The organism is Pseudomonas sp. NPDC089428 (genome assembly GCF_044749325.1).
Taxonomy (GTDB): domain Bacteria; phylum Pseudomonadota; class Gammaproteobacteria; order Pseudomonadales; family Pseudomonadaceae; genus Aquipseudomonas.
Window position 1 is genome coordinate 110,327 of sequence record NZ_JBIVHT010000009.1, and the last position, 83,389, is coordinate 193,715.

At 62.6% G+C, this 83,389-nt stretch carries 66 protein-coding genes and 1 pseudogene (1 of these 67 only partly in view); 21 read left to right on the forward strand and 46 right to left on the reverse strand.

The window, feature by feature from the left end; genetic code table 11:
* The 10 genes from ACIPZ5_RS18220 to ACIPZ5_RS18265 all read right to left on the reverse strand — a co-directional run.
* Positions 1-1,002 carry the 5' portion of an ArnT family glycosyltransferase gene (locus tag ACIPZ5_RS18220; protein ID WP_400809966.1) on the reverse strand. It extends 591 nt beyond the left edge of the window, so the window shows 1,002 of its 1,593 coding nt (coding positions 1-1,002); its start codon is at positions 1,000-1,002; its stop codon lies beyond the left edge, outside the window.
* Positions 1,002-2,375, reverse strand: a complete 1,374-nt coding sequence (locus ACIPZ5_RS18225) for a UDP-glucose dehydrogenase family protein (protein WP_400809967.1) — start codon at positions 2,373-2,375, stop codon at positions 1,002-1,004. The genes ACIPZ5_RS18220 and ACIPZ5_RS18225 overlap by 1 nt, the downstream gene beginning before the upstream one ends.
* Positions 2,372-2,785 carry a 4-amino-4-deoxy-L-arabinose-phosphoundecaprenol flippase subunit ArnF gene (gene arnF, locus ACIPZ5_RS18230; RefSeq protein WP_313711959.1) on the reverse strand — a complete coding sequence of 138 codons (414 nt, stop codon included), beginning with the start codon at positions 2,783-2,785 and terminating at the stop codon, positions 2,372-2,374. Before arnF ends, ACIPZ5_RS18225 begins: the two co-directional genes overlap by 4 nt.
* Positions 2,782-3,126, reverse strand: a complete 345-nt coding sequence (gene arnE / locus ACIPZ5_RS18235) for a 4-amino-4-deoxy-L-arabinose-phosphoundecaprenol flippase subunit ArnE (protein WP_261939922.1) — start codon at positions 3,124-3,126, stop codon at positions 2,782-2,784. The genes arnF and arnE overlap by 4 nt, the downstream gene beginning before the upstream one ends.
* A complete protein-coding gene (gene arnT, locus ACIPZ5_RS18240; protein WP_400809969.1) occupies positions 3,123-4,772 on the reverse strand; it encodes a lipid IV(A) 4-amino-4-deoxy-L-arabinosyltransferase in 1,650 nt (549 codons plus the stop codon). Before arnT ends, arnE begins: the two co-directional genes overlap by 4 nt.
* Positions 4,769-5,653 carry a 4-deoxy-4-formamido-L-arabinose-phosphoundecaprenol deformylase gene (arnD, locus tag ACIPZ5_RS18245; RefSeq protein WP_313711962.1) on the reverse strand — a complete coding sequence of 295 codons (885 nt, stop codon included), beginning with the start codon at positions 5,651-5,653 and terminating at the stop codon, positions 4,769-4,771. Before arnD ends, arnT begins: the two co-directional genes overlap by 4 nt.
* Entirely contained in the window at positions 5,653-7,659 is a 2,007-nt protein-coding gene (gene arnA, locus ACIPZ5_RS18250; protein WP_400809971.1) for a bifunctional UDP-4-amino-4-deoxy-L-arabinose formyltransferase/UDP-glucuronic acid oxidase ArnA, read from the reverse strand. Before arnA ends, arnD begins: the two co-directional genes overlap by 1 nt.
* Positions 7,656-8,678 (reverse strand): undecaprenyl-phosphate 4-deoxy-4-formamido-L-arabinose transferase, encoded by a 1,023-nt coding sequence (arnC, locus tag ACIPZ5_RS18255; protein ID WP_400809972.1) that lies wholly within the window; start codon positions 8,676-8,678, stop codon positions 7,656-7,658. Before arnC ends, arnA begins: the two co-directional genes overlap by 4 nt.
* On the reverse strand, positions 8,675-9,823 hold the full coding sequence (gene arnB / locus ACIPZ5_RS18260; RefSeq protein WP_400809973.1) for a UDP-4-amino-4-deoxy-L-arabinose aminotransferase: 1,149 nt from the start codon (positions 9,821-9,823) through the stop codon (positions 8,675-8,677). The genes arnC and arnB overlap by 4 nt, the downstream gene beginning before the upstream one ends.
* Positions 9,824-10,228: 405 nt before the next feature.
* The gene (locus ACIPZ5_RS18265) at positions 10,229-11,743 is read right to left on the reverse strand and encodes an ArnT family glycosyltransferase (protein ID WP_400809975.1); all 1,515 of its coding nucleotides are present in this window, start codon (positions 11,741-11,743) and stop codon (positions 10,229-10,231) included.
* A 233-nt stretch (positions 11,744-11,976) separates the two neighbouring features.
* On the opposite strand from ACIPZ5_RS18265, the gene ACIPZ5_RS18270 reads away from it, so the two are divergent.
* Positions 11,977-13,377, forward strand: a complete 1,401-nt coding sequence (locus ACIPZ5_RS18270; protein WP_400809976.1) for a DUF2252 domain-containing protein — start codon at positions 11,977-11,979, stop codon at positions 13,375-13,377.
* A gap of 7 nt (positions 13,378-13,384) precedes the next feature.
* Positions 13,385-15,022, forward strand: coding sequence for a mechanosensitive ion channel family protein (locus ACIPZ5_RS18275; RefSeq protein WP_400809977.1), 1,638 nt, complete (start codon positions 13,385-13,387; stop codon positions 15,020-15,022).
* 2 nt (positions 15,023-15,024) lie between these two features.
* Here the strand turns inward: ACIPZ5_RS18275 and ACIPZ5_RS18280 are convergent, their stop codons facing one another.
* The 12 genes and pseudogenes from ACIPZ5_RS18280 to ACIPZ5_RS18335 all read right to left on the reverse strand — a co-directional run bounded on the left by ACIPZ5_RS18280 (position 15,025) and on the right by ACIPZ5_RS18335 (position 37,573).
* Complete coding sequence (locus tag ACIPZ5_RS18280; protein WP_400809978.1) at positions 15,025-16,533, reverse strand: TolC family protein; 1,509 nt, start codon at positions 16,531-16,533, stop codon at positions 15,025-15,027.
* Between the two features lie 35 nt (positions 16,534-16,568).
* Positions 16,569-27,104, reverse strand: coding sequence for a VCBS domain-containing protein (locus ACIPZ5_RS18285; protein ID WP_400809979.1), 10,536 nt, complete (start codon positions 27,102-27,104; stop codon positions 16,569-16,571).
* 53 nt (positions 27,105-27,157) lie between these two features.
* The gene (locus ACIPZ5_RS18290; RefSeq protein ID WP_400809980.1) at positions 27,158-29,248 is read right to left on the reverse strand and encodes an HlyD family efflux transporter periplasmic adaptor subunit; all 2,091 of its coding nucleotides are present in this window, start codon (positions 29,246-29,248) and stop codon (positions 27,158-27,160) included.
* Entirely contained in the window at positions 29,248-30,591 is a 1,344-nt protein-coding gene (locus ACIPZ5_RS18295) for an efflux RND transporter periplasmic adaptor subunit (protein WP_400809981.1), read from the reverse strand. The genes ACIPZ5_RS18290 and ACIPZ5_RS18295 overlap by 1 nt, the downstream gene beginning before the upstream one ends.
* Complete coding sequence (locus ACIPZ5_RS18300) at positions 30,578-31,333, reverse strand: efflux RND transporter periplasmic adaptor subunit (RefSeq protein WP_400810041.1); 756 nt, start codon at positions 31,331-31,333, stop codon at positions 30,578-30,580. The genes ACIPZ5_RS18295 and ACIPZ5_RS18300 overlap by 14 nt, the downstream gene beginning before the upstream one ends.
* Before the next feature lie 125 nt (positions 31,334-31,458).
* Positions 31,459-32,463, reverse strand: coding sequence for a helix-turn-helix domain-containing protein (locus tag ACIPZ5_RS18305; RefSeq protein ID WP_400809983.1), 1,005 nt, complete (start codon positions 32,461-32,463; stop codon positions 31,459-31,461).
* Between the two features lie 59 nt (positions 32,464-32,522).
* Positions 32,523-33,821: an OmpP1/FadL family transporter gene (locus ACIPZ5_RS18310; RefSeq protein WP_400809984.1), complete on the reverse strand. Its 1,299-nt coding sequence runs from the start codon at positions 33,819-33,821 to the stop codon at positions 32,523-32,525.
* Positions 33,822-34,043: 222 nt separating this feature from the next.
* Positions 34,044-34,655, reverse strand: a complete 612-nt coding sequence (locus ACIPZ5_RS18315; RefSeq protein ID WP_400809985.1) for a class I SAM-dependent DNA methyltransferase — start codon at positions 34,653-34,655, stop codon at positions 34,044-34,046.
* Positions 34,656-34,979: 324 nt separating this feature from the next.
* Positions 34,980-36,030 (reverse strand): annotated as a pseudogene (locus tag ACIPZ5_RS18320) (ATP-binding protein).
* Positions 36,031-36,045: 15 nt separating this feature from the next.
* Entirely contained in the window at positions 36,046-36,600 is a 555-nt protein-coding gene (locus ACIPZ5_RS18325; RefSeq protein WP_400809986.1) for a thermostable hemolysin, read from the reverse strand.
* Positions 36,601-36,699: 99 nt separating this feature from the next.
* Entirely contained in the window at positions 36,700-37,134 is a 435-nt protein-coding gene (locus ACIPZ5_RS18330; RefSeq protein ID WP_400809987.1) for a DUF6691 family protein, read from the reverse strand.
* 1 nt (position 37,135) lies between these two features.
* Positions 37,136-37,573, reverse strand: a complete 438-nt coding sequence (locus ACIPZ5_RS18335; RefSeq protein WP_400809989.1) for a YeeE/YedE family protein — start codon at positions 37,571-37,573, stop codon at positions 37,136-37,138.
* Positions 37,574-37,638: 65 nt separating this feature from the next.
* Between ACIPZ5_RS18335 and ACIPZ5_RS18340 the strand changes: the two genes are divergently transcribed.
* The 3 genes from ACIPZ5_RS18340 to ACIPZ5_RS18350 all read left to right on the forward strand — a co-directional run bounded on the left by ACIPZ5_RS18340 (position 37,639) and on the right by ACIPZ5_RS18350 (position 39,072).
* Positions 37,639-37,839, forward strand: a complete 201-nt coding sequence (locus tag ACIPZ5_RS18340) for a hypothetical protein (protein WP_400809990.1) — start codon at positions 37,639-37,641, stop codon at positions 37,837-37,839.
* Between the two features lie 5 nt (positions 37,840-37,844).
* Complete coding sequence (locus tag ACIPZ5_RS18345) at positions 37,845-38,270, forward strand: potassium channel family protein (RefSeq protein WP_400810042.1); 426 nt, start codon at positions 37,845-37,847, stop codon at positions 38,268-38,270.
* A 232-nt stretch (positions 38,271-38,502) separates the two neighbouring features.
* Complete coding sequence (locus tag ACIPZ5_RS18350) at positions 38,503-39,072, forward strand: GNAT family N-acetyltransferase (RefSeq protein WP_400809991.1); 570 nt, start codon at positions 38,503-38,505, stop codon at positions 39,070-39,072.
* Between the two features lie 16 nt (positions 39,073-39,088).
* On the opposite strand, the gene ACIPZ5_RS18355 is transcribed toward ACIPZ5_RS18350, so the two are convergent.
* From ACIPZ5_RS18355 to ACIPZ5_RS18365, 3 genes are read right to left on the reverse strand one after another with little or no spacing between them, the layout of a single operon-like run.
* Complete coding sequence (locus tag ACIPZ5_RS18355) at positions 39,089-39,697, reverse strand: hypothetical protein (RefSeq protein ID WP_400810043.1); 609 nt, start codon at positions 39,695-39,697, stop codon at positions 39,089-39,091.
* Positions 39,698-39,752: 55 nt separating this feature from the next.
* Positions 39,753-41,120 (reverse strand): MBL fold metallo-hydrolase RNA specificity domain-containing protein, encoded by a 1,368-nt coding sequence (locus tag ACIPZ5_RS18360; RefSeq protein WP_400809992.1) that lies wholly within the window; start codon positions 41,118-41,120, stop codon positions 39,753-39,755.
* Entirely contained in the window at positions 41,111-42,037 is a 927-nt protein-coding gene (locus tag ACIPZ5_RS18365; RefSeq protein ID WP_400809993.1) for a universal stress protein, read from the reverse strand. The genes ACIPZ5_RS18360 and ACIPZ5_RS18365 overlap by 10 nt, the downstream gene beginning before the upstream one ends.
* A gap of 183 nt (positions 42,038-42,220) precedes the next feature.
* Between ACIPZ5_RS18365 and ACIPZ5_RS18370 the strand changes: the two genes are divergently transcribed.
* On the forward strand, positions 42,221-42,769 hold the full coding sequence (locus ACIPZ5_RS18370) for a GNAT family N-acetyltransferase (protein WP_400809994.1): 549 nt from the start codon (positions 42,221-42,223) through the stop codon (positions 42,767-42,769).
* 29 nt (positions 42,770-42,798) lie between these two features.
* Here the strand turns inward: ACIPZ5_RS18370 and ACIPZ5_RS18375 are convergent, their stop codons facing one another.
* Positions 42,799-43,725, reverse strand: a complete 927-nt coding sequence (locus ACIPZ5_RS18375; protein ID WP_400809996.1) for a universal stress protein — start codon at positions 43,723-43,725, stop codon at positions 42,799-42,801.
* Positions 43,726-43,853: 128 nt separating this feature from the next.
* Positions 43,854-43,982, reverse strand: a complete 129-nt coding sequence (locus ACIPZ5_RS18380; protein ID WP_261944234.1) for a hypothetical protein — start codon at positions 43,980-43,982, stop codon at positions 43,854-43,856.
* Positions 43,983-44,012: 30 nt separating this feature from the next.
* Here ACIPZ5_RS18380 and ACIPZ5_RS18385 point away from each other — a divergent pair, with 30 nt between their 5' ends.
* Both ACIPZ5_RS18385 and ACIPZ5_RS18390 read left to right on the forward strand, forming a co-directional pair.
* Entirely contained in the window at positions 44,013-44,237 is a 225-nt protein-coding gene (locus ACIPZ5_RS18385) for a hypothetical protein (RefSeq protein ID WP_400809997.1), read from the forward strand.
* A 2-nt stretch (positions 44,238-44,239) separates the two neighbouring features.
* The gene (locus ACIPZ5_RS18390; RefSeq protein ID WP_400809998.1) at positions 44,240-45,061 is read left to right on the forward strand and encodes a helix-turn-helix domain-containing protein; all 822 of its coding nucleotides are present in this window, start codon (positions 44,240-44,242) and stop codon (positions 45,059-45,061) included.
* A gap of 86 nt (positions 45,062-45,147) precedes the next feature.
* Here ACIPZ5_RS18390 and ACIPZ5_RS18395 read toward each other — a convergent pair whose 3' ends face one another.
* Together ACIPZ5_RS18395 and ACIPZ5_RS18400 are read right to left on the reverse strand one after the other, a co-directional pair.
* On the reverse strand, positions 45,148-46,335 hold the full coding sequence (locus tag ACIPZ5_RS18395) for an MFS transporter (protein WP_400809999.1): 1,188 nt from the start codon (positions 46,333-46,335) through the stop codon (positions 45,148-45,150).
* Between the two features lie 81 nt (positions 46,336-46,416).
* Entirely contained in the window at positions 46,417-47,445 is a 1,029-nt protein-coding gene (locus ACIPZ5_RS18400; protein ID WP_400810000.1) for an alpha/beta hydrolase, read from the reverse strand.
* Between the two features lie 223 nt (positions 47,446-47,668).
* On the opposite strand from ACIPZ5_RS18400, the gene ACIPZ5_RS18405 reads away from it, so the two are divergent.
* Positions 47,669-48,616, forward strand: a complete 948-nt coding sequence (locus ACIPZ5_RS18405) for an AraC family transcriptional regulator N-terminal domain-containing protein (RefSeq protein WP_400810002.1) — start codon at positions 47,669-47,671, stop codon at positions 48,614-48,616.
* Between the two features lie 98 nt (positions 48,617-48,714).
* Here ACIPZ5_RS18405 and ACIPZ5_RS18410 read toward each other — a convergent pair whose 3' ends face one another.
* Entirely contained in the window at positions 48,715-49,239 is a 525-nt protein-coding gene (locus ACIPZ5_RS18410; RefSeq protein ID WP_261944228.1) for a hypothetical protein, read from the reverse strand.
* Positions 49,240-49,491: 252 nt separating this feature from the next.
* On the opposite strand from ACIPZ5_RS18410, the gene ACIPZ5_RS18415 reads away from it, so the two are divergent.
* The 3 genes from ACIPZ5_RS18415 (at position 49,492) to ACIPZ5_RS18425 (ending at position 51,328) form a co-directional block, all read left to right on the forward strand.
* Positions 49,492-49,995, forward strand: a complete 504-nt coding sequence (locus ACIPZ5_RS18415) for a CinA family protein (RefSeq protein WP_261944227.1) — start codon at positions 49,492-49,494, stop codon at positions 49,993-49,995.
* A gap of 542 nt (positions 49,996-50,537) precedes the next feature.
* Positions 50,538-51,002, forward strand: a complete 465-nt coding sequence (locus ACIPZ5_RS18420) for a hemerythrin domain-containing protein (protein WP_261944226.1) — start codon at positions 50,538-50,540, stop codon at positions 51,000-51,002.
* A 77-nt stretch (positions 51,003-51,079) separates the two neighbouring features.
* Complete coding sequence (locus tag ACIPZ5_RS18425) at positions 51,080-51,328, forward strand: hypothetical protein (protein WP_261944225.1); 249 nt, start codon at positions 51,080-51,082, stop codon at positions 51,326-51,328.
* 51 nt (positions 51,329-51,379) lie between these two features.
* On the opposite strand, the gene ACIPZ5_RS18430 is transcribed toward ACIPZ5_RS18425, so the two are convergent.
* From ACIPZ5_RS18430 to ACIPZ5_RS18455, 6 genes are all read right to left on the reverse strand, one after another.
* Positions 51,380-52,519 (reverse strand): glutathione-independent formaldehyde dehydrogenase, encoded by a 1,140-nt coding sequence (locus tag ACIPZ5_RS18430; RefSeq protein ID WP_400810005.1) that lies wholly within the window; start codon positions 52,517-52,519, stop codon positions 51,380-51,382.
* Positions 52,520-52,925: 406 nt separating this feature from the next.
* Positions 52,926-53,228 (reverse strand): putative quinol monooxygenase, encoded by a 303-nt coding sequence (locus tag ACIPZ5_RS18435; RefSeq protein WP_400810006.1) that lies wholly within the window; start codon positions 53,226-53,228, stop codon positions 52,926-52,928.
* A gap of 97 nt (positions 53,229-53,325) precedes the next feature.
* Entirely contained in the window at positions 53,326-55,107 is a 1,782-nt protein-coding gene (locus ACIPZ5_RS18440; protein ID WP_400810008.1) for a monovalent cation:proton antiporter-2 (CPA2) family protein, read from the reverse strand.
* Between the two features lie 92 nt (positions 55,108-55,199).
* Complete coding sequence (locus ACIPZ5_RS18445) at positions 55,200-55,670, reverse strand: phosphate-starvation-inducible PsiE family protein (RefSeq protein WP_261944222.1); 471 nt, start codon at positions 55,668-55,670, stop codon at positions 55,200-55,202.
* An 81-nt stretch (positions 55,671-55,751) separates the two neighbouring features.
* Positions 55,752-58,583 carry a heat shock survival AAA family ATPase ClpK gene (gene clpK, locus ACIPZ5_RS18450; RefSeq protein WP_400810010.1) on the reverse strand — a complete coding sequence of 944 codons (2,832 nt, stop codon included), beginning with the start codon at positions 58,581-58,583 and terminating at the stop codon, positions 55,752-55,754.
* A 494-nt stretch (positions 58,584-59,077) separates the two neighbouring features.
* Positions 59,078-60,625 (reverse strand): sensor histidine kinase, encoded by a 1,548-nt coding sequence (locus ACIPZ5_RS18455; RefSeq protein ID WP_400810011.1) that lies wholly within the window; start codon positions 60,623-60,625, stop codon positions 59,078-59,080.
* Between the two features lie 183 nt (positions 60,626-60,808).
* Between ACIPZ5_RS18455 and ACIPZ5_RS18460 the strand changes: the two genes are divergently transcribed.
* Complete coding sequence (locus tag ACIPZ5_RS18460) at positions 60,809-61,189, forward strand: response regulator (protein ID WP_400810013.1); 381 nt, start codon at positions 60,809-60,811, stop codon at positions 61,187-61,189.
* A 110-nt stretch (positions 61,190-61,299) separates the two neighbouring features.
* Here ACIPZ5_RS18460 and ACIPZ5_RS18465 read toward each other — a convergent pair whose 3' ends face one another.
* Together ACIPZ5_RS18465 and wrbA are read right to left on the reverse strand one after the other, a co-directional pair.
* The gene (locus tag ACIPZ5_RS18465) at positions 61,300-61,593 is read right to left on the reverse strand and encodes a DUF6555 family protein (RefSeq protein ID WP_400810045.1); all 294 of its coding nucleotides are present in this window, start codon (positions 61,591-61,593) and stop codon (positions 61,300-61,302) included.
* Between the two features lie 299 nt (positions 61,594-61,892).
* On the reverse strand, positions 61,893-62,492 hold the full coding sequence (wrbA, locus tag ACIPZ5_RS18470; protein WP_400810046.1) for an NAD(P)H:quinone oxidoreductase: 600 nt from the start codon (positions 62,490-62,492) through the stop codon (positions 61,893-61,895).
* 313 nt (positions 62,493-62,805) lie between these two features.
* On the opposite strand from wrbA, the gene ACIPZ5_RS18475 reads away from it, so the two are divergent.
* Positions 62,806-63,672 carry a patatin-like phospholipase family protein gene (locus tag ACIPZ5_RS18475; RefSeq protein ID WP_400810015.1) on the forward strand — a complete coding sequence of 289 codons (867 nt, stop codon included), beginning with the start codon at positions 62,806-62,808 and terminating at the stop codon, positions 63,670-63,672.
* 284 nt (positions 63,673-63,956) lie between these two features.
* Here the strand turns inward: ACIPZ5_RS18475 and ACIPZ5_RS18480 are convergent, their stop codons facing one another.
* From ACIPZ5_RS18480 to ACIPZ5_RS18495, 4 genes are all read right to left on the reverse strand, one after another.
* Complete coding sequence (locus ACIPZ5_RS18480) at positions 63,957-65,483, reverse strand: FAD-dependent oxidoreductase (RefSeq protein ID WP_400810016.1); 1,527 nt, start codon at positions 65,481-65,483, stop codon at positions 63,957-63,959.
* 78 nt (positions 65,484-65,561) lie between these two features.
* A complete protein-coding gene (locus ACIPZ5_RS18485; protein WP_400810018.1) occupies positions 65,562-67,286 on the reverse strand; it encodes an amidohydrolase in 1,725 nt (574 codons plus the stop codon).
* Between the two features lie 124 nt (positions 67,287-67,410).
* Entirely contained in the window at positions 67,411-68,034 is a 624-nt protein-coding gene (locus tag ACIPZ5_RS18490; protein ID WP_400810019.1) for a dTMP kinase, read from the reverse strand.
* 144 nt (positions 68,035-68,178) lie between these two features.
* A complete protein-coding gene (locus ACIPZ5_RS18495; RefSeq protein WP_400810021.1) occupies positions 68,179-68,931 on the reverse strand; it encodes an SDR family NAD(P)-dependent oxidoreductase in 753 nt (250 codons plus the stop codon).
* A 104-nt stretch (positions 68,932-69,035) separates the two neighbouring features.
* On the opposite strand from ACIPZ5_RS18495, the gene ACIPZ5_RS18500 reads away from it, so the two are divergent.
* Together ACIPZ5_RS18500 and ACIPZ5_RS18505 are read left to right on the forward strand one after the other, a co-directional pair.
* Positions 69,036-69,959: a LysR family transcriptional regulator gene (locus ACIPZ5_RS18500; protein ID WP_400810023.1), complete on the forward strand. Its 924-nt coding sequence runs from the start codon at positions 69,036-69,038 to the stop codon at positions 69,957-69,959.
* 81 nt (positions 69,960-70,040) lie between these two features.
* A complete protein-coding gene (locus ACIPZ5_RS18505) occupies positions 70,041-72,581 on the forward strand; it encodes an HWE histidine kinase domain-containing protein (protein ID WP_400810025.1) in 2,541 nt (846 codons plus the stop codon).
* Here ACIPZ5_RS18505 and ACIPZ5_RS18510 read toward each other — a convergent pair whose 3' ends face one another.
* Both ACIPZ5_RS18510 and ACIPZ5_RS18515 read right to left on the reverse strand, forming a co-directional pair.
* Positions 72,582-73,859, reverse strand: coding sequence for a flavohemoglobin expression-modulating QEGLA motif protein (locus ACIPZ5_RS18510; protein WP_400810026.1), 1,278 nt, complete (start codon positions 73,857-73,859; stop codon positions 72,582-72,584). It lies immediately after the preceding gene.
* An 85-nt stretch (positions 73,860-73,944) separates the two neighbouring features.
* Complete coding sequence (locus tag ACIPZ5_RS18515; RefSeq protein WP_400810027.1) at positions 73,945-74,886, reverse strand: GlxA family transcriptional regulator; 942 nt, start codon at positions 74,884-74,886, stop codon at positions 73,945-73,947.
* A 176-nt stretch (positions 74,887-75,062) separates the two neighbouring features.
* Here ACIPZ5_RS18515 and ACIPZ5_RS18520 point away from each other — a divergent pair, with 176 nt between their 5' ends.
* Both ACIPZ5_RS18520 and ACIPZ5_RS18525 read left to right on the forward strand, forming a co-directional pair.
* Entirely contained in the window at positions 75,063-76,199 is a 1,137-nt protein-coding gene (locus ACIPZ5_RS18520; RefSeq protein ID WP_400810029.1) for an HlyD family secretion protein, read from the forward strand.
* Positions 76,196-77,761: a DHA2 family efflux MFS transporter permease subunit gene (locus ACIPZ5_RS18525; protein ID WP_400810031.1), complete on the forward strand. Its 1,566-nt coding sequence runs from the start codon at positions 76,196-76,198 to the stop codon at positions 77,759-77,761. The genes ACIPZ5_RS18520 and ACIPZ5_RS18525 overlap by 4 nt, the downstream gene beginning before the upstream one ends.
* 46 nt (positions 77,762-77,807) lie before the next feature.
* Here ACIPZ5_RS18525 and ACIPZ5_RS18530 read toward each other — a convergent pair whose 3' ends face one another.
* Positions 77,808-78,311 (reverse strand): peroxiredoxin, encoded by a 504-nt coding sequence (locus ACIPZ5_RS18530; protein WP_400810033.1) that lies wholly within the window; start codon positions 78,309-78,311, stop codon positions 77,808-77,810.
* 65 nt (positions 78,312-78,376) lie between these two features.
* On the opposite strand from ACIPZ5_RS18530, the gene ACIPZ5_RS18535 reads away from it, so the two are divergent.
* Positions 78,377-78,697: a hypothetical protein gene (locus tag ACIPZ5_RS18535; protein WP_400810035.1), complete on the forward strand. Its 321-nt coding sequence runs from the start codon at positions 78,377-78,379 to the stop codon at positions 78,695-78,697.
* Here ACIPZ5_RS18535 and ACIPZ5_RS18540 read toward each other — a convergent pair whose 3' ends face one another.
* Positions 78,698-80,191, reverse strand: coding sequence for an aldehyde dehydrogenase (locus ACIPZ5_RS18540; RefSeq protein ID WP_400810036.1), 1,494 nt, complete (start codon positions 80,189-80,191; stop codon positions 78,698-78,700). It abuts the gene before it with no gap.
* Between the two features lie 308 nt (positions 80,192-80,499).
* Between ACIPZ5_RS18540 and ACIPZ5_RS18545 the strand changes: the two genes are divergently transcribed.
* Positions 80,500-81,873: an APC family permease gene (locus tag ACIPZ5_RS18545; protein ID WP_400810037.1), complete on the forward strand. Its 1,374-nt coding sequence runs from the start codon at positions 80,500-80,502 to the stop codon at positions 81,871-81,873.
* A gap of 190 nt (positions 81,874-82,063) precedes the next feature.
* A complete protein-coding gene (locus tag ACIPZ5_RS18550; RefSeq protein ID WP_400810039.1) occupies positions 82,064-83,251 on the forward strand; it encodes an MFS transporter in 1,188 nt (395 codons plus the stop codon).
* Positions 83,252-83,389 lie beyond the last annotated feature (138 nt).

An 83,389-nucleotide genomic window follows, 5' to 3' on the forward strand; every position in this document is an offset into this window, starting at 1 on the left:
GAACGGGTACGCGGCGATGATCGCCACCATCGGCAGCATCGGCAGCAGGTAGCGGGCCTTCTTGGCCAAAGGGATCGACAGCCCGAGCATGACCAGCAGTGCGCCAGCCGAACAGTAACCGACCAGGCGCAGCGTTGGCCCCTGCAGACGCGCACGGCCCAGCCAGGTGGCCAGCAATGCCAGGATTGCCAGTGGGTAGGCCGGTGCGTAGTTGCCCAGCGAGCTGGTGAAGTAGTACAGCGCGCTGCTGGCGCCCTCGCTGCCGTCCATGCGCCCCATGAACTGCATGCGAATCACGTCATCGAGAAACGCCTGGCCACCGCTGACCTTCGCCATCCACAGCAACAGGCCGACACTGGCAACCAGCAGCAGGCTGGCCAGCGCCCCAAACAGCAGCAACCGTCGCCATTGGCCGGTGAGCAGGTAGTAGCTGCACAGGATGCCGGTCGGCACCACCAGGCCAATCGGCCCACGAATGCCGAAACCCAGCAGCAACAGGCCGAACACCAGCGGCCAGCGGCGCCCGGCGCCCCGCTGGTCGTGGGCATAACCCAGATAGAACACGCTGAAGGCGACGGCCGCCAGCATCAGGTCCTGCGACACCGCGCGGACTTCGCTGACGAAGGTGACGGTCAGCAGCAGCAAGGCAATGCTGCTCCACGCCCAACGCAGCGAGAATGGCGCCAGCAGCCGGTACATCAGGGTGACGATCAGCGCGCCGGCGATGGCGCTGGGCAGCCAAGCCGTCAGGCCGTTGACCGCGCCGAACGGCAGTGACAACAGCCAGATGAACAGCGTCGAGAGCGAGGTGTAGTCGGCGTAGGGTTGCCCATAGGTGGTGGGGAACACGGTTGGCCCATGGCGCAGCATCTCCTGGGCGAACAGCACGAAGCGCGAGTCGAAGCCGATCGGCGCTTGCCCATACACCCCGGCGCAGAACAGCAGCAGCGCCAGCAGCCCTGCAAGCAGTGACTGCCGGCGAACGGTCAGGGACAGTGCCATCACGCCGCTTTTGAACCCTGACGAGGCAGTTGCGGGGCGATCGGCAACTGGCAGGAATCGCCGCGGCCGATCGGGAAGTACTTGAACCCTTTGCGCGACAGGCGCTCGGCGTCGTACAGGTTGCGCCCGTCGAAGATCACCGGTGCCTTCAGACGTTGCTGAATCAGGTCGAAATCCGGCGCCTTGAACTGCTGCCATTCGGTGCAGATGATCAGCGCATCGGCGCCGGACAATACCGATTCCGGCGTGCCCATCAGCATCAACTTCTCTTCATCCGGGTACAGGTGCTGGGTTTCCTGCATGGCTTCAGGGTCGAAGGCGCGCACGTTGGCGTCGGCAGCAAACAGCGACTCAAGCAGCACGCGGCTGGGGGCATCGCGCATGTCGTCGGTGTTGGGCTTGAACGCCAGGCCCCACACAGCAAAGGTCTTGCCGGCCAGGTCGCCGTTGTAGAACGCATCGATACGGTCGAACAGCTTGTGCTTCTGCCGCTCGTTGATCGCCTCGACCGCCTGCAACAGGTCGCTGGAGCAATGCACCTGCTCGGCACTGTGGATCAGTGCGCGCATGTCCTTGGGGAAGCACGAGCCGCCATAGCCGCAGCCTGGGTAGATGAAGTGGTAACCAATGCGGGTGTCGGCACCGATGCCTTGGCGCACCGACTCGATATCGGCCCCCAGGTGTTCGGCCAGCTCGGCGATCTGGTTGATGAAGCTGATCTTGGTGGCGAGCATGCAGTTGGCGGCGTACTTGGTCAGCTCGGCGCTGCGCAGGTCCATGAACATGATGCGGTCGTGGTTGCGGTTGAATGGAGCGTAAAGGTCGCGCATGACGTCACGCACGTCTTCACCTTCGCAACCGATGACGATGCGGTCCGGCCGGCGGCAATCGGCCACGGCCGAGCCTTCCTTGAGGAACTCCGGGTTGGAGACGATATCGACTCGCAGTTCGCGGCCACCGAGCGCGCTATTGATGTGGGCGCGCAGGGTGTCACCGGTGCCGACCGGAACGGTCGACTTTTCCACCAGGATCAGCGGGTCGTGGCGGTGGCGGGCGACCGCGTCGCCGACCGACAGCACATACTTGAGGTCCGCCGAGCCATCTGCGCAGGAGGGCGTGCCGACGGCAATGAAGGCGACGCGACCGTGTTCGACGGCAACCTTTTCATCCGTGGTGAATTGCAGCCGACCACCGTCCAGGCCTTCGCGCACCAGGCTCGAAAGGCCTGGCTCGAAGATGCTGACATGGCCTTGGCGCAACAACTCGACCTTCTTCTCATCGATATCCATGCACACCACATCATGGCCGACCTCGGCCAACACTGCGGCTTGCACCAGGCCGACGTACCCGCTACCAAACACTGTAATTTTCATGGAGCACTCCTTAATGCGGGCGAACGGGCCGGACGCGTATTGATAGTAATGACCCCGAGCATGACCAGTGCCACGCCCAGTGTTTTGCTCAAGCTGAAGGATTCGTCGAACAGCGGCAGGCTGGCCGCCAGCAGGTAGACCAGGGCGTAGCTCAGGCTCAGCAGCGAGTAGGCCCGGCCCAACGGCAGGTCACGCAGGGCCAGCAACCAGCAGAGCATCGACAGACCATAGGCGGCGATCGCCGCCAGCACCACGGCCACGGCGAGGGTATCGACGCCCTGGCTGGTCAATGTCGACAACCACTGGCCGGGTTGCGGCAGGCGGGTCATGCTCCAGCGCATGGCCAGTTGGGCGGTGCTGACCAGCAGCACGCTGCCCAGGGCGAAGGCGATGCCAAGGCGCTGGTTCATGATTGCTGCCCCAGCAGGGCCACGCCGGCGATGACCAGGGCTACGCCCAGCCAGTGGCGGCGATCGACCGGTTCATGGAAGCCGAAGCGGGCGATCAGGGTGATCACCACGAAATTCAGGCTGAGCATCGGATAGGCGATACCCACTTCCATGCGCTGCAGGACCAGTAGCCAGACCAACAAACCGCTGCCGAGGGCGAGCAGGGCCAGCCACAGCCAGGGCGAGCGCAATTTGTCCGTCCACGGCCCCGTTTGCCCACGCCAGCTTTCCACGGCGAACTTCTGCGCCACCTGGCCCAGGCAGGTCAGCAGGCAAGCCGTCAACAGCAGCAGCCAGCTCATGGTGCGACTCTGGGCAGAATCAGGATCACCATCTTGCCCTGTTCGTAGCGGGTGCCATCGTCGGGCAGCAGGCCGAGTTCACGCTGCTCATCTGCACCCTTGACCCGCATCACCACGGCAACCGTGCCGCTGAGGCGGGCGTCGTCGACCCATTGGCGCACATGCTTGTCGTTCAACCGGCGCCCATGGCCTTCTGGGGTAGCCAGGCCGTACTTCAGCTCACCGACTGTGTTGTAGAACGCCACGTTCGGTTTTTGCAGGCGCCAGGCCAGCGCCGACGCTGCGCCGAGGTCGTTGCTCAGCAGGTGGGTGGCGCCGGACAGCTCGTCAAGGTGTTGCAGGATGAACTGGTCGGGCATCTTGTTGCCCTCCACCGACTTGGGCAGGGCCGCCGGCAGCAGGGCCATCAACAACAGGCTACCCAGCACCGGAGCCGCCCAGCAGCGCAGCGGCGACAGGGCCTGGGCCAGGCTGGCGACGGTCCAGCCTGCCAACGCCACGCACATCAGCAGCAGGCTGCTCAGTTCGTGTTCGTACACGGGCTTTTTCAGTTGCAGCCAGGCCAGGGCGATCAAGGCGACCACGCCCAGCGCCACGTTGATCCAGCCGTTGATGCCCAGTGCACGGCCTTGCTGCAGGCGCAGCCGGTCCTCCAGGGCATGGCCTATCAGCAGGGCCAATGGCAGCAGGCAGGGGAAAATGTAGGTCGGCAGCTTGCCCTTGCTCAGGCTGAAGAACAGCAGCGGCATCAGCAGCCACAGCAGCAGAAACACGATCCTGGGTTGGGTACGGCTCTGCCAGGCCTGTTTCAGGGACGTCGGCAGCATGCCGATCCAAGGCAGGCTGTAGGCCACCAGCAGCGGCAGGTAGTACCACCAGGGGGCGCTGTGCTGGGCGTCGTCACCGGCAAACCGGCGGATGTGCTCATGCCAGAAGAAGAACCGCCAGTAGTCCGGCTCCTGGGCATGCACGGCCAGCACCCAGGGCAGGCTGACAAGGATCGCCACCACGACGGCAACCGGCCCGTACACCAGCAGTTCACGCCAGCGCTTCTGCCAGAGCATCCACGGCAACGCGATCAGCACCGGCAGCAGCCAGGCGAGAAAGCCCTTGGTCATGAAACCCATGGCACAGGCCAGCCCCAGCACTGCCCAGGCGGCAAGGCGCTGGCCATTGCTGCGGCTGTCCAGGGCGAACCACAGGGCTACCAGGCTGAGGTTGACCCACAGGGTGAACTGCGGATCGAGGTTGGCATAGCCCGCCTGGCCCACCACCACGCACAAGCTCATGTAGAGCAGGGTGCACACCAGGCTCTTGCGCGGGTCGTTCCACAGGCGGCGTGCCACCAGGTAGCACAGGATCAGGCTCAGGCCGACGCTCAGCGCCGAGGCAAAACGCACGCCGAACAGGTTCTGGCCGAACAGCCCCTGGCTGAGGGCGATCATCCAGTAGCCGGCGGCGGGTTTTTCGAAGTAGCGCAGCCCCATGAAATGGGGCGAGATCCAGTTGCCGGTCAGCAGCATCTCCTGGCTGACCTGGGCATAGCGGGTTTCGTCGGGGATCCACAAGCCATGGCCGCCCAGTGGCAGCAGGTAGGCGAGCAGGAACAGCCCCAACAGCAGCGGTAGCGTCCATCGTCTGCTCATGAGCCTTGCACTCCCAGCCAGCCCTCACGGCCTTGCAGGGTGCCGCGCTGCACACTGGCAACGGGCAAGGTGTCGAGCGAGGCGGGGAGCAACTCGCCCAATGGTTTGAACGCAATCTGGCGCTGGCGTGCATCGGCCAGCAAGTGGCGAAAATCCTGGGCCATCAGAATCCCTTCTACCTCTGCATGGATGGTGTAGACGTTGAGTGCCTGCGGGCGGAAGCGCCCCAGGATGAAATCGTTGAAGTGCGCGGCAGCCACCTGCGGGCCGACGACCTCGTCGAAGGTCGGCAGGTCCACCGGAATCTGTGGCGCCCCTGGCGAGCCGTCGGCCAGGCGAGGGCGAAACAGGCCGGTACCTCGGCAATCGCTGTTGTAGCGAAAACCAAACGCCTGCTTGGCCTCGATCACCCGCTCGTCCGCGCGCCAACCGGCGACGGCCGAACACTCGACCGGTGCACCGAGGATGTCACTGAGGGTGTCGACGCCCTGACGGATCTGCTCGGTCAGTTGCGCCATGCTCCAGCGCCCGGCATTGGCCTGCCAGCCGTGGTGGTCCCAGGCGTGCAGGCCGACCTCGTGGCCGGCGGCACGGGCCTGACGCATCAGGTGCCCGAGGTCGCGGCCAATCGGCTTGCCGGGCCAGGCGGTGCCGGCCAGGAGAATGTCCCAGCCGTACAGCCCGGCGGCATTGGAGCGCAGCATCTTCCACAGGAACTGCGGGCGGATCAGGCGCCACAGGTGGCGCCCCATGTTGTCCGGTCCGACACTGAAGAAGAACGTCGCCTTGACCTGCGCCTCGTCGAGCAGCTCCAACAGGCGCGGCACACCTTCACGGGTGCCGCGGTAGGTATCGACATCGATGCGCAACCCTGCCTGCATCAGCGTGCTTCTTCTGCCGGACGGGCCTCGATTTCACGCATCGCTTCACGCAGGAAGAAGTCCAGCGTGTTGCCGATGGTCTCGCGCATCTCCACGGTCGGCTCCCAGTTCAGCAGGCGCTTGGCGTTGGCGATGCTCGGCTTGCGGTGGGACACGTCCTGGTAGCCGCCGCCGTAGAACGCCTTGCTCTCGACGTCGCGGAAACCGGCGAACGGCGGGAAGTTGCTGCGCAGCGGGTGGGCTTCGAACTGGCGTAGCAGCTCTTCGCCCAACTGGCGGATGCTGGCTTCGTTGTCCGGGTTGCCGATGTTGATGATCTGGCCGTTGCAGGCATCATTGTCGTTGTCGATGATCCGCGCCAAGGCCTCGACGCCGTCGGCGATGTCGGTGAAGCAGCGCTTCTGCTCGCCACCGTCGAACAGGCGGATCGGCGTGCCTTCCACCAGGTTGAGGATCAGCTGGGTAATGGCCCGCGAACTGCCGATGCGCGCGGAGTCCAGGCGGTCCAGGCGTGGGCCCATCCAGTTGAACGGGCGGAACAGGGTGAAGTTCAGGCCTTTCTGGCCATAGGCCCAGATGACCCGGTCGAGCAACTGCTTGGACACCGAGTAGATCCAGCGCTGCTTGTTGATCGGGCCGACCACCAGGTTGGAGGTGTCTTCATCGAAGTTCGGGTCCTGGCACATGCCGTAGACTTCCGAGGTCGACGGGAAGATCACGCGCTTGTTGTATTTGACGCAGTAGCGCACCAGGCGCAGGTTTTCTTCGAAGTCCAGCTCGAACACGCGCAGCGGGTTGCGGGTGTATTCGATCGGCGTGGCGATGGCCACCAGCGGCAGCACCACGTCGCACTTCTTGATGTGGTACTCGATCCACTCGGAGTGGATGCTGATATCGCCTTCGACGAAGTGGAAGCGTGGGTGGCTGCGCAGGCGCTCGATGGCATCGGAGCCGATGTCCAGGCCGTAAACCTCGTAGCGCTCGTCGCTGAGCAGGCGCTCGGACAGGTGGTTGCCGATGAAGCCGTTGACACCGAGTATCAATACCCGGGTGCGGCGGGTGCTCCGCCGGGCATCGGCACCGCGCAGCAGCGAGCCTTCGACCAGGCCCAGCTCGTTGGCCAGTTGCGGGCCGCTCAGGTACAAGCCGTTATCGTTGCGCTGGCCGGCGCTGATCACCAGCGAGTCCTGGCCACAGGCGATGCGCAGCGGGTCGGTGCTGATCACCCGGCCCGGGGCCAGGCCATCGTTGCCCTTGACCACGTCGGCGCTCCAGACGATCAGCTTGTGCTCACCGACCTGGCAGAAGGCGCCAGGGTAGGGCTGGGTCACCGCTCGTACCAGGTTGAACAGGGTTTCAGCCGGCTGCTGCCAGTCCAGGCGGCCATCGGCCGCGGTGCGACGGCCGAATACCGTGGCCTTGGCCTCATCCTGTGGCGTTTCGCTGAACTTGCCCTGGCGCAGGTTGGGCAAGGTGTCGCGCAGCAGGTCGGCGGCGGCAGCGCGCAGCTTGCCATGTAGGCTCAGCGCGGTGTCGCTGCGTTCGATGGCCACCCGCAGCTGGGCGACAATGGCACCGGCATCGGCGCGCTTGACCATGCGGTGCAGGGTAACGCCGGTTTCGGTCTCGCCGTTGACCAGCACCCAGTTCGCTGGCGCGCGGCCACGGTAGCGCGGCAGCAGCGAGCCATGCAGGTTGAAGGCGCCTTTGCGGCCGGTGGCCAGCAGCGGTTCGCTCAGCAGGTTGCGGTAGTAGAACGAGAACAGGAAGTCGGGGTCCAGCTGGCTGATGCGCTCGACCCACAGCGGGTGGTTGACGTCCTCCGGCGCATGCACCGGGATGCCTTTGCGCGCACACAGCTGTGCGACCGAGGCGTAGAAGGTGTTTTCCTTGGGATCGTCGGCATGAGTGAACACCGCTGCGATGTCATAGCCGCTGTCGAGCAGGGCTTCAATGCCGGCGCAGCCGATGTCGTGGTAAGCGAAGACAACTGTTTTTGCACTCATGAGTGAACCTGACCAGAAGTAGAGGAATTGAAACCATCAACGGTGACGTTCTGTGCCGGCACAGGCGGCGGGCCGCTGCGCAGCACTTTTTCGATGAAGAATCGCGGGCGGGCGCGCACGTCGCTGTACATGCGCCCCAGGTACTCGCCAAGCAGGCCCATGCCGATGAACTGGCCACCGGTGAACACGAACAGCACGGCGAACAGCACGAACAGGCCGTTACCGGCCCAGCCTGGGCCGAACGCCAGGCGCAGCACGATCAGCGCCAAGGCGAACAGCACGCCGAGCGCGGCCATGCTGAACCCGACAATGCTCAGCAGGCGCAATGGCGTGGTGGTCATGCAGGTGATCAGGTCGAACATCAGGCTGATCAGGCGCATCGGGCTGTATTTCGAATCGCCGTGTTCACGTTCGGCGTGGGTCACCAGGATTTCGGTGGTGTGGCGCGCGAAGCTGTTGGCCAGGATCGGGATGAAGGTGCTGCGCTCGCGGCAGGCGAGCATGGCGTCGATCACCGTGCGCCGGTAGGCGCGCAGCATGCAGCCATAGTCGCTCATGGCCACGCCGGTGGAGCGCTTGACGGCGTAGTTGATCACCTTCGACGGCCAGCGGCGCAGGGCCGAATCCTGGCGGTTGCTGCGTACCGTGCCGACCACGTCGAAGCCACGTTCGGCTTCGGCGACCAGGCGCGGGATTTCTTCCGGTGGGTTTTGCAGGTCGGCGTCGAGGGTGATCACCACATCGCCCTTGCACTGCTCGAAACCGGCCATGATCGCCGCGTGCTGGCCGTAGTTGCGGTTGAGGATGACTGCCACGAAGGGGCTGTTCTCGGCCTGCGCGGCCTCTTCGAGGATATGCGCCGAGTTGTCGCGGCTGCCGTCGTCGACCAGCACGATTTCATAAGGATGACGCAGTTGCTGGCAGGCAGCGCCCGTACGGCGCAGCAGTTCGGGTAGGCTTTCCTGCTCGTTGTAGACCGGGATGACGATGGATACGCAATGAATCGGGTAAGGTCTCACGAGCGATTTCCCACAAGCTGTTCAATGGCGTTGACGACCCGGTCGAGGTCCTGGTCGGTCATGTCGGGGAACAACGGAATGGAGCACAGCCGTGCCGAGTTCCATTCGGTGTTTGGCAGCGAGAGCTGCGGATCACGCTGGCGGTACCAGGTGTGCAGGTGGGTGGCGATGAAGTGGATACCGGTGCCGATGCCTTGCTCTTGCAGGCCTTTCATGAAGGCTTCGCGGTCCAGGCCACACCGTTCGCTGTCGATGCGCAGGATGTACAGGTGCCAGGCGTGCTGCTGCGGGTAGTCCGGCACGGCCAGAGGCTGCACCGGCAGGCCTGCCAGGCGTTGCTGGTAGTGGCCGGCCAGCTCGGTGCGGCGGGCGTTGATGGCGTCCAGGCGCTTGAGTTGCACCAGGGCAATGGCGGCATTGATGTCGGCGAGGTTGTACTTGAAACCGGGCTCGATGACCTGGGCCTGGGGTTTGCGGCCGTGGGTCATGCGGTCGTAGGCGTCGACACCCAGGCCGTGGAACTTGAGCATGCGCACGCGGCTGGCCAGGGCTTCGTCGTCGCTGACGAACATCGCGCCTTCGGCGCAGGTCATGTTCTTGATCGCATGGAACGAGAAGATCGCCGTGCCACGGGCACCGACATGGCGGCCCTTGTAACGGGTGCCGGCGGCATGGGCGGCGTCTTCGATGACGGCGATGCCATGCTTGTCGGCGAGTGCGTACAGTGGGTCGAGGTCGAAGGCCGCGCCGGCGTAGTGCACCGGGATGATGGCCTTGGTCCGTGGGGTGATGGCCGCCTCGATGCGCGACGCGTCGGTCATCAGGGTGTCGCGGTCGACATCGACGAACACCGGTGTGGCGCCGAGCAGGGAAATCATGTTGGCCGTGGACACCCAGGTCTGCGACGGGGTGATGACTTCGTCCCCAGGGCCTATGCCCAGTGCCAGCAAGGCGATGTGCATCCCGCCAGTGGCCGATGACAGGGCGACCGCATGGCGGCAACCGACGTACTGCGCGAACTGCTCTTCAAGTGCCTGGTTCTGGGGCCCGGTAGTGATCCAGCCCGAACGCAGGACCTTTTCGACAGCCGCAATTTCCTCGTCGCCCATACTAGGACGAGAGAAAGGGAGAAACGCCTCACTCATGAGCACCTCGGTAATACAGGAAAGTGACAGAACCCATTGATTTTATTGGTTCAATTGCCAGCGTAGACGCAAAGTGGATTTTTGCATCAAGTGCACGGGCTAAAAGCGGGTGTGTTGCGTCAAGTCAGGTTTTTCTGAGGGGTTCAGTCATCCATGCCGTAGTGATTGTCAGTGACTTATCCTGTTAAGGGTATGCCCGTTTTTGTGAAAGAAGTATAAAAAATAAGTCGCCTGCGCATGACATTGCAAGCACAGACAGCTCAGGTTCAGGTTTCTATCTAAGTGTATGCCTGAACATTAATTTAATATTCACAAAACACCCATTTGGGTGGGTTTAAACGGTGTGTTTAGTTGACCTGAAAGTCGACGTTACTTACAGGTTTACGGGCGAGCCGGGAGACTGACCTAGGCGTTGGGAATATAGGCCACGCTTTGCTCGTCGCGGGCGTGCAGCCACTGCTCGCCACGGCTGGGGTGGGTGGTGACGACCTGGTGATCGCTTTCCAGGTAGCCAAAGGGTGGTGCCTCGCCGTGGCGGTAATGCGCGACGATGATCGTGCGCTGCGGGTCCCAGTGCCTGCCGCTGGTGCGCTCCAGCCAGGCCATCAGGCTGGCGGTGTCGCCACTGCGTGGGTAATCCTCGGTCTGCGCCACATAATGGAAGGGGGCGCCGCCTGTCTGCAGGTACAGGGGCACCTTGTTGTCCACCTCGACCATGACCAGTTGCCACTGCGCCAGCGGCGCACGGCGGCTCGCCTGTTCACGTACAGCCTCACCGAAACGGATCACGCCACCGCCACCATTGCTCCAGGGCACCAGAATGCCCAGCACCGCCAGCAGCAACAGCGCAGTCACCGCGAAACCGGCGCGAAGGTTGCGCGCAGAGGCTTTGCCCACGGCCATTCGCTGGGTGATCCACCAGGCACCCAATAGCTGCGCGAACGGTACCAGCGGCAGCACATAGTAGCTGCGCCGGCTGCCACTGGCGGTGAAGAACAGCATGAGCAGGCCAAGCCCCTGGACCAGCCAGCGGGTATCCGGCTCGATGTGCCGCCAATGGCGCAGTGCGACCCACAAGGCAATGATCCAGCAAGGCGCCCAGGGCAGGGTGTAGACCGGTAGGTACACCAGGTAGGTGTAGATCGGCCCGAGGTTGTCGAAAGGCTGGAAAAACCGCACCACGTTCTCCCGTAGCACCAGCCCGAGGCCGCTCTCGCCGTAGTTTGGCGCGCCGTACAGGTGCGAAAGCAGAAACGGCAGCATATAAAGTGCTCCGGCCAGCAGCAGCGCCGCCAACAGGCGCAGGTTCAGATGGCGACGCCAGCGGCCTTGACCCAGCAGATGCGGCAGCAACACCAGGCCGGGCAGGATGAAGCCGATCAGGCCCTTGAACAGCGACGTCAGCGCCAGCAGCCCGAAGAACCCGACGTAGCGCCAGAAGCGGGTGTCGTCCGGCCCCCGGCAATACCACCAGACCGCCGCCAGCACCCCACACACCGTCAGGATGTCGGCGGTGGCGACCCTTGCCCAGAACACGAAGTAGAAGGTCGTGGCCAGCATCCAGCCGGCGACCAGGCCGGTACCTTTGCGAAACAGGCGCTCGCCGAGCAGGTAGGTCAACCACACGCTCAACCACGCCGCGACGACCGAGGACAGGCGCAGCGACCAAGGCCCCAGGCCGCCGGTCAGCCAGGCGCTGGCAGTGATCAGCCAGTAGGACAGCAGTGGCTTGTCGTAATAGGCGCCGCCCTTGAGGTACGGGTCAAAATAGTCTCCGCTTTGCAGCATCTGCAGGGAGATGTTGGCCCAACGGGTTTCCGCCCCCCACAATTCGCGGCTGCCCAGGCCGAGCATCAATAGCAGGGCGGTGACGGCCAGCAACAACAGCAACGCGCGTTGATCGGTACGCTTCAGATTCATGGTTGACTCTGCGGGCAGGCAAATTGTCGGCGAATCCTAGGCAGGGAAAAGTACGGGGACAGTGAAGAATTGGTGAAAAAGTTGCGGGGCAGTGAGCTGGGAGATGCTTATATGTATTTACGTCAAAACCGCCCGGCGTGGGCGCGGGTGATGCAGGTGGACGGCCCGACCCCGTTCTTTCGTTGGTTCTTCGCGGGCGGGCAGTGATTTATTCCAGAGGAGTCGATCGCATCATGGCATCCCGACGTGCAGCTGCTCGAAAGCACAAAGACGACAGTGTACCGAACCAGGTTTTCCGCGCCCGCGAGGAGCGTGTCGCCGACGGCAAGCGCTTGCGCGTCGCGGTGCCGCGAGAGAGCCATGGCAAATGGAAGCCTGCCCGCCAGCGCAACGTCATTGCCCTGCTGGAAAAGTCCAACCGCGACCGCCTGCAGGACCTGGTGCCGATCCGCTACGGGCGCATGTTGCACAGCCCGTTCACCTTCCTGCGCGGCTCGGCAGCGCTGATGGCCCATGACCTGGCCCAGGGGCCAAACATCGGGGTCAACGTGCAGGCCTGTGGCGACTGCCACCTGCTCAATTTTGGCCTCTTCGCCACTCCCGAACGCAACCTGGTGTTCGACCTCAACGAATTCGACGAAACCCTGCCGGCGCCGTGGGAATGGGATATCAAGCGGCTGGTCGCCAGCTTTGCCGTGGCGGCCCGCGACAATGGGGCGGTCGACGCGCAAGCGCACAAAGTCGCTGTTGCCTGCGCCCGGGCCTACCGTGAGCACCTGCGGCGTTTTTCGAAGATGAAACCGCTGGAGGTCTGGTACTCGCGGCTGGACGCGCAAACGTTGCTGGACACCGCACCGGACGCCAAGGCCCGCAAGTTCCGCCAGCAACTGTTCGCCCGCGCCCGTGAGCGCGTGATGGAAAGCGTATTTCCGAAGATCGCCGGGCAGGTCGGGGGGCAGCCGCGCATCGTCGACCAGCCACCGGTCATCCAGCATGTCGATGCGCCGGATTTCTTCGAGCGTGTGCGCAGCGGCCTGCATGCGTACCGGCTGAGCCTGTCGGACGAGCGCCGGGTATTGCTCGACCGCTATCGCCTGGTGGATGCCGCGCTCAAGGTCGTGGGCATCGGCAGCGTGGGCACCCGCTGCTATATCGCGCTGTTGTTTTCCGAGGAAAATCACCCATTGATCCTGCAGTTCAAGGAGTCCTGCCGCTCGGTGCTGGAACCCTATGCGGGCAAGAGCCAGTACGACAACCAGGGTCAGCGGGTGGTGATGGGGCAGCGCTTGATGCAATCGTCCAGCGACATCTTCCTGGGTTGGGTCAGGGGCCCGGAGGGGTACGACTTTTTTGTCCGGCAATTGCGCGACATGAAGATGTCGGTGCCGTTGGAACACATCAACACCACGCAACTTGAGCGCTATGCCGATTTCTGCGGCATGACCCTGGCACGCGCCCACGCCAAGTCCGGCGATGCCGCGACCATCACCGGTTACCTGGGCAAGAGCGACGTGTTCGACCAGGCCCTCGGCGATTTTGCGCTGCTGTATGCCGACCAGACCGAACGTGACCATGAAAAACTGCTCAAGGCAGCGCGTTCGGGGCGGGTGAAAGTGATCAACGAAGAGGAATGACGGTGCGATGACAGGCCTGCTCAAATGGCTGTTGCTTTCAGGGTGCCTGCTTGCCGGGGTGGCGAACGCCAGCGAAGCGGCGGGCAACGCAACCGACGGTGTTCCAGGCGTCCCGGCCGAACTGCGGGTGGCCAACCGCACGATCATCACCTTGCAGGCGACCCTGCTCGGCGAAACCCCGGCCAGCAGGGTTCAGCGGGCGGCCGCGGTGATCGATGAAACACTGCAGGGTACCGATGACTTGCAAGTGCGCATCGACCCGATCCTCAATAGCCAGCTGGTCATCCTGGCTGGCCGGCGTGCCTTCATCGTTGCGCCGCAGGACCTGGGGGTGGAGGGCGGCGATACCCGCGCGGCTGCCGAGCGGGCAGTGGCGAACCTGCAGCAGGTGATCGATGAGACCCGGCAGGCGCGCAGCCTGCACTTTCTGCTGACAGCGGCCGGTTTGTCGTTGCTGGCCACGCTGATCTACCTGGTATTGATCAAGGGTGCGAATTTCGCCCGTCTCAAGCTGCGTGCCTTGCTGCCCGCCTTGATGCGCAGCCGGGCAAGGGAGATCAAGGTCGGGCAACTGTCGCTGTTCGACATGCAGTACGTGTACTTCTTCATCGATCGTTTGTTGCGCTTGCTGTATTGGGGTGTGGTCCTGCTGCTGAGCTACGAATGGCTGAGCTACGTGCTGTCGCGCTTCCCGTATACCCGGCCGTGGGGCGAAAGCCTCAATCTTTATCTGTTCGACCTGTTCAGGTTGGTGATGGATGGCGTGGTCAATGCCATCCCGGGTATCGCCGTGGCCCTGATGATCTTTTTCATTGCGCGGGGCGTCAGCGCTTTCAGCCGCCGCCTGCTCGAACGCCTGGCGCGGCCCGGCACGCTCAAGTGGCTGACGGCGGAAACCCTGCAGCCGACCACGCGCCTGACCTCGCTGGCGATCTGGCTGTTCGCGCTGGTCATGGCCTATCCGTACCTGCCGGGCGCGGGTACGGATGCCTTCAAGGGGCTGTCGGTGCTGCTCGGCCTGATGATTTCCCTGGGTGCGTCCAGCGTGGTGGGGCAGGCGGCTGCCGGGTTGATCCTGACCTACTCGCACACGCTGAAGGTGGGCGAGTACGTGCGCGTGGGCGAGCATGAGGGCACGGTGACCGAGGTGGGCATGTTCAACACCACCATTCGCACCGGGCTGGGTGAGGTGCTGACGTTGCCGAACTCGATGATTACCGGGTCGGTAACCAAGAACTACTCAAGGGTTGGCCAGGGCAGTGGCTATGTTGTCGACACTGTGGTGACGATCGGCTACGACACCCCCTGGCGCCAGGTGGAGGCGATCCTGATCGAGGCGGCAGAGCGCACCGAGGGCATCCTGAGCACCCCCAGGCCCCAGGTGTTCCAGACCGGGCTGTCCGACTTCTACCCTGAATACCGCCTGGTAGCCCGGGCGACGCCAGAGCAGCCGAAACCCCGGGCAGAGCTGCTGAGCATGCTGCATGCGAACATCCAGGACGGGTTCAACGCCTACGGCATCCAGATCATGTCGCCGCACTATCAGGAAGACCCGTCCAAGGACAAATGGGTACCGCGGGAGAAATGGTATTCGGCCCCGGCCCGTCCGCCAGTGGATGGGCCGGATGACCGGACATCGAGCTAGGCCTATCGGTCTGCTGCCAGGAGGTTGTCCCGGGTCTGTTGCTCCACGGTGTGCTGGATTTCCCGGGCCAGCGTCTTCACGTCATGCTGTTCGATCTGCTTGGGCATGACCTCGAAACCGACCGAGTTGTACAAGCGCCCCCAGGCAGCCTGGGCATCGGAGTAGGCCGCCTCCCGCTGATACCGCGACAGCAGCAGGCGCCCTTCGGCGCGGATCAGTTCCAGTTCGCTACCCAATGCCGCGCTTCGCGACGATTGCGCGTAATCGAGCAGGCTGCGGTCGACGCGCAGGCTTTCGTCGGCAAACTCGACCTCCTGACGTGCCAGCTGATAGCGCAGCAGGCCCACACGCACCTGGGTGAGGATGGCCATGGACAAGGCGGTGCGGCGCATGTCATCGGTCTTTTCCTGGCTTTTTTCCGCTGCGGTGATGTCGGGGTATTGCAGCAGGCGCAGCAGGTTCATCGATACATTGATACCGGTCTGGTTCCAGTCGCTGTTGTACAGGTACTTGTTGGAGTCGTACTCGTAGCCGTAGTTGAAGCTCACGTTTGGCCACAACTGGGCCTTGGCGATCTTCAGGTCGTTCATGCTGACACGCTTGCGGTACCACTCTTCCATGATTTCCGGCCGGCGCTCCAGGGACAGTCGCTCCAGTTTTTCCACATTGCCATCGAGCAAGGGCAGCGGCGGCTCGCTGCTGTCGGCCAGGACCATGCGCGTATTGGGGGGCAGCGACATCAGCGCGGCGAGTTCGGCGCGGGCGAATTCCAGGTCCTGGCGGCGCACGGTCAGCATGTAGACCGAATCGAGCAGGGCGCGCTGGTAGGCGAGGATGTCCTGGCGTGGCAGCAGGCCTTTACCTTCGGCTTCACGTGCCGCGGTCAGGGCGCGGTGGGTGCGCATCAGCAAACCGTCCACTTCGGGCAGCAGGCGCTGGGCGCCCAGGGCGCGCCAGTAGGCATTGCGCACGTCCTGCAGCACGTTCTGCGCGACCTTTTCGCGGCGCTCCTCGGCCATCAGGATCTGGTCGTTCTTCTGCTGCGTGCGGAAGTAGGCGACGCCGAAGTCCAGCAGGCTCCATGACAAACCAAGGCTGTACAACGTGCGATAACGCTCCTCGGACGTGGACGGGCGCAAGCTGACCTGGCGATCCTGAATGCCGATGGAAGTGCCGCCAGAGTCGTTGTTACGCCCGGCGTAACCGGCCGAGGCCACCAGGCGCGGCAGCATCTCGTGGCTGGAGACATCGCGCAGGTCGGAAGCCAGCGCGCTTTCCAGCAGTTTCAGGCGGTAATCGAGGTTGTATTTCAGCGCACGGGCCGAAGCTTCGTAGAACGTGATCGGCCCGTTGACGGGCTCCTGCTCCTTGTACATGCGCGCCTGGTCTTCGATGACCCGCTGGCGCATTTCGTCTTCGGTGTAGGGTTTAGGCTCGAAGTTCGAGCAGGCGCTGAGCAGGACGCTGACGGCAGCGAAGCTGCCCAGGGCTTTCAAGGTCGATACTGACATAGGCTGTCCTTGGTCCATCCGTGAATGCTTAGGCTTCATTGGGCGTTGCTCCCGCGACGCAGGGCAGCTTCGCGCAATTGCGCCCGGAAACCGTGCGCGGCCTGTGGTTTCTTGTCCGTTTGCCCGACCATGTCGGTGTGTGCAGGGGCCCACAGCGAAGGGTCTGGCAGCAGGCCATCGGCCGTCAGGCTGATGACCCCGTGGCGGCCATCGACCCAGTTCTGGTCTTCGGCGCTGGCACGCCGGCTTTCACCCACTGCCCGGGCAACGAACTGGCCATTGACCTGGCCAAGCTGGCTGCCGATTGACTGGCTTTCGATCTCGGGCGTGGCGAACAGGCGCACATCACTGCCATCGGCGCCCCAGGCGGACAAGGTCAGGGTCTGGTCGACCCGTTCGACCACTGGCGCCACGAAGATCGCCGGAGTGACGTCGGGCAGCCGCAGGCTGGCCAGGCTGGCACGGCTGTCACGGTCGAAATAGGGGCCAGGCGGGATGTAGGGGCTGGAGATATCCAGGGTGATGGTCAGCTGGGCCTGGTCGGTGGCGCCGGCCAGGTCGCTGATGGTGTAAGTGAAGTAGTCCTTGAGCACTTGCCCAAGCCCTGCGGCGGCGAGGACCTCGGGATTGCTCAGGTCGATGGTGTAGGTGTAGCTGCCGTCGGCGTTGAGCACCAAGGTGCCGTACCGGCCGGCGATGGGCTGGCCGATCACCCCGGCGCTACCGCTTGCGCCTTCCTGGCCGGTGCGGATGGCGGTCACGCTGAGGCTGTCACCACCGTCCACGTCGCTGTCGTTGGGCAGTACGTTGCCACTGGTGTGCGGTGCTGGCACCTGGTCGCTGGCGCTGTTGCTGTCGTCACGGGCCACCGGGTTGTCGTTGTTGCCCTGGATGGTCACCGTCAGCCGCGCATCGGCGGTGGCGCCGGCAGTGTCGCGCATGCGGTAGGTGAACACTTCACGCAGCGATTCGCTGGCGCTGCGCATGGCCTGCACGGTGGGGTTGCTGTTGTCCACGGTGTAGGTGTAGCTGCCATCGGCATTGATCAGCAGGGTGCCATACAGGCCCTGCAGCAGTTGGCCGGCGCCGGCGCTCTGGCCGTTTTCAGCGGTGTACTGCAGCACCGTACTGGTCTCGCCATACTGCACGCCATCGACGTCGGTGTCGTTGTCGAGCACGTTGCCGCGCGGGTCGACGCCGCCACTGCCGTTGTTCACGCCTCCGGCTTCCACGGCGGTGGCGCTGTCGTCGTTGGCCACCGGGAAGTCGTTGCGGCCGTCGATGGTGATGGTCAACAGGCCGTTGGCGGTACCACCCCAGAGGTCGGTGAGCAGGTAGGTGAAGTTGTCGGTCAGGGTCTGGCCGCTGACCCGCAGCGCCTGCACTGCCGGCAGGCTGTTGTCCAGCACGTACTGCCAGCTGCCGTCGGCGTTCAGCGTCAGGTCGCCGTACTGGCCGCGCAGGGTCTGCCCAACGCCGGTCGGGTTGCCGGGCAATGGCCCATCGCCGCTCCAGAACGCCAGCACTTCGAGGGTTTCCGGGACGATGATGTTGATGGTGTCGGGGTCGGTGTCATTGTCCATCACATTGCCGGCCGGGTTGCTGCCGGGGATGGTGTTGCCCTGGCCGCCGGCTTCGATGGCCAGGCCCTGGTCCGGGTTGGCTACCGGTGGCTGGTTTTCACCGCGGATCAGCACATAGAGGGTGGCGGTATCGCTCAGGCCGCCGCCATCGGTGACCTGGTAGGTGAAACGCTGGATGACGAAGCCCAGCGGGCCCAGGGCGACGATGTCGGGGTTGCTGGAGTCGACCACGAAGCGGTAGCTGCCGTCGGCATTGAGCGTCAGCGTGCCGTACTGGCTGATGACCGTAGCGCTGCCGCTCAGGGGGGCGAGGATCGGGTTGCTGCTTTCGGCGCCCACGCCCACGGCGGTGACGGTCTTGCTGTCGTTGGCATCGACATCGGTGTCATTGTTCAACACGTTGCCCGTGGGGTTGCGCCCACCATTGCCATCGTCGTCGGTGGCCACGGCATAGGCCAGGTCATCATGCGCCACCGGGGTGTCGTAGCGCCCGTCAATGGTGATGATGATCTGTGCCTGCGAACTGGCACCGGCGCTGTCGTGCATGCGGTAGCTGAAAGTTTCCACCAGGCTTTCACCGGCCTTGAGTGCCTGCACGGCGGCCAGGCTGTCGTTGACGGTGTAGACGTAGTTGCCGTTGCCGTCGATGCTCAGCGTGCCGTAGTTGCCGGCCACCACCGTGGCGCCGGCGTTGACCTGCACGAAGGTGCCGCCAGTGGCCAGCGTGCCCAGGTAGATGCCATCCAGGGTCTTGCTGTCGCCGGCGTCGACGTCCTGGTCATTGGCCAGGGCATTGCCGCTGCCCGGCTGGCCCGGAGTGCCGTTGTTGACGCCACCGGCTTCGACGGCGATGGCCGAGTCGTTGGCGGCGATCGGTGTGTCGTTGCGGCCATGGATGACCACGCTGAAGGTGGCGGTGACGGTCTTGCCGTTGCCATCGCTGACGCTGTACTGGAACACCTCGGTGAGCCGGTCGGCGTCGGTGCGCAGGGCCTGCACAGCGCTGTTGCTGTTGTCCACCACGTAGCGGTAATTGCCCTGGGCGTCCAGGGTCAGGCTGCCATAGTTGCCGGCCAGCGGCTGACCGAGGATGCCGGTTACACCGGCCGGGCTGAGTACGCCGGTAATGCTCAGGGTATCGCCGTCCGGGTCACTGTAGGCGGCGCTGATGTTGCCGCTGGGGTCGATGCCGGGGATGGCGTTGTTCAGGCCGCCAGCCTCGACGGCGTCGATGCTGACCGCGTTGACCACGGGCGGGTCGTTGACCCCGGTGACGGTGATGACCAGCTGCGCCTGGTCGGTCAACCCGCCGCTGTCGTGGATCTGGTAGGTGAAGATCACGTCCAGGCTCTGCCCGGCTGCCAGGGCACGGATGGCTGGGTCGGCGCTGTTGACGACGAAGGTGTAGGTGCCGTCCTCGTTGAGCGTGAGCTGGCCGAAGTTGCCGTTGATCAGGCGGCTGTCGGCCAGCCGCGCGACGCTGCCGATGATCGAGCCCGGGGTGGCGCCAGTGACCGGGCTGAGCACACCACCGCTGCTTTCCAGGCCGCTGCGTACGCCATCGACCTTGAGCTGGGTGGCCGTCGGTTGATCGACACTGTCGACGTCGGTATCCGCGCCCACGCCAGCGTTGCCGGTGATCACGTTGCCGCTGGCATTGACAGGGGCGGGAATACCGTCGCTGGAGCCAGCCGTGGCGGTGCCATGGTCATCCACGGCTACCGGTGCATCGTTGGCACCCTGGATGGTAATGACCAGGACGCTGATCGATTTCAGGCCACCGGCATCGGCCATCTGGTAGCTGAACTGCTCGACCAGGGTCTCGCCAGGGGAGAGCGCCTGGATTGCAGCGTTGCTGTTGTCGACGACGTAGCGGTAGCTGCCGTCGGTGTTGATGGTCAGGGTGCCGAAATTGGCCAGCAGGGTCGTCGCACCACCACTGGGCAGCGGGATGATCCGCCCGCCGCCCGGGCCGTCGAAGCGAATGGTCGTGACTTGTTTGGTTTCGCCCAGAGCCACTGCGTCCACATCGGTGTCGTTGTCCAGCACATTACCGACGGCGTCCGCGCCGGGCGTGCCATTGTTGGTGCCGCCGGCTTCGATGGCGGTACCCACGTCGCCGTGGGCGACCGGTGTGTCGTTGGCGCCGTGGATGTTGATCTGCAGCACCGCGTTGCTTGTCAGGCCACCGGTATCGACGATGGTGTAGTCGAAGAATTCGCTGATGAACTGGCCAGCCGTGCGCAGCGCCTGTACTGCCGGGTTGCTGTTGTCGACGATGTACTGGAAGCCACCATTGGGCCTGATCACCAGCGTGCCGTAGAGCCCCTGCAGCACGGTGACGCCACTGCCACTCACTGCCACACCGTCGGGCCTTAGGTTGTTGGCGATGCGGGTGACGGTGAGCACGTCGCCGTTGGTCTGGATATCGACATCGGTGTCGTTGGCCAGCACGTTGCCGGTGGGGTTCACGCCGGGGTCGGTGTTGTTCAGGCCACCGGCTTCGACAGCGATCGCCAGGTCGGGGTTGGCGATGGGGTCGTCGTTGACCGGGGTGAGGACGATGTTCATCACGTCGGTGTCGGTCAGGGCATCGGCGGGATTCTGCCCGGGGATGCCGTCACCGTTGAGCGGGTGGTCACCGAAGTTGCCCTGGTCGTTGGTGACCATGGTCAGGGTTTCGGCGATCTGGGCAGTGTTGAAGTCCTGGTCACCCTTGTAGTACAGCTGGGCCAGCAGGGCATTCAGTTCACTCAGGGTGCCGGTCAGGACCAGGCTTCGGCCCGCGCCGGCCGGTGGCGTGGCGTTGGCAGCAGGCGGGGTTGCGGCTTGCCAGAGAACGCCGTGAAGCACCGACAGGGTAATGGTCATTACCCCGTCGGTGCTGTTGCCATTCACGTCCACGTCACTGATGGACAGGCCGACGAGGTGCAGCACGGTGTCTTCCAGCCCCTGCTGGTCGGCGACGCTGTTGACCGGGGCCTCGTTCAGGTGCACGTAGCCGGCATCGGCGGTGCCGATGATGCCTTCGCCCAGGCTCAGGTTGATGCTGCCGAGCCCGCCGGGGCTGGTGCCGGTATCGCTGTCGATACGCACGCGGAAGTGGTTGTTGGCACTGACCGTGTGGTCCTGTGCCACCACCACCAGGTAGCTGCCGGAGGGCAGCAGGGCGAACTGGTACTGGCCGCCATTGGCCGTCGTCGTGGTGAAGACACGGTCGTCGGCCGTACCGAACTGACCGTCGTCACCGGCCCAGGTCAGGGTCACGCCAATGCCGTCCAGGCCCGGCCCGTCGGGGGCGACGCTGTTGGTGGCGCTGCGGGTGTCGTCCCACAGCGTGCCCTGGATCACGCCCATGCCGGCGCCATCGCTGAGGATGTAGTTGTTCAGGCCGCTGGCGCCGTCCTGGCCAGTGCGTTCCCCCGTTGCACTGCCAGCGGTGGCGGGCAGCGAGCCACCCCAGCCGTTGGCCTCGAAATCGGTGGGCAGGCTGGTCCAGGTCAGTACCGCGGCGCTGGCGGCGTTGTCGGCGATGGCGCTGTTGCCGGGCAGGGTGACGGTGTAGATCACCTGCACGCTGTCACTGACCGCCAGGCGCGCGAAGTCCAGCGCGATCGCCGAGCCATCGCTGAAGCTGATGCCGGCCGGCAGGTTGGCCAGGTCCAGCGCCACACCGTTGAGCAGGATGCTTTGCACCTGATAGTTGCTGCCGCTGGGGAACTGGTCGGCGAGGTGGGTGTTGTAGGCCGGCACTTCGCCGTTCTGGGTGAAGCTCACCGACACCGTGGCATTGGTGGTGCCGTTGCCTGGCGTCACGTCGATGACGCGTTTGTCCAGGCTGGTGAAGCTCGGCTCGACCACACGCTCGAACACCGTGTCGCTCTTGCCGCGGTCGACGCCGCCATTGAGGCCGACGTGCTCATGCACGGAAACCCCCAGGTTGGCGCCGGCCTGGTTGCTGGCCACGTTGCTGACGCGCACGTTGAACTCCAGCACTACACCTTCGACGTCGGGGTCGTTCAGTTCGGTGTTGGTCAAGTTGCCCAGGCTGAAGGTGACGGTCTGGCTGCCATCGGCATTGGTGGTGATGACCAGGCGCCCATTGTTGATGTCGAACACCCCGGTGGGGGTTGCACCGGACAGATCGGCATGAATGCCCTGGGCCACGTCGCTGAGTTCGTTGCCTGGCATGCTCAAGGTGCCGCTGCTGATCAGGTTGCTGGCATCGGTGGTCAACCCGGCCGGGGTGTTGGAGAGAAACGCGATCAGGATGTTGTTGAGGCTGGCGGGAATGAACTCCAGGCCTGCGGCCAGCTCGATACGGATCTGGTAGTCGGGGTTGTCGCCGGTGGGCACCAGTACCGCCACGCGGTAGCGGACGATTTCGCCGACCACCACGTTCTCGGAGACACCACTGGTGTCGATGGCGCCGCTGCCGTTGGTGGCGGGCGCGGTGTCGGCTACACCACCGACCCGCGAGATGCGGATACCGTTGCTGACCGGGAAGGCCAGCAGCGAGACCAGCCGGTAGTCGTTCAAGGCGCCGCCGTTGAGCACGCCATCTTCGCCACTGCGCTCGCCTTGAGTGGTGTCGACCGTGTTGTCGCTGCCATCGAGGCTGGTCCAGCGCACGTCCACGGCGTTGCTGAAGGCCGCTTGCCCTGCGGCTGTGGCGTTCACGGTGCCGCTCAGTTGCAGGACGATGCGCCCGCCGTTGGCGATGTCGATGTTGGCCCCGCTGACGCTGATCAGCCGGCCCCCCTGGATGATGAAGTCGGCGCCGCCGTGGTTGCTGGCGCCGCCACTGTAGGTCACGCCGGTCAGGCTGATGCCGCTCAGTTCGGTGGGCAGGCCGTCCACCAGGCTGATGTCGAAGGCGTCGGTGCCCGAGGTGTTGCTGATGACGATCTGGAACTCGACCACGTCGCCGTCTTCGTAGCCGCCGAATATCGGCGTCGAGGTGATCTGCTGGGTGACCTTGAGCGTCGGCTCGACAATGGTCACGCTGGGCTGCTGCGCGCTGTTGACGCTACGCTCCACAGGTGCGCTGCCGTTCGGTGTGTCGCCGTCCGGGTCGCTGTACACCAGCTGCGCGCCGTTGTTCAGTGTAGTGCCCTGCTGGTTGCCGGTGACGTTGCTGGCCACCAGCACCAGGCGGATGACGAAGCTGTTGTTGCCGGTCAGGTTGTCGGCATTGGCGCGGGCGCTGACGAACACCAGTTGCAGGTCGGCGCCGTCGCTGCCGTCCGGGGTCATCGGGCTGACGCTGACGTTGCCGTTGAAATCAGTGGTCAGTGCCGCGCTGCCGGCCACCGTGGTGATGATCTGGTAGCCGAGGTTGTTGTTGAAACGAGGGTCCAGACGCAGGCCGGGCGGGATCAGGTCGTTGATGCGCAAGTTGCTGGTCACGCCTTCGGGCAGGGTGACGACGATGTCGTAAGTCATGCTCTCGCCGATCACCAGGTTGCTGCCGGTGGTGTGCGTGGCGCTGGAATCGTCGTTGCTGAGGCTGCCGTTCTGGTAGGTCTTGGTGATACCGGGTGCGGCCACCTGCTGGTTGGCGACTTCCACCAGGTCGGTGGGGGTGAAGTCCTGGCCACCTTCGACGCTGGCATAGTGGGTGAGCGCCGCACTGCTTTGCAGGGTGCTGGCCGCGAGGATGGCATCGTTGACGGTGACGTCGTAGGTGATCACCACCAGGTTGGCGCCGGAGAGGTCGGCGGCAGTGCCCGTGCGGCCGGCCAGCAGGGTGGCCTGGCCGTTGGCGTCGAGGAAGGTAATGGTGTTGCCGTTGACGCTGTAGTCGATGCCGGATACCAGCAAAGTGCCGTCGCCGCGGTGGATCTGCAGGTTGGCGGCGGCCAGGCTGCCGCCGACGAAAGCCAGGCCGGTGGGCAGGGTGATGCTGGTGCTGACATCGTAGGCGCCGCCACCACCGCTGTTCTTCAGGGCGGTGGCCAGGCGCAGGGTGTCGGCGCCGTCGATGCCGCTGACATTGCCGTCCACCGCCGCCAGGCTGGTGACGCTGCCACTGAACGGCACGCCACTGGTGCCAGGGGCGTTCCAGCTGCCGGTGGTGCCGGTAACCGTGCCGTTGCTGCTGGCAACCACGCCGTGCTTGATGTCCAGCACGGGCTCTGCCACCGATTCGATCACCGCCACGTCCGAGGAAGTGAGCACGGTCTTGTCCACCGTGGTGGTCTGGCTCGACTGCGCCAGCACGTCGAGCTCGCGCTGGTCGGCAAACGGCTGGTCACCGACCACCATGGTGAAGCGCACCTGCACCGTGCCGCCGTTGAGGCCGCCTGACACGTAGTTGCCAAAGTCGAAGATGATCGAGTTGCCAGGGCCGCTGGTGACGCTGTCCGGCACGTCGAGGATGGTGTTGCCGCTGCCGAAGCTCCACTGCCCGACGCCGTTGCCGAAGCTCCAGCTGATGCCGCTGGCGTTGAGCAGGGGCAGGGGCAGGTAGGCGGTGAGCTTGAAGTTTTCGTAGTCGGCCACCAGCAGGTCGTAGCTGATGGTGAAGGTCACCACATCGCCTGGGCGCAGTTCGCCGCTGCCGGGAGGGGCGCCGCCGTTGACCTGGGTCAGTTCGATGTCGACGGTAGAGGTGTCGATGGTACTGAGGGTGCTGGACCCATCTGTCTGGGTGCTACCGATGTTCAGCGCATCACGCAGCACGGTCGCGGCCACGGTGGCGTTGTTGCCGACGCTGTCGCCTTCGTTGAGCTGGTCATGGGGCGGGTGGTCGCTGGTGTAGGTGGTGTCGATCGTGGCGTCGTAGACGATGCGCAGGGTGGTGGCGCCGTCCTGCACGTCATCGCCGTACAGGTCACCGAACAGTGCCGCCACGCCGGGGCCGGCCACCGCCTGGCGGATGGACTCGGCGATGTCGAACACCAGGGTGGTGCTGCCATCGGCATTTACTGCCTGGGTATAGACAAGGGCAATGCTCAGCGATGAACCGTTGGCCTGCAACAGCAGGGTGGGCGGATTGGCAAGGCTGAAGGTCTGGCCGTCACTGAGCTGGTCGGTGACGGTGAACTGGCCCTGTTCGAGGATGTTCTCGCCGAACGCGAAGAAGTCGGAAATGGCCACATCCATGGTGTAGCGCAGGGTGTCGCCGGGTGTCAGGCCGGGGGTCCCGACATCGTTCTGCAGGTTGACCTGCTTGAGCAGAGTGATGGACTTGGCGACGAAGGTGACGCCCTGGCCGTTGCCGGTTTCGCTGAACGGGTAGCCATCCGGGTCAAGAGGGCGGTCGCGTGGATCGAGGGGGTTCCAGTCACCCGTCACGCTTGCGGTACCGAAGTTGATGGTGACAGGGTTGCCGGTGGTCGGGTCGAGTACCGGGCGGCCGTTGGCGTCGATTTCCGGCACGTAGAAGCTGACCTGGGTTTCGCTGGCCGCACTCAGGGTGTCGTAGTGGATGTCATAGCTGGCCACGAACGCATTGGGGTTGGCCAGCGCCGCGGCAATCAGTGCCGGGTCGGTCAGCACCGTGCCATCGTGCAGCGTGACCGAGGTCAGGGTGCCGCCCGGGCCCGGGGTGATGGCGCTGACATGGACCTGGTCGGGCACGGTCTGGGTCACCGTGACGTTGGTCAGTGTCTGGCCGGGGGCCGGGGTTACCGTCACCGTCTGGGTACGGGTGTAGTTGGGGCCGGTGACGGTTTCGCCTTCAGGCATGTTGACCGTTTGCGTGACCTTGAGCAGGGTAGGCGTGACGATGAAACTGTGCAGCGAGGCTTCCACCAGGCTTGGGTCCTGCACCGGGTTGTTCAACGAATCGTTGCCGTATTCGAAGCCGGCGCGGGCATTGATGGTCAGGTTGGGGGCGCCGTCGGAGTAATGGGTGTCGGCCAGGTTGCTGAGCAGCCCGGTGACCTGGATGTCGATGCTGGGCTGGCCATTGGTCACACTGGCATAGGGCAGTTGCAGCACCACCATCTGGTCGCCCGGCTTCATGCCGACGCTGGCGGCGTTGATCACCAGGGCATTGCCACTGGCATCCTTGGCCAGCGGGTGGCTGGCATTGCCGTTGGCATCGAAGGTGATCACGAAGCTGTTGACCGCCCGGCCCAGGTAGGTGGCGGAAACGAATGTGGCGCCATCGTTGCCGTCGCGGCCGGTGGCCGGCATGAACAGGTCGATGTAGGGGGCGTAGCCTTCCTGGGTGGAGGGGTTGCTGAAGCTGACGGTGAAACTGAACTGTTCGCCCAGTTGCACTGCGGCGCCACCGCTGCCGAGGCTGGCAGTGGGGCTGGCATCGGCCAGCAGGCCCTGGAAACTGTCGAGCGTGCTGGCAGCCAGCGCGATGTGCTTGTCTACTTCCCCGCGGCTGACCTCGAGTTGCCAGTCCCCGCCGGCCAGGCTGCTGCCCGTGGCATTGCTGGAGGCACCGACATCAGCGCCGGTCCAGCGGGCAAGTTGGTCGACCAGCGCCTGCCCGGCGCTGCCAGCCCCCACATCACAGCCATACAACTGGATGTCCGCCCCTGCGTTGAGTTCGCCGCGCCAGGCACTCAGGCGCTCGCCCAGCTGCTCGACGGTCTGGCTGGTAAACACCTGGTTGCCCAGGGTGAACTGGCCAGAGGCTCCGTGGGAAAACACCTGAATCGAATCGACCTTGCCCAGTTGTGCCAAGGCATTGCTGATGGCGGCGATGGCATCCTGGCCCGGGTCGACCAGCAGTGCCGTGCTACCGACCGGCAGATTTGCCGCCAGCTGGTCGCGGTTTTCCACCCGTGCATCGATGACCACCAGGTTGCGCGGGGCCGGGGCAGGCGCCGCTGTCTGGGCTTCGCTGGCGGTGGGCGCCGGATGGGCGCTGTCCTTGGCCTCTGGCGCACTTGGGTCACTGTGATGCTGCTGGTCCACTGCAGCTGCCGCGGCCCCGTCGAAAAGGATCCGCTGTTCAAGGGCGACCGCTTGTGACCATGGACGCAAGACAGCGTTGAAACCCGCTCTGCGATTGATGTCCATTTCTTTACCCTGCTTTCTTTAACCCTGCTCAGTAAATCGACGCCGGTTTGTCGCTAAAAGCCGCTTTCGCGCAAACCGACTCCTATCAACCATTTGCCCAGTTCGCCAAGCACGCTGCGTCTTTCCCCTTCGATCTTTAGCTTGCCGCGCGTTTCGCGCACGCTGGCCAAGGGTTCATCCAACTGAACCAGCACCTGGAACAAGGCCTTGCTGGGGACCAGAGGCTCACTGGTGGTCGGCACCGGCCCGCCAAAATGCGCAGAGAGCATGCGATGGGCCAGGTGCCCGGCACGGGTACTGGCGATGGCCAGCACGGTGCCACGCAGCGCGGTGGGCTGGCCTTCGGGGTAAAACGCCACGCTATTGCCCACGGCAAGGTGGTGCACCTGGTCCTGGGCGACGTAGGCATCGACCTGCCAACGCGCGGGGTCGATCAGCATGCCCAGGGGTTCCTGGCGATTGACCCACTGGCCTGGCCGCCAGTCGGGGGGCAAGTCCAGCCACACGCCCGCGAACGGTGCCTGCAGGTTCAGCCGTGCGATTTCGCTGCGCGCGGCACGGGCCTCTTCGTTCTGCACGTTCAAGCGTTGCAGGGTGGCGGCGTCCTCGGTCAGGCCGGCAGGGTCGGCCAGCAACCCCGACAAGCGTGCCTGATAGCTGCGGGCACTGGCCTCGCTACTGCGCCTGCGCGCATCCAGGTCAGGCTCGTCGAGCACTGCCAACACCTCGCCGGCCTTGACCTGGCCCGCCTGGCGCAGGTTTTTCAGGCGCGCAGGGTAGGGCGTGTAAACGCGCAATTGGTGCTCGGCACGGGCCACGCCCACGGCATCGACCTGGCTATGCCAAGGCAATGCCAAGGCCAGCACGCTCAACCCCGACAGCAAGTAGAACAGCCGTTTGCGCTGCCCCGGAATGCGTGTGCGCTGCTGCCACCAGTGATTGAGCTCGCGTTTGACCGGCAGGGCGATGAACCATGCCAGCTCGACCACGAACAGGACGATGCCCAGCAACTTGAAGAAGAACAGGTACACCGCCACGGCGATGCCGAGGAAAAGCACCAATCGGTACAGCCAGGTGGCGAAGGCGAACGCTGCCAACAGGCGCCGCTGCCCGGCCGGGAAGGGTTCGGGCCATGCCTCATCCAGCCCCAGCAGACTACGCCGCATGGCTACCCGCGCCACGGCGGATGCGCGCTCGTGCAGGTTGGGGAAGTCGAGCAGGTCACTAAGAATGAAATAGCCGTCAAAGCGCATGAACGGGCTGGCATTGAGGGCCAGGGACAACACCCAACTGGTGGTGGCCAGATACAGCAGGGCGTTGCGCAGGGCGCCGTCGTCGCACAGGGCCCAGCCCAGGGTAGCCAGGCCGGCCAGCGACAACTCGGTGATGATGCCGGCCGCAGCGATAGCAAGGCGCTGATGGGCCCGCTTGAGCTTCCAGCTTTCGCCGGTGTCGGTGTACAGCATCGGCCACAGCACCAGGAATGCGACGCCCATGTGCCCGACACGCAAGCCCAGGCGGGTGGCCACCAGCGCATGGCCGAGTTCGTGCAGGGTCTTTGCCGTGACCAGCGCCAGGGCGAAGCTCAACAGGCCTTCGCTGGAAAATGACTCCACGACGGCATGGGTGAAGGTGTCCCATTGCTGCATCACCAGGATGATGCCCAGCATTGTCATGCCGGCCACCAGCAGCCCTGTGACAGGGTGGAACAGCCAGCTCAGCGCAGCGGCCAGCCGTTGCAGTGCCACTTGTGGGCGCAGCAAGGGAATACGGAAGAACAGGTAGTGGTGAAGCCACCAGCGCCAGCTCGACCAGGTACGCGCTTCGCTTGCTGCCTGCAACCTGGCCACCTGCTCAGGGCCCGGGCGCAGCAGGTGGTGGTGCTCAAGGAAGGTGCGCAATGCCAGTACCTGCTCGACATCTGGCTTGAGCGCGCTGTCCTGGGCGATCTGTTCGCTGATCTGGCGCGGCGTCTGGCCCCAACGCAGCAGGCATTCGAACTCCAGCCAACCGATGCGGTAGAAGCGGTTGACCACGGCGTCGTGGATCATCCACGCCGGCTCGCCCTCGTGGTTGTCGGCGGCCTCGCACAAGCGCAGGTCTTCGCGCAAGGGCGGCAGTGGCAGGTCAGTAAGGTCGAGCATTACCAGCCACTCCAGGCACGCAGCGTTGCCAGCGGGCGACGCAGCAGGTAGTAGCCGAGCATCACCCGGCCACCGTAGAGCTTGGCGGTGCCATGCAGGCCGAGGCGGGCATGCTCTGCCTGCTGGTCGATACTGGCCAGCAGGCGATAGGCGACCACGCCGTCATCACCGGGCCTGGCCTGGTAACTGGTTTCCAGCACTCGCCCCTTGAGCGGATTGAGCGGGTAGGCGGTGAGGAACAGTGTCACCTCGGCACCGGCATCAAGCGCAATGGCATCGGCGACGGCAAGCTGGATCAACATCGCCGGTTGGGCCGGGTCAGCCACATGCATGATGCGTTCTCCGGTCGATACCGGCTTGCCCAGCCAGTCGTTGGGGTCGCTGAACACGGCCACGCCAGCCGCCGGCGCCAGTACCTGGGTGCGGCGCAGTTGCGCCTGGACCGCAGCCAACTCGGCACGCCGTTGCTGGGCGCGGCCCTGCAACAGGGTGAGTTCGCTTTTGCTTTGCGGGTTGTCGAATGCCCGTTGGCTGGCGGCCTGCAGTTCGGCATCGGCCACGGCTACCTCTTTGCCGAGCACTTCGGCGCGGCTGCGCAATGTGGTCTCATCGAGGGAGAACAACGGTGTGCCAGCTTCCACCGGCTGGTTGGGGCGCACCAGCACCTGGGCGATCACGCCGTCGATGGGCGAGCTCACGATCTGCGCCTGACGCGAAACGATCTGCGCGGGCGCCAAGGCGGTCTGGCGTACCGGTACCAGCAACAGCCCTGCGCCGATCAGCAAGGTCAGTAGCAGTTGCCGCCGCGAGGGACGCCAACGGCCACGCTGGCGTCGCCGGGTCAGCGCGGCCCAGCAATAGGCCCAGGTACGGACCAGACCATCCAGTTGCTGGAAGACTTGCGGCGCCGGCGGGTGTTCAAGCAGCAGCACAAGCACCCCGAGGCGCTTTGCATTGGCATGGAGGGGAAGGCACCACAGGCCAGTGGGCCACCATTCACTCCAGCCTTCGGCGATGTCTTCGGGCGGCTGGGCATTGGTCAGCGTCAGCCAGGCTGGGCCGGGCTCGGTAAGCCGCTCTGCCAGCCAGCGGCTGGCGCGCTTGAGCCAGACCAGGTAGGGCGAGTCTTCGCTGGGTTTGGCCAGGCCAGACACGCACAGCAACTCGAAGCCGACCTTGCCTTGCTCGAACACCAGGGCCTGATGAAACGGCAGCAGCGGGTAAAGGTCGTTGGCCATGCTGAACGCCAGTGCACCGAGCGTCTCGGCGGCCATGGCCTTGTCGCGCAGGGCATCAAGCTGCAGTAACAGCTGCGGGTCCGGTAGCGGTCTATTCACTGTCATGGTCGAACCGCGCGGTACCGCTCATGCCGGCCATCAACTCGGGGAAGCGCTGGTCGAAGCGCGCCTCCAGTTCCACCGTCTGCGCGACGGCATCGACCCGGGCATTGATGATGCTGACTTTTGCCGGATAGCGCTTGCCCGTTTCGTGCACGGTCACTTGCAACGGTTGGCCTGTTTTCAGCGTTGCCAGTTGGTCAGACGGCACATTCAGGCGCACCTTCAAGGCGCCGTCGCTGACCAGGTCGAACAACGGTGTACCGGCGCTGACGGTTTGGTAAGGCTTGACGTAAACCTTGGCCACGTGGCCGGAAAACGGTGCCAGCACCTGGCAATAGCTCATCTGAGCCTCACCCATTGCCCGGGCCCCGTCGGCTTTCTGGACTTCGGTGTTGGCGGCCGCAACTTCAATATCGCCCACAGCCTCGAGCTTGCGCAGTTGCTGCTTAGCCGCCAGATTCTGCCGGGCCATTGCCAGCTCAGCGGCCGCCACCTTGCCGCGGGCCTGGGCCTCGTTGCAGTTGAAGCGAGCCAGTGTGGCGCCCTTGGCCACATGTTCACCGAAACTGGTCTTGAGCTCACCCAAGGTACCGCTCATCTGGCTGGACAAGGTGGTTTCAAGATCGGCGGCCAGCAGCACCCGGATCATCTGCGGGTCTTCGCCGGCTGTATCTTGCTCGGCGTGGGCGACAGCGCAGGATAACCCTGCCAACAACAGCAGTACGCGATGGGCGACTTCGGACATGAGCATTATCAGACCCTTCTAGCGAGCCAACACCAACCTGGATTTTCTAACCCAGTGCTTGTATGTCGGCGGGATGCGCGCGATTGATCCCTTCATTAAAGAGCAGCAGACAAAGTGCGGGATTCTCATTTGGCGACAGCTTGCGAATCACCATCAATGCTGATGATGAAAGGGTCGCCAAATGCCTGGCGATGCGCCCGTGGTGTCATGTCGAACCAGCGCTGATGCGCTCTGCAGAAGGAAGTAGGGCGCTTGTAACCCAACTCGCTGGCTATCTGATTGATGCTCAGGCTGGTCTTGCGCAACATGTGCTCGGCCTGCTTGCGGCGAATGCCATCCAGATACGCCTCGAATTCGACGCCGCCCTGGGCAAGGTGACGCTGCAGTGTTCTGGGGTGCAGATTCAATGATTCAGCCACGAGTTCCAGTGTCGCGCGATGCAAGGGCAGGAGCATCTGGATCTTGCGTTTGACTTGCGCGTGCAAATCGTCTGAGTGGTCACTTTGGGCTTCAAGATAAAAGCGCAGCATTGCGTGCAGTTCATCATCTTGACCGACACTGGGCTCCGATAGCACGTCGGGCGAGAAAACCAGGCTGTCGTGCTCCTGCTCGAACAATACAGGGCATTTGAAATAATTATGATATAGCGTGGCTTCGCAAAGGGGGGCGTGCCTCAATGTGACTGCTCTGGGGCGAAAAGCGCAGCCGCGAACTTCCGCAATGAGCAGAGTGGCCGCCAATATCGCCCGCTCGACGATAACCGGATTGTCTTGTTCAGGGTGTATCAGGCCATAGAGCATCAGTACTGACTGACCCGGCCTGTTTTCCAGGCGGTAGTGAACAGTTGGCGAGCAACTGTAGATATAACGCATGATCGCAACGAGCGCCTGCCCGACAGTTGGTGCAGATGTTGCGAGGCGGCGCAGCGCGCCCTTGAACAAAGCGTCCGGGTGGCGGCTCTGCTCCAGGCCATAACCGGGTAGTACCCATTTTTGCGACTGCAGCGCCAAGGCGTTCACTAACTCTTTATAGGAATAGCCTTCGCCAGGTTCGTGCCCGCCATGTGAGTGAACAAGATGATCAAACAGCCCACCTGCCGTGGTTTGCGTCATGCCGCGGATACCTTCCATAGAATCCAGAGCCTCCTTGTTGCCGCCATGAGTGGGTGAGGGGATCACTTAGTCAATATTCAGAACCGCCAGGTCGCGCCACCACCGAGGATATGCAAGGCGCTGTTCTTGTAAGTGCCGGATAATGTATTGCCCGAACGGGACTTGGTCTGATCGACGTCCATGTTACCCAGCCACACCAAGGTGTAGGCCAGATGGAGGTCCAGACCTTCCTCTACCTGGTAGTTCACACCGGTGGCCAGGCGCCAGGTTTCGCCCATGGGGTTGTCGACAGTCCGGTCCTTGTCGTCGACGGCAGAGCTGTCATAACCCAACCCGACATTCCAGCGAACTTGCCGCGTGGCTTGATACATCGCACCCACCGACGCGTGCCAGGTGTCCTTGTACTTGCGGTCCACCGTGCGGCTGACGCCCCCACCATTGGCATCGACGTCAACCCCGACATCGCCGAAGTCACTCCAGTCTTGCCAGCCCAGGCTGCCGAGCAGCTTCCACTGTTCGTCCAGGTCGTGGGCAATGCTTGCAGTGACGGTTTGCGGCACATTCAGGTCCAGTTCAAGCGAATCGACATCGAGGCGATTGAGCCCTACATTGATGAAGGGGTTGGTGATATTGCGAAGGTGCGGGCTGTCTTCGAACTGCAGTTTGACCTTGCTAGTGTAGGCAAGGCCGACCGCAGTGCGCGCAGACAGCTGGTAGAGGAGGCCTAGATTGACGCCGGTGCCTACGTCCGTGTCCTTGTATTCCAGTTGCCCGTCCGGCCGATCGAGCACGCCGAGCAGGTTGTTGTTGACCGCCATCTCGGTGCGGTAATAGCCCAGCATGATGCGCGGGCCAATACCGATCGACAGGTCATCGGTGAACTTGTAAGCCAGCGTTGGCTGGAAGGACACCCCGATGATCGCGGCCTCTTGCGTGAAGTAGCGGCCGGCCCAGTCATCGTCATAATCCAGGGCCAGCCCGAAGTTGCCATACATGCCAAAGCCGATGGCCGAGCGGTCGTCTATCTGATGACTGATGAACAAACTGGCACCGGGCAGGTACTGCAGCGCGTTACCGCCTTCATTGCCGTCAAACTGGTTGTTGGCATCCCGTGAGAATTTGATATCACCGAGAATAACCTGGGCGTTGGCGCTGATCTGAGTGCCTTTCAACTGGGTAAGGCCCGCGGGATTGCTCATCAGTACACTAGGGTCTTTGGCCAATGCAGCAGAACCTGCGTTGGCCAGGCCATTGCCTTCCTGGCCGGCTTCGTAGATGAAAATGCCGCCGGCTGCAGCCTGGGAACTGGCCAGCAGTAGCGAGCAAGCCGTTGCCGGGAGTGACCAGCGAGGGGCACAGCGCGGGTAAGCATTCATGTCGCTACTCTCCATTGATTGACCAGGTAACTTGCCTGCGAGAAAAAGGAGGCAGGGCACCAGCAAATTCATTTTGTGCTCACACCGGAATGCTTATGAACTTTAGGCGACATTGCATCTTCGGCAACCGGAGAATGGCAAGGACGGGGGAGATAGCGCGCTGCTTATATATAACTACACTAAATGGTTATTTAGTGTAGTTATAAAATCAGAGCATATAAATCAGCGATGGCGGCGGGCGACCCAGATTGTCTGGCCACCGCACTCCGGGTCTTCGACAATGTGGTCCAAGACCTCAAAGCCGTGGTCATGCAGTTGCACAGTATATTCCTGTGCATCCAGGCTGGCGTGATACAAGGTTTCGCCCTGAAACTCACCCAAAGCTTCACCGAGCGACGGGCCACTGGTGAACATCAACAGCGCAGCGGGCGCTGCATGCCGCTGGAAAACGGCGAACATCCTGCGCTGATCATCCGGCTTGAGATGAAAGTAGCTGTTCCAGGCCAGGATGCCGGCGTACTGACGATCAAGCGACAGCGTACGCATGTCTGCGTGAATCCAGGTTTGCTCTGGGAAACGGCTGCGGCATAAAGCAAGCATCTGTGCAGAGGAATCCACGCCGGTAACGGCCAAGCCGGCCTCGATCAGATAGCGTGCCACGGGCTGGCCGGAACCACAGCCCAGATCAAGAACCGTCGCAGTTGGCGACAGCAAGGCATGAAAGCGTTCGATCCATTTACGTTCGGTTAATCGATTGCCACGCAATTCATTCCAGGTGCGAGCGTGTCGGTCATAGAGATCGATGATCTGGTCGGCAGAGGGATGGTGTGGCATGGCACGTCCTTGAATCGGGAGATGGATCGTCGTGGAAGGTGCCGCTTGGATATCGGCCTGAAGATAGCGTGTGAAACCAGGAATGAACAAGGATTGAGGCAATGGGGCTTGGGCTGATTTGAAATCTGCCCAACCCACGTCACGGTGGCTATGTGTGGATGTGCGCATAATGCATATTATGTTAAATAGTGTATTACAGCAGCGTCACCCCATCCGCTACATCTGTCTCCAACAGAGACTGCCGCCAACTCGCTGGCATCATCTCAAGCATCAACGACATGACATCGATGCGAATAACCATCAGGACACCCGCAGTCGGTAACGTCACGTGATTGGTAGCGATAACGTAGCAGCCAGCCCACCGGTTGCTCGATTCTCCAGACGAACCTGCCCGCCCAAGCGGTTGATGATGGTCGCGACGATGGAAAGCCCAAGCCCGGCGCCATTAGGGCTATTACGGCTATAAAAGCGTTCGAACACACGTGAAAGACTCGCTTCATCAATACCCGGTCCATCATCCTCGACCACCAGCTCGAAGACGTTCTCCAGGCGCCTGAGTGATACCTTTATACGGCCCTCAGGCAGTGAATGTTCTACCGCGTTGGTCACCAGGTTCTGCAACGCAATGCCCAAGGCGCCGGCGTCGATGGTCAGATAATGATCCGCCTCGTCGATATCCAGCGAAGGTTCCAGGCCGCGGTCCAGTATCCACGGTGTAAGGTCAGCCATGGTCTCAGTGACCACTTCGGCCAGATCGACCCGGGTACCGGCGCGTTGCCCTGGTCGAGGTTCGACACGGGCCAGTGTCAGCAGCTGATTAACCACTCGACTCAGCCGGGTTGGCGTGACGCCCACGGATCACATTGGCCATGTTCTGCAATGGCCGCAGCCCCCAGCCGATTGCGGCCCAGACCAGCAATGCCAACACCAGGCTGCCGAGCAGGAATGGGAACAGTGTGTGGCGAACAATGCGGTCAATCAGGTCGTAGCGCACATCGTCGCGTTCGCCCACCCAAATGACCCAGTGCTTTTCCGGCACGGGCAGCACAAAAGCACGCCATTGCTGGCCTGCGCTAGTGAAGTTGTAGAAACCTGGAGCTGTTGGCTGAGCGTCCAATTTCGGCGCACTGGGCGTGTGCACCAGCAGTCCACCACCCTCCTCCCACACTTGAAACGCCAATTTGCTCTCGTAGGGGTGGCCTACCCGATGACGCCCGGCCTGGCCCAGGGCTTCATTGAATGCGTGATACATCGCGTCACGGGCATCATCCTGCACAGGCAAGCTCATGACACCACCCTCTATGGCCAGGGCACCGCCGCGCTCACGGCCATGCGCGAGCAACAGGTCCTTGAACTGCTGAAGTTCATGCTGCATTGCCGGTCTCCTGGTTCAGCGAGGGTAGCCCCAGGCGGCGGAATACCCCTGCCGACTCCAGGCGCTCGAAACCATGGCGGATATCGCCGACGAACACTTGCGGATGCTGGGCGTAAAGGTCGACGCCCCGGTAAATGCCACCCAGCGCAGCCGACGTGTGGCGAGCAGCCAGGTGACGGCGATGATCATGATTCGGGCGCTACCGGCACTGAGCGAGGCCAGGTTGCCGACCTCGACCATGCATTCACGTCCCAGTGCTGCGCCCGCCACCCGTGAAACTGCGCTTTCCAGCGGCTCGTCCAGGTAATTTTCCAGAAACAACGGGCCGCTGCTGGCCGGGCGCATCCCCGCCGCAGCGATCAGCCGCCCATGGCTGTCTCGCAGGGCCAGCAACTCCGGCAGGTAGTGGTGGACATCGGCATGGTGGACATCGGCAAAACACTGGTGGATGAAGTGTTCCAGCCCGTCACGACCAGGTTCGTCGTGCAGGTGCAGGGACAAGTGAGCGTGATGGTCAGCGTGGGTGCCGATGGACAATGGCAGCAGGCTGCTCCACAGGATTGGGTTCATGAAGCTCCCCCCGACTGGGTTGGTCAGGGGGAGTATCCATGGCGAATCTGAAGGGAATCTGAAGTGCCCTGAAGTTGAACCGCATCTAACGGCCTGTCGTCAAACCCTGCCCTGACGGCTGCTGCGAATCACTTCCACGGCATTGAACACCCCCATGCCGGCGAGCATCGCGGCCACGAACAGCCAGGCTTGCCAATACCCGTCGGCGAGCAACACCAGCGATGGGCCCGGGCACACGCCGGCAAGCCCCCAGCCAATGCCGAAGACCAGGCTCCCGCCGACCAGTCGAGCGTCGATGTCACGCCTGGCAGGCAGCTGCATCTTACCCCCCAGCAAGGCCGTGGCGCGTCGCCGTGCCCAGGTCATAGGCAACAGTGCGGCCCCTATGGCGCCCACCATGACCAGTGCCAGCGACGGGTCCCACTGCCCGGCAACGTCGAGAAACCCCAGCACCTTGGCGGGGTTTGCCATGCCCGACAGCAATAGCCCCGTGCCAAACAGCACCCCTGCGATGAAGCTACTGAGCCGTTTCACTTCAGGCGCCTGACAGCAAGTGCCGAACCACGAAGACCGTGGCAAAACCGGCCGCCATGAAACACAGCGTCGCCACTGCCGAACGGGGCGACAGGCGTGACAGGCCACACACGCCATGGCCACTGGTGCAGCCACCGCCATAGCGGGTACCCAGGCCTACCAGTAGCCCCGCGACCATCAGCAACCAGGGTGCGATACTGAACTGAACCGTGGGCATTGCCCAGAACACTTGCCATGAAAGCGGCGCGGCAATGAGCCCCAGCAGAAAGCACACTTTCTCGCCGCGCCCTTCTGCGCCGCGTTGCAGCAGCGAACCGAGCAAACCGCTGATGCCCGCGATTCGCCCGTTCGCCACGACGAACAGCCCAGCAGCCAAACCGATCAGTGCCCCGCCAGCCAACGACGACCACGGCGTGAAGGCAGCCATATCAACAAGCATCTCAGCGCTCCATTGTTGGGCTACAGAAAAGGCCCGCGCCCATCTTAACGCTGGAGGCCAACTTCATGGCACTCCCCGGCGCGGCTGTTGAGCTGCGTGCGCATGTGATTATCGAAGCAGGTGCGTTGACGTTCTTGATAAAGATCAAGGCCCCCAGGCGCGACGGCGTCACCCTATGCCTGAACCGTTTGCAGGACTTCAGCGCAGCGATCGAGCGCCAGGTGGTGGCGTACCACGAGATCAACCACCCATCATGGCAGGGGTAGCAGCGATGCTCATGGTCACGCTGATCAACATGCTGGTGGTGATCCTGGTGGTGATCATCCACTACGAGTGCCTGCTGCGCCTGAATGACTGGCTACCCCGCCTCAAACTCTGGAGCCGGTTTCGCATCGTGGCGGGCGTTTTCGGTGCACTGTTGGCCCATGCCCTGGAGGTCTGGTGCTTCGCCCTGGCGTATTACCTGATGGCCCATGCCAAAGGATGGGGCACGCTCAGCGGCAATTTCGACGGCAGTTTCCTGGACTGCGTGTATTTTTCCTTCACCACCTACACCACCATCGGCTTCGGCGACATCGCCCCTGTTGGGCACCTCAAGTACCTCACTGGCCTGCAGGCATTGACCGGTTTGGTGCTGATCACCTGGACGGCTTCATTCCTGTTCCTGGAAATGCAGAAGTACTGGAAAGCCAAATAGCGCTGGTTCATTCATGCCCCCGTGGGGGACGCCTTGGACTTGAGCCCGCAGGCAACCCAGCCTTGACCTTTCTCAGCCGGTGTAAAGCAACCACCGCCCGCCTCTTTGATTCTGATCAACATCCATGCGACCCGCATCACCCGCCTTGCAATTGACAACTATCAAGTCGATGCAAGGCCCAGCTACGAAACTGTATGTCCACTGTTTATTCCACACGCATGAGGGTACTGCCATGACTCCTGTCAAACCGCCCCGCCAATCTGCCGTCACGTCCTTTGCTGAGCCCGCTGGCGAGCATTGGATCGAAGCCCTGGACAATGGCACCCATGTGCTGATCAGGCCATTGCAAGCCAAGGACCGGCAGCGTGAAAGGGCCTTCATCGAACGGTTGTCACCTCAATCACGGCACTTTCGCTTCCTGTGCCAGATCAAGGAGCCCGGTGAGGCCATGCTCGACCAGCTGATGGCGGTCGATCAGGACCGCCAAACCGCCTTCGTCGCCCTCGCGCATGTGGACGGCGAACTGCAGGAAGTGGGTATTTCCCGGTACGCCGCCTGTGCCGGCAGGGATGAATGCGAATGCGCAGTCACGGTGCTCGACCGCTGGCAACACCACGGCCTCGGCCGTTTACTGCTCAAGCACCTGATCGAGCATGCACGGGCCAAAGGTTTTCGGCAGATGTATTCGATCGATTCAGCCGCCAACCAGGCAATGCGTGACATGGCAAAGGCCGCAGGGTTCTCCACCACCATCGACCCCGACGATCCGAGCCAGGTCATCCACCGCCTGCCACTGAGCTGAACAAAACCTGCGTGCTTCAAGGCGTGATGACCTGAGCCGCCTCCGGCAGCAGGTCGAACCGCTCGAGGCAGCGCTGCTCGTCATCACGCGTGAGCGCCTTCAAGCCGCTCATGTCATGCATGGGCGTGTCGAACAAGGCCATGCGCATTACCCCGTTGCGCGCCACGAAGGTTTGCGCCAGGCACGTGCACACGGGCCTGCCGACCAACGCGGTAAGTTTTTCATCTTCGGGCACATTCACTTGCGCCTGCAGGTTGGCCTCGCAGGTCGCCACGATCTGCGCCACCGAGTGCCCCGCCATCCACAAAATGCCTGTGCCCAGCAGGGCCAGGCTCAACAGCGTCACCAGCAGGATGTTCGACTCCCGCGCCACTGAGCGAAGGAACGCCAGCCTGGCCTGCCAGCCGGTCTCCTGGCCGTTGAAAATGGCCTTGCCGACGGTGCGTTTCACGCCCCGCTGCACCACCCATCCGAGCGCCACGGCCAAGGCCAGCAGGGCCAGCAGTACGGCCGGATCGTGCATCGGCATGCGCCAGTTCGGGCTCAGCCCGTGGTAGGCCGAGGCGGCGAGGAGCAAGGCAACGATCGCCACGATCCACCCCAGGCTGCCCTTGGGGCGATGCATCCACGCCCTGAGTTTTGCCCTTGCTTGCGTGTTCATGAGTACCTCCCGCGCCAGGTTAGCGCACAGGGTCGATTGCAACGGTTTCCTGATAGTCAGGCACGCACACCTGCCAGCCGAGTTCCAGGCTGATCCGCCGGCGCAACGTGTCGGCAGCGTGTGGCTCGCCATGAATCACGTAGGTCTGCCGTGGCGGCCGGGTGAAGCCGCGCAACCATTCCATGATTTCATCGGCATCGGCGTGTGCGGAAAGGTTCTCCATCGCATGCACCTGTGCACGGATGGGCACATCCTCGCCGTGAAGGCGCACGCTGTGGGCACCGGCAACGATATCGGCGCCCCGTGTCCCCCCGGCCTGAAAGCCCGAGAACAGGATGCTGTTGCGTGGATTGGGGGCCAGCGCCTTGAGATGGTGCAGCACCCGCCCACCGGTCGCCATGCCACTGGCGGCGATGATCACCGCAGGCTCGCGCAGCTGGTCGAGGTACCTGGACTCATCGACCGTCCGGACGATGTGCGTGCCCTTGCACATGGCGGCGCACTCGGCCGCTGTCAGCCGATGCTCGCTGCGGTACTGCTGGTACAGCTCGGTGGCATCGGTGGCCATCGGGCTGTTCAGGTAGACCGGAATATCAGGGATCAATCGATCGCGCTTGAGCGTATACAGGTAATACATGAGCAGTTGGGCACGCCCGACGGCGAACGATGGCACGAGGGTGATGCCATGGCGCAGGAGCGTTTCATTGATGACCTTGGCCAGGTATTGCTCGGTCGATTCAGCCGGGTGCTGGCGATCCCCATAGGTTGATTCGATCAACAGCACGTCTGCCGTCCTGACCAGCTCAGGCGCACGCATGATCGGGTCCTGAGGGCGCCCCAAGTCACCGGAAAACAGCACGGTCTGCCCTTCGGCGCTGATTTGCACCGTGGCCGCCCCCAGGATATGCCCGGCGGTACGCAGCAGCAGCTCCATGCCCTCGGCGATCGGCGTCGCCTGGTACATTGCCACGGGGCGAAACAGTGCCAGTGCCCGTTTGGCATCCTCCTCGGTATACAGCGGTCGCGCCGGCGTATGCTTTGAGTAGCCGTGGCGATTGGCATGTTCGGCCTGCTCTTCTTGCAGGCGGGCACTGTCGAGCAAGAGGATTTGCGCAAGGGCGCAGGTCGCGGGCGTGGCATAGATCGGCCCGCTGTAGCCCTCCCGAGCCAGCACCGGCAGATAACCACTGTGGTCCAGGTGGGCGTGGGTCAGCACCAGCGCATCGAGCGCCCGCAACGCCGGGGGCAGTGGCTCCCAGTTGCGCAGGCGCAGTTGCTTGAAACCCTGGTAAAGCCCGCAGTCGACCAGTATCCGCGTGCGGTCACGGGTCAAGAGGAACTTGCTGCCGGTCACCGTCCCGGTGCCGCCAAGAAAGGTCAGTTGCATGGCCAAGGCTCCCAGGTTTCTGCGATTCGGGGATGAACCGCGATCACGCTGCACGGTGGGCGGCCGACGATACGTTCGGTGGTGTCGCCCAACAGTTTGTCCAGCCCTTTGGGCTGGACCACACCCATCACCACCGCGTCGATGTCCAGAGCCGCGACCTGTTCCCGGATCACCTGTACCGGACCGCCTTCAATGAAATGCCGGCGCTCCGGCGCGACACCTTCGCCATCGGCCAGCGCTTCGAACGGCGCCTGCAGTGCCTCGCGCATCTCGTCGAGCCATGCCTGGGTGACATTCATGTCACCGGTGAAGACCCCGGCGAGGGTGTAGGCCGACAGCAAATGCAATTGCGCGTCACACTGCAGTGCCAGCGCCCGGGCGGCGCGGATCAGTCCGCGGTTGAAGCACTCCTGAACGGCAGGCGTCTCGCTGAACGCCGTATCCACGGCGACCAGGATACGCCGTGGCAATGAGAGGGCCGCCGCCGGCACGAACTGGCTAACGCCTTGGAAACCCCGCATCAAGGCACAATCCAGTGGGGTGCCGAACATCCGCACCAGGCTCGACGCGACTTCGCTGTCCTTGATGACCATGTCGGGCTGCAGTTCGCTGATGTAGTCGATCGCCTGGCTGCGGATATCGTCAGCATTGAGGCTGTCGACCGTGAGCACAATGCCGCTGGCACGATGGCGCTCGACCAGCCCCGTCAACTGCACGCGATAGTGCTCGTACTGGCGCTCGATATCGGCCTCGTTCAGCCGCTCTTCGCGCAACAGGTGCTCCTCGCTCGGCTCGAACAGGCCCAGCACATGCACGCTGGCGCCGCTGACATGCGCCAGGGCAAGGGCTCTGCGCAAAGCGGCGGAATGCGGATCGACCTCGGTAAGCAGCACCAGCAGTTGTCGATATTGACCCATGGGAACCTCCGCGCTTGCGCGAATGGGGTGTGATGCTGACGATGTTCCGCGCCCAGGGTCGATGCTGTTTGATGCAGATCAGAAAACCGCTACCCGGCCTGAACTTGATGATTGTCAGAACCGAACCGGCCCGCCACGTTAAAACTGCGGCATCAGGCATTGATCAGTTAACCAGGAGGCGTCATGAACGGGCAGCAGACAGCACAGCCGCTGGCAGGTGAGCACTGGGTCGAAAACCTTGAGAACGGCTCGGCGGTGCTTATCCGCCCGCTGCGCGAAGAGGACCGCGAGAGGGACAAACGCTTTTTGAGCACAATCGCTTATGAGTCCCGGCGTTTTCGGTTCATCGCCGCACTCAGTGGTGGCTTGCCTGGCTTGGACACTCAATGCATGCCCGTTGATTATCACCGGTGCATGGCTTATGTCGCCTTGGTGCATGCAGACGGTAAATTGCAGCAGATCGGCGTCAGCCGTTATGCCGGCATAGCCGGCAGTGAACGTTGCGAATGTGCGGTGGCGGTCAGCGAAGACTGGCAGCGCAAGGGGCTGGGCAGGCGCTTGATGCAACACCTGATTGCAGCAGCACGACGCAATGGCTTTCAGTGCATGGTCTCCAGGGATCTGGCAAGCAACTATGCCATGCACCGGCTGGTCAAGACGCTGGGCTTCACCTCACGCTACCTGGGCGGGGATGTGAGCGAGATCCTCCACGAACTTGAGCTGCAGCCCTGAAAAGACAAGGCCCTTGCGGGCCTTGTGTTTCAGCCTTGGGAATGCTCCGGCGAAATCACCAGCACGCTGCTGGACAACCGATGCAAAACCCGCTCGGCAGTACTGCCGATGAACCAGCCGATGCCGTGGTGGTGATAGCTGCCCATGACCAGCACGTCGATATCATTGTTATCCATGAACATCGCCAGGGCCTTCGCCGGGTCGCCTATGCGCATGTGGCGGTGTTCGACGGCGATCCCGTTGCGCTCGGCAAGCGCCTGGAAGGCAACGCTCTGTGCTTCGTGAAGGGTCTGGGCGAGGTTCGAATCGAACAGGAACGAATGTTCCCGGCTGCCGCCAGCGTCCAGGTACAGCGAGCCCAGGTCGTAGGCGTACAGCAGTTCGATCTGGGCATTGCACTGCAATGTCAGCTTCAGCGCCTCGCTGATGATCTGGTCGTTGAAGCCTTCATATTGATCCTCAGGCCTGGACAGATCCACCGCCGCAAGAATCCTGCGGGGCAATGCATGGCTCGCCTTGTTGACCAGGTGCAAGGGGATGCGCGTTTCGCGCAGCAACTGGATATCCAGCGAAGTGAACATGGCACGTATCCACCAGGGTTCATGCTCGAACGCCTTGATCAGCATGGCGAACGGCTGCTCACGCAAATGCACCAGAATCTCGTTCAAGGGTTGTTGCACCCACACCACTTCGGTCGTGACGGTGACACCATTGCGCCGCATCGGCAGTGCCTGGCTCTCCAGCCATTCACGGTGCTGTTGCACATAGCCCTCGCGCATGACTGCCAGCGCCTGCTCATTCACCAGGCCCGCCGTGGCAAGCCCTTCCACATAGTCGAAAGCCATGATGTGCAGCGCCATCCCCTTGGCCTTGGCCAACGCCGCAGCCCGGTCATAGACTGGGGTCCGGCGCATCAGGGGGGATGCGAGCAGCAGCAGTCTTTGCGGCGTTTCCATGGCACACCTCTGGGGTTGTGATATGTGGCTAAAGCATCTGCCAGCTGCGCCTTGCTAACTTGATGTTTATCAACTGCAGCCCCCAGCAGACAGATGACCTTGCCAATCACGCGGGAAGTTGACGCCGATCAATGCATCAAGCCATCGCTGGCGCACGCTAACCCCAGATCAACAACCATTTCACACGCCGTGATGAAAGTGACCATCACGCCCTGAGCTTCACCTGCGTTGCCGGCAGGGACGCCTTCATTGAGCATTGTTTATCCATAGATGCGTTGGAGGCCGTGATGAATGTCTACGTAGAGAAGACCACCGAACAGCAACGCTGGTGGGTGCGCATGGATCATTGGCGGGTAAGTTTCAGTACGGCGGCCGACGCGGAGCAGTTCGTCGAGCGGCTTACCAGCCGCCTCAATGCCCCCCACTCATTTGACCTGCTGGCGGGCGGAGCGTCCAATGCCCGCATTGACGCAAGGGCCCAGAGCGATCGTCGACGCGCGAAGGAGGCCTGAAGATGTCCGGCCAGCTGAAGGTCACGCTGCTTGACCCGCCCAACTCGTCATGCACGGCCAACCCTATTCACCTGAAACCGTTGACCTCCCTGTGCAGGGATTGCCGGGTCAGCGGCCTGTGCCTGCCCACCGGCCTGCCCGTTCACGACAACAGCTGCCTGGGCGCGTTGATAGGGCCACGCATGCGTATCCGCAAGGGCGCCGCACTGTTCAATGCCAACGATCCGCTGACCACGCTCTATGCCGTGCGCTGCGGCAGCTTCAAGACCAGCCTGACCACCGCCGAGGGCCAAGGCGTGGTCATCAACTTCTGGATGCCGGGTGACGTGCTCGGCCTCGATGCCATTGCCACGGAGCACCATGTCTGCGACGCCGTTGCCCTGGAAGACAGCGAAGTCTGCCCCGTCCCCTACCGCCGCTTGCAAACCCTGGCGCGCGACTTTCCTGTCCTTCAGCAAAGCCTGAATCGCTTGATGAGCCGGGAGATCGTGCGTGAACACGAGCGCGTGCTGATGCTGTGCAACCTCACGGCGGAGCAGCGGCTGGCCAGCTTCCTGGTGGGGCTCTCCCGGCGCTTTGTCAGCCGCGGTTACTCTGCCCATGGCTTCATGTTGCGCATGTCCCGAGAAGACATGGCCTCGTACCTGGGTTTACGCCTGGAAACCGTGTGCCGATCCGTCGCCCGCCTGCGCGCCCTGGGTATCGTCGAGCTGCATGGCAGGCTGGTGGAGATTCTCGACATGCCCGCGTTGATGGCGCTGGAACAGGGCGGCGCTGAATGTGAGGTCAAGCCACCCCTGAAGGCACCCTGCTCGACGCCGTGAATGTTGGCCGCGGCGCCGTGGCGCTGGTCATCCTCGGGGCAATGTGGCTGGGGTTGCTCATGTAAAACTCAGCAGCTACCTGCTGGTTAACGGGCAGCGGATTGACGGCCTGCTCCCAGCGTTAACCCCGTTGCAGCCAAGAGCATCACTGCGCTGGCAGTGAATGTCGCCTGGTATCCAGTGTTGTCAAACAGTAATCCGCCCACCGTTGCCCCAGCGGTGATGGCCAATTGGATTACCGCGACCATCAACCCGCCGCCGGCCTCTGCATTGTGCGGCAGGGCCTTGGCCAACCAGGTGAACCACCCCACGGGCGCACATGTGGCGACCAGTCCCCAGAGGCCGAGCATCACAGCGACTGGAACGATCCAGCCTCCCACCGCGATAACGGCGAATGCGATGGCACTCATGACCAACGGTATTGCCACCAACACCCTGTTCAAATGTCGGCTGACAAGAGAGCCGACCAACATCGTGCCGAGCAATCCTGCGGCACCGATGATCAACAACAGGAGCGAGAGCGTGGGCACATCGACATGGGTGACCGTTTCCAGGAACGGCCGCAGATAGGTGAACAGCGTGAACTGCCCCATGAACAGCAACGCTACAGCGGCCATGCCCAAGGCTACCTGGCTGTCTCCCAGCAAACGCAGCGAACCGGTGGCCGAAAAGTCAGTCCGCTCACTCGGCATGGCCGGCAGCGTGAAGGTTTGCCAGATCAACGCCAGTCCAGCCAAAGGCACCACGCAAAAGAATGCCCCTCTCCAGCCAATGATGCCGCCCAGGTAGCTCCCGACCGGCGCTGCGATTGCCGTAGCTAACGCGGTACCGCCCTGCATCACGGCAATAGCCTTCGGAACGAGCGCCTCGGGCGCAATGCGCATCATCACAGCAGTGGACATCGACCAGTATCCGCCAATGGCAATTCCAAGTACGGCGCGCCCTACCATCAACGTCAGGTAATTCGGAGCAAACGCCACCATCCCACCGGATACCAGCATGAGCGCCGTTGTGGCCAGCAGCACAGGCTTGCGGTCGATCCCCTGGGTCACGCTGGCCAGCCACAGGCTGGTGATGACAGCAAAGAAACCCGAGATGGAAATGGCCTGCCCGGCTTGGCCTTCAGTCAATGACAACTCCGATGCAATCGGCGTGAGCAAACTCACCGGCAAAAATTCTGAGGCCACCAAAGCGAAGGCGCAGAGCGACATCGCCAGGACAGCGCCCCAGACCTGACGGCTAGCGTGTTGAAGGGGTATTGCTGGAGTGCTCATTACGGTTCTCGTTGTACCCATAGAAAAAGACACGGGTATACCGCCCCAACGTGCAGGTGCTGGGGCTGTACACAGCAGGTGTTACTTGAGGTTTTCGCGGAAGAACGTCGTCAGCGTGCTGAACGGGATCAATTCAACTCGGTCGTAGAGATCCACATGGCCAGCACCGGGTACGATCACCAACGCCTTGGGCTCACCGGCCAGGCGATAGGCCTCTTCGCTGAACTCACGGGAGTGAGCGTTCTCCCCCGCAATGAACAGCATCGGGCGTGGCGAGATCGTCTCGATGTCATTGAACGGATAGAAGTTCATGAACCTGACGTTGCTGGTCAGCGTGGGATGCGTCGTCAGTAGCGGCGACAGCCCTTTGGGAGTGAACTCACCCCGTGGTGTGCGGTAGAAGTCGTAGAATTCCCGCTCGATCGCGTTGGAGTGCTCAGTCAGCTGGTTCACCGTGCCGCCGGTGTATTGGGTGTCCCCACCGGCAAACTCGACATCACGCTGTGCAGCCGCCTCGGCTATGGCCTGCTTGCGTTGCTCGACCGTGACACCCTGCTTGAGCCCATTGCGATTGGCCGCGCCCATGTCGTACATGCTGACCGTGGCAATGGCTTTCATGCGTGGGTCGATCTTCGCTGCACTGATGGCAAAGCTGCCGCTGCCGCAGATGCCCAGCACGCCAATACGGTCACGGTCCACGAAGCCCTGGGCGCCGAGATAGTCGACCGCCGCACTGAAATCTTCGGCATAGATGTCCGGCGATACCAGGTTACGCGGACGCCCCTCGCTTTCGCCCCAGAACGATAGGTCAATGGCGAGGGTGACGAAGCCCTGCTCTGCCAGTTTCTGGGCGTAAAGGTTCGAGCTCTGCTCCTTCACTGCCCCCATCGGGTGACCGATGATGATGGCGGGATATCGGGTATTGCGGCTCAGGTTTTTGGGAACAAACAGGTTACCAACCGTGTTCATCTGAAACTGGTTTTTGAAGGAAACCCGTTCGAGTGAAACCTGCTCACTCTTGTAGAAATTGTTGGCCCCATGGGACATGTCGGCGGCTCCTGCAGTGAGTGAACTGGCCATCAAGGCAAACGCAACGAACAAAGACTTCATGCATATCTACCTGTCTGCTCGAAATGGAAGTGGCACCAGAAGCCATCGCTGCTAAACAGCCTGGCCCCCTCGCCTGCCGCCCATCTTCCTCGCGTAAACCGGTCAATCAGTAGAGCAAACGGGTAGTTTTCTTGCCTGAATGTCCAGCCCCTGCGCACCGGGCATGGACAGCTGAAGTGACCTGGAAGTAGTGTTTCGCCATACGATGATCGGAACTCTAGCCATGGCCATTAGCGCACCACTACCTGCAAGCACGAACCCACTGGCCACCCTGTGCCGGGTCATCGGCGCCCTCGCGCCCACTGCTGGCGATTTCGCGACGAGCATTGCAGACCTGAGCGTCTACCGGCGTAACGCCCCCGCCCCACCCATCACCTGCATCATCGAGCCGAGCATCGTGCTGGTCGTGCAGGGCGCCAAGGAAATGGTCATCGGCGGCGACGTTTTCCCCTACGATACGACTCGCTTCCTGGTCACTTCGCTGAACATCCCTGCCCACTCAGCGGTGACCATGGCCAGCGATGCAGCGCCCTGTCTCGGCTTGGTGTTCAAGCTCGACCTGCGCACACTGGCGGAGCTGATCGCCCAGGATGGCCGCCTTCCTGTGGCTGGCCAGTCCTTCGACAGCAGCGCTGGCGTGGGCACACTGAGCCCGAAATTGCTTGAGAGCTTCGCCCGTCTCGCTCAGCTGCTTGAGGAGCCGAATGCGATACCCGTGCTCTGGCCCCTTATTCAACGAGAGATCCACTATCGGTTGCTGTCGAGCGACCAGGCCCCCCTGCTGCGCCATATCGCCTCTGTGGGTAGCAAAGGTCATCGAATTGCCAAGGCCATCGACTGGATGAAGCTGAACTATGCCGCGCCTCTGCGAGTGGACGAACTGGCCTCCCAGGTACAGATGGGGCTCTCGACCTTCCATCAGCATTTTCGTCAGCTCACCGCCATGAGCCCGCTGCAGTACCAGAAATGGCTAAGGTTGAACGAGGCGAAACGGTTGATGCTCAACGAGCATCTGGATGCTGCCACCGCTGCGTTCAAGGTCGGTTATGAAAGCCCCTCGCAGTTCAGCCGCGAATATGGGCGCCAGTTCGGTACGCCGCCAAAACGCGACATTGCGGAACTACGCCAGGGCGCGCAAAGATCAGGCACGTCAACGCCGAGCGTGCGCTGAGCGCTGAGCGACCGGGAACCCGCCCGCTCGCCTCCTGCTGGCCGGTGATAACCAGGGGCGATTCCAACCGGTAGCTCCAAGTTTGCACACAAACGTATTCAGGCCAGTTGGATGTACACCGAGTAGCTACCCAGCAGCCCCCAGAACACCAGAAAGATCCACGGCGTCCGTAGCGAGAACAGCAGTGACTTCCGATGCCCTGTACGCGAGGTTTCAGCCTCACAGAACAGCGGCGACTCGTCGTAAGCCAGCCCCATCAACGGCTCGCTACGCAGCAGGTGGCTCTGCTTGAGCTGCCAGTGGTCGATGATGTTGTACGCCGCTCGGATGCCAGGCCAGGCATTGAGTGAGCTCAATACCCCAAGCAAGGCGAGGAACGCTGGCACCATCAATGTGAACATCTCTCCCCACCCTGGGTTGAGGTTGCCCATCGAAGAGACGAATGCAATGACCAGGAACGATTGGGCCGCCAGGTAGGCATCCGTGCGATTGGCAAGGATGCTGGTTTCGTACTGGATCTCACGCCGGTAGAAATCAAGACGCTCCTTGGGCGAGCCGAACATCCTGGCATTGTGCTCGCTGATCTCGTGCTCAGGGGTCGTTGGGGTAATGATTCGAGGCACTCGCCGCTCCGGATTTCGGGCTCCGCCACAAGAAGCGTGGGGAGCTGAGTTCGGTAGAACAGGTGAGGAGCCCGGAATTCAATTGAATTGATATCTCGCACCACTGGTCGTGGCAAAAACAGCTGCCTGGCAGTTTGAACGCTTGTACTGAGCGTGATCACAGATTCACGCCCTTCGATCGCCAGTCGACAGGTTCGATGAACCAAATACGTCAGGATCGCGTCCACCGCAAAACAAGCGAGTGAGCTCTGAATGGCAACCGACCCTGTACTGGCCGCCCTTGGCTATCTCAAAGACAACCAGTTGATTCTAACCACAGCGGAATCGTGCACGGCGGGGTCCATGGTGGCCTTGTTGGCGGCGATACCCGGTACCGGGGAAGTGCTGGAAAGCGGTTATGTCGTCTACTCGCCCAGCGCCAAGAAACGCTTGCTGGGGGTCAGCGCCGAAACCATCGAACGATACGGCCTGACCAGCGAGGCAGTTGCTTGGGAAATGGCATTGGGCGCCTTGAGAGACAGCGATGCCAATGTGGTGATAGCCACCACCGGGGTGGCTGGGCCGGGGCCCGAATCAGGCATACCACCGGGCACAATGTGCTTTGCGTGGGCTTTTGCCGGCGAGCCACCTGCCGTTTTCACGCGCACGCAACGTTTCTTCGGTGAACGGTCTGAAGTCATGCGCCAAGGGGCCCTGTTCGGCTTGACCCGGCTTTCCCACTATCACCAGCGCTGGCTGCGCGGCGAACACGCCTGAGCGAGGCGCGGGCTGCCACGCCTGAAGCCACGCCTAGGGTGCCAATATCGCCTGGCTAGCGTCGATGGTGGGAATAGGCATCAGTTGGCGCCTGGACACCAACCAAGCCCGCATCCGCTCGGTATCAAAAATCTGACCTTCCTCCATCATCTCCAGGATGAGCGACTGTGACATTCGGTACCAACCGCATACAGAGCAGCGTCGTTCTTCCCAGCCGCTGGCGCACTCGACAGACTCAGCTTGTCCGGCGCAAATCAGACAACTCATGTAAGCCCCCTTTTGTTCTTGTTCCGTACAGGGTTGATGCGAAGGCACGAAGCGCCCTTGTCTCTCGCTTTATATGAGATTTCCATGCCAATGCTAAATTCCTTCCAGGTGGAGATCAGCAGCATTTTCACCACGCAGCCCTCAATGTAGCGGTGGCCATCGGTGGCTGGCATGGCGAACGGTGACGCCAGACATCGCTTGCATTGAACCGTGCCACTTGCCAAGCACTCAACTACCGGCAAGTTCATCAATCTTATCCGTGATGAGGTAACGCCATGAACGCTATCGACTTACTGATTCAAGACCACAAGCGGGTGAAGAAGCTGCTCGAAGAATTGTCGACCACCACCGAGCGAGCGGTGAAGAAACGGGCCGAGTTACTCCACAGAATCGAGCAGGAGCTGCAAATTCACACTGCGCTCGAAGAAGAAATTCTGTACCCAGCCATCAAGGAAGCGGGTGGCAAGGAAGAAGCGAAGATGTATTACGAGGCCAAGGAAGAACACCGCACGGTCGACTCCCTCGTGCTCCCCGACCTGCTGCATACCGAAACCGACACCATCGAGTTCGCCGGGCGAGTCAAAGTCATGAAAGAGCTGCTGGAGCATCACATCGAAGAGGAAGAAAGCGAGCTCTTCCCCACGGCGAAGAAGTTGCTCGGCAAGGACACCCTCGAGGAACTTGGGCAAACCATGGAAATGCAGAAGAAGATGCTCAAGGGCGAGCAGCGAGCCGCCTGATGAGGCGATACCCTGCCGGTGCCCAGGACGCTGGCAGGGTTCCACCTTCCATCGAACAAAAGACTGGGAACGATTTCATGGAGCATTGGATCGGGTTTCTTGAATGGCCAGCCATGGTAATGACCGTGCTGGCCGCGTGGTGCATCGGCTCCCGACGCCCAGGCAGAAGAAAAGCAGGGTTCTGCTGTTTCATCGCAAGCAACATGCTCTGGGCTGTATGGGGCTGGCAAGCAGAAGCCTGGGCCTTGATCATCCTGCAGGTGTGCCTCTGCGTCATGAACCTGCGAGGCTGGCGAAAGAACACGCAATTGCAAATGAGCAGTTGAGCCAGCTGACCGTCTCGCCAGGCTTCCATCCCTGGAAGCCGCGAGCGTGGATCAGGCTGCAGGCTTGAGCACCACTTTGGTCCAGCCATCATCCCGCGCGTCGAAGTGCTTGTAGGCATCGGGGCCGTCAGCCAGTGTCAAGCGATGCGAAATGATCTGCGAGGGCTTGGCGCGCCCATGATGGATAAGCGCCGCAAGGCGTCGATTATACGCCTTCACGTTCGCCTGGCCGGTGCGGATCTGCTGGCCTTTGAACCAGAACGCGCCAAAATCAAAGGCCATCTTGCCCTCTTTCGCCAGATCGTTCCTGGCCCCCGGATCTTCTGGCACGAACACCCCCACCACGCCTATGCCACCGGTAGCCTTGGTAGAAGCGACCAGGTTGTTCATGGTGAGGTGATTGGCTTCATGGCCATGTTTGTCACAGCACTGATAACCCACGCACTCGCACCCCCGATCGGTGCCTTTGCCATGGGTCAGGTTCATGATCTCTTCCACGGCTTTCTGCTCAACCGCATTGATGGGGGTTGCCCCAAGCTGCGCTGCCAGATGCAGCCGATCCGGCTGGTTGTCGATCACGAACACCTCAGAGGCACCTTTGATGATTGCCGCATGGGCCGCCATGAGCCCCACAGGCCCGGCACCGTAGATGGCGATGCTCTCGCCTGGCTGCAACCCGGCCAACTCCGTGGCATGCCAACCGGTGGGGAAAATATCCGAGAGCATGACGTAGTCGTCTTCACGCTCCTGGGCGTCCTCCGGTAGCACCAGGCAGTTGAAATCCGCATAGGGAACGCGCAACAGCTCTGCCTGGCCCCCCTGATACGGGCCCATATCGGCAAAACCGTATGCCGCACCAGCAGTGCCAGGGTTGGCTGTGAGGCAGAAACCAGTAAGGCCTTTTTCGCAGTTCTCGCAGAACCCGCAGCCGATATTGAACGGCAGGCATACCCGATCCCCCACCTTCACCCGATCGACCCCAGCGCCAACCTCTATCACCTCTCCAAGGTTTTCGTGGCCAAACACTCGCCCTGTTTCGAACGAGGTGCGGCCCTCATACATGTGCAGGTCGGAACCGCAGATGTTGGTGGTGGTGATGCGCACCAGCACGTCCGTAGGCTTTTCTATTCTTGCGTCCGGTACATCCTTGACCGTGACGTCACGTGGGCCGTTGTACACGATTGCTTTCATGCCGAACTCCCGATAGTGAGGGACGACAGATATGCCGCCCTACTCTGTTCAGGTAAGTGCAGGATCGGTACGTTCAGCGTGTGACGACAGGGTCAGACCGGCGGCGCTAAATGCTGTCGCTCCCTTGCTGCGGGCGTTACCACCCAGGGCTTTGTCGACGACGTTGGCCCGCTGGCACAGGCCGGTTCTTCGAAGGAGCAATTGCTGCATACCACGATCTGGCTTGCCGATATGGCAGATTTCGAGGCGATGAATGCGTGGGCTGCCAAGTGATAGCAAGACAGCCCAGCCGGTATCAACAGGTGGGCACGGCGCCTCGTATCCACGTTCAGTGCCCAACGAACTATCGCGCGCTGCCCGGCTGCTTCATCACAACGCTCAGGCCGGAGCGCCCTGGTTGGCTTGCCTAGCCGGGTAACTTGGCCGCAAGGACGTCAACCTTCTCGATTGACGGCGGTTTGGCGAACAGCTCGGCCGCCTTTGCCATAAGCGCTGCTGCCACCTTGCCCGACAGATGCGCCTGCCGGCCTGCTTCGTCGGGGAAGGCGTCGAAGATGCCGAAGGTGGACGGCCCCAAGCGGATTGCGAACCAGGCCGTAGTGGCTGGCTCTTCTTCCACTATTGAAAGGCCACCCAGGAGAAAGCGCTCTACCTCTGTCTCTTTCCCGGGTTTTGCTTCCAGACGAACGAACAACGCTACTGTGACCATGACGTGCCTCCTGTTGTTACGACTTCATCATCAAGCGCCACGCTTTCCAGTGGGCAATAGCGAACCGGTGGCAAGCGCATCGTGCTTCTTACGGTGTTCACTGAGGGTCCTGCGTTTCATGGTTCGGCGGATCGATATGCTCGATGTTCCCCAGTACCAACGCGCGCCCGGCAAACAGGCCGCCCGATGTCTCCAGGGCAAAACGTTCGGCATCGCGTTTGCGTACCTCTTCGGTCAGCGCCTCGGCTTCACGCGCCGAGGCACCTAACGTCAGCACGGCCTGACGGCCCAGCAGCAAGGCTGATTCAAAGGTTTCCCGGACTATGTAGTCGGCATCATGCTCGACCAGCTCCAGCGCATGTTCGCGGTCAAAAGCGCGCACCAGCAACTTCACCTGGGGGCAGTAGTGCCGCGTACTTTCAACGATGCGTGTCGCGGCTTTCCTGTCATTCACGCACACGACGATGCTACGAGCCTGATGGGCCCCGGCAGCATGCAATATTTCAGAACGGGCCCCGTCGCCGTAATAGACCTTGAAACCATAGGGCTCTACAGCGCGGATCACTTCCGGGCTGATATCGATAATTGAAATTTTGGCGCCCTGAGCGAGCGGTGCCTGACAGGCAATCTGACCTACGCGGCCAAAACCTATGATGAGCACGTGAGATTGGAGATTCTGTGCGGTCTCCACACCGTCCATCGAAACGGCCGGCGCCCGCGCGAACCGCTTGTACAACCATAAGGTTACCGGCGTGAGCGCCATGGAGAGCACCACGATAGCCGTCATGTTGGCGGCGATTTCGGCACTGACCACTCTGAGTTTCAGCGCTTCGGCGAACAGCACAAAAGCAAATTCACCGCCTTGCGCCATCAGCATTGCACGATCCAGCGCGTCGCCATGGGGGCTTTTCGCGAGGCGTGCGACGCCATAGATACACAGCGCCTTGGCCGCCATCAATGCCACCACCCCAGAGCTGATGAGCATCCAGTTCGCAGCCACCACGTGCAGATCCAGGGCCATGCCGACGCCGAGGAAGAACAGCCCCAGCAGCAGGCCGCGAAAAGGCTCTATGTCAGCCTCCAACTGGTGGCGGAATGTGGATTCCGACAGCAGCACACCGGCAACGAACGCCCCCATCGCCATCGAGAGGCCGCCGATTTCCATCAGTAGCGCAGCGCCCAATACCACCAGCAGCGCCGCAGCGGTCATCACCTCGCGCGCCTTGGCTTGAGCCAGCACACGAAACATGGGGTTGAGCAGCCACAACCCGATGACCACCAATGCGCCCAGGGACAGGGCCGCGGTACCGATACGCAGCCAAAGGGGCGACGTGGGCTCATGGATCGAACCCGTAGGTGCCAGAAAGGCCACCACCGCCAGCAAAGGCACAATCAACAGGTCTTCGAACAGCAGAATGGAGACTATGCGCTGCCCTCTCGGTTCGGTTGTGTCACCGCGCTCGGCAAGGACTTGCATGACGATGGCCGTGGATGTGAGCACGAAACCTGCCGCGCATACGAACGAGACCTGCCAAGGGAAGCCGAAGGCCATGCCGACAAACGTGAGCAAAAATGCACAGATCACCACCTGCAGGCTGCCAAGGCCAAAGATCTGCCCACGCAGCGCCCATAGGTGCGAAGGCTTAAGTTCCAGTCCGATCACGAAAAGAAACATCACCACACCCAACTCGCCCACATCGATGATGGTGCCGGGGTCGTTGATCAGTTGCAGTCCGAACGGGCCAATGATCATCCCTGCCACCAGGTAACCCAGCACAGAGCCGAACCCGATGCGTCTGAGCAGGGGCACTGCGACCACCGCGGCGCCAAGCAGCGTAATGACCCCCAACAAAAGCCCTGCGTTGCCTCCAGTGGTCATAGCTTTGTTCCTCATCCCATGACAGGACCGGTTCCTGCTAAACATCCCGAGCGCATTTTTACGCTCGCAACGTCACTGCCGGGGGTGCTGACCTAAACCACGCGGTCATCACGTTCACGCATGAGCCAATAGGTCAGCCCCAGGGCCAGGGTGGCGCCGGCCAGCGCAGCGACTTTTGCCGGGCTCACATCGGGATCGAGGATCACGAGCTTGCGGGACAATGCGATCAACCCGATAAGAAGCACCGTCTTGACCTGAATGATGCTGTCGCGGCGCAACACCACGCGCACGATCGAATGCTTGAACTCCATCGCGATCAGCAGCGTCATGATCATGCCGAACACATTCTGGAAGATCGCATGGTCAAGCGGATTGAATGCATCGATGATCATCAGGCTGAAGACGATCTGGATCAGCTGTACCAACGACACCACGATAATCACCGCGATCACGACTGAAAGGATATGGGCGATGGCCTGCTCGAAACGTTCGTAAAACGTCATCACCGCCCACTCGCGACGGAGCCGTTCGAGAGGCTTCCCGGCCTGATTGCTGTTCTTCATGCACCACTCCTTCAGAGCAGGTCGTTGCAGGTCTTCCCGTCGCGGATGTTCACGAGCAGGTCAGCGCAGGCTTCATCCAGGTCAGCTGTGGACGTCTGCTTGCGCGCCCTCCTTGTTCGACGCCTTGGTCGCATCCGGCAGTTGCAGTGTTTCGACGGGTACCGTGTCAGCCCGCGTGGATTGCTGGTGGTTGAACTCGACCCGCTCAGCGTCGTCATTCCAACGTGCACAGGCGTGGTCGCCCTTGCCGATGCCGCCGCCAAGCATCTCGCGCGCCAGTGCCGTTTCCAGCTCGCTGCGGATCAGTCGCTTGAGCTCGCGGGCACCGAATTCAGGCTTGTACCCAACTTCCGCGAAGTGGTCGACCAGCGTCTCATCGAAGGTCAGCGTCACACCCTGGCTCGCGGCACTGCGGGCCAGGCGATCGAGCTGCAGGCCGACAATGTGGCGGATCTCTTTCTTGCCCAGCGCATGGAAGACGATGATCTCGTCGATGCGGTTGAGAAACTCAGGGCGGAAGTGCCCGCGCAGCACGTCCATCACCTCTGCCTTGGTTTTGTCGTATTCCTCGTCGGTTGCTCCGCGTGCCTTGAGCTGGCGCTGAATGATGTCCGACCCCAGGTTGGACGTGGCAATGATGATGGTATTGGTGAAGTCCACCACCCGCCCCTTGCCGTCGGTGAGCCGTCCGTCGTCGAAGACCTGCAGCAGGATGTTGTAGACATCGGGGTGGGCCTTCTCGATCTCGTCGAGCAACAGCACGCTGTAAGGCTTGCGACGAACCTTTTCCGTCAGCTGGCCACCTTCGTCATAGCCGACGTAGCCCGGGGGAGCGCCCACCAGCCGTGCCACGGTATGGCGCTCGCCGTACTCCGACATGTCGATACGCAACAGGGCGCCCTCGTCGCCATAGATGGTCTCGGCCAAAGCCTTGGCGAGCTCGGTCTTGCCGACCCCGGTAGACCCCAGGAACAGGAACGTAGCCACCGGTTTGTTACCGTCCCGCAGACCTGCTCGCGAAAGTCGCACCGCATCGGCCACGGCCCGCACCGCCTCATCCTGCCCAACCAGGCGCTCTTGCAGCCGCTGCTCCAGGTGCAACAGCTTCTCGCGCTCCTCCACCGTCAGCTCACTGACAGGAATGCCTGTCAGCCGCGAGACGATCTGCGCCACGTGCTCCGCCTTGACTTCGGCGCTGCCTGAACCGCGCTCACGCTCCCAGTCCTCGGTCAGATATTTGAGTTCGGCCGCCTTGGTTTCAATGCGCTTGCTGATCTGCGCCGCATTGTCATATTGCTTGCGCGAAGCCGCATAGTCCTGTTCGCGGCGCAACTGGTGCAGTTCGGCCTCCAACTCCTGCACCGCCACAGGCCGGGCCGTCGCCGATAGTTTGACGCGCGCGGCAGCCTGGTCAAGCAGATCAATAGCCTTGTCCGGCAGAAAGCGAGCGGTCACGTAGCGGTCGGCCAGTTCGGCGGCCGCAATGATCGCGTCCTCGGTGATGCTGACCTTGTGGTGCGCTTCGAAGGTGTCGCGCAGGCCGCGCAGGATCATCATGGTCTGCGCCACCGTTGGTTCGGGCACCATGACCGGCTGGAAACGCCGCTCCAGCGCTGCATCCTTCTCGATGTACTTCTGGTACTCATTGAGCGTGGTCGCGCCGATCAAGTTCAACTCACCGCGTGCCATCATCGGCTTGAACACGTTGGCCACGTCCAGGCCGCCTTCCCCACCGCCCTGGCCGGCACCCACAATGGTGTGCACCTCGTCGATGAAGAGAATCAGCTCGCCTTGATGCTCGGAGATCTCCTTGAGCACCTTTTGCACGCGTTCCTCGAATTCGCCACGGTATTTCGCGCCGGCCACCATGGCACTGATGTTCAGCTCCACCAGGCGCTTGTCACGCAGCGTCTCGGGCACCTCGCCGGCCACCATGCGCTGGGCCAACCCCTCGACGATGGCGGTCTTGCCCACACCAGGCTCGCCGATCAATACCGGGTTGTTCTTCTTGCGCCGCGCCAGTACCTCAATGGTTGTTTCGATTTCCTGAGCGCGCCCGATGACCGGGTCAAGCTTGCCATCTCGGGCCATTTTGGTCAGATCACGCGAATATTTGTCGAGCTCCGGCGTATGGGTTGGTGTCTCGGCCTGGCCGTCCTCCGCACCTTTGCCGACCACCTTGTTCACGCGCTGGCGCAGGGCCTGCGGCGTGAGGCCATAGCGGCGCAGCAAGTTGGCGGCCAGCCCTTCGCCCTCTTCCGCCAGACCGATCAGCAAGTGCTCGGGCCCGACGTAAGCGTGTCCCAGCTCATTCGAGGCGACGAAGGCGCGACTAAGCGCATCCTTGACGCGTGGCGAAACGCCGATCTCGCCTTCAAACGGCTGCTCGCCGCGCTTGGCATCGGCTTCGATCTGCCGTTTCAGGTCATCGACCTTGATCTTGAACTGGCTCAGGATGGTCTTGACCACATCGCTGTCGGCCAACGCCAGTAGCAGGTGTTCCGTGTCGACTTCCGAGCGCCCGAATTGCGCGGCGCACCTTGCAGCTTCCTGCAACAGTGCTTCGGAGTGTTCACTGATTCGGCTGGCAAGCCCACTGCCACGACGGCGCGGCGAACCGCCCGCTGCCGACGCCGGTTCGCCGATCGACGCATCGACCGCTTCATCGACATCACCTGCAATGGGCGCGGAGCCTTCTACGCTGCGCAGGAAATCGCTGCCCAGAAAGTCCTCGAACAACCCGCTACGCGAGCCGAACAGGGCCTCCAGGGGAGAAACGCTGCGTTTTTGCTGACGCGCCAATTGGCGATAGTGATCGTCACACAGCAGCATGATGCTATGGCGACCATTCAGATTGGCTTCCACCCGTGTCGTGGCGGGTTGGCCGCAGACCTGGCACTGTTTTCTGGCCATGGGGGCGCTCCTTGAGTCATTGAGATGACAAGGCGCGGCATGCTGTTGCACCGCGTCTGCTGATGGGTCCTCGTGGCGACCGCAACGGGTATTCAGCGTTTCAGACAGGATCGATGGAAGCTGTAAACAGCTGCAGGAGCGTTCGACACGATGAAAGCCGCCGTTCTGCTGATAGCGCTTTTAACCTCGCACCATCGGCACATCGTAGTCGGGCGTATGTAGGTGTTCTTTTCCTCGAAACCAGGCACTTCGAAGAAAAACGGTACTGCTTGGCGGTGTCCCTGGAACTCAGCGCCAGCTCAAGCATGCCTGGTCGTTCGAATGGCGAGCGCGAGGTCAATAGCACCGGAAAAACAGATCCGGCGCGGACCAGCGTTTGCTGCGACACTGGATGAAGTCTGCGCCCGGTACCCCAGAAGTCAAGACATATCGCGGCGTTGCAAGAAAAGGCGCCGAACGGTGTTAAAGCCGTCATGCCCTGTGTTAATCGCCTCCTAGAGCTTGAAGCGCACGTGGATACAACTCTTACTGTCCTGGCGATCAACCATGACTGCCGCGCTGCCGTAGCCGGAATAGCTTTTGACCAATCGCATGCCAAGCCCCGTACCTGTGGGCTTAGGGTAGTTATCAGGAAAGCCATCGCCCTCATCCCGCACGGTCAGTTGGGCATGGTCGCCGGCATGCTTGACGATCACATCAATGCAACCCTTGCCATACTTGAGGGCGTTGGTGATCAACTCGGAGATTACCAACCCCAAAGGTGCCATTCTTTCTGGCGGCAAGACGAAGTCATCAGCCTCCAACAGAATTTTCCGGTCGGCCAATGCCTTGCCCAGATCGCCCAACAGCGCTTTCAGGTAATCGCGAGCGCGAACCTCCTGGTCTTCTGCAGCCTGGTACAGCCGCTCGTGAACCGTGGCGATGGTCACCACACGGCCTGCGGCCGTTTCAAGCTGCAACTTCACCGCTGCATCAGGGGTGAGATTGGCCTGCAGCAACAGCAGCGTGTTTACCAGGTGGAGGCTGTTCTTGACACGATGATGGATCTCTTCGAGATAGAGGTCGCTTCGGTTCTGCCTGGAATTCTGGGCCTCGATCAGTGACAGCAACTGAGCTTCATACTGATGACGCTCCGTGATATCGCGCGATACCGCAATGATCCGCTCGACCTCTCCACCTGTACCGAGGATCGGCGCCACCGTCACGTCCCACCATTTCGGGTCATCCGCAGAGATGGGGCAATAGGCCTCGAATCGAGTGCTTTCGCCGGCGCTCACTTTCCCGACTGCTTCCCGAACCAGTGAACGAGACTCCTCGGGCCACAAGTCATGCCACCGCTGACCTCTCACGTCCGCCAACTGGGTAGCCAGGAAGCTGAGCCCGGCTTCGTTCATGAATTCGATCTCGCCACTTGGCGTCAGGATCTCTACCCAATCAGGGCTCGCGTTCAGAAGGGTCTCCGAATACGGATCAGCAAGCGGTACATCCGCCCCTGCGGATATGCGCTCAAGGGCCATGGAAATGACGTTGGAGATACCTTCCAAAAACACCAGATCGCTCTCGACGAAATCGTCTCCGTCAGTGCTATCGGCTTCCAGGACACCAAACGGGGTAAGCACGCCCCGGATCGGGACATTGATTGCACGCTCGATTCCATATTTTTTCAGCAACGCCGGTGTCCGGAAACGGCTCTCCCTGCTCAGGTGATTGGAGAGTACCGGCCTGTAGGTAGCCAAGGCGTACCCAGCCGGGCTGGCCACATCGCCACCCACCGTCGCCCGCCCGATGTCATGGGCATCCCAACCAACACCGTGGGACAGGACAAAGCTTTCCCCGTCCTCCGCTGGCTGGAGCACCTTGGAAAATCGAGTGTTCATGCCCTCAGCGACTACTTCACATGCATGGGTGAGCAAGTGATCCAAGTCAGTAGCCTTCAAAGACATCACGCCAAACTCTACAACCAGTTCATGTTGGCGGTGCAGGCGCGCATGGGTCTTCTTCAAGGCCGCTCGAATTGTTTCGTCCGCTGGTAGCTGCTGCATAGTCTTCCCTTCCGATTTAACGGGAAACGCCCTGAATCCCTTCTGGTCGTGAAGGCGGTTCGCTTACCGCTGTCCAACGATAGCCGCTAATCCATGGCGGCGCATAGCGCACCACTCATCGCCTCAGGGCAACGGCGTAAAGCCCCCACGCCCTAACGCATATGAGAAGCGAGCAGACCCTTCATGCCGAAAACCATTCTGATTGTGGAAGATGACGACCTCCTCAGAGACCTTACCGCCGAGAGTCTCTCGTCACTCTACGCCGTAACCATCATGTCCTGCGCAAATGCTGACGAGGCGCTGCATCGTCTTTGCTGCGAAAAAATACCCTCGTTGGTAATGACCGATATCCATATGCCAGGCCCCATGAACGGCTTGGGCCTGGCGCAGGAAATCTGGCGCAGGTGGCCTACCTTGCCGGTGATTCTGACCTCGGGCGACGCAGTCATCGACACCGGGCTACTGCCTGCTCGCACAGCATTTCTCCCCAAACCCTGGCAAATGTCCGATCTCGCCTCGTTGATCAATACGCTAGTCACACTGCCGCCTCAGTCAGAGCGCTGAAGCAAAGGCCTGGCCGAGTTTTTCAGGCTGGCATAGCCATAGGGGCGCCAACGGCAGCGGGCCAGGCCTTCATGGCAACACCTCCAAAGAGGTGGGTCGGCTGCAGGTCTTCAGAAACCTTCGCCACCCCCTGAGAACTTGCCGACATCAATAGGTTGCGCAACAAACTCGGGGCCCTCGCCCGCCAGCCGCCACGTCACCTTGGCGATGCCGTCGCGCTCGGCCATCGGGCGACTGACCATTTTGATCTTCTGCTGACTGAATCTCGGGATGATGCCAACGCCGGCATCGCAACTGGCCCAGTGCCAGGCGATGGCATTGTCCATTTTCTCCAGGCGAATAATGAATGACCGAGGCTTACCGTGAAGCTCGTACTCAATGACATAGAGTTGCTGTCCCACCACCACACTTCCCTCGCTGATAGATGCGCTATTGAGCAAGCCAGGGAAGAAATAATTCCATCGAAACGGCAGCTGGTACGGCATTCTTCGAATACAGCCAGGTGTCGGGGCTGCTTGTCCTGAGAGCAAGCACCTCCAGCGCCCGTTTTTGCGAACACTTGCAACGATCATCGCTGTTTGATCGAGTCTGGCCATTCAATGGCTCGCTGCGCAGCAGATGCCCCTGCTTGAGCGGCCAATGCGAGCGCCCCAACGTATTGACGCTGCGACAACCGGGGGGTTGCGAGCGCTCGCAGAATTGCCTAACCCGCCAGCTTGGCCACGAATTTCGCGACGTATTCGCCTTGATGCTCAGCGATACCCAGTTCGCGGGCATCTGGTTGGCGGGAGCCGTCCCCCCCTGCAATGGTCGAGGCGCCGTACGGGGTGCCGCCCCCCACCTGCGAGATGTCGAACAGGGCCGGCGTGCTGTAGCCAATCGGCACGATGATCATGCCGTGGTGAGCCAGCGTCGTCCAAGTGGAGGTGATGGTCATCTCCTGGCCACCGCCCGTGCCGGTGGAGGTGAATACGCTGGCAACCTTTCCAACCAGCGCGCCGCTTGCCCAAAGGCTGCCGGTCTGATCAAGGAAGTTGCGCATCTGGCCGGACATGTTGCCGAAGCGGGTCGGAGTGCCGAAGATGATGGCATCGTAGTCACCCAGCTCCGAAGGGCTGGCAACGGGCGCCTGCTGGTCGACCTTGCCATGCGCGGCTTTGAAGGCCTCGGGATCCATGGTTTCCGGTACCCGCTTGACTGTCACTTCGACGCCAGGAACCTTGCGAGCGCCTTCGGCCACCTTATGCGCCATGGTCTCGATATGGCCATACATCGAATGGTACAGCACCAGTACTTTTGCCATTTTTACGTCCTCTTCGCGTGGAGTGTTGTTGGCATCGCCACTCAAGAAACGGGCGATGCTGCTGAACCAACCCATGTTGCAACCTCCGTTTCAAACGCAGGGCCGCAACATCGCCTGTGCTCTCGGAGCCAGGCGCAATGTCGTATTTGGCTTCACGACCCTCATCCAGCGTAGCCGCTATCAGGCCTACCTTCGCAGGCCATTCAGGGATTGCCAGCATGCGTTCATCAGGGCGATGCGCAACGAACGCAACGCCATGAAACAGGGCACCCACTACACTTAGTCGACACAGGTCTGCACAGAGGCTGCCGCCATGACGACGCAAACTGCAATCGTGTTCGCGGGTGGTGGCAGCCTGGGCGCGGTTCAAGTTGGCATGCTGAGGGCGCTGGTCGAGGCCAATGTTCAGTTCGACCGGGTCATTGGTGCTTCGGTGGGCGCAATCAATGGTGCCTACTTTGCCGCCCGGCCCAACGCTCAGGGGGTCGAGACGCTCGCCAGTTTCTGGCGGGGGCTGAACAGAACGGACATCTTCCCCCTGTCCTGGCTCGATACCTTTAGAGGGTTGATCAAACGGCGCGGTTATCTGCTCCAGCCGGCAGCGCTACACCGGTTGCTTGGCCAGGCACTGCCGATTCACCGTATCGAGGATGCGCAGTTGCCTTTGCATATTGTCACCACCGACTTGCTCAGTGGTGCCGAAACCGTCCTGGCCAGTGGTGAGCTTGAGCAAGCGTTGCTGGCCAGCGCCGCCATCCCGCTGGTGTTCCCCAGCGTGCAAATCGGCGAGCAGTTCCTGGTGGACGGCGGCGTGGCCAGCAACACGCCGATTTCGACAGCCGTAGCCCTGGGCGCTGACAAGGTTGTGGTCATCCCCACGGGATACAGTTGTGCCTTGACCCAGCCACCCAAGGGGCTGGTGGCCCTGGCCCTGCACACCGTCAACCTGATGAGCATGCGCCAGCTGGTGAGCGACATCGAACACTTCCGTGCGCTGACCAGCCTGCACATCGTTCCACCGCTGTGTCCTGTCGATGTCTCGGTGTTCAATTTCGACCAGACCGAGTCTCTGCTGGCGCGTGCCTATGAGCAAACGGTTCGATGGCTGGAGCGCGGCGGGCTGGAGCGAACCAAGGTACCGGGTGCACTGACCATTCACTCGCACGCACACGAGCACTGACGGGGCCTCAGGCTTTACCGCCGGTTCCGCCTGTTCCGCCGTTGCCATCAAGCCAAGTGGCCGAGGCTGTCAATTGACCCGATATAGGGTGGCGCAGACCCGAACATGGGCGAACGCTCAGGTACGTGACGATGGCCACTGTATCCACGGCTAGCACGGCTACGGCGACCAGGAACATGAAGCAGTGGTCTTCAAAGAGCATTGCCGTATTACCCACGTTGAGGAGTCTTGCAGTCTCTCAGCAATTCCTGTTCCAAGGCGCAGGCAGCACCGGGACGGATGCCTCAGGCAGAAAGCATGATGCCGTGCGTCTGGAAATATCGGCTCAATGCAGATGAGTCCCCCTCAGGGTCAGCCAGCGCAACATAGCTATCAGGCCTCAACAGATAAGCCGCATTTCTGGCAACGCCAGCTTGCTCGTACGCAGGTTCCCAAGCGAAAACACTCAGTGCAATGCCGTGCTGTGCGCACCATTGGGCCAGGCCTGGCTTGGCTTCGCCGTACACATGCACTTGCCACTCAGTGCCTGCCAGTGAGGCGTAGTTGTCCGCAACATCCCCAGGCAACCACGGCAGGCGATCACCGCCCTGGACCCCACCGGCCTTGCCTTGGCTCAGCGGGCTGTCGCGGTAATCAAGGGTGGTTTGCGACACCACGCGGAACAGGTACTCACGCACGCTTTCACGCTTGTACGCAACGCTTGCGATCGCCGGCGCGATGCGCGTACGCACAAAATCGGCGAAACCGCCTTGAGCGGTCACCAAGGTGAACAGTTTGTCCGTTGTCTCCACCAGCTTGCGGGCGAACGCCTGGCGTTCGGCCTGGTAGCTGTCGAGCAGCGCATCGGGGGCTTTGCCTTTGACCACCGCGGCCAACTTCCAGGCCAGGTTGTTCGCGTCGAGAATGCCGGTGTTCATGCCCTGCCCGCCTGCCGGGCTATGGACATGCGCAGCATCGCCAAGCAGAAACGCCCTGCCACGGCGGAAATGATCGGTGACACGGTGGTGAACGCGGTAGCTGGAAAACCAGTTCACCTCGGTGACCCGGAGGTTCAAGCCGTTGATGGCATCATGGCCGACGTCGGCGAACGTCAGATGCTCAGGGTGCTCGGCACGCTCGTCTCGCACGGTGCCAATCAGCCGGTATTGGTCCTTTTCGCCGTAGCACAAGAGCAGTACAAAGTCGGATTTATCAAACGCGACGTGTGCCTCACCCGCAGGTTCGACGCCCGTTATCCTGACATCCGCTACGTAGAAAAGCTGCTTGTAGGTACCCCCCTCGAAACCGCTGCCGAGCGCATGCCGAACCCGCGAGTGAGCGCCATCGCATCCCGCCAGGTAAGCGGCAGTGCAGGCCCCTTCCCGCCCATCGGCCTGCTTCAGAATGGCCGTGACCTGGCTTTGCCCCTGTTCGAACGACAGCAGTTCGGTCCGCCATTCCACGTCCACGCCGAGTGCATGCAGCCGCTGCCCCAGCAAGCGCTCATGGCGATCCTGGGGATAGATCAACACGAAGGGATACGCCGAAATGGCTGCGCCTGCATCCTGCAAGGGGATGCGCGCCCGGCGGCGGCCTCGGGCCCACAGGTTCATGGCAGGGGTTTTATAGCCGGCTTCGATCACCGCCTCGGCCAGGCCGAGCTGGCGATAAAGTTCCAGCGTGCGGGCCTGAACCGCCATGGCGCGGGACGCTTCGCCAGGGCCGCTGCTCTTGTCGACGATCCTTACCGCGACGCCCTGCCGGGTGAGCCAAAGCGCAAGCGCCAGCCCGGTAGGGCCGGCGCCAACAATGAGCACGTCGGTGTGCGCCATGATCTCATCTCGCACATGAATGACTACACCGCCATTAATGTGCCTGAGCCCAGGCAAAGTCAACGATACCCGGGCCGTTCAGCGAGCGTAGATCTGTTTGCCCGCGAACCAGGTCTGTTCCACCTGGGTGTCGCGCAGCGCTGCCGGTGCAACGGTCAGCACATCGCGATCGAGGACGATCATGTCGGCCTGCTTGCCGACCCTGAGCGACCCCACTTGCTGGTCCAGGCGCATGGCCTTGGCGGCGTTGAGGGTGTAGGCCTGGAACATCTGTTCGCGGTCGATGGCTTCGGCCGCGTTGAGCACACCCTTCGGCCCTTTACGGGTCACCGCCTGGTAAATGGCTTTCCACGGCTCCGGAGTGGTGATCGGCCAGTCGCTCGCGCCCGAAAGGGTCGCGCCATGCTTGAGCAGCGAGCGCGCCGGGAAGGTATGCATGAAGGCCATGGCGTCGACATAGGGCTTTACCAGCGCCATGTTCGACTCATCGGCAGCCGCCCAGTACAGCTGCATCGCGGCAATCACGTTCAACGCCTTGAAGCGTGGGTAATCCTGAGGGCTGACCATCTGCAGGTGGGTGATCGAGTGCGCAATACCGCTGGCGCGATCATGGCGGGCCTGGGCAATACCGTTGAGTGCCTCGCGCACCGCGCGGTCACCGATGGCATGCACGTGCACCAGCCAGCCACGCGCGTCTGCCGCGCTGACCAGTTCGCCAAAGGTTGCCGGGTCCAGCAGCAACTCGCCCCGCATCCCTGTGTTCTTGTAAGGTTCAAGCATCGCTGCAGTCTGCGCCGGGGCTTCGGCCACACCGTCAGCAAAAACCTTGATCCCTGGCAAGGTGAGGTTGTGCACGCCCAGGAACTGCTGACGCACCTTGTCCAGCTCATCCAGGTCGGCTGGGCGCGCCTTGGAACTGGCCATCAGCAGCGCCGCGACGTGAACGGTAAGCTCGCCGCGCTCGGACAGGTCCTTGTACACCGGCAACAAGCCGAGGGAGTCGTTCTTCACGTCAGCCCCAGGCAACTCGTTGGCCAGCGGGTCCATCCAGCCGGTGATGCCCAGTTGCTTGTAGTAGTTCAAGGCCATGCGCCCTGCGGTCATCAGCACTTCATGGCTCAGTGGCGGCAACAGCTCGGTAACCGGGTAGTAGCTGGCATCGGCGAGAAAGCCGTTGGGTGAGCCATCGGGGTGCTGGCCTATCGTATTACGCGCATCAGCGGGCAACGCGGCAAGGGTCTTGGCGTCGATCCCGGCGCGCTTGAGCATGGCCTGGTTGGCCCAGCCGGTGTGCATGTCGTTGGCAGCGAAGAGAATCGGCTGCTCGGCCCATTCGCCATGGTTGAAACGTCGCTCGAGGGCGGCGATATCATCCCAGTAGGTGCCTGGCACGCCACCGACCGAGAGGTACTCGCCACGACGGGCTTTACCGTTGTCGCGCCACTCGCGCAGGCGCTGCTCCAGCTCATCGAGCGGAATCTGCTCGCCCGCCAGGTTGGCCAACTCCAGCTGCAGCCCACCCTTGATGGCGTGGGAGTGGGAATCGAGCATGCCCGGCATCAACACCTTGCCGCCAAGGTCGAAGACCTGGGTAGCGTTGCTCTTCAGGCGCAGCACGTCCCGGTCGGTGCCCACGGCAACGATCTTTTCGCCTTCGACAGCAACGGCCTGCTGCAAAGGCTGGCCTGGCTCGGCGGTATAGACCTTGGCGTTATGCAGGATCACATCCACGGCGGCCAGTCCTGGTAGAGAGGTGCAGGCCAGTCCCGCCGCAATCGCCATGTTCAGGAGCTGCTTGTTCATTCGAGGCCTCGTTCTTGTCTTGATCGAGGCGCAGCCTAGCCGAGCCGCCAGGGCGGTTAAATGCGAAGGCAGGCACAACTTTTTTTGCAAAAAGGAAAGAATCCTCAAGCCAAGGTAAAGCAGCTCAAGGACGCGGTACGTGGAGCACGCGCTGGATCTCGGCAACCACCTGGTCCGTCGCCTGCGCGATCGTGCCTTCATTGCGGCACAGCACCCAACCTTGCTCCGCCACCGCCCGTTCGAAGGCTTCGGTGCAGGCGATCTGTTCATCCAGCTTGTGGATTACCGTACTGCCCAGCCCGCGCGTGCGGGCCGCCGCCCTTGCCCACGACGTATCAGGCGCTGTCACCACCCCGACATGCAGGTCCGGCACTTGCACGTTGCGCTCGCGGTTCATGCGCAGAATCTCGGCAAACGGGACCGTTCGGCGAAACGCGGCGTCGGAGGGGTACCAGCGATCGATCAGGATGATGCTGTCCGCAGGTTGCCTGGGCAGCACATTGCGGGAAATCCAGGCGCGGCTATCGGCCAGGCGCGCGCAGACCTTCAACTCCAGGTCCCGGCAGGGGTTTCTCACCAGCGTGTTGACCAGCGCCATGGTTTCCCCCCTGAAGGGGTCGCTTTTCTTCTCGCAAAGCCGGATCACCTTCCTGTCATCAGCCCTCAGCGCCTGGGTGATGGCCTCCAGCAGCGTGGTCTTGCCGGTGCCCTTCGGGCCATCCAGCGCAATAAACAGCGGACGTTTCATGTTCAATACTGCGTGGAAGCAGACCTGGATACAGAGATGAGCATGATGCACGCAAAGCAGGCCACAGTCTCGCTTGTCAGCCTGATGGCGGTTTACCGACTGGAGTACATTTGTACTCCAGCCGGTAAACCGCCATCCTGAGGGTCAGATTTGCGCCTGGCCACCGTCCACGAACAGCTCGGCACCGTTGACGAAGCTGGCATCATCGCTGGCCAGGAACACAGCAGCGTTGGCGATTTCGACAGGCTCCCCGACTCGCCCCAGCGGCACCTGAGCCGCCAGGTAATCCAGCAGGCCCTGCTGTTGCCCGGCATCCGGCCCGGCGAGGTCGACCAACCCTGGGGTACGCGTTGCGCCTGGGCTCAGGGTGTTGACCCGCACGGCGCGATCCTTCAGGTCCAGAATCCAGCTACGGGCAAAGGCCCGAACGGCGGCCTTGGATGCCGAATACACGCTGAACGCCGCTGTGCCGGAGCTACCGGCCGTGGAACCGGTCAGAATGATCGAGGCGTTCTGCGCCAGCAGCGGCAGCGCCTTTTGCACGGTGAACAGCACACCTTTCACGTTACGGTCGAAGGTGTCGTCATAGTGGGCTTCGGTAATGTCGCCCAATGGCAGCATGGAGCCGCCGCCAGCGTTGGCGAACAGCACATCCAGGCGGCCCTTTTCCTGAGCGATGCGGGCATAGAGTGCATCCAGTTGCTCCAGCCGGGTGGAGTCCACCGCAATACCGGTGGCGTTGCCCACCAGCGCCACCGCCTTGTCCAGCTCAGCCTGGCGGCGCCCGGTGATGTAGACATGGGCACCCTCCTCTGCAAAACGTTTTGCCGTGGCCAGGCCAATGCCGGTGGTGCCGCCAGTGACCAGTGCGATCTTGCCTTCAAGTTTCTTGCTCATGGTGTTTCTCCCGTTGAGGTGGTGAGTTGCTGTGGGGAGAAGCGTATCGACCGGCAGATCATTTCAAAATAGAATCATTTGAAAGCCATCATTGCAGAAATGAAATGCCAAGAATTCCAGATTTCGAAGGCCTGGCGATGTTCGCCAAAGTGGCCGAAGAAGGCTCTTACGCCGCCGCCTCACGGGCCCTGGGCGTTTCGGTGCCCACCGTATCGCGCGCAGTTGCGCGCCTGGAAGAACGCCTGGGCGCACGCCTGTTCAACCGCACGTCGCGCCAGCTCTCGCTGACGGAGTTCGGCCAGGGGATGGTCGAGCAAGCCAGCGCGCTGTATCGCCAGGCCGAGGCAATGGAAAGCGAGGCCCAGGAGCTGTCGCTGCAGCCGCGCGGGTTGGTGCGCCTGGCAGTGCCGATGGCCTTTGGCTTGCGTTGGGTCGCGCCGCTGCTGCCCGAACTATTGGCGCTATACCCGGAGCTTGAGCTTGACCTGCATCTGTCGGACTCGACCGTCGACCTGGTCGCCGATGGCTTCGATGCGGCCTTGCGCATCGCCGCCCTGCCCGACTCATCGCTGGTGGCACGGCGCATCTGTTCGGTCAGCCAGTACCTGGTGGCCGCACCGTCCTACCTTGCCCGCCATGGCCAGCCCACGCACCCGCGCGAGCTGGCTGGCCACGCCTGCATGAGTTACGCCTATCGTGCCCGCAGCCAGGTGTGGCGCTTCAGCCACAGCGACGGCAGCAGCCACGACGTGGTGCCCCGCGGGCCGCTGCGGGTGACCAATTCGGATGCCCTGGTCGCGCCCTTGCTGGCGGGCCTGGCCATTGCCGAGTTACCGGAATTCATGGCCGCCGAGTACCTGGCCGACGGACGCCTTGTGCACCTGCTGCCCGAATGGCGGATGACCCAGGGCGGGCTGTACTTCGTGACCCCGTCGGCGCGTACACGGCCACGCAAGGTCCAGGCACTGGCCGAGTTTTTCGTCGAGCGGTTGGCGAACCCGCTGTGGCAAGTGCAGGTGTCAGGCTAGCGTCGAGGCCTGCCCCGATTCTGCCGGTTGATGCTGTACTGTAAGTCAGGTATTTGTCTCTCTTTTTCAGGCGCGGGCCCAATGACCTTCGACCCCCAGGTAAACCTGACCAACTGCGATCGCGAGCCGATCCAGGTTCCCGGCAGCATTCAACCCCACGGCTGCATGCTTGCCTGCGATGCGTCAGCGACGGTCGTGCTGCGCCATTCGCTGAATCTGCCACAGATGCTTGGTGTGACAGGTGCAGTCAATGGCCAGAGGCTGAGCGCCTTATTCGGTGATGAAGTGGCTCACACCCTGCGCAACTCGCTGGCCCGCACCCGCGAAGGCACACGGCCATCGCAGACGTTCAGCATGCAGCTGCCTTCAGGTCAGGCGTTCGATGTTGCGGCCCACGTGTTCAAGGGCACCGCGATCATCGAGTTCGAGCCCGCCGGCGCCAGCATTGCCGAACCCATCGAACTGGCACGCACGCTGATCGCCCAGTTGCGCGAAGTCGACCAGACCCACAAGCTGTTCCGCGACGCCGCCCGTTTCGTGCGTGCGGTGCTCGGTTATGACCGCGTGATGATCTACCAGCTGGGTGCCGACGGCGCCGGCAAAGTCGTGGCAGAGGCCAAGCGTGGCGACCTGGAAAGCTTCCTTGGCCAGTACTTCCCGGCGTCCGACATCCCCCAGCAGGCCCGCGCCCTGTACCTGCGCAACCCGATCCGGATCATCTCCGACGTCAAGTTCAAAGCGGTTGCCATCGACCCGGTACTGGACCCGTCCGGCGAGCCCCTGGACCTCTCCTACGCGCACTTGCGCAGCGTTTCGCCGATCCATTGCGAATACCTGAGCAACATGGGTGTGGGGGCCTCGATGTCGATCTCGGTCATCGTCGGTGGCGAGCTATGGGGGCTGATCGCCTGCCACCATTACGCACCGCGCACCCTGGCCATGGGGCAACGGGTGGCGGCGGAAATGTTCGGCGAGTTCTTTTCGCTGCACATCGAGACCCTGCGAACCCGCCAGCACCTCGAAGCGGCCGTCAACGTCCACAAGGCGCTGGATGCGCTGCTGCGCGACGCCAACCATGCGCCCGACATCGAGGCATTCTTCCATTCGCGCCTGGGCGAATTTCAGTCGCTGATCCCGTGTGACGGCATCGGCATGTCGATGCAGGGGCGCTGGACGTCGACCGGCCTGACGCCACCCAAGGCGGCCATGGCCGACCTGCTGGGGCTGGCGCAGGAGGTCAGCGAAGGCCAGACCTGGGCATCCAACCGGCTTTCGATGGCGCTCCCTGCGGCCCAGGACTACTGCACGGAAGTCTCCGGCGTGCTGATCATCCCGATGTCGCAGCAGCCAAGGGACTACCTGATGCTGTTCCGCAAGGAGGTGGTCGAGACCTTGGACTGGGCCGGTGACCCGAACAAGACCTACGAGAGTGGCGCGCTGGGCGACCGCCTGACACCGCGCAAGAGCTTCGCGATCTGGAAAGAGACGGTGCACCGGCAATCACTGCCCTGGAGCGAGCAGGACCGGCAGTTCGGCGAGGCCATTCGCCGGGCCATCGTCGAAGTGGCATTGCACAACAGCGAGCTGCTGGCCAACGAGCGCTCGAAGGCTGAAATCCGCCAGCGCATGCTCAACGAAGAGCTCAATCACCGGGTCAAGAACATCCTTTCCTTGATCGGCGCACTGGTTGCCCACCCAACGTCCGAGGGCCAGACGCTCAAGGACTATGTGGCGACGCTCAAGGGCCGCATCCACGCGCTGTCCCTGGCCCACGACCAGGTGGTGCGCGGCGACGGTGGCGGGCGCCTGGCCACCTTGCTCGAGGCCGAGCTGTCGCCCTATCGCACCTCGACCGAGGCCATCGAGATGACCGGGCCCAATGTGATTCTCGACGCACGTGCCTATTCGGTGATGGCCCTGGTGTTGCACGAGCTGGCGACCAACGCGGCCAAGTACGGTGCGCTGTCGAGGGCCGGCGGCAGGCTCTGTGTCAGTTGGGCACTCGATGCAGGCAATGCCTGCGATATCACCTGGCGCGAGCGCAACGGGCCAACGGTTCGCCCGCCGAGCCGCCGTGGCTTTGGTACGGTGCTGATCGATCGCAGCATACCGTTCGACCTGGGTGGCACCAGCAACGTCGAATACCTGCCCGAAGGCCTTCAGGGCTTTTTCAGAATCCCGGCCAGGCACCTCTCGGTGGCCGCAGCGCCTGAAGCGCTACACCCCGCTACGCCGATGGCGCAACCGAACGCTGTGCTCGCTGCGCGCGCAGATGCCTGTGTGCTGATTCTGGAAGACCAGCTGGTCATTGCCGTGGGGCTTGAGCAAATACTCAACGATGCTCTGATCACCAACGTCATCACCGCTGGCTCCGAGCATGAGGCGATGAAGCTGTTGGGCCAGCGCACGCCTGACGCCGCGATACTGGATATCAACCTGGGCACCGGCACATCGATCTGCGTGGCCGATGAGCTGGTGCGGCGCCGCGTTCCGTTCCTGTTTGCCACGGGCTATGGCGATGGCGTCAGCATTCCGCAGCATTTGCAGGAGGTTGCGGTGATACGCAAGCCCTACGATGCCAATGCCATTCTGGCCAGCCTGCAGGCACTGCTTGCGCCGTGATCACTGGGCGCTGGCATCCGCCTCGTGGTCGTCGGCAAAGGCCATGAACATTGGCAGGTCGAGTACATCCAGCCTGATCTGGGCGATGAAAGCCGAAAACGCAAGATTGGCGGCGAGCCTGCGCATGTCGCAGGCCCAGGCCGGAATGTAGCTCGGCGCCTGGAGCCAACCGGACTCGAACAGCGGTGCCAGGCGCACGGTATCGGCCAGGGTCAGGCGCCCGGCAAACAGGTGGCCGACCAGTTCCGGTCGGTTGTCACGGATCGCCACGCGCAGCAGGGTATGCACACCCAGCAAGCCGGTCAGGTAGGCAGCATCCTTGGTAAAGGCCGAGCCACCGCGCAGGTCGGCACCGCGGAAAATCCGTTGGGTCGAGCGGAACGACTCTTGCGGCGACTGCCCGGCGTTCACAAAGCCTTCGAAGACTTCAATGAAGTCGGCGCCATCCAGTGCCTGCTGCACCGCCAGCGCACGCAGGGCGACACGGCGCAGGCGGTTGATGTCCATGCTGCCAGTGAACAGTTCGGCCAACGTGGCGATGCCCTCCTGGGTCTGGGTGGTCCGTGGCGCGCCCAGGCCAAGGCTCTTGAGGTTGGGCTGGTTGGCACCGTTCTGGGCGGTGGCAACATGCACGAAGGCCTCGTGCTGCAACAGTTGCTGCTTGTCCAGCTCGCTGAACAGGGCGCCAGCACGCAGGCGAATACGGCGGCTCCCGGCGATGGCCTTGGCGGCGAGGTTGGCATCCAGCACGATGCTGATCCGGTCCGGCCCAAAAAAACGGTCCACTTCCGGTTGCATCCAGGCAGCGAAGTCCTCGGCAGGAATGTCAGCCTCGGTTGGCGGAATCTGCTCGCTGCCCAGCAGGGCATCGGTGGTCTTGAGGAAGAAACCGGCCGCATCGAGCATGGTCAGTTGCTGCCTGGGGTAGAGAAAGTCCGGGCGCCGGTACAGCGCCGAGGAATAACGCGTGAAGTCAGGGGTGCCAATGGCCCCCAGCATGCGACCGGCGGTGGCATAGCTGCGTGCGGTCATCGCCAGGAAGCGCCCGGCTGGATGCCCTTGATCGCATTGCCCGACAAAGGCCTCCAGCGCGGCGATATCGCTGCTGTGCTCGCGCGGCTGCAACTGCACCTGGGGCAACTGCGCATTGCCGGCGCGCCACTGGCTGAGGAATACCTGCTCGATGCCATCCGGCCAGGCCAGGGCATCGAGCACGCGGATCTTGCGGGCAAGTCCTGGCAGCGCGGCATCGAGCTCGGACAGGGAGGCAGTACCCATGGCAGTTTCCTTGAGTCACCCAGCGTCATCTCGACAGCTTAGCCCGTGCCGGTTCTGTGCGTAGCCGCAGGGCCAGCAGCTGCCCTCAGCCCATCGGTGTGCCGCTGCGCCGTATCATTTGCGGCGTCTGACCGATCGTACGCAAGAACGCCCGCCTCATCCTTTCCCGGTCGGCGAAGCCTGCCTCCCGGGCAACGACTTCGATGGAATGCCCGCTGTCTTCGAGCAGCATTCGCGCCGCCTCGACCCGAAGGTGCTCCACCGCCTTGGCCGGCGATTGACCGGTTTCGGCAGTGAACGCGCGGCTGAACTGCCGGGGGCTCAGGTGCGAAACCCCAGCCAGTTCTTCCACGCTCAAGGTGTTTCTCAGGTTGCGCCGGGCGTAATCGAGGGCTTTCTGGATGCGATCGGACTTGGGTTCGAGGTCCAACAGCACCGAAAACTGCGACTGCCCACCGGCCCGGCGGTGATAGACCACCAATTTGCGCGCAACGATCCGGGCGGTTTCCAGGCCATGGTCCTGCTCGATCATGGCCAGCGCCAGGTCGATGCTTGCGGTCATGCCTGCCGAGGTCCACACAGGGCCATCGACGATGTAGATCCGGTCCGGTTCGACCTTGACCTTGGGGTAGCGCTCCTCCAGTTGCTTGGCAAACAGCCAGTGGGTCGTTGCCCGCCGGCCATCGAGCACGCCACTTTCGGCCAGGACGAAGGCGCCAACACACGGCGCGGCAACTCGACGAGCAGTGTCCATCGACGCGCGCACAAAGCTGGCAAGGCCGGTGGTGACCGGCATCACCGACGTGCCGGAGCCGAACATCACGGTATCGAATACCTGCCCACCGCCAAACGCGCGGGTCTCGATGCGAATACCCGCCGAAGACGTGATCAGCCCCCCGTCCTCCGACAGCAGTGTGACTTCGTAGGCGGGCTTGCCCAGGGTCAGGTTGGCGATCTCGAACGCCGTGATCGCCGTCAGCCCCATCAACTGAAAGCCTGGAAGGACGACAAAACCGAGGGTGTGCATACGGATACCCGATGTCCTAAAAGGTGTCTTATATGACATTTAAGGCATGACCACAAGGCAATAGGATGTCATCCAGACGCGGCGCACATCCCTTGCCGTAATCGCCGACATCCGGGGCGGCCGATAGCAGGTGGCACCCCCTTCATTAGCCAAGCTCAGACAGAGGACTGACCGTCATGAACGCTCAGGTCGACATCGAACCCGGCGCGGTCCTGGACAGCGACACCGCGCCTGTCAAAACCTTTGCCCGAGTAGCTGCCCTGCGCTTGGGCGCCCTGACGCTGGCAATCATTGCCGGCGTGGCCTGCGCGAGCCACTGGTGGGTCAGCGGCCGGTTCATCGAAGACACCGACGATGCCTACGTGGGCGCCGAGGTGACCGTGATCAGCGCCAAGGTCCCCGGCTACATCAGTGAAGTCGCGGTGGTCGACAACCAGTTCGTCAAGGCGGGTGACCTGTTGGCGCGGATCGACGTGCGCGACTACAACGCCGCCTTGACCAAAGCTGAAGGAGCCGTGGCGGCGCAGCATGCGCGCCTGGCCAATCTGGACGCGGTCGAACTGCTGCAACAGGCGGTCATCAGCCAGGCCAAAGCACAGATCGACGCGCGTAGCGCCGAAGCCCAGCGGGCCATGGATGACAGAACGCGTTATCAAAACCTGGTGCAAAGCCAGGCGGTCTCGGTGCAGAGCGCCCAGCGCGTCGACACGGCCTGGAAAACCGCGCAAGCCGATCGCGTCCACGCGCAAGCCGGCCTGCTGGCCGCACGCCAGCAGCTGGCCGTGATCGACACCCAACGCCAACAGGCACGCGCCGCACTGGCCCAGGCCGAAGCGGACCGCGAGCAAGCCCGGCTCAATGTCGAATACACCGAGCTGCGTGCGCCGGTCGATGGTTACGTCGGCAATCGCCGAGCCAAGGTCGGCGCCTATGCCGCAGCTGGTAGCCAACTGATTTCGGTGGTACCGGCCCACGGCTTGTGGGTCGACGCCAACTTCAAGGAAGACCAGCTGGCACGCATGCAAGTGGGCCAGGCCGTCAGCATCACGGCCGATATCCTGCCAGGGCGCACCTTCCACGGCCGTGTCGAGAGCATTGCGCCGGCCACCGGCGCGCAGTTCAGTGTGTTGCCGCCCGAGAATGCCACCGGCAACTTCACCAAGATCGTGCAGCGCGTGCCGGTGCGTGTCCGCCTGGCAGATGGCGATGCCGACTTCGGCGCCCTGCGCCCTGGTCTTTCGGTGCTTGCCGAAATCGATACCAAGGCCCCGCGCGAGACGCCTGCGGGCCTCGCCACGGCTAGCCAGCCATGAACAGCGAACTGCCGGTGCTCAGCCCCCGCCAGAAGGTGGCAGCGTTTGCCTCCATGTGTGTGGGAATGTTCATTGCCTTGATCGATATCCAGATTGTCTCGGCATCACTCAAGGACATCGGGGGTGGGCTGTCTGCCGGTGCGGATGACACCGCCTGGGTGCAGACGGCCTACCTGATAGCCGAGATCATCGTGATCCCACTCTCAGGCTGGCTGTCGCGGGTGATGAGCACGCGCTGGCTATTTGCCGCCTCGGCCGCGGGCTTTACCTTGACCAGCCTGCTCTGCGCAGTGGCCTGGAACATCCAGAGCATGATCGCATTCCGCGCGCTGCAAGGCTTTTTGGGTGGGTCGATGATCCCCCTGGTGTTCACCACGGCGTTTATCTACTTCAGCGGCCCGCAACGGGTGATTGCCGCCTCGGTGATTGGCGCCATCGCCTCGCTCGCGCCAACCCTGGGGCCAGCGGTTGGCGGCTGGATCACCGATGTCTCGTCCTGGCACTGGTTGTTCTACATCAACCTGGTGCCCGGTATCTTCGTCACCGTCGCTGTCCCCCTGCTGGTCAAGGTCGACCAGCCCAACCTGGCTTTGCTCAAGGGCGCCGACTACCTGGGGATGGGCCTGATGGCAGTGTTTCTGGGTTGCCTGGAGTACACCCTGGAAGAAGGGCCACGTTGGAACTGGTTCAGCGACAGCACAATTGCCACCACGGCCTGGCTGGCAGGCCTGTGTGGCGTTCTGTTCGTCTGGCGCAGCCTGAGGGTGGCGCAGCCCATCGTCGACCTGCATGCCCTGGGCGATCGCAACTTTGCCCTGGGTTGCCTGTTTTCGTTCATCACCGGCATCGGGATCTTCGCCACGATCTACCTGACACCGTTGTTCCTGGGCCGTGTGCGCGGTTACGGTGCCCTCGATATCGGCCTGGCGGTGTTCTCCACCGGGGTATTCCAGCTATTGGCGATCCCGGTGTACGCCTTTCTCGCCAACCGTGTGGACTTGCGCTGGATACTGATGTTGGGCCTGGCGCTGTTTGGCCTGTCGATGTGGGACTTTACGCCCATTACCCATGACTGGGGTGCCAGGGAGCTGTTGTTGCCCCAGGCCATTCGAGGGTTCGCACAACAAATGGCGGTGCCGCCGACGGTCACGCTGACCTTGGGGGCGCTGTCGCCGGCACGTCTGAAGCTCGCCTCGGGCTTGTTCAACCTGATGCGCAACCTGGGCGGCGCGCTGGGCATCGCGGCTTGCGCCACGATTCTCAATGACCGTACCAACCTGCACTTCTTGCGCCTGGCCGAGCACCTGAACATTCGCAACGAGACCATGAACACCTGGCTCGAACAATGGCATGACGGCGCCCAGGCACTTGGCCAGAACAGCTCGCAAGCTAGCCAGACTGCACTGCATCAGCTCTGGGCATTGACCTGGCGCGAAGCGCAGACAATGACGTACGCCGACGCCTTCCTGGTCATCATGCTGTGCTTCGCGATCGCCACGCTACTGGTCCCGTTGATGCGCAAGGTCCAGCCACCACGGCAACCGTCGGCGGATGCCCATTGACCCGGCCCAGGCAGCCGCCAGGGCCGGCCAGGTCATCGCCGCCGCGTCATGCCTTGACCACGGCCAGCATGCTCGCTGCGTCGCTGACCTCGAACTTGCCAGGCGCCTCCACCGCAACGTGCTTGACCACGCCATTGTCGACCAGCATGGCGTAGCGTTGCGAACGCCGGCCCAGGCCACGGGCCGAAAGGTCCTGGATCAGCCCCAACGCCTCGCTGAACTCGCCGTTGCCATCGCCGATCATCCTCACCGCCTCGCCCACCTGCAGGCTATTGCCCCAGGCGTTCATGACGAAGGCATCGTTCACCGAAACACAGAGAATTTCGTCAACGCCGGCCGCGAACAGCGCCTGGGCTGCGGCCACATAACCTGGCACGTGACGCTCCGAACAGGTCGGCGTGAACGCACCGGGCAATCCGAAAATCAGCACTTTCTTTTGCTTGCAGCGCTCAGCCACGGAAAACGCATTCGGGCCGATCGGGCAGGCGCCCTCACTGCTGTTGTACTCGTAGAGCGTCACATCGGGCAGTTGCTCGCCGGGCTTGATCATCGCTGTCTCCTGGGTAGGCAAGGGGCTGAGGCTGGTATGATGCAGCATTCCACCACACCGGGTACATGATGCTCGCTCCAGGCCCCCTCACCCACCGCGAAGTCAGCCAGTTGCTGCGCGAAATCGCCCTCGGCGTGCGCAGCATGCAGCGCCAGGGCGATGCCAGCTGGGCGCAGATCGGCTGTGGCCCGATGACACTGGCATGTGACGGCTGGCAAATCACGCTGTTCAACGACAACAACGCGCTGGCTTATTGCGTCAGCTGCCTCAGCCCATGTGGCCGGGCTTACGTGTTCGAAGCCGCGCAGGGCTTTGGCAGCAACCCGGTGGAGTGGTTGAGCACCTGGGAGCACCGCCAGCTCGGGATGCTCCTGGGCAATCTGTAATCAGCCGCGCAACTGGTACCAGGTGGTCTTCAACTGCGAGTACTTGTCGAACGAGTGCAACGACAGGTCGCGGCCGAACCCGGACTGCTTGCCACCGCCAAACGGCACGGTCACATCCAGCGCATCGACCGTGTTGACCGACACCGTACCCGCCTTGAGCGCACGCGCAACCCGGTGCGCACGGTTCAGGTCATCGCTCCACACCGACGCCGCCAGCCCGTAGATGCTGTCGTTGGCCAGGCGGATGGCCTGTTCCTCGGTATCGAACGCACTGACTGCCAGCACCGGGCCGAAGACCTCGTCCCGGGCAAGGCTCATGCCGTTGTCGACGCCAGCAAAGATGGTCGGTTCGATGAAATTGTCCGAGGCCCCGATGGTCAGGCGCCGCCCGCCACAGACCAGGCGCGCGCCCTGCTCCGAGGCCAGGCCGATGGCCCGGGCGATGCGCGTGGTCTGTTCGCCATCGACGATGGCGCCTGCACGGCTGTCCGGGTCCAGCGGGTTGCCTGGCAGCCACTGGCGGGCCTTGGCCTGCAGGCGTTCGATGAATTCGTCATGGATCGCGCGCTGCACATACAGCCGCGAGTTGGCCGAACACACTTCGCCCTGGTTGAAGAAGATGCCAAAGGCGGCCTTCTCGGCGGCCAGGTCCAGGTCCTGGCAGTCAGCGAACACCAGGTTCGGGCTCTTGCCGCCACACTCCAGCCACACCTGCTTGAGGTTGGACTGTGCCGAGTACTGCATGAAGTACTTGCCGACCTGGGTGGAGCCAGTGAACACCAGGCAGTCGACGTCCGGGTGCAGGCCCAGCGCGCGACCCGCCGTTTCGCCAAGGCCCGGGACCACGTTGAGCACGCCCTCCGGCAGGCCGGCTTCCAGTGCCAGTTCGGCCAGGCGCAAGGCCGAGAACGGCGATTGCTCGGCGGGCTTGAGGACCACGCTGTTGCCCGCCGCCAGCGCCGGGGCGAGCTTCCAGGCGGCCATGTCGAGGGGGAAGTTCCACGGTACCACGGCCGCGACCACCCCCAGCGCTTCGCGGGTGATGGTGGCCAAGGCGTTGGCCGCGGTCGGTGCGATCTGGTCGTAGAGCTTGTCGAGTGCCTCGCCATACCAGGCGAAGACGTGGGCCGAACCCGGTACATCGATGTTGTAGGCGTCCATGACCGGCTTGCCCATGTTCAACGAGTCCAGCAGCGCCAGCTCTTCGCGGTGGGCCATGATCAGCTCGGCCAGGCGCAGCAGCACCTTCTTGCGCTCGCCGGGCGCCATGCGTGGCCATGGCCCCTGCTCGAACGCCCTGCGCGCTGCGCTGACGGCAAGGTCGACGTCGGCCTGGTCACAGGCAGCGACACGGGCAAGGACCTGTTGGGTGGCGGGGTTGATGCTGTCGAACGTTGCCCCGCTGGCTGCCCCGACCTGGCGGCCGCCGATCAAGGCCTTGTCTCGCAAGCTCAGGCCTGCAGCGCGCTGTTGCCAGTATCCAAGATCGTACATACACACTCCTGACGACCGTCCGTGCGGTCCGCTTGTTATGGGTCTGGCGAACATTCTTGGCCCAGCCGCAGGCCTGGCGAAACCAGCTTTTTGCTGCCCCTTGCAGAGGAAAATGCTCGCCAGCGCCGGGCGCCAGGGTTTACGCGACTGGCGCAGGATGCTCCCCCCAAAGGGTGATTTCGAGGGTTCCCCGAGTGTGGGAGCATTCGAGCCGCCCCACCCCAGCCACGCCTCTGATCAAACGCCCTTACCAGTAGCGAGCCCGCTCGCCTACTGCAGCTTCCTGCATCCCATTTCAGGAGTCAGCCATGCATACAACAACAAATACAGCCCATCCCCATCAGCCAGCATCACCCAGCAACGCTTCAGGTCGTTTCAGAAAGTCCATGGGCATGACCGCGCTGGTGCTGTTCGGCCTCGCCTACATGGTCCCGCTCGCCGTGTTCACCACCTACGGGCTGGTCACCCAGATGACCAAGGGCCACCTGCCCATCGCCTACCTCCTCACCCTCGCCGCCATGCTGCTCACCGCCTACAGCTACGGGCGCATGGTCCAGGCCCACCCCTACTCCGGTTCGGTCTATACCTATACGCGCAAGGCGTTCGGCAGCCACTTCGGCTTCATCGCCGGCTGGACCTTGCTGCTGGATTACATTTTCCTGCCGCTGCTCAGCTACCTGCTGATCGGCATCTACATGTCCGAGTACTTCCCGGCCATCCATGCCTGGGTGTGGGTCGCCGGGTCGATTGCCTTGGTGACGTTCCTCAACCTGATCGGTATCGAGTCGATCACAAGGGTCAACTGGATCCTGGTGGTGGCGCAGTTGGTGTTCATCGTGGTGTTCGTCGCCCTCTCCATACGCCACGTGGGTAGCCAGGCTGCGCCGGTATCGCTGCTGGCACCGTTCCACCATGAAGGCTTCAGCGTGCCGCTGATCATGACCGGGGCGGCGGTGCTGTGCTTGTCGTTCCTGGGCTTTGATGCGGTGTCGACCATGGCCGAGGAAACCAGCAACCCGACCCGGCGCATACCGCAGGCGATCATGGCGGTGTCGCTGATCGGCGGCCTGCTGTTCCTGGTGGTGTCGTACTTTGCGCAGATGGTGTTCCCCGACTGGGCCAGCTTTGCCGACCCGGATTCGGCTTCGGTGGACGTGATGCGCCGTGTGGGGGGCGAGTACCTGGTGACGGCCTTCACCGCGACCTACGTGGCGGGTTGCTTCGCTTCGGCGATGGTGTCCCAGGCCAGCGTGTCGCGGGTGTTGTTCGCCATGGGCCGCGATGGCGCGTTGCCGCGGGTGTTCGGCCAGCTGGTGACGAAGAAACGCGTGCCGGCGGCAGCGATCATGCTGGTCAGCCTGCTGTCGCTGGTGGCGCTGTTCATTACCCTGGATACCGTGGCCAACATGATCAGCTTCGGCGCGCTGTTCGCCTTCTCGGCGGTGAACCTGGCGGTGGTCAAGCACTACCTGGTGGACCAGCAGTTGCGAGGGATGCGCAACTGCCTGCTGTACGGCGCCATTCCAGCGCTTGGGTTCCTCAGCACGATCTGGTTGTGGACCAGCCTGTCGAGCATGTCCTTTACCATTGGGTTGTGCTGGATGGGCGCGGGGTTTGTTTGCTTGCTCGGGCTGACCAAGGCGTTTCGGGTGAAGTTGCCGGAGTTGCAGATGGCTGAATGAACGGGGAGTTTTGAGCGGCTGGCAAGTGCCTGCCGATGGATTTTTTGCGCCTGTGAGATCGAGCGCCGCCCGCGCGGCGCTCGATTTCACAGGCGCTGCACCTCTTGAGGCATACACCCTGAGCCCCACCCCACCCCTGAATGGTATGATCCCCCGTTAAACGTTTCAGTATGTTTCACAAGGGACCCCAATGTCTGTTCAGGAATCACCGCCACTCGCCGTTTCCAAGGGCGATGTCGGCAAGATGGAAGCTGCCATGGCGCTCGGCAGCTTCGCCATCGGCACCGGCGAATTCGCCATCATGGGCCTGATGCCCGATATCGCCAGCAACCTGCAATTGAGCGAGCCACAAGTCGGCCACGCCATCAGCGCCTACGCGCTAGGTGTGGTAGTCGGCGCCCCGGCCCTGGCCATCCTCGGTGCCAAGCTGCTGCGCAAGCACCTGTTGCTGTTGCTCATGGCACTGTATGCCCTCGGCAACCTGGCCACCGCCTTCGCCCCGTCATTTACCAGCATGGTTGCCTTCCGCTTCATCAGCGGCCTGCCCCATGGCGCCTACTTCGGCATCGCCGCCGTGGTGGCGTCGAGCATGGTGCCCAGCAACCAGCGCGCGGGCGCCGTGGCGCGGGTGATGATGGGCCTGACCCTGGCGATGCTGCTGGGCAACCCGGTGGCAACCTTCCTCGGCCAGTTCTTCGGCTGGCGTTCAGCGTTCATCCTGGTGGGTGCCATCGCCCTGTGCACCATCGCGCTGGTCTGGCGTTACGTGCCGCAGCGCCACGATGAACCGCGCAGCGACCCGCGCAAGGAGCTGCAAGCCTTTACCCTGCCGCAGGTGTGGATGGCGCTGGGCATTGCCGCGATCGGCTTTGCCGGCATGTTCTGCGTGTTCAGCTACCTGGCGCCGACCATGCTGCAAGTGACCCAGGTGGCGCCGGAGTGGATCCCCTTCGGCCTGGCCGCGTTCGGCGCTGGCGGCATCATCGGCAACATTGCCGGCGGCAAGCTGTTCGACCGCCTGCAGTTCCGCGCCGTGGGCCTTGTGCTGGTGTGGTCGGCGGCCGTGCTGCTGTTCTTCAGCTTCGCCGCCCACGCGCTGTGGTCGGTGCTGTTGGGGATCGGCCTGGTCGGCACCATGATCGCCCTGGCCGCGCCGCTGCAGATCCGCCTGATGGACATCGCCCATGAAGCGCCGAGCCTGGCGGCCGCTTCCAACCATGCTGCCTTCAACCTGGCCAACGCCCTGGGTCCCTGGTTTGGCGGCATGGCCATCAGCGCCGGGCTGGGCTGGACCAGCACCGGGTATATCGGTGCGGCAACGGCAATGGCGGGGTTGCTGATCTATCTGGTGGCACGCCGGATGAAGGGCGGGCACTGAGCTTTCTGCCAGGTGCCTGTCTTGAGTTTTCAGGGGGGGCATGAATCGAGCGCCGCCCGCGCGGCGCATCGCGGATAAATCCGCTCCTACATTTGTTGCAACGTGCCGAACCTGTTACGCCATGGTTGCCAGCCTTGG

Bases quoted from the DNA above. Each gene is read 5' to 3' on its own strand.
- ACIPZ5_RS18270 (WP_400809976.1), top strand. From the start codon at position 11,977: ATGGCATCCCGACGTGCAGCTGCTCGAAAGCACAAAGACGACAGTGTA.
- ACIPZ5_RS18445 (WP_261944222.1), bottom strand. From the start codon at position 55,670: ATGAAGAACAGCAATCAGGCCGGGAAGCCTCTCGAACGGCTCCGTCGC.
- ACIPZ5_RS18405 (WP_400810002.1), top strand. From the start codon at position 47,669: ATGGCCATTAGCGCACCACTACCTGCAAGCACGAACCCACTGGCCACC.
- clpK (WP_400810010.1), bottom strand. From the start codon at position 58,583: ATGGCCAGAAAACAGTGCCAGGTCTGCGGCCAACCCGCCACGACACGG.
- arnA (WP_400809971.1), bottom strand. From the start codon at position 7,659: ATGAGTGCAAAAACAGTTGTCTTCGCTTACCACGACATCGGCTGCGCC.
- ACIPZ5_RS18335 (WP_400809989.1), bottom strand. From the start codon at position 37,573: ATGCTTGTTGATATGGCTGCCTTCACGCCGTGGTCGTCGTTGGCTGGC.
- ACIPZ5_RS18485 (WP_400810018.1), bottom strand. From the start codon at position 67,286: ATGAACAAGCAGCTCCTGAACATGGCGATTGCGGCGGGACTGGCCTGC.
- arnE (WP_261939922.1), bottom strand. From the start codon at position 3,126: ATGAGCTGGCTGCTGCTGTTGACGGCTTGCCTGCTGACCTGCCTGGGC.
- ACIPZ5_RS18420 (WP_261944226.1), top strand. From the start codon at position 50,538: ATGAACGCTATCGACTTACTGATTCAAGACCACAAGCGGGTGAAGAAG.
- ACIPZ5_RS18345 (WP_400810042.1), top strand. From the start codon at position 37,845: ATGCTCATGGTCACGCTGATCAACATGCTGGTGGTGATCCTGGTGGTG.
- ACIPZ5_RS18355 (WP_400810043.1), bottom strand. From the start codon at position 39,697: ATGCATCGCCCCAAGGGCAGCCTGGGGTGGATCGTGGCGATCGTTGCC.
- ACIPZ5_RS18480 (WP_400810016.1), bottom strand. From the start codon at position 65,483: ATGGCGCACACCGACGTGCTCATTGTTGGCGCCGGCCCTACCGGGCTG.
- ACIPZ5_RS18395 (WP_400809999.1), bottom strand. From the start codon at position 46,335: ATGAGCACTCCAGCAATACCCCTTCAACACGCTAGCCGTCAGGTCTGG.
- ACIPZ5_RS18400 (WP_400810000.1), bottom strand. From the start codon at position 47,445: ATGAAGTCTTTGTTCGTTGCGTTTGCCTTGATGGCCAGTTCACTCACT.
- ACIPZ5_RS18365 (WP_400809993.1), bottom strand. From the start codon at position 42,037: ATGGGTCAATATCGACAACTGCTGGTGCTGCTTACCGAGGTCGATCCG.
- ACIPZ5_RS18300 (WP_400810041.1), bottom strand. From the start codon at position 31,333: ATGTCCGAAGTCGCCCATCGCGTACTGCTGTTGTTGGCAGGGTTATCC.
- ACIPZ5_RS18520 (WP_400810029.1), top strand. From the start codon at position 75,063: ATGAACGCTCAGGTCGACATCGAACCCGGCGCGGTCCTGGACAGCGAC.
- ACIPZ5_RS18265 (WP_400809975.1), bottom strand. From the start codon at position 11,743: ATGAATCTGAAGCGTACCGATCAACGCGCGTTGCTGTTGTTGCTGGCC.
- ACIPZ5_RS18310 (WP_400809984.1), bottom strand. From the start codon at position 33,821: ATGAATGCTTACCCGCGCTGTGCCCCTCGCTGGTCACTCCCGGCAACG.
- ACIPZ5_RS18295 (WP_400809981.1), bottom strand. From the start codon at position 30,591: ATGACAGTGAATAGACCGCTACCGGACCCGCAGCTGTTACTGCAGCTT.
- ACIPZ5_RS18530 (WP_400810033.1), bottom strand. From the start codon at position 78,311: ATGATCAAGCCCGGCGAGCAACTGCCCGATGTGACGCTCTACGAGTAC.
- ACIPZ5_RS18275 (WP_400809977.1), top strand. From the start codon at position 13,385: ATGACAGGCCTGCTCAAATGGCTGTTGCTTTCAGGGTGCCTGCTTGCC.
- ACIPZ5_RS18435 (WP_400810006.1), bottom strand. From the start codon at position 53,228: ATGGTCACAGTAGCGTTGTTCGTTCGTCTGGAAGCAAAACCCGGGAAA.
- ACIPZ5_RS18340 (WP_400809990.1), top strand. From the start codon at position 37,639: ATGGCACTCCCCGGCGCGGCTGTTGAGCTGCGTGCGCATGTGATTATC.
- ACIPZ5_RS18460 (WP_400810013.1), top strand. From the start codon at position 60,809: ATGCCGAAAACCATTCTGATTGTGGAAGATGACGACCTCCTCAGAGAC.
- ACIPZ5_RS18440 (WP_400810008.1), bottom strand. From the start codon at position 55,107: ATGACCACTGGAGGCAACGCAGGGCTTTTGTTGGGGGTCATTACGCTG.
- ACIPZ5_RS18540 (WP_400810036.1), bottom strand. From the start codon at position 80,191: ATGTACGATCTTGGATACTGGCAACAGCGCGCTGCAGGCCTGAGCTTG.
- ACIPZ5_RS18455 (WP_400810011.1), bottom strand. From the start codon at position 60,625: ATGCAGCAGCTACCAGCGGACGAAACAATTCGAGCGGCCTTGAAGAAG.
- wrbA (WP_400810046.1), bottom strand. From the start codon at position 62,492: ATGGCAAAAGTACTGGTGCTGTACCATTCGATGTATGGCCATATCGAG.
- ACIPZ5_RS18290 (WP_400809980.1), bottom strand. From the start codon at position 29,248: ATGCTCGACCTTACTGACCTGCCACTGCCGCCCTTGCGCGAAGACCTG.
- ACIPZ5_RS18225 (WP_400809967.1), bottom strand. From the start codon at position 2,375: ATGAAAATTACAGTGTTTGGTAGCGGGTACGTCGGCCTGGTGCAAGCC.
- ACIPZ5_RS18325 (WP_400809986.1), bottom strand. From the start codon at position 36,600: ATGAACCCAATCCTGTGGAGCAGCCTGCTGCCATTGTCCATCGGCACC.
- ACIPZ5_RS18510 (WP_400810026.1), bottom strand. From the start codon at position 73,859: ATGGGTACTGCCTCCCTGTCCGAGCTCGATGCCGCGCTGCCAGGACTT.
- ACIPZ5_RS18360 (WP_400809992.1), bottom strand. From the start codon at position 41,120: ATGCAACTGACCTTTCTTGGCGGCACCGGGACGGTGACCGGCAGCAAG.
- ACIPZ5_RS18370 (WP_400809994.1), top strand. From the start codon at position 42,221: ATGAACGGGCAGCAGACAGCACAGCCGCTGGCAGGTGAGCACTGGGTC.
- ACIPZ5_RS18315 (WP_400809985.1), bottom strand. From the start codon at position 34,655: ATGCCACACCATCCCTCTGCCGACCAGATCATCGATCTCTATGACCGA.
- ACIPZ5_RS18490 (WP_400810019.1), bottom strand. From the start codon at position 68,034: ATGAAACGTCCGCTGTTTATTGCGCTGGATGGCCCGAAGGGCACCGGC.
- arnD (WP_313711962.1), bottom strand. From the start codon at position 5,653: ATGCAGGCAGGGTTGCGCATCGATGTCGATACCTACCGCGGCACCCGT.
- ACIPZ5_RS18350 (WP_400809991.1), top strand. From the start codon at position 38,503: ATGACTCCTGTCAAACCGCCCCGCCAATCTGCCGTCACGTCCTTTGCT.
- arnB (WP_400809973.1), bottom strand. From the start codon at position 9,823: ATGAGTGAGGCGTTTCTCCCTTTCTCTCGTCCTAGTATGGGCGACGAG.
- ACIPZ5_RS18280 (WP_400809978.1), bottom strand. From the start codon at position 16,533: ATGTCAGTATCGACCTTGAAAGCCCTGGGCAGCTTCGCTGCCGTCAGC.
- ACIPZ5_RS18545 (WP_400810037.1), top strand. From the start codon at position 80,500: ATGCATACAACAACAAATACAGCCCATCCCCATCAGCCAGCATCACCC.
- ACIPZ5_RS18550 (WP_400810039.1), top strand. From the start codon at position 82,064: ATGTCTGTTCAGGAATCACCGCCACTCGCCGTTTCCAAGGGCGATGTC.
- ACIPZ5_RS18375 (WP_400809996.1), bottom strand. From the start codon at position 43,725: ATGGAAACGCCGCAAAGACTGCTGCTGCTCGCATCCCCCCTGATGCGC.
- ACIPZ5_RS18535 (WP_400810035.1), top strand. From the start codon at position 78,377: ATGATGCTCGCTCCAGGCCCCCTCACCCACCGCGAAGTCAGCCAGTTG.
- ACIPZ5_RS18525 (WP_400810031.1), top strand. From the start codon at position 76,196: ATGAACAGCGAACTGCCGGTGCTCAGCCCCCGCCAGAAGGTGGCAGCG.
- arnF (WP_313711959.1), bottom strand. From the start codon at position 2,785: ATGAACCAGCGCCTTGGCATCGCCTTCGCCCTGGGCAGCGTGCTGCTG.
- ACIPZ5_RS18500 (WP_400810023.1), top strand. From the start codon at position 69,036: ATGCCAAGAATTCCAGATTTCGAAGGCCTGGCGATGTTCGCCAAAGTG.
- ACIPZ5_RS18425 (WP_261944225.1), top strand. From the start codon at position 51,080: ATGGAGCATTGGATCGGGTTTCTTGAATGGCCAGCCATGGTAATGACC.
- ACIPZ5_RS18495 (WP_400810021.1), bottom strand. From the start codon at position 68,931: ATGAGCAAGAAACTTGAAGGCAAGATCGCACTGGTCACTGGCGGCACC.
- ACIPZ5_RS18505 (WP_400810025.1), top strand. From the start codon at position 70,041: ATGACCTTCGACCCCCAGGTAAACCTGACCAACTGCGATCGCGAGCCG.
- ACIPZ5_RS18305 (WP_400809983.1), bottom strand. From the start codon at position 32,463: ATGGAAGGTATCCGCGGCATGACGCAAACCACGGCAGGTGGGCTGTTT.
- ACIPZ5_RS18285 (WP_400809979.1), bottom strand. From the start codon at position 27,104: ATGGACATCAATCGCAGAGCGGGTTTCAACGCTGTCTTGCGTCCATGG.
- ACIPZ5_RS18515 (WP_400810027.1), bottom strand. From the start codon at position 74,886: ATGCACACCCTCGGTTTTGTCGTCCTTCCAGGCTTTCAGTTGATGGGG.
- ACIPZ5_RS18415 (WP_261944227.1), top strand. From the start codon at position 49,492: ATGGCAACCGACCCTGTACTGGCCGCCCTTGGCTATCTCAAAGACAAC.
- ACIPZ5_RS18380 (WP_261944234.1), bottom strand. From the start codon at position 43,982: ATGCTCAATGAAGGCGTCCCTGCCGGCAACGCAGGTGAAGCTCAGGGC.
- arnT (WP_400809969.1), bottom strand. From the start codon at position 4,772: ATGAGCAGACGATGGACGCTACCGCTGCTGTTGGGGCTGTTCCTGCTC.
- ACIPZ5_RS18475 (WP_400810015.1), top strand. From the start codon at position 62,806: ATGACGACGCAAACTGCAATCGTGTTCGCGGGTGGTGGCAGCCTGGGC.
- ACIPZ5_RS18385 (WP_400809997.1), top strand. From the start codon at position 44,013: ATGAATGTCTACGTAGAGAAGACCACCGAACAGCAACGCTGGTGGGTG.
- ACIPZ5_RS18430 (WP_400810005.1), bottom strand. From the start codon at position 52,519: ATGAAAGCAATCGTGTACAACGGCCCACGTGACGTCACGGTCAAGGAT.
- ACIPZ5_RS18390 (WP_400809998.1), top strand. From the start codon at position 44,240: ATGTCCGGCCAGCTGAAGGTCACGCTGCTTGACCCGCCCAACTCGTCA.